At 37.8% G+C, this 84865-nt stretch carries 97 protein-coding genes and 1 pseudogene; 19 read left to right on the top strand and 79 right to left on the bottom strand.

The annotated features are described in order from the left end of the window. On the top strand, window positions 1-129 hold a 129-nt coding region (locus tag H131_RS24765; RefSeq protein ID WP_010861130.1), incomplete at its 5' end, for a transposase. A gap of 453 nt (window positions 130-582) precedes the next feature. Next, window positions 583-1128 carry a hypothetical protein gene (locus H131_RS20920; protein WP_010861129.1) on the top strand — a complete coding sequence of 182 codons (546 nt, stop codon included), beginning with the start codon at window positions 583-585 and terminating at the stop codon, window positions 1126-1128. Between the two features lie 484 nt (window positions 1129-1612). On the opposite strand, the gene H131_RS20915 is transcribed toward H131_RS20920, so the two are convergent. After that, window positions 1613-1855 carry a hypothetical protein gene (locus H131_RS20915; RefSeq protein WP_010861128.1) on the bottom strand — a complete coding sequence of 81 codons (243 nt, stop codon included), beginning with the start codon at window positions 1853-1855 and terminating at the stop codon, window positions 1613-1615. A gap of 507 nt (window positions 1856-2362) precedes the next feature. Here H131_RS20915 and H131_RS20905 point away from each other — a divergent pair. Continuing rightward, a complete protein-coding gene (locus H131_RS20905; protein ID WP_010861126.1) occupies window positions 2363-2551 on the top strand; it encodes a hypothetical protein in 189 nt (62 codons plus the stop codon). Window positions 2552-2760: 209 nt separating this feature from the next. Here H131_RS20905 and H131_RS20900 read toward each other — a convergent pair whose 3' ends face one another. Next, a complete protein-coding gene (locus H131_RS20900; protein ID WP_010861125.1) occupies window positions 2761-3696 on the bottom strand; it encodes a PD-(D/E)XK nuclease family protein in 936 nt (311 codons plus the stop codon). Between the two features lie 11 nt (window positions 3697-3707). Beyond that, window positions 3708-4448: a sulfite exporter TauE/SafE family protein gene (locus H131_RS20895; RefSeq protein ID WP_010861124.1), complete on the bottom strand. Its 741-nt coding sequence runs from the start codon at window positions 4446-4448 to the stop codon at window positions 3708-3710. A 93-nt stretch (window positions 4449-4541) separates the two neighbouring features. Here H131_RS20895 and H131_RS20890 point away from each other — a divergent pair, with 93 nt between their 5' ends. Then, window positions 4542-5045: a hypothetical protein gene (locus tag H131_RS20890; RefSeq protein ID WP_010861123.1), complete on the top strand. Its 504-nt coding sequence runs from the start codon at window positions 4542-4544 to the stop codon at window positions 5043-5045. A 20-nt stretch (window positions 5046-5065) separates the two neighbouring features. On the opposite strand, the gene H131_RS20885 is transcribed toward H131_RS20890, so the two are convergent. The 13 genes from H131_RS20885 to H131_RS20835 form a co-directional block, all read right to left on the bottom strand. Continuing rightward, complete coding sequence (locus tag H131_RS20885) at window positions 5066-5698, bottom strand: hypothetical protein (RefSeq protein ID WP_010861122.1); 633 nt, start codon at window positions 5696-5698, stop codon at window positions 5066-5068. A 9-nt stretch (window positions 5699-5707) separates the two neighbouring features. Continuing rightward, entirely contained in the window at window positions 5708-5875 is a 168-nt protein-coding gene (locus H131_RS25085; protein WP_010861121.1) for a hypothetical protein, read from the bottom strand. Then, window positions 5868-6053 carry a helix-hairpin-helix domain-containing protein gene (locus H131_RS20880; RefSeq protein WP_010861120.1) on the bottom strand — a complete coding sequence of 62 codons (186 nt, stop codon included), beginning with the start codon at window positions 6051-6053 and terminating at the stop codon, window positions 5868-5870. Before H131_RS20880 ends, H131_RS25085 begins: the two co-directional genes overlap by 8 nt. Continuing rightward, window positions 6054-6263 (bottom strand): hypothetical protein, encoded by a 210-nt coding sequence (locus H131_RS20875; RefSeq protein WP_010861119.1) that lies wholly within the window; start codon window positions 6261-6263, stop codon window positions 6054-6056. It abuts the gene before it with no gap. A gap of 146 nt (window positions 6264-6409) precedes the next feature. After that, a complete protein-coding gene (locus H131_RS25905; RefSeq protein ID WP_268891053.1) occupies window positions 6410-6532 on the bottom strand; it encodes a hypothetical protein in 123 nt (40 codons plus the stop codon). A 62-nt stretch (window positions 6533-6594) separates the two neighbouring features. After that, window positions 6595-6819 (bottom strand): hypothetical protein, encoded by a 225-nt coding sequence (locus H131_RS23255; RefSeq protein ID WP_010861118.1) that lies wholly within the window; start codon window positions 6817-6819, stop codon window positions 6595-6597. A gap of 11 nt (window positions 6820-6830) precedes the next feature. Next, window positions 6831-7061, bottom strand: a complete 231-nt coding sequence (locus tag H131_RS23250; RefSeq protein ID WP_010861117.1) for a hypothetical protein — start codon at window positions 7059-7061, stop codon at window positions 6831-6833. A gap of 448 nt (window positions 7062-7509) precedes the next feature. Next, entirely contained in the window at window positions 7510-7824 is a 315-nt protein-coding gene (locus H131_RS20865; RefSeq protein ID WP_010861116.1) for a TIGR04104 family putative zinc finger protein, read from the bottom strand. A gap of 128 nt (window positions 7825-7952) precedes the next feature. Further along, complete coding sequence (locus H131_RS20860) at window positions 7953-9176, bottom strand: GNAT family N-acetyltransferase (RefSeq protein WP_010861115.1); 1224 nt, start codon at window positions 9174-9176, stop codon at window positions 7953-7955. Next, complete coding sequence (locus H131_RS20855; RefSeq protein WP_010861114.1) at window positions 9173-9901, bottom strand: AAA family ATPase; 729 nt, start codon at window positions 9899-9901, stop codon at window positions 9173-9175. Before H131_RS20855 ends, H131_RS20860 begins: the two co-directional genes overlap by 4 nt. 1292 nt (window positions 9902-11193) lie before the next feature. Beyond that, window positions 11194-12087, bottom strand: a complete 894-nt coding sequence (locus H131_RS20845; RefSeq protein WP_010861112.1) for a M23 family metallopeptidase — start codon at window positions 12085-12087, stop codon at window positions 11194-11196. Window positions 12088-12643: 556 nt separating this feature from the next. Next, window positions 12644-13081 (bottom strand): hypothetical protein, encoded by a 438-nt coding sequence (locus H131_RS20840; protein WP_010861111.1) that lies wholly within the window; start codon window positions 13079-13081, stop codon window positions 12644-12646. Between the two features lie 174 nt (window positions 13082-13255). After that, the gene (locus tag H131_RS20835; protein ID WP_010861110.1) at window positions 13256-14674 is read right to left on the bottom strand and encodes a serine hydrolase domain-containing protein; all 1419 of its coding nucleotides are present in this window, start codon (window positions 14672-14674) and stop codon (window positions 13256-13258) included. 863 nt (window positions 14675-15537) lie between these two features. On the opposite strand from H131_RS20835, the gene H131_RS24760 reads away from it, so the two are divergent. After that, a complete protein-coding gene (locus tag H131_RS24760; protein ID WP_155242518.1) occupies window positions 15538-15702 on the top strand; it encodes a hypothetical protein in 165 nt (54 codons plus the stop codon). A 59-nt stretch (window positions 15703-15761) separates the two neighbouring features. Here H131_RS24760 and H131_RS24755 read toward each other — a convergent pair whose 3' ends face one another. Further along, window positions 15762-15899, bottom strand: coding sequence for a hypothetical protein (locus H131_RS24755; RefSeq protein ID WP_155242517.1), 138 nt, complete (start codon window positions 15897-15899; stop codon window positions 15762-15764). 538 nt (window positions 15900-16437) lie between these two features. Here H131_RS24755 and H131_RS20830 point away from each other — a divergent pair. Both H131_RS20830 and fumC read left to right on the top strand, forming a co-directional pair. Further along, on the top strand, window positions 16438-16656 hold the full coding sequence (locus H131_RS20830; protein WP_010861109.1) for a hypothetical protein: 219 nt from the start codon (window positions 16438-16440) through the stop codon (window positions 16654-16656). A gap of 577 nt (window positions 16657-17233) precedes the next feature. Continuing rightward, window positions 17234-18625, top strand: coding sequence for a class II fumarate hydratase (fumC, locus tag H131_RS20825; protein WP_010861108.1), 1392 nt, complete (start codon window positions 17234-17236; stop codon window positions 18623-18625). A gap of 272 nt (window positions 18626-18897) precedes the next feature. On the opposite strand, the gene H131_RS24020 is transcribed toward fumC, so the two are convergent. From H131_RS24020 to H131_RS25630, 4 genes are all read right to left on the bottom strand, one after another. After that, window positions 18898-19023 (bottom strand): excalibur calcium-binding domain-containing protein, encoded by a 126-nt coding sequence (locus H131_RS24020; RefSeq protein ID WP_080647761.1) that lies wholly within the window; start codon window positions 19021-19023, stop codon window positions 18898-18900. Window positions 19024-19076: 53 nt separating this feature from the next. Beyond that, on the bottom strand, window positions 19077-19805 hold the full coding sequence (locus tag H131_RS20820; protein ID WP_010861107.1) for an SH3 domain-containing protein: 729 nt from the start codon (window positions 19803-19805) through the stop codon (window positions 19077-19079). A 195-nt stretch (window positions 19806-20000) separates the two neighbouring features. Beyond that, entirely contained in the window at window positions 20001-20249 is a 249-nt protein-coding gene (locus H131_RS20815) for a DUF3953 domain-containing protein (RefSeq protein ID WP_010861106.1), read from the bottom strand. A 408-nt stretch (window positions 20250-20657) separates the two neighbouring features. Then, window positions 20658-21872 (bottom strand): hypothetical protein, encoded by a 1215-nt coding sequence (locus tag H131_RS25630; RefSeq protein ID WP_010861105.1) that lies wholly within the window; start codon window positions 21870-21872, stop codon window positions 20658-20660. Window positions 21873-22116: 244 nt separating this feature from the next. On the opposite strand from H131_RS25630, the gene H131_RS23245 reads away from it, so the two are divergent. Next, on the top strand, window positions 22117-23004 hold the full coding sequence (locus H131_RS23245; protein ID WP_010861104.1) for a 3'-5' exonuclease: 888 nt from the start codon (window positions 22117-22119) through the stop codon (window positions 23002-23004). 523 nt (window positions 23005-23527) lie between these two features. Continuing rightward, complete coding sequence (locus H131_RS20790; RefSeq protein ID WP_010861102.1) at window positions 23528-24079, top strand: hypothetical protein; 552 nt, start codon at window positions 23528-23530, stop codon at window positions 24077-24079. A gap of 418 nt (window positions 24080-24497) precedes the next feature. Here the strand turns inward: H131_RS20790 and H131_RS20780 are convergent, their stop codons facing one another. From H131_RS20780 to H131_RS20755, 6 genes are all read right to left on the bottom strand, one after another. Further along, on the bottom strand, window positions 24498-24869 hold the full coding sequence (locus H131_RS20780) for an HNH endonuclease (protein ID WP_010861100.1): 372 nt from the start codon (window positions 24867-24869) through the stop codon (window positions 24498-24500). Next, on the bottom strand, window positions 24859-25176 hold the full coding sequence (locus H131_RS20775; protein ID WP_010861099.1) for a hypothetical protein: 318 nt from the start codon (window positions 25174-25176) through the stop codon (window positions 24859-24861). Before H131_RS20775 ends, H131_RS20780 begins: the two co-directional genes overlap by 11 nt. Window positions 25177-25433: 257 nt before the next feature. Beyond that, complete coding sequence (locus tag H131_RS20770; protein ID WP_010861098.1) at window positions 25434-25646, bottom strand: hypothetical protein; 213 nt, start codon at window positions 25644-25646, stop codon at window positions 25434-25436. Between the two features lie 113 nt (window positions 25647-25759). Continuing rightward, a complete protein-coding gene (locus H131_RS20765) occupies window positions 25760-26026 on the bottom strand; it encodes a hypothetical protein (protein WP_010861097.1) in 267 nt (88 codons plus the stop codon). Window positions 26027-26266: 240 nt separating this feature from the next. Then, the gene (locus H131_RS20760) at window positions 26267-26902 is read right to left on the bottom strand and encodes a hypothetical protein (protein ID WP_010861096.1); all 636 of its coding nucleotides are present in this window, start codon (window positions 26900-26902) and stop codon (window positions 26267-26269) included. 448 nt (window positions 26903-27350) lie between these two features. Further along, window positions 27351-27845 (bottom strand): hypothetical protein, encoded by a 495-nt coding sequence (locus H131_RS20755; protein ID WP_010861095.1) that lies wholly within the window; start codon window positions 27843-27845, stop codon window positions 27351-27353. A gap of 256 nt (window positions 27846-28101) precedes the next feature. Between H131_RS20755 and H131_RS20750 the strand changes: the two genes are divergently transcribed. The 3 genes from H131_RS20750 to H131_RS25615 are packed head-to-tail and all read left to right on the top strand — an operon-like array spanning window position 28102 to window position 29762. Next, window positions 28102-28506, top strand: coding sequence for a hypothetical protein (locus tag H131_RS20750; RefSeq protein WP_010861094.1), 405 nt, complete (start codon window positions 28102-28104; stop codon window positions 28504-28506). A 59-nt stretch (window positions 28507-28565) separates the two neighbouring features. Next, on the top strand, window positions 28566-28964 hold the full coding sequence (locus tag H131_RS25620; protein WP_230491919.1) for a tyrosine-type recombinase/integrase: 399 nt from the start codon (window positions 28566-28568) through the stop codon (window positions 28962-28964). 33 nt (window positions 28965-28997) lie between these two features. Then, entirely contained in the window at window positions 28998-29762 is a 765-nt protein-coding gene (locus tag H131_RS25615; RefSeq protein ID WP_230491918.1) for a site-specific integrase, read from the top strand. Window positions 29763-29892: 130 nt separating this feature from the next. Here the strand turns inward: H131_RS25615 and H131_RS20740 are convergent, their stop codons facing one another. The 9 genes from H131_RS20740 to H131_RS20695 all read right to left on the bottom strand — a co-directional run bounded on the left by H131_RS20740 (window position 29893) and on the right by H131_RS20695 (window position 38652). Beyond that, the gene (locus H131_RS20740) at window positions 29893-30447 is read right to left on the bottom strand and encodes a GNAT family N-acetyltransferase (protein WP_010861093.1); all 555 of its coding nucleotides are present in this window, start codon (window positions 30445-30447) and stop codon (window positions 29893-29895) included. Between the two features lie 17 nt (window positions 30448-30464). Beyond that, window positions 30465-31004, bottom strand: a complete 540-nt coding sequence (locus tag H131_RS20735) for a cysteine hydrolase family protein (RefSeq protein WP_010861092.1) — start codon at window positions 31002-31004, stop codon at window positions 30465-30467. 30 nt (window positions 31005-31034) lie between these two features. Further along, window positions 31035-31412 carry a hypothetical protein gene (locus H131_RS20730; protein ID WP_010861091.1) on the bottom strand — a complete coding sequence of 126 codons (378 nt, stop codon included), beginning with the start codon at window positions 31410-31412 and terminating at the stop codon, window positions 31035-31037. 235 nt (window positions 31413-31647) lie between these two features. Continuing rightward, complete coding sequence (locus H131_RS20725) at window positions 31648-32595, bottom strand: stalk domain-containing protein (RefSeq protein ID WP_010861090.1); 948 nt, start codon at window positions 32593-32595, stop codon at window positions 31648-31650. 237 nt (window positions 32596-32832) lie between these two features. Continuing rightward, window positions 32833-34608: a glycerophosphodiester phosphodiesterase gene (locus H131_RS20720; protein ID WP_010861089.1), complete on the bottom strand. Its 1776-nt coding sequence runs from the start codon at window positions 34606-34608 to the stop codon at window positions 32833-32835. Between the two features lie 564 nt (window positions 34609-35172). Further along, window positions 35173-36756, bottom strand: a complete 1584-nt coding sequence (locus H131_RS20710) for an amidohydrolase (protein ID WP_010861087.1) — start codon at window positions 36754-36756, stop codon at window positions 35173-35175. 13 nt (window positions 36757-36769) lie between these two features. Next, window positions 36770-37321, bottom strand: a complete 552-nt coding sequence (locus H131_RS20705) for a biotin transporter BioY (protein WP_010861086.1) — start codon at window positions 37319-37321, stop codon at window positions 36770-36772. 157 nt (window positions 37322-37478) lie between these two features. Continuing rightward, window positions 37479-38150 carry a TIGR04104 family putative zinc finger protein gene (locus H131_RS20700; protein ID WP_010861085.1) on the bottom strand — a complete coding sequence of 224 codons (672 nt, stop codon included), beginning with the start codon at window positions 38148-38150 and terminating at the stop codon, window positions 37479-37481. Then, window positions 38137-38652 (bottom strand): sigma-70 family RNA polymerase sigma factor, encoded by a 516-nt coding sequence (locus H131_RS20695; protein ID WP_010861084.1) that lies wholly within the window; start codon window positions 38650-38652, stop codon window positions 38137-38139. The genes H131_RS20700 and H131_RS20695 overlap by 14 nt, the downstream gene beginning before the upstream one ends. A gap of 155 nt (window positions 38653-38807) precedes the next feature. Between H131_RS20695 and purU the strand changes: the two genes are divergently transcribed. Then, window positions 38808-39716 carry a formyltetrahydrofolate deformylase gene (purU, locus tag H131_RS20690; RefSeq protein ID WP_010861083.1) on the top strand — a complete coding sequence of 303 codons (909 nt, stop codon included), beginning with the start codon at window positions 38808-38810 and terminating at the stop codon, window positions 39714-39716. A gap of 56 nt (window positions 39717-39772) precedes the next feature. On the opposite strand, the gene H131_RS20685 is transcribed toward purU, so the two are convergent. From H131_RS20685 to H131_RS20640, 10 genes are all read right to left on the bottom strand, one after another. Continuing rightward, on the bottom strand, window positions 39773-41221 hold the full coding sequence (locus H131_RS20685) for a tetratricopeptide repeat-containing diguanylate cyclase (RefSeq protein WP_010861082.1): 1449 nt from the start codon (window positions 41219-41221) through the stop codon (window positions 39773-39775). Window positions 41222-41515: 294 nt separating this feature from the next. Next, window positions 41516-42109 (bottom strand): MBL fold metallo-hydrolase, encoded by a 594-nt coding sequence (locus H131_RS20680; RefSeq protein ID WP_010861081.1) that lies wholly within the window; start codon window positions 42107-42109, stop codon window positions 41516-41518. A gap of 17 nt (window positions 42110-42126) precedes the next feature. Next, window positions 42127-42405, bottom strand: coding sequence for an MBL fold metallo-hydrolase (locus tag H131_RS20675; protein WP_196228949.1), 279 nt, complete (start codon window positions 42403-42405; stop codon window positions 42127-42129). Between the two features lie 386 nt (window positions 42406-42791). Continuing rightward, window positions 42792-43868 carry a LolA family protein gene (locus H131_RS20665; RefSeq protein ID WP_230491917.1) on the bottom strand — a complete coding sequence of 359 codons (1077 nt, stop codon included), beginning with the start codon at window positions 43866-43868 and terminating at the stop codon, window positions 42792-42794. Beyond that, the gene (locus tag H131_RS20660) at window positions 43865-45313 is read right to left on the bottom strand and encodes a HAMP domain-containing sensor histidine kinase (protein WP_010861077.1); all 1449 of its coding nucleotides are present in this window, start codon (window positions 45311-45313) and stop codon (window positions 43865-43867) included. Before H131_RS20660 ends, H131_RS20665 begins: the two co-directional genes overlap by 4 nt. After that, window positions 45310-46008, bottom strand: coding sequence for a response regulator transcription factor (locus tag H131_RS20655; RefSeq protein WP_010861076.1), 699 nt, complete (start codon window positions 46006-46008; stop codon window positions 45310-45312). The genes H131_RS20660 and H131_RS20655 overlap by 4 nt, the downstream gene beginning before the upstream one ends. A 70-nt stretch (window positions 46009-46078) precedes the next feature. After that, on the bottom strand, window positions 46079-46501 hold the full coding sequence (locus H131_RS25610) for a hypothetical protein (RefSeq protein ID WP_036132256.1): 423 nt from the start codon (window positions 46499-46501) through the stop codon (window positions 46079-46081). A 93-nt stretch (window positions 46502-46594) separates the two neighbouring features. Next, window positions 46595-46774 carry a hypothetical protein gene (locus H131_RS24010; RefSeq protein ID WP_080647758.1) on the bottom strand — a complete coding sequence of 60 codons (180 nt, stop codon included), beginning with the start codon at window positions 46772-46774 and terminating at the stop codon, window positions 46595-46597. Between the two features lie 62 nt (window positions 46775-46836). Further along, window positions 46837-47853: an inorganic phosphate transporter gene (locus H131_RS20645; protein WP_010861074.1), complete on the bottom strand. Its 1017-nt coding sequence runs from the start codon at window positions 47851-47853 to the stop codon at window positions 46837-46839. Window positions 47854-47868: 15 nt separating this feature from the next. Continuing rightward, on the bottom strand, window positions 47869-48489 hold the full coding sequence (locus H131_RS20640) for a DUF47 domain-containing protein (RefSeq protein WP_010861073.1): 621 nt from the start codon (window positions 48487-48489) through the stop codon (window positions 47869-47871). A 421-nt stretch (window positions 48490-48910) separates the two neighbouring features. On the opposite strand from H131_RS20640, the gene H131_RS20635 reads away from it, so the two are divergent. Together H131_RS20635 and nhaC are read left to right on the top strand one after the other, a co-directional pair. After that, window positions 48911-49678 carry a sulfite exporter TauE/SafE family protein gene (locus tag H131_RS20635; RefSeq protein WP_010861072.1) on the top strand — a complete coding sequence of 256 codons (768 nt, stop codon included), beginning with the start codon at window positions 48911-48913 and terminating at the stop codon, window positions 49676-49678. A gap of 151 nt (window positions 49679-49829) precedes the next feature. After that, window positions 49830-51212, top strand: a complete 1383-nt coding sequence (gene nhaC / locus H131_RS20630) for a Na+/H+ antiporter NhaC (RefSeq protein ID WP_010861071.1) — start codon at window positions 49830-49832, stop codon at window positions 51210-51212. 177 nt (window positions 51213-51389) lie between these two features. On the opposite strand, the gene H131_RS20625 is transcribed toward nhaC, so the two are convergent. The 5 genes from H131_RS20625 to H131_RS24740 form a co-directional block, all read right to left on the bottom strand. Further along, window positions 51390-51713, bottom strand: coding sequence for a YnfA family protein (locus H131_RS20625; protein ID WP_010861070.1), 324 nt, complete (start codon window positions 51711-51713; stop codon window positions 51390-51392). A gap of 277 nt (window positions 51714-51990) precedes the next feature. Continuing rightward, complete coding sequence (locus tag H131_RS20620; protein ID WP_010861069.1) at window positions 51991-52701, bottom strand: cytochrome c biogenesis CcdA family protein; 711 nt, start codon at window positions 52699-52701, stop codon at window positions 51991-51993. Window positions 52702-52728: 27 nt separating this feature from the next. Beyond that, the gene (locus H131_RS20615; RefSeq protein ID WP_010861068.1) at window positions 52729-53466 is read right to left on the bottom strand and encodes an urease accessory protein UreH domain-containing protein; all 738 of its coding nucleotides are present in this window, start codon (window positions 53464-53466) and stop codon (window positions 52729-52731) included. A 15-nt stretch (window positions 53467-53481) separates the two neighbouring features. Then, window positions 53482-54408: a F510_1955 family glycosylhydrolase gene (locus H131_RS20610; protein WP_010861067.1), complete on the bottom strand. Its 927-nt coding sequence runs from the start codon at window positions 54406-54408 to the stop codon at window positions 53482-53484. A 173-nt stretch (window positions 54409-54581) separates the two neighbouring features. Further along, the gene (locus H131_RS24740) at window positions 54582-54752 is read right to left on the bottom strand and encodes a hypothetical protein (RefSeq protein WP_155242515.1); all 171 of its coding nucleotides are present in this window, start codon (window positions 54750-54752) and stop codon (window positions 54582-54584) included. 111 nt (window positions 54753-54863) lie between these two features. On the opposite strand from H131_RS24740, the gene H131_RS20605 reads away from it, so the two are divergent. Then, the gene (locus H131_RS20605; RefSeq protein ID WP_010861066.1) at window positions 54864-55631 is read left to right on the top strand and encodes a sporulation protein; all 768 of its coding nucleotides are present in this window, start codon (window positions 54864-54866) and stop codon (window positions 55629-55631) included. 140 nt (window positions 55632-55771) lie between these two features. On the opposite strand, the gene H131_RS20600 is transcribed toward H131_RS20605, so the two are convergent. The 8 genes from H131_RS20600 to H131_RS20565 form a co-directional block, all read right to left on the bottom strand. Beyond that, the gene (locus H131_RS20600; RefSeq protein WP_230491916.1) at window positions 55772-56719 is read right to left on the bottom strand and encodes an ABC transporter permease; all 948 of its coding nucleotides are present in this window, start codon (window positions 56717-56719) and stop codon (window positions 55772-55774) included. Continuing rightward, window positions 56688-57608, bottom strand: coding sequence for an ABC transporter ATP-binding protein (locus H131_RS20595; protein WP_010861064.1), 921 nt, complete (start codon window positions 57606-57608; stop codon window positions 56688-56690). The genes H131_RS20600 and H131_RS20595 overlap by 32 nt, the downstream gene beginning before the upstream one ends. Window positions 57609-57613: 5 nt before the next feature. After that, on the bottom strand, window positions 57614-58309 hold the full coding sequence (locus tag H131_RS20590) for an ATP-binding cassette domain-containing protein (protein WP_010861063.1): 696 nt from the start codon (window positions 58307-58309) through the stop codon (window positions 57614-57616). Window positions 58310-58319: 10 nt separating this feature from the next. After that, on the bottom strand, window positions 58320-58676 hold the full coding sequence (locus tag H131_RS20585) for a GntR family transcriptional regulator (RefSeq protein ID WP_010861062.1): 357 nt from the start codon (window positions 58674-58676) through the stop codon (window positions 58320-58322). Then, window positions 58673-59461: a hypothetical protein gene (locus H131_RS20580; protein ID WP_230491915.1), complete on the bottom strand. Its 789-nt coding sequence runs from the start codon at window positions 59459-59461 to the stop codon at window positions 58673-58675. Before H131_RS20580 ends, H131_RS20585 begins: the two co-directional genes overlap by 4 nt. 169 nt (window positions 59462-59630) lie before the next feature. Next, a complete protein-coding gene (locus H131_RS20575) occupies window positions 59631-60488 on the bottom strand; it encodes a patatin-like phospholipase family protein (RefSeq protein WP_010861060.1) in 858 nt (285 codons plus the stop codon). Window positions 60489-60517: 29 nt separating this feature from the next. Beyond that, the gene (locus tag H131_RS20570) at window positions 60518-61615 is read right to left on the bottom strand and encodes a DUF2812 domain-containing protein (RefSeq protein WP_010861059.1); all 1098 of its coding nucleotides are present in this window, start codon (window positions 61613-61615) and stop codon (window positions 60518-60520) included. A 5-nt stretch (window positions 61616-61620) separates the two neighbouring features. Next, window positions 61621-61959, bottom strand: coding sequence for a PadR family transcriptional regulator (locus H131_RS20565; protein WP_036132249.1), 339 nt, complete (start codon window positions 61957-61959; stop codon window positions 61621-61623). A 487-nt stretch (window positions 61960-62446) separates the two neighbouring features. Here H131_RS20565 and H131_RS20555 point away from each other — a divergent pair, with 487 nt between their 5' ends. After that, the gene (locus H131_RS20555; RefSeq protein WP_010861056.1) at window positions 62447-63313 is read left to right on the top strand and encodes a pentapeptide repeat-containing protein; all 867 of its coding nucleotides are present in this window, start codon (window positions 62447-62449) and stop codon (window positions 63311-63313) included. 251 nt (window positions 63314-63564) lie between these two features. On the opposite strand, the gene H131_RS20550 is transcribed toward H131_RS20555, so the two are convergent. From H131_RS20550 to H131_RS20485, 13 genes are all read right to left on the bottom strand, one after another. After that, a complete protein-coding gene (locus H131_RS20550; RefSeq protein WP_155242514.1) occupies window positions 63565-63783 on the bottom strand; it encodes a hypothetical protein in 219 nt (72 codons plus the stop codon). A 362-nt stretch (window positions 63784-64145) separates the two neighbouring features. After that, window positions 64146-65864 carry an FTR1 family iron permease gene (locus H131_RS20540; RefSeq protein WP_010861053.1) on the bottom strand — a complete coding sequence of 573 codons (1719 nt, stop codon included), beginning with the start codon at window positions 65862-65864 and terminating at the stop codon, window positions 64146-64148. Next, entirely contained in the window at window positions 65839-67098 is a 1260-nt protein-coding gene (efeB, locus tag H131_RS20535; RefSeq protein WP_010861052.1) for an iron uptake transporter deferrochelatase/peroxidase subunit, read from the bottom strand. Before efeB ends, H131_RS20540 begins: the two co-directional genes overlap by 26 nt. Before the next feature lie 6 nt (window positions 67099-67104). Further along, window positions 67105-67974: an iron uptake system protein EfeO gene (efeO, locus tag H131_RS20530; protein WP_010861051.1), complete on the bottom strand. Its 870-nt coding sequence runs from the start codon at window positions 67972-67974 to the stop codon at window positions 67105-67107. 277 nt (window positions 67975-68251) lie between these two features. After that, window positions 68252-69451 carry an MFS transporter gene (locus H131_RS20525; RefSeq protein WP_010861050.1) on the bottom strand — a complete coding sequence of 400 codons (1200 nt, stop codon included), beginning with the start codon at window positions 69449-69451 and terminating at the stop codon, window positions 68252-68254. A 12-nt stretch (window positions 69452-69463) separates the two neighbouring features. Continuing rightward, the gene (locus H131_RS20520) at window positions 69464-69883 is read right to left on the bottom strand and encodes a MarR family winged helix-turn-helix transcriptional regulator (RefSeq protein ID WP_010861049.1); all 420 of its coding nucleotides are present in this window, start codon (window positions 69881-69883) and stop codon (window positions 69464-69466) included. Window positions 69884-69941: 58 nt separating this feature from the next. Continuing rightward, the gene (locus H131_RS25080; protein WP_010861048.1) at window positions 69942-70268 is read right to left on the bottom strand and encodes a hypothetical protein; all 327 of its coding nucleotides are present in this window, start codon (window positions 70266-70268) and stop codon (window positions 69942-69944) included. Between the two features lie 42 nt (window positions 70269-70310). After that, the gene (locus H131_RS20510; RefSeq protein WP_010861047.1) at window positions 70311-71258 is read right to left on the bottom strand and encodes a nuclease-related domain-containing protein; all 948 of its coding nucleotides are present in this window, start codon (window positions 71256-71258) and stop codon (window positions 70311-70313) included. Continuing rightward, on the bottom strand, window positions 71255-71782 hold the full coding sequence (locus tag H131_RS20505; RefSeq protein WP_010861046.1) for a methyl-accepting chemotaxis domain-containing protein: 528 nt from the start codon (window positions 71780-71782) through the stop codon (window positions 71255-71257). The genes H131_RS20510 and H131_RS20505 overlap by 4 nt, the downstream gene beginning before the upstream one ends. After that, window positions 71742-72710 (bottom strand): FecCD family ABC transporter permease, encoded by a 969-nt coding sequence (locus tag H131_RS20500; RefSeq protein ID WP_051112226.1) that lies wholly within the window; start codon window positions 72708-72710, stop codon window positions 71742-71744. The genes H131_RS20505 and H131_RS20500 overlap by 41 nt, the downstream gene beginning before the upstream one ends. A 31-nt stretch (window positions 72711-72741) precedes the next feature. Next, a complete protein-coding gene (locus tag H131_RS20495) occupies window positions 72742-73743 on the bottom strand; it encodes a FecCD family ABC transporter permease (protein WP_010861044.1) in 1002 nt (333 codons plus the stop codon). A gap of 25 nt (window positions 73744-73768) precedes the next feature. Next, window positions 73769-74695, bottom strand: a complete 927-nt coding sequence (locus tag H131_RS20490) for an iron-hydroxamate ABC transporter substrate-binding protein (RefSeq protein WP_010861043.1) — start codon at window positions 74693-74695, stop codon at window positions 73769-73771. Between the two features lie 13 nt (window positions 74696-74708). Then, window positions 74709-75497 (bottom strand): ABC transporter ATP-binding protein, encoded by a 789-nt coding sequence (locus H131_RS20485; RefSeq protein WP_010861042.1) that lies wholly within the window; start codon window positions 75495-75497, stop codon window positions 74709-74711. A gap of 148 nt (window positions 75498-75645) precedes the next feature. Here H131_RS20485 and H131_RS20480 point away from each other — a divergent pair, with 148 nt between their 5' ends. Continuing rightward, a complete protein-coding gene (locus tag H131_RS20480) occupies window positions 75646-76695 on the top strand; it encodes an NAD(P)/FAD-dependent oxidoreductase (RefSeq protein WP_010861041.1) in 1050 nt (349 codons plus the stop codon). Window positions 76696-76842: 147 nt separating this feature from the next. Here the strand turns inward: H131_RS20480 and H131_RS20475 are convergent. After that, a pseudogene (locus H131_RS20475) lies at window positions 76843-78276 on the bottom strand (DHA2 family efflux MFS transporter permease subunit). Window positions 78277-79246: 970 nt separating this feature from the next. Continuing rightward, window positions 79247-79480 carry a hypothetical protein gene (locus H131_RS20470; protein WP_010861039.1) on the bottom strand — a complete coding sequence of 78 codons (234 nt, stop codon included), beginning with the start codon at window positions 79478-79480 and terminating at the stop codon, window positions 79247-79249. 323 nt (window positions 79481-79803) lie between these two features. On the opposite strand from H131_RS20470, the gene H131_RS20465 reads away from it, so the two are divergent. Further along, complete coding sequence (locus tag H131_RS20465) at window positions 79804-80475, top strand: class I SAM-dependent methyltransferase (RefSeq protein WP_230491914.1); 672 nt, start codon at window positions 79804-79806, stop codon at window positions 80473-80475. A gap of 227 nt (window positions 80476-80702) precedes the next feature. On the opposite strand, the gene H131_RS20460 is transcribed toward H131_RS20465, so the two are convergent. From H131_RS20460 to H131_RS20440, 5 genes are all read right to left on the bottom strand, one after another. After that, window positions 80703-82037 carry a DUF6138 family protein gene (locus tag H131_RS20460; RefSeq protein WP_010861037.1) on the bottom strand — a complete coding sequence of 445 codons (1335 nt, stop codon included), beginning with the start codon at window positions 82035-82037 and terminating at the stop codon, window positions 80703-80705. Window positions 82038-82073: 36 nt separating this feature from the next. After that, window positions 82074-82619, bottom strand: coding sequence for a CbrC family protein (locus tag H131_RS20455; RefSeq protein ID WP_010861036.1), 546 nt, complete (start codon window positions 82617-82619; stop codon window positions 82074-82076). A gap of 18 nt (window positions 82620-82637) precedes the next feature. Beyond that, window positions 82638-83261 carry a hypothetical protein gene (locus tag H131_RS20450; protein WP_010861035.1) on the bottom strand — a complete coding sequence of 208 codons (624 nt, stop codon included), beginning with the start codon at window positions 83259-83261 and terminating at the stop codon, window positions 82638-82640. Window positions 83262-83347: 86 nt separating this feature from the next. After that, complete coding sequence (locus tag H131_RS20445) at window positions 83348-83665, bottom strand: DUF5713 family protein (protein ID WP_010861034.1); 318 nt, start codon at window positions 83663-83665, stop codon at window positions 83348-83350. 98 nt (window positions 83666-83763) lie between these two features. After that, window positions 83764-84381: an NUDIX hydrolase gene (locus H131_RS20440; RefSeq protein WP_010861033.1), complete on the bottom strand. Its 618-nt coding sequence runs from the start codon at window positions 84379-84381 to the stop codon at window positions 83764-83766. Window positions 84382-84865 lie beyond the last annotated feature (484 nt).

The following is an 84865-nucleotide window of genomic DNA, read 5'->3' as shown; positions in this document are numbered from 1 at the left end:
GTTTTCGGATTCTTGAAAGCTAATTTAGGTTTCACACGATTTTCTGTCCGTGGAAAATCGAAAGCTGAGAACGAAATCGGCCTTGCATTAATGGCCGTAAATTTAAGAAAATATGCGGTGCGAGGATAATCCTCCACTACATATTGTCAAAATCAAACGCAAAAATCGAGATTGCTTGATGCAATCTCGATTTTTTACGTGAACTGAAACTATTTATGTCCCAGCATCTTTTCTTCGGACCTTTTTCATCTTCAAAATTGCTTTTCACACATATGTATAGTTGTAATGTTTTAAAATCGCATTACATATATTAGTTTCGGGATAGTTGCTTTTGCATCGCCCCAAACTGTAATTGCTTTTTGCTATCCCACCATTCCAAAGCCAATCATCTTCCTCTCCAGCACATTTTCTTTCGATTAATCCTATGCAGTCACTTCACATTTATATAAATTAATTTTAATCATGCAACTCAACTTCCTTTAAAATAAAAAATCAATAATGAACGATTTTAGTTGATTGTTAGCCTATTGCCCTTTACTCCATTTTTCACACGAATATAATACTACAAATGGAGGTGGAAAAATGGATAACTGTAGTAACTGTAATAAACAATCCTGTTTATGTGGAAGACAAATAGGACCATTCAGAGCTGTCGATCTCTGTGGAATTACTGGCGGCGTTCCAGTAACACCACCAACAACATGTAGCGGTTTATGCGAATATGGACATATATATAATCTTAGTGCAGAAACTGTAGCTGTAGAGGCAGATATTATTTTTGATACAACAGGCATAGTTACAACTGGAATTACCCACGTTCCAGGAACCTCTCAAATTTTTGTTACCACACCAGGAATCTACGAGGTTATTTTCAATGTATCAGGTGTTGAACCTAACCAATTCACACTATTTTTAGATGGTGCACCGGTTCCGGGAACAGTCCATGGTTCAGGGGCAGGCACTCAACAAAACACTGGTCATGCAATAATTTCTATACCATCCGGCGGGTTTCTTACACTAAGGAATCATTCTTCTGCCGCAGCAGTAATCCTGCAAACTTTAGCAGGAGGCACACAAATAAACGTAAATGCTTCTATTATCCTTAAAATGTTAAGTCCTATTGTCTAGAGATAAAAATACCCTGTAAAGCTTCTCTTCGTTTCAGAACTTCTAAAGAATAGATTTTCATAGTTAGGAGTGATTAACCTTTAGTGCAGGAATTACTCCTCTTTTCTTTACTGTTTTATGCACCCTTTTCTTGCACCATTTCTTTCTACTAAGCAACTCCAACTCATTTTTTACATCAATTCGTCTCCGAGGTTTTGTGTATTTAAGTAATTGAACACCTAGCTTTTTAAGCTCCAATACAATTCTTACAATCTACCGATGTGGAAATGCTTGTACATTCACATTTCGATTGCAAAGCATCGATTTTCTGTAATATGTCAATTCGCTTTTCAAGCTTTTCTGCTTTCATGATAAAGCCCACACTTTCTTGGTGTGCCAGCCTTCTTCAATGTATTCCTGCACCCATTCGTTTTTGTATGGCATAATGACGCTTGCTTCACATTTACCACCTCATTATTCTGCTTTAACCTTCTCATTTCTTACTTTAAGGCATACACGAGGTAGGCTTTTGTTGTCTTTCATGTTCCAAAGACTCCCTTAGTACCTTTTGAAATTCCCTCATGTCCTCGATACTTAGTACTAACCCGGACTTTTCTTCATCTTCGATACCACCGTTAACCTCTTGTTTAAATTCGCTGACCACGAAGTGAAAAATCTCTTCATCCGAATTATTTTTCACCCATAACGAACAGCCTTCACCTGTGTATTCAATTCTTTTTTCTCCCATATTAACCACTCCCCTTATTTAATTGCTTTCAAATGAAGTTACACAGTCTTACCTCCAACTAAAATAGGAGTACCACGAATAAAAGTCACTGTTGAACATGGCTATGATGAAGATACTGGAGAACGACTTAGATATACTAAAACCGTTCGTATGAAATCAATGTCAGATCGTGCTATAAATAAGACTATGACCGATTTCGAAATCGAAGTAGCAAATATAGAAAATGAAAAGCTACAAAAAGTTGAGAATATTAAATTTAGAGATTTTATTGACCGATGGATGGATTTGTATGTCAAAGCTGAATTATCTATCAATACAATAGATACTTACAAAGTAAGCTTAAACATGGAATTCTAGAGGATTTAGGGGATTGTAAACTTTCTAACATCAAAACACTACATCTGATGGAATGTCGAGAGATGTCCTAGTGTAGCAAAAGGGCAATATACAGCTTTAAAAAGCGTCTTCTCTAAAGCGATTGAATGGAAGTTAATTAAGGAGAATCCTATGGATGGCATTAAATCTCCCCGATTGGACCCTAAAAAGAAGGACTTAGAATTTTACAGTGAAGAACAGTTAAAACATCTTTTCAAAGTATTAGAAGGTGTATACCCTAAACACAAGGTCCAGATTAATTTGGCTGCCATAGTTGGACTTCGATTAGCAGAAGTAGCAGGATTGCTTGGAGTCTTTTGATTTTGAAAATCATACTATCTATGTAGACAAAACGCTTCAATTTGATATTGAAATTAGAAAACTAAAAATTTTGCAATTAGGTCACGCCTATATACATGACAATCAACACCTATAGCCATTTAACAAGCAAGGATAAAAATGATGCAAGCGACCATTTTGATGATTTAAATTAATTAGTCACTTTTTGGTCACTTGCTCATTTATTCAACTTAAAACTGAGTGCATAATTCTTTATAATTACAGCCCTTACACCGCCAGTCATCAAGGGTTTTTTCAAAGTCCTCAAAATCCACTGGCTCGTTGATGAAAATATCAGCTTGGTACTTTTTCATTTCCAACACACTGCGTTGAAAAGTGTGCAAAATATTATCCATATCAAACGTTGTAAAGGTGTATTTTTTTCGTTGTCCCGTCAATAAGTATTCATTGTAAACATCAATTTGTTCGAGCGCTACACCATATTTTTGTTGAATATAGTAGGCATAGAGCGCTAATTGTTGACGATCGTCCTCGGATTCCCCGCCCGTTTTCCAGTCAATAATGACCCACTTATCCTCCAGATCGTCATAATAGTGAAAGTCCATTACGACAAAAACTTGTATATCCTCGATCTTCATGGAACGAAATTGTTCGGGTTCACCAATGCGTAAAGAGCCCGTTCGTGCGGTGATTCGCTGCAACGTCTCACTTTGTAGAAAGTTTTCCAACACCGCTTCCAATCGTTTCTTATAGTCATGGACTAGCTCAGGACTAAGTCGCCCAGCATAATAGATTTCCTGCATCATATAAAATTTATTGGGCTTTTGTCTCCATAAATCCACATGCCTTGTAGAATCGATAAATGCTGCATTTAGCTGACCACGTGCACGATTGACAAGTTCAGCAAGTGACGTGACTTCACCAGTTTGAATATAATGAGTGATCGTCTGTTCAATCAAATGATGGACAATCTGCCCAAATAAAATCGGCATCGACTGCAGTTTTTTTAGGCGGTAGACATGCTGATGGAATGGCTCCACATTATAGCTTAGCCAGCCATTATGTGCAAAATAGTATTCATAGCCATATTTTCTGGAACAGCTCGTTAACGTTTTATGTCGTGAAAATGACCACGAAAAAGCTGGATATGATGTAATTTCAAACATATTACCCCTCCCTATAACTGTGTGAAGAAATCATAGACAAGCTGTAGAATAAGCACAATTGTTACAACGCGCAGCAAGATTTTTACGTGGTTTGCCTTTACCTTCCTTGCAAGGACAATGCCAATTTGCGCGCCAATAATCGACCCGACCATTAACACTAGTGTCAGTGACCATTCAATTTTACCCGTTGCAATATAGGTAACCGCTGCTCCTGAACACATAGCAAAAACACCAACACGAGATAAAACCACCGCTTTCATGTACGTTATTTTTTGATGTGCATATGTATACAGCGCCAATGTACTACTACCAGGGCCAAATAATCCATCATAGAAGCCAACAGCGAGCAGAATTGGTCCATTTATGCGATTCATCGTAAAACTTTCCTTATTACCAAAGTCTGACCCACCAATAAAGGACGTGACAAGTGCAAAGCCAAGTAGAATAATCGCAATTAGAGTCAATGTTTGACTACTCATATATGAGGCGAATAGCCCGCCAAGTGTGCCACCAACTAAGGACACTAATAACACGGAACGCATTTCTGCCCAAGATAATTCCTTTCTTCTATAAATCGTATAAAAGCTTGAAAAAGCACTGACCATATTGGACACCTTATTCGCCCCAATCGCTGAGTGAACCGGTACCCCCATCAACATCATTGTAGGTAATGTAATTAATCCACCCCCTCCGACTAACGTGCCAATCACGTTACCCGCAACTCCAATCAATAAAAATAACAAGTATTCCATGTAATCCTTCTTCCTGCTACGCACAATATGTAAATCTTATGTTACAGTATAACAGAATGCTATTTTAAAAGATGAGATTTCCGAGGTGACCTAATGCACGAACATCAAAAAACACCTACACCACGTTTCTGTAACCAGCTGACCTTCATTGTCACCACCATTTTTATCGCCGGCCTTACAGCAACGCTTATTCAATATCGTCAGCTGCCTACATCCATTCCCATTTTACACAGCTTTACGAGTGACCATGCACAATTCGGGCCGAAAATTGCTATCTTTTACTTACCATTTGTGGCTTTGATGCTGTTTTTACTATTGCACTATTTAGAAGTAAAAGCTGCTTATCCTGTGAAACGGAAAAATAAGCCCGTCCTTTCACATGCCCAGAGACAAAATGGTATCCTCACTTTCTGCCTGATTAAAAATAGTATTCTGCTATATTTTACGTATTCACTCTTGAATGACTTAATGGTCGCTTTTGGGCGAAGTCGTCTGTTGCACCAATGGCAAGCCTATGTTTTCCTTGCCCTGTTATTTATTATTTTTATTTCTGGCATTATTCGTGGACTTTTACTCGATAAAAAAGCAAAAAGCTAGTGGCACTGTCATTATGTGCACTAGCTTTTTACTATGGCCGTTTTCATTTGCTCAAAGGTATGTATTAAGGCATATTTTTGTACACCACGTGCGGCGTCTGTACAGTATCCTGCAAATCGTTCAAATTCTTGTTTATCCTTTAGCTTATGTGCATAGGCTGCTTCAATCGCTGGCTGCATCCACGGCTGTGTTAACTTATCACTATGCATATCTGAAGTCCGCCCCTCAAGTGCAGCAATATAACAGGCCGCATAACTTTTAATCGGGTCCTTATCAATATGCTTAGCCGCTTCCTTAGCTGCTTCCAAATTTTCCTCTAGCAGTGCTTTATTAAATAAATAATTATATTTAATCGTTGGTTGTTTATATTTACCCGCTACATCTGCCAGTACCCTAATTTGATCTGCTCTCGTCCCATAAGCTAATGCATAAATATGAGCAAAAAATGGCTGCTTTTGACGGTCTCTCACAAATTTATCTACCTGTTGCATATTATTCGTTCGATATAAAATATGTATATGTCTGTATATCATTGCGGTTACAATTACTGCAAAAAAACCGAGTGCCACTGACATGCGCACACCTGCCAGGGATAACGCCATCGCCAGAGCAATAATGCCGATATAAAATAAAGTTAGTTTAACGATTCTCATAAAAACCTCCTACTGTAGTTTCTTCCGCATTTTCCGTGTGAAAATAAAGCCTGCCCCAAGAAAAAAAATGAGTGCCATAAATTTCATAAGAGGAATGACAAATAACTTACTAATCACAAAAACAACAATGATATAATAGACCACCATTGCGAGTAAAAACAATGTCAGCTTATTCACTAGACTTCCTACTTTCTTTCAGTGACGTTGCAATGGCAGCTAATGCTTTTGGTCCCATGCCATGTAAATCCTTTAATGTAGTTAAATCTACCTGTTTAAGTTGCTTCAATTCTGTATAACCCGCCGCATTTAAGGCCCGTATTGCTGGCTTTGCTACACCCTTTGGCCATTGCGTCATTTACGTTCGTCCTTTCCTTTTTCGAACATTTATTATCTCACTACCGATAATCCCTATTGCTAGTATGACGAGGGATACGACATGATAGTCTGTAAAAAATGTCGGAAAATCAAGTCCATAGTACGTGCAGATTGCTGTTACTAGACGTCCGGCTAGCATGACAAAACCAACAATCAAGCATCCTTTTATCGTTTTCTCTATGACATTCACCAGTAAACACCTCTCACATTATTATGCAAGGGAACACACTGAAAAGCAAATCGTGCTATTGCTATTACAACCCAGTGAAGATTTATACGATTAAAAGACAGGAAACATGGCCACGAAAGAAGCCATAATATTCGCGATGCTATGTATCATCCAACTTGAAATAATGGACCCATTTGATTTTTTTCATTGATCCAGCCCATTAAATAACCTGCAAGTGCCGTTGCAATGAAGATTAATAGAACAGCTACTATATGATTCGAAGAAAACAATAGCCATCCATGAACGCTAAGCTTTGCAAGACATTTCCTTTATAAAAACCAAATTTACTGATTTATCTTTTCGTTAAAAAGCCTCTAAAAAATAGCTCCTCAGATAAACCTGTTTGAAAAATGGCATAAATAAGCGCCGGCATCATCACAGAAAAACCAAGATTCGTAAAACGATGTGAAGCTAATAGTGAGCTATCCACAAAATAGGAGATGATGCTATTAATCGGTACAACTAATAAGACAATGATAAGTAATAATAGCCCAATATAATTCCGCTTTTTTTTCAATAGTGGGTTTTTTAAAGCCTATCCACGTTAAAAACGTACATTCCTTCCTTGCTGAGAAAATACCAGACAAATGGTATGGCTGCAAATATTACCACTATTTCCGCGATTCTATCCGCCACTTCCCCGAGTTTATCCGTCATTCCCGCTATTCTATCCGTCACTACGCCAGTTCTATCAGCCTCTCCCGCGAGTCTATCCGTCACTCCCGCGATTCTATCCGCCTCTCCCGCTATTCTATCCATCACTTCCTGAATGACTTTATTTTCCCTTTTACAGATGAAGAAGCAAAATATAAACAAATTTATCAGCAAATCAAGACGTTAATTGAGCACGGTAACTTGAAAACCAATGATTCTCTTCCCTCTATCCGAAGACAGCTGATACTCTGCATGTCAGTCGAAATACAACTTTGACTGCTTATGAGCAGCTAGTTGCGGAGGGCTATATTCGCGGAGAAGGACGGAAGGGCTATTTTGTCAATACAATTGAGCAAATCTTTATAGAGGAAGAGACCATTCCTTATCAAAAAAGAAAAAATGAGCGCACCGATAGGAAAGTTGACTTTCGAGCTGGCTCTGTCGATCAACACTATTTTCCCCTGAAAGCTTGGCGGCAGATTGCCAACCAAATACTACAGCTGAAAGAAAGTTATGTATATGGGGAGCCTTTTAGTGAAAGCATTTATATGTATCATTTTTGTGCGTATTTTTGCAAATGCTTTGGTACTTCTCGTAAATCCATTAAAAGCGGCATCATCATGAGTAAAGTAAATAAGTAAATAGCTACCCCTATTGCTACTGCAGAACCTTTCACTTTATCATCAATCACATATGGCATTGTGATATACGGCACAAACACCAACAGTAAAATGGAAATACCCGTCATGGATGTTAGCATTTGCTTTTTCCCACAGTGTGGGCATCCGATAAAGCGCGAAAATGTCACAATCGACCGCATCGACTGCTTCCATGTCCATTTTTTCTTACATTCAATACATTTTGGCATACAATCAATCCCCCCATTCACTAATTATGCCATAATGAAGGGCAAGTGACGCACCTATTTTGTGGCAACTAAAAAGGAATCTACACAGGAGCTTTCTTGTGCAAATTCCTTCTTTCATGTGAAACGCATTAAAAATAATCGATAAACGTTGGAATCCCTACAGGTAGCACCGCCTCGAGTAAGGCAATGTCGACCGCATTGCCGTGTAAACGTTCGATTTTCTCCAAATAATATGGTCGCTTATAACCTAATAGCATCGTCGCTAGCGTTTGCACCGTGAGTTGAATCGCGTTTTCGGACAATAGCTCACTCAACTTTTCGACCGATACTTCACCATCCTGTACCGTTACAATAAACGTGCCATTGTTCCAAGCTACAATACGATCACTAACTGCTAAGCGAAGCTGAAAGTTGTTACCTATAAATGGGTAACGCAGTAAAAATTCCTTCACATCTACAATACGCGCCATAAAATACGGCGATACTTTTTGAATAATTTCGCTATCCTCTAGTAAAAATGCGACTGCTTCGTTCCCCGTCGTTTTGCCGTAAACATTGTAAACCATGGAGCTGTGGGCAGACACAAAATTCCATAACCCTTTTCGTGCCTCTTCCTGTAAATAAACAATTTCATCTATATAATAATTTTCTTCCATGATGCGGTAAAACAGATACCCTTGTGGATCATCTTCTTCATCGTAATAGACAGCAGCCTGCAGTTTCACATCACTATCAATGAACTTTTCCTCCCAAAAATCCTCTTGGAATTTTTCATTCCATGCAATACTATTACGTACCATCACACCATGTGTTTTTTTCGCATAGCGGGCATAAATCGTTACGACATCCTCATGTTTTGGATCGACACGACGGATTTTACCGTTTAACCCTGGATAATGTGGAAGCTGTGTATCCTTGACTTGAAATTCCACGATATCACTCATAATTTCCCAACCCTTTTTCCGATAATACGGAATAGAATATGGAAATAAATAGGATATATATCGTTCTTCATCACGCATTCGCTGTAGGCATTCCATAATGAGACTTTCCATTAAGCCATGCCCCGAATACTCTGGATACGTCCCAACTGCTGTAATGCCGCCCATTTCATATAGCTTGCCATGAACATTAACTTGAAATGGTAGATTTAATATTTGGGACACTAGCTGTGTGCCATCAAACCAACCAATTGCATGCCCTACGTCAAACTGCTTGCTTTTCGCATTCACAAACCGACGATCCTTATTGATAGACATTGACATTTGAAACACATAATTTAGCAAATCAATCGACTGTGCCATTTCATCTAGACGAATTTCTCTCATGACTAAGCCTTTACGTTGATTCATGATTCCCTCTCCTCATCAAATAACTCAGCAAAAATAGTTTCTGGTGCATTTAAAAATCGTTTCGTGACAACATAGTGTATGGTGTCTTCGTAGCGAATCGATTCAATTTCTCCTTCATCAAAACTATAAATTGTCGCATTCGGATAGCCTAATAAGATCGGTGAATGTGTGGCGATAATAAACTGTGCCTCATGTTCTAGATCCTTCATAATTTTAAGTAGGCTCAGCTGCCGTGTCGGTGACAATGCCGCTTCCGGCTCATCCAGTAAATAAATCGACTTATCTCTGAAACGGTTCATAAACAACGATAAAAACGACTCACCATGTGACTGATGGTGTAAAGACTTGCCGCCGTAAGCAGCATACTTATTTGGGTGTTCTAACAAGTCAATATGGCTAGCAAATTGATAAAACGTCTCCGCTCTTAGAAAAAAGCCGTTTGAAACTTTTGGCCACCAAGATAAACGAATGTGTTCCCCAAGGGCCGATTCTGCCTTATGTACATCATACATATTCTGTCGTCCACCACCTGCTGTATTAAAATCGCAGCGATCTGCAATGGCCTCCAATAAGGTGGATTTACCAGAGCCATTTTCCCCAACAAAGAACGTCACATTTGTTGGAAACTCTAGCTCTTTTAGTTCCTGCAAACTCGGTATATTAAACGGATAAACGTGTTTATCATCAATGTCGTCCTGCAACACCTTACATGATTTTAAATACATTCAGTTTTCCCTCCCTGTGCTTCTATTATAACGCTCACACGTTCTCTGATACCGCCTTTTTTCCAAAATGAAACGAATGACACTGAAAGTAAAGTGAAACTTCAATCAGTGGGGATTGTTTTCCCCATCCTCACTGATTCTTAAAGGGTTATGCCAACAAGCGAAATAGGCAACCAAGTAAGCATTTATGTCAATCACTCCAAGAAGTTAGAATATTAGGATATTGCATAAATTCATCATTACTATAACTATTGAGACGTACTGAATGCCTAATCGTCATAACGCCAATTAAAGCGCGAGAACCACCGTCATTACAGCCATTATCCAGCTGATATTTCCCGAGAAATAATCAAACAATAACATGTGTATTTCTAAAAACAAATAATAAAATTATGCTATAATAACGATGCATTAAAATTATAGGTGACGTCTGTAGTCTTCACTTTTTTTCCTTGAACACTCATGTAAAGTACTGTACCCATTCCGCATGACCACTCACAACTACCACGAGTTTAATGGTAAATATCACAGTCATTTGTACTGTAAAGTTCTCGCTAAAAATACCCTAATTAAAATTATTCATGCAAATAATGCACCAATTGCCATATAATTCGCTGTGCCCCTACAATCGATTTCTCGGCAATAACTACGAGCATTCACAAAAAAAACGGGCCAATTCCAGCTCATGCGAACTTGCAATCGTTGACTCTGCGTATTTTACTCGAAATAAAAGCCCATAAACGTTAGAACAGATACAACATGTCAATTGACGACAAGCACAAAGTTCCTCGCCACTGATTGTGCTGTTTAACTTTACGTGCAAAACAAGAAAAATAGACAGCCTATAAAAACTAATAGCCACAAATGATCCTTCACCTAAAATACTTTGTTCTTCTCAGTTAGTAGTGTCCCTTAATTTAATTTTGGACATAATTATAGTCTTCGGTAAAAACAGAGCTGACTCTACAGAGGCGTAGAATAAGCGCTATTTCACTTTGACTATTCCAGGCCCAATCAATTAATAGGATATACTCCATATCCAAGTCAGAATTGTTACAATATAAGTGAATGAGATAGTTAACCACACTGCATTTCTATTCATTTTTGCACCACTATCTTTAGATAATTTCCGAATGATACTAACTAAATTAACGCAAAAAACAATTGCAAATATAGGATTTAGAAAAAAGCCTAGTGCGATAAACGTTTCCAAATCGATTACCCTCTTCACTCCATTTTAATTGCCTGTAGCTGGTTGTTCTGTAGCAGCAACAACTTATAGTAACTTCTACTTACCAAATCAAGCTGTTTCTTACGAGAAATCTTCCATTGAAGCGCATTGGCACACCTACTCCGTCTTTTTCCGCATGAATGTGCAAGTGCGGTTCTGAGGTATTACCTGAATTCCCGACTAATCCAATTTGTTGTCCTTTTTGTAAAACATCTCCTTCTTCAACAACAACACTGTCTTTTTGCAAATGTGCAATATAGACATTTACATCCTCACAGTTAAGTTTGACATAATTTCCTTCTGCATTTTCAGAATCTGCGTTGGGCGGTGTTAAATCAGGCAGATGATTACGAACTTCTAGCACCTCACCGGTACAAGGACTCGTCAATTCATCTCCGTATATGACGTATTTATCAAGTTCTTTCGGGTAAATACCAGCTGCCCGCACTCCTACTTTATTTAGTTTAGTAATATCCAGCGCGTACTGTTGTGCAGGATAAGCATTATGATAATTAATTTGCACATGATTCCCACCCTGACCAACGTAATATGTCCCGTTTTTCAACGGAAAGTCGAGTTCTATCGCCTGATGTTGAGTTGTATATCCGCTGAATAATAAAACATTATAAAATCCAAAAATAAGTAATAGCCCCCCATTGATAGCAAGCGACCATTTCTGACTACGGTTGAATTTAGTATGCATCGGAAAGGATTTTACTTTTTTCCAAGATTTATAGACCGCTAGTAACAATAACATCAGCCATATGAATCGCCAGTAATAACTAAACCAATTCCATGGCCCTGAAAAAAATATCCAGGATGTATAGAAGACAGTAAACATCGCCTGTACTATCCATTGAATCTTACTATGGAAAGACCCTTTCCATAAAGAAATAATGAATGCGGCAGGTAAAACTACTTGGATAACAACTAATTGGATAATCACAAGTGTCATATTCTTCCCCCCTTGATATGTTTTACTCTAAAACTATTTTGATCGTGTCGTGAAGCATCGTTCTTGTTAGAAGCTTAAAATATCGTTTACTACATAAATACTACTTTTCTCCTCTGCGTTTTACTGTAATACGAATGAAATGGAGTAAAGTTCCATAAAATTAAAAATGCTTATCGCATGAAAAAAACCGTTTGATGATAATGAGACACTATAATTTATCTACTGTGCTTCCTAGTACTAGAAGTTCAATAAAAAAGCGCTAATCCTTTTAGATCAACGCACCCTGTTATTAAGTATATATTTGAATCAATTTCATCATTCACTTTCATATCAATCAAGGCGAATATTAATTAAGAAAAATAAAGGAATTGTTCCTATCATATAGGTATATTCCGCTACAGGCGGACGCTTTCCGCAGGCAAGCACCGATCCGCTTCCTTCGTTACGCTCAGTCCAGGGTCACGGTTCGCTTACTTTTCCCGCTGGAGTAGCCGCCTTACGCCTCCTACCAAAAATGTTCGTGTTTCTTTATAGAAAAACTATTTATGAAATGAATTCATGTAGTTTTTTTTCTTTTTTTAAAGCGTAATACCATGATAAGGACAATTGATATTAGAATAGCAATAGGTAGAATTTTTGTGAATATATCCATCCAATGAAAAGGTGCCTCGTGAACGTATACAGCTTTTTGCCACTGCTTGTCTCCCACTTCGACCGCAATTGCAGTATCAGTAGATATATCATTTATTGCAAAATACTTCGTTCCTTTAGAATACGCATTTGAAGCATCTCCGTAGTAATCTCCAGTCATATCATTGGGTCTTGTTTTTACTGCGCCAATATTCTTGCCAATTTGACTCTCTACTACCTTTTCTTCTTTCACTTCATAAACATTGCCATTCCAAACCACAAAAGGATAAGCCCAATCTACCGCTTGAACAGATAATGTGTACGCAGATAAAAATAATAGAATAAACGAGACGATTCTAGTCATCAGTATCTCCCCCTAACATTTATATTACCATCAAAACCCATTATTCTATCACCTAACCTCCCCCTTTTGCTACATAAAAAAAGACTGCCCATGACAGTCTTTTCGTTACGCTATTGCACCCCGTTCGATAAATGAAGAAAGGTTTTTTAAATGTTTAAAACCAAACTACGCCCCTTACTTGACCTTTGGGATTTGTCTATATCCGAATTTAATCCTTACGATTGTGCCATCCTCATCTCTTTTAAAACGCAGCATCAAATTCGAGTCCATAACTTGTACTAAAAATGTGTCTTCCGCAATTGCTTTAATTATTGTCTGAATTCCGTCAAAATTCATATGCAGTTTCCCCGCTTCAACATGAAGTTTCACTTGCGAACCTTCACCAGAAACAAATTCACCTTCATATTCCTTTAATTTAACAAGTGATATATCCATTTCTTTTAAACTAAAATGAGTATCGTGCACAGATTTACCCAGTTGTTGTGCAAATGCACTATATAATAGTTGAGTAGATGGTACTCCTGCTAAGTTAGCTAGTGATATACCTGTTAAACCCAATTCTGGAATCATGTTCAATTGGGCTGCCACACCTTTAATGGATCCTCCATGTTCTATCAGTTGATAGCCAAAAAAGTCTGGTATGATGATTAAGCCGTATCCGTAATATTTCTCAGGGTCACATTGTATATAAGGAGTTGTCATTAATTCAACGCTCTTTGGTGTCAAGATTTGTGCTGAGCCTACTTTGCCATTATTTCTGAAGATTTCTGCGTATTTAAGCATATCGTTTATAGTAGATTTCAAGAATCCAGCTGCACGCATAGCGGGCGCGTCCCAAGGATTATTCGATTCAAACACGATTGTTTTTTCCGCTTTTCCCCGTGAATCATAAAGGGTTGCAATATCCTCGTGTCCATTTAATTCTTCTAAATGAAATACACTTTGATACATGCCTGCCGGATCTAAAATATAGTCTTTCATATATTGTTCGTATTTGATTCCACTTACTCTTTCAATAATAGTACCTAAAAGGGCGTAACAGTCATTTGAATAGCTAAACTCTGTACCTGGTGCACCAAGTAGCTGAAACTCCGCGTTCGCAATGTCTTCCATCAGTTCCTCATAGGTATCAATAGATGGGCGCTTAGAAGGTTCATTTTCTTTCTTTTTATCTTCTTCAAATTTCGGATCCAACTCTATACTGTTACGTAATGCCCCCATTAATGTTTGTAAAGGAGGTAATCCTGCAGTATGCGTCATAAAGTGATGAATGGTCATTTGTTTCGTATAATCTTCATTATTCGTTTTAAATTCTGGTAAATAATTTATAACAGCATCGTGAACAGACAATTTCCCAGCCTCTTGTAGCTGTAAAATGGCCACACATGTAAATGACTTCGTTATTGAACCGATTCCAAATACCGTATCAGAGGATAATGGTAGCTCCTTCTCTACATTGCGATAGCCCAAGCCCTTTTCATAAAATAATTGACCGTCTTTTGCTAAGCCCATTGCAAAGCCTGGAATTTGATATTTCTTCGTAATTTCACCAGCATATTGTTTAAATTCTTCCATCATTGTTGCTTGTTTCATATTGTCCATCTCTCCATTTCTGATTTTTCTTTTTTAATGTTTAACCATTCATTGTTTTAGATGCCTGAATTGCTATGAGCATCAGCGCTATTACGAGTAATCCTTGAAGTAAATTATTTGCCTTAACACTAAAAGATTCGAAGGAAGTCCTCTCACATTTTCCTGTATAGCGATTTCAACAATCTATCTTGCACCTTTTTCATGTTGATTCTGTACACTGATAAAATATCAGCATATCTACCCACTATTAATGAACTATTCCGATTTTTAAGATTAAATAATTACTTTTCCTCTCCTTTTCTTATTTAAAACAATCGTTTTACCCGCTCATTGGGACCAAAAAAAACATATATCTTCCCTTGTTAACATACATACGGAAGGCAGAAATAACCTCTTATCTTTCATACCTTTATATTAAGTTATTTTTAATAGATATCATTTATAACCTCCCCTTACGATGTATCTAATTTTATTATAAAAAGGAAAACTCTCTAATTTATTACTTGATTCTTACTTATTTCTTAAATGTATAAGAAAAACCTGTAAAGCGTTACCAACTCGACAAGCGGAGTTGTTTAATACGTACTCCTAAAAAAACAGTAAAAAGCATTTCTTATATGAGGGGTCCATGTAGCCATTTAATAATGCCTTAGCATGAACATCTAAAACAAATCCAAACCTAAAATTTGTGTCAACAGTCCATTGCTTGTGGAATGTACGCAAACAATCAGTAACTGCTCATGTTATGTTCATCAGTTAAAACAACTTCTTTTTTTGGCTATGAACTAAAACATACAACATTTCATAATATAGATATGAAATATTTTAAAAAGGATGATGCTTAAAATGTCAATGATGATATTATGAGAATCTCAGTAGCAAGAACGGGTAGCCTTCCTAGTGAAGGAGAACTACCTGACGGCTGGAACGATGAAGGATGGGATATTGATCGTTGGGAGAATGACGGTGGTAGAAGTATTGGTACAAGACTTGGCGGCGGTCGTGACTCTTGGAAGAACTACTTTTAAATGTTTGAATTGAGGGGGAGACGACTGGTCTCCCTTTCATACATTGTAAGGACAAGTTTTTATAACAGCGAACCTTGTGGCTGCAACCCAAGGGCATACTGTTCAAGCTCCATCTTCTGTAAACGCTCTAGCGGAAATTTAAGCAAAAATTCTTGATGTAGTGCTTGTGTTTTTCGTGCATATTTCTTTCCTTTCATCAGTCGCAAACGCATGAATTTGTGAAATCAGATGTTCCATCTATGTATCTCCCTCCAAATAATGGATGTAGTGCCGTTTCAATTTTAAGACAGTTACTGCGTATAGGTATATAGTACTTAGCATATTTTTACAATTAATTTAACTAGACTTTTAATCATGGGTCAGAAAAACGATGTACTGACGGCTATGGATGTGTAGCAATGTTAAAGCAAGACTAACAGAACACTTTACAGGGCTGTCAAAAAAGTAAAAACAACATGCTTTGAGGCATCCAATTCTGCTATTTTTTTGATGCAAAGGTAAAAATCCACGTAGACTCCAGCGAGCGATGCGGCTTATGCCTTGCCAGCGGAAAGCGAAGCGGATTTTTATCATAAAGGAGGGCGGACGTTTTTGTTTGAATGACTTTTTAGATAGCCTCTTACTCCTGAAATTATACGGACGCACATTGTTTTTAAAAGAATTTATTTAAGCTGTTCTATATCCAGGGCACTCCTCATAAATTGACTAAAATACGCAATAAGGAGACCGTAGAACATGAATGTTGTACATTTTTATGAAAATAAGACCTCCCTTCTAAATCAGTTATTAGTGCGCATTCCGGCTATTGACGACAATATCCACATTAAAGGCCGCAAAGCGAAAGTGGTCGAGATTATTCAAGTGGATGACCACAAATATCATGTAAACGTAATTTTTGAAAAAATAACGAAAAAGCAACCTTTAACAAAAGATCTTGGCAAGAAAAAGAGATAGCACCTTCCCCATTTCCTGTTAAACGCTATCTGCCTGCCTATAAATATGACATTGCTATCATTTCCTCATTAGATGAAATGGTAGCGTTTTTCATGCATTTCAATGCCTCTACCCTTCTTGGTTCGCCCTCATCAGGCATTGCTTGTTGTAGGCTATGGCGAACTAGTTTACAGAAATTCAATATGGGGTACTACATGAACGAATAATCGATTTTATTAAAAGTTGAAGACTTCCAGCTTTGAAATCTATGTTTCAAAAAATCTTGGGCAGTCATCGAACCATTGGCATTTAGCAACGAGTTGCAAACTATTCTCAGTTAATGATAATTTCTTCATGTAAAGGTGTTGACTTTTTAATTGATAACAATTATCATTATCAATAGATTATTTCTTTTCTCCAAATGCTTAATTCAGAATCCCCCTCTTTTTTGAATAAGCATGTATCAAACGGATATTCTTACATCAGACTAAGAATATCCGTTTTTTTAATTATATTTTGCTTGCTGATGTTCTAGTTTTCTTCGCAAAACGAAACATATGCGCTATAGAATTTACATAAACAAAGGAGCTGTTTTTACATGGATTATCGAATCGAAAAAGACACTATGGGTGAAATTAAAGTACCTGCAGACAAAATTTGGGGTGCCCAAACACAACGTAGTAAAGAGAACTTCCAAATCGGCACTGAACAAATGCCGCTTGAACTCGTTCAAGCTATGGCTATTTTAAAGAAAAGTGCAGCTATTGCCAATAACAAGCTAGGCAAGCTTTCAGATATTAAGGCTAACGCGATTGTACAAGCGGCTGACGAAGTTTTAAACGGCCAATGGGACGACCAATTCCCACTTGTTGTATGGCAAACAGGTAGTGGTACACAAACGAATATGAACGTCAACGAAGTCATTGCGCATCGTGCCAACCAAATTTTACAAGATGCTGGTCAGGATGATCGCATTCATCCAAACGATGATGTCAACAAGTCACAAAGTTCAAACGATACTTTCCCAACGGCTTTGCATATTGCCGCTGTGTTAAAAGTAGAAGATTATTTACTGCCCCGCCTTCGTTTACTGAAAGCGACATTTGACGACAAGGTGACAAATTTTAAAGATATCATTAAAATTGGCCGTACACATTTACAAGATGCGACGCCATTGACATTAGGTCAAGAAATTAGCGGATGGTCTGCTATGCTTGAAAAATCTGAGCGCATGATTAAACACAATGTTGAATACATGAAAGAATTAGCTATCGGCGGAACAGCAGTCGGTACGGGCATTAATGCACATCCTGAATTCGGTGACCGTGTAGCTGCTGAGATTAGTGCGTTAACTGGTAAAAGCTTCACATCAGCAGCCAACAAATTCCATGCACTTACAAGTCATGATGAAGCTGTAGTGGCACATGGCGCATTAAAAGCACTTGCTGCAGACTTAATGAAAATTGCCAATGACGTGCGCTGGTTAGCAAGTGGCCCTCGCTCTGGTATCGGTGAAATCACAATTCCAGAAAATGAACCCGGCTCATCCATCATGCCAGGTAAAGTGAATCCAACACAAAGTGAAGCCATGACAATGGTCGTAACACAAGTTGTTGGAAATGATGCAACAATTGCCTTTGCCGCTTCACAAGGTAACTTCGAGCTGAATGTCTTTAAACCAGTCATTATTTATAACTTCTTACAATCCACTCGCCTACTCGCTGATACAATGAAATCATTCAATGATAATTGTGCAGTTGGCATTGAGCCAAATAAAGAGGTTCTTGACTATAACCTGCAAAACTCATTAATGCTGGTTACCGCATTAAATCCATATATCGGTTATGAAAATGCCGCTAAAATTGCGAAGAAAGCCCATAACGAAGGCACAACATTAAAAGAAGCTGCCATTGCAACAGGATTACTTACAGAACAACAATTCGATGAGTATGTTGACCCAGCTACGATGATTTATCCAAACGCAAAATGATTTAAGTGCAAATTAAACAAACGAAGCTGCCCTAACATAGGTATATCAACGTTTTAGATAATGGCCTCTCTTTTGAACCGAGCATGTTAATGTATTTTACGGCATGTTTTTGGGGCTAAGTGGGGCTAGATTGGGGCAAATAAAATACGGCGAGCGTGTGTACAGGAATGTGTGAGTAAGGAAGATTGGGGCTAATATGCTTCAATCTTTTTTATTTGGATTTAAGCATGCAAAAAGAAGACTACCTCAAAAGAGATAGCCTTCCGCTCTACTTATTTCCAAGATGGCTCACAAGCCCAACCATCACTATCACGATCATGTTTGCTCTCATATGCCCAATGACCTTTATTCACACCGTTAGGAAAGTCTTTCTTTAATTCTGTACAATTTTTATACAAACTATTTTTAGAATTATTAGTTGTTGTTTTGGTTGTATTCTGTGTATTGGTATTTAATGCTTAATTTTATCTACTAAATACTTTGATTCAACATATGTTCCCCTAGTTATTTCATTTTTAGGGTATTCTTCAATATAAGACCAGCCTGCAATCGATCCATATACATGAACCTTCGTTCCACTTTGAATTAATCCTGCGCTTCCAAACACTTTACTTGCTATTAGGTATTTGTCTATATATTCTGTTGAACTGCTAATATATTTCACTACAGGCTTAGAATTAGTAATAAAATCTGTTTTAACATATCCAATGATATTTCCATATTGGATATACGAATAGCCGTTCTCAATTACCCCGTAATTCTCCATTATTATTCCATAACTAAGCGTTCCTATTGTATTACTATCTTCTGTTGGTTTTTCTTTAACTATTACACCGCTTTTAGAATTTGATTTACTAATTGTGGAAGGCGGGTCAAATTCAATCTGAATTATTTCAATAAAGCCATATTGACCATTGAATAAAATAGGTATCCAACCATCTTCTGCCATATGTTCAGAAATAACAAATTCCCCTCCTTTCACATTCCCAATAGTTTTTGATGTTGTGGAGGGCAATTCCTTAACAATTGCTCCATTTTTTGAAATCTTCACGGTATATTTTATTCCACCATCATCAAAATCTTCTAAAGTTTGATTTAAAGCATATACCTTCTCCTCATTCAAAAAAAAGGAACTTAAAAGCACACATATAATTGCCGATATTACACTAACTTTTTTCATAGTTAACCTCTCCTTTCTGAATAAATATTACTATAATGAACCATTTTTCTCCATATCAATTTTAATTCAGATTATAAAAATGCAATATTTCATTGTTCACCACTCTAAATTAATTATTCTTAAAAGGTGATTGATTCTCCTTTTTACAATAAAAATAAGGCACCTTTTGCCACATCTTGCAAATCTCCTGGAAATTTAAATTTCAAACACATATCTATAAAAGAAATCCTGAATTGAAACAAACAATGATAATAAGAAGGCTACTATAAACATGCAACCTGAAACTTTTTTCCCCTGTTTAAATTCATGTAATCCCCATGTTAGCATTGCTAAACCCATAAAGAATACCATTAAAAAATTAAAATCATAATTCCTTGTTATAATTCCATAAATAGCTACCGTAAAAAATAATGCTGAAAAAACAAAATATAACTTTTTTAACAAAATTCACACCCCTTTGTTTTATTATACTAAACTGTTCTATTAGTCGAATAGCTTTCATCTACAAGAAATCAATCCACAATAAAAAACACCTGCCGGAGCAAGTGCTTTATAAAACATCGATCGAAAATTGGGCACATCTTTTCACTGTCGAAAATCCGACCATGAAATCTCGTGGCTCAAAGTTCAACCACCAAAAACATTTCCCCAAATTTGTGGAATCCTCATTTTAGCAAAAGGACAAATTGACGTTTTGCGCGACTTCGAAAATTTAGGGTTAGTGAGTAATACTGATGTATTTTTTCTAACCACCCCTGAATTTCGTGGTCCGTTAATCGGAGCTACTTGCAAAGTCCAATCCACTGTGTCAAATTTGACACACCCACAATATATAACTGTGGATGCCCTTTTTCACAAACCCCATTCTTCCTTTAACTTAGTCAAAATTTTCATCCTGCTACCATCATCACCTGACACATCAGGATGAAACTTCTTGGATGCCATTCTATAGATTTCATGTAGCAACTTCTTTTCTTCCTCGCTGTAGTTACTAGTTGAAACAGTTGAGTAACTATGCCCACTGTTATTATTAAACTGTTCTTCAAATCGTTTATAACTTTCTTCTTTACTCTGATTTATATATTCATCTCGCGCTTTTTTATCCACTTTTAGTTTCTCTAAGTATTTTGGATTGAGCAACTCACCAAAAACATCATAGCAGTAGTTATATGTATCGGCTCCGTACTCTGATTCAAGTTGCTCTTTATGCGTAGCATATAAAGTCGTGATTTCATCATATTTTAATTTAGCCTTGTATTCTTCCGACTGCTGGAACTCTGCTTCTATTTGTTCTACTAATGAATCTATTTTGATACTAATGATTTCATGAAGGGTATTTTCTTCAATCCCCATTTCAACAAGCTTTTTTTGTAAATTTTTAGTCACGATAAAATCGCCATACCAGGACTCGGCCAAATCATAATAATCCATTGTACATATGGACCATTGCTTTTTTTTAACCTTACCTTCTTCTCTATAGCTATGATGAATACTAATTTTATAAGCATCCATAATCGGTCTTTCAAAACGTTCATCACTATAGGTATATGAGTAGTGAGTGTTCGGCTTATCAGAAACATCTTGATCAATACTAAACACATACTGCCAATTATCTCTTTCAAAGACTAACATATCAAAACCAAATTTCGGATTTTTTATATATGCTGCATTACTTCCATTTTTTAATTTAAATACATTTGATATATACTTTTCAAATGGAATTTTATGCTGAATTGGTCGAACATTAATTTTAAAATGATTTTGAGGGAATTGATCACTTATCATCGTCACTTCAAATTCATCATTGATATCGCCATCTATATTACTAAATCTTCCGAAACGATGGGTAAAACTTATTGGTGGTACTCTAAGTGGTAGCTTAAGTTCTTTATTAAAATGTTGTTCAAAATCTTTTAATGCAGATTCTACAGTTTTATATCCTATTTCAGGGAGAAATTCTTCAAGTGGTTGTGGGGAATCACTTGACTTTGCATCTACTGTTTCGGAAATGGATATATTAATTAGTACGTATCCTAATAACAATAATATAAGAAAATATTTATTCATTTCATCCTCCTAAAATTTTATTTAGGAATATTTTCTCCAATTAAATAGTTAATATGCTTTTATCTCCGCACAATATATCCTCTTAGGCAGTTCATATTCGGTTGTTCCAACCAATTGTAAAAAGGCACACTGGACACTCTATATGCGATTTGTCCTTCAAATATTTATAAATAGAGTTGATTTTTTGTATGTACTTCCAACTCCTGTTTCCCTAAAATGGAAATATAAAGGGAGGTTGCAAACAATGAATTGGTTTAAAAAATTATTCTCTAAGAAGAAGAAAATTGATATTCCTATCGAAAAACAAGAGCTGGAAAGAAAAGATTATACAGTTAAGTTAAGAATGAACAATCCTTCTACATTGACACCAATAGAAAAACGTATTATTGAATTACAAAATGAAAATCCTAATATGTTAGAGGAAGAAATAAAAACAAAAATTATCGAGGAAGAAAAGCGAAAAATAGCTGATAATATAATTAACAATACTAAAATTGAAATTGTTAGAGGAAAGCCGAATTCAACTAATACTATACAACAACAGAAAGTTACCAGTTTTAGAGATTTAAACATCGTTCCTGATAGCAAACTTGTCTATTCTAGAATAAGAAAACTTGTGCCAAATTTTATAGTTTTAGATTTTGAAACAACAGGTCTATCTAATAATACGGACGAAATTATTCAAGTTGCTGCCGTGCGATATGAGAACTTTGAGGAAAAAGAAAAATTTGTTACCTTTGTGAAGCCTTCTAAACGAATTCCTTATGACGCAACAGAAATAAATGGTATAAGTAACGATGATGTTAAAGATGCCCCTTCAATTAAAGAAATACTACCAAAATTACTTGAGTTTTTAAAAGATGATGTCATCGTTGCACATAATGCCTCATTCGACATGAAATTTTTACTAAGTGCAATGTACAAAGAGGAAATCGAATACCGTAAATTTAAAGCTATAGATACTTTAGCTTTATCTCGTAAACATATTGACTTTACAAAAAATCATAAATTATCTACATTAAAAAGCTTCTTAAAATTGAATCATTTAAAATCACACGATGCACTACACGATTGCTTTGTAACTGCTGAATTGTATAAATATTGTTATGAAGAAAACTTAGTTAAAAATTAAGTCACTCAAATAAGTGGCTTTTTAATTAGGAGGTTTTATATGAGGCTTGTAAAAGGGTTAATAGGTTTAATATTAATTATGGTTGGGCCTATGTTGATAGTCATAACAATTGACGATTCTTTATTAATCAAAAATATACTTTTAAAAGTTTTAGGGACGTTTTGTATTTTTATTGGCGCAAAAATGTTACATAGGCAATTCCATCCTAACAAATACAAAAGAATATAGAACAAAACCAGGCACTCATTTTGAAGTGAGTCCTGGTCATTTGTTTATATGGCTTAATAGTAATTCTTCAGAATAGAAGAAAAACGAAAGTAGTTTAGACTATTTATGTTCGAGAAAGTTCAATGAAATATACGGAGATATTGTAGAATATTAGTAGATATAAATCGTTTTTTTCTGGAGGATATAAAATAAATAGTATGGAAACCTGAGGTCTCTGGAATATCTCAGTGTACGATGAAAATAGTTTAGCAGGTTTTTTATGCTTAAAGTATATCAAAAAAGGGAGGGACTTTTTATGAAAAAAGTACTCGAGATTTTTTTCGATGAACAGTTTATATTTCCATACATGCATTTGGAAGATGTTCGTGAACAGCATTCACAATATGGAAATTCAAATATTTATATGGTTATGTTAGCAAAAAAATATCAAATATTAGATGCGCAGTGTATCAATCAACAATTAATTGTCAACTATAAGTGCTTAGAGTTAAACCAAAGTTTTAGAATATCGAATATTATACTACTGCCTTTCAATATCCCGGAAGATTCCATTGATATTAATATCAGCGATTACGGGACTACAATTGAAATAGGGATTACTAATTATGGGATCGAATTCATTAAGAAAAATCATGTTGATTTCTTCAATAGTTCGAACTTAAGTCAAAAAAAGAAGATCTCTATTTATGATCTAATAAATATATCGAATCAAAATGAGGAAACAAGTGAGGAGTACGAAATTTTGTATATTGGGCAATCTCTTGAAACTGGTGGGGGTAGAAATATCTTTGATAGATTAAACAGTCACGAGAAGATCTTAAAAATATATATAGAGATTATAATATGAAGTACAGAGATAAAGAGTTGGTAATATTTTTGCTTCATACAAAATCTAAGTTGCATACAGTTATGACCCCAGATTCAATGACTTCCATTTTATTAGGGAACTCTTACTGGCAAACTACTGATAAATTGGGAGAAAAAATAACTGATGCTACAGTAGTTAATGTAGTTGAAGCCATGTTAATTTATCATTTTAGACCTCAATATAATATTAAGGCGTTTTCCTGCTTTTGACGCTCTTTTATTTCAGTTTTAGTTAAGTTCTTTTTACCTTTTAGAACCAACAATTCAATTGGTTGTCGCGGTCTAGCCATTTCCATCACCTCACTTTCGGAAAAATATTTTATTTAGGGATTTTTGTGTACAGAAAACGGGCATCCGGTGTAGGGCTAATTGTCTTTTCAGAAAAATATAGAGGGGGGCTACCCATCTTTCCTCTCTGTACCTGTCTTTTTGTTGTGGCACGACTGGCAAAGTAGCTGTAGGTTGTCTTCATCTAACCTTTTATTCCAGTTTTGTTTAATCGGTATGATGTGGTCCACAATTGTTCCAACTGTAATTCGTTTTTCATTTAGACATTCAACACATAATCCGTTATCCCGAATGCGAATCAAATCCCGTGCTCGTTTCCATGCTGCTGAATGGTAAAATTGTTTGCTTCGATCACTACGATGATACTTATCGTAATAGCGATTGTTTTCAACTTTGGCTGTTTTATGTTGGTCACAATACCCCTCACGAGTTAGCTGTCCGCATCCAGGCTTATTACATGGACGTAAAGGTTTACTGTTCATGTGTTATTATCTCTTCCTTGATGGTATCCATACGTCTCTTGATGTCTGCCTTTAACGTGGACTCATCTTGCTTTAATTGCACTAGCTTATCACCATCAACCCACTTCATCTTGCGGTGTAACTCTCGCATCTTTGCTTGAAGTTTACGTATTGATCCGTCTGTATAAAAACAGACATACTCACGTCCACAGTTAGGACAGTTGAAGTATGTCTTCTCGATAGCGTTATGAAGTTTGTCTTTCTTAAAGTGTTGGACATAAAACTTGTGACCACATGACTTGTTACACTTCGCATAGACTGGTTCCATCCTTATCCCTCCACAATTCATAGTGATTGCTCATTAGCTTTTATAGTCTGTTTAGCTTTCGACTTTATATCTTCAAGACTGCATCAAACTCCGCCCTACTAATAACTAATCCCTGTAAGCTTCACGCAGTATCATAATCTATCTAACGATACTTAGAACCCATTGAACTAGCCTCCGATTGTTTTATGGCTGTTTGATACAGTCCTCAAGGCATAATAAAAAGCCGCAACTCGTAGTGACCGCGACTTTGAAAATAATTATAATTCTTCTAAATAAATCGTAACTATAATGCTTTTTGAACTGTAAGTAAAAGCCTTTTCGCTCACAGCCCTATAGTTACCATCAATATTAACTACATCACTAACGTTTGGAATCAAAGCTGATAGAGAACCATTGATATCGTACGTCATAATTACATCTCCGTTTTGTTCACAAAAACTGATAGTAATATGTTCTAAATTGCCACTCATCTTTAGCACCACCTTCTACACTAATCATAGACTGGAAAGGATTTACTGTGTAATAGGATTTTGATGCATAATTAAAAGCCACACCCGCTTGGATGTGACTAGATTTCTATATTTTATTCAGGCGTTGATGTCTCGATGGTTTCACCGTTATTACAAATAAAAAGCTTAGCTTTAAACTCTATACTTGTTGAGAGTTTCTGCAACATACTTAATTCATTAGCCAACTTTTCTATTTCTACCAATCCTTCACTTTGCAATTTAGTAGTGACCAGCTCAAGTTGTTTTAATGACTGTTGAATTAATTCTATATTCTCCTTATATTTTCCTAAAACATTTTCGGTATCCAATATCTCACTCTGATTGTTTGTGTTTTTAATCATTTGATTGACTCTCCCTTTCTCTCTATAAAGTCATCATTACGGTGTGGTCTTTGACACACGAGATATTAATAAACATCTTAGGATATGGCATGAAACCATCTCATAAATCGTATTTAATTAGCACTATTATAAAGTGGTTTAACCTATTTAACAATTTAATTTTTATTCATAGTTAAATGCATAACAAAAAGCCTACACTCAAATGAGTGCAGACTCTTTAGTCTAATTCCTTACATCCAATTACTCACAATTACTCTTTCCGGGGAATTTTTTATCCATTTCTTCTGCACATTGAGCTTGAACTACTGTTAGCGTTGTTATAACTCCCCATATATTAGAATTAAAACCTAGTTTAAGTATGTGTCCTGCAGCTAATTTAAAATCTTTGTCCGCGATTAAATTTGCTATAGTACTACCTATAGCAATAGGACCGTAATTAGATTTTATACCTTTTAAAATACAATCATTTTGTGCAGCTGTAAATTCGTATGTTGGTCTCATTAAATGCCATCCACAAGCAACAGCTCTAGTTCCAATTTTCGGATTTTCAGAAATATCTACTTGATTTGTATTAACAAATAAATCCGCATCCTCAATTTGTTGAATATACTCTTCATAATTATCATATTCTTTTAATCCGTTTTCAAAAACTTCTCTGTCATATCCTAAGAAATAGCCTCTTTCATTGGTAACCACACCTTTTTCAAAAATCAATTCTAAAGATTTTTCAACTAAAGCAAGCTCTTCAGGATTTTCAGGATTTTCACCATATTCCTTTGCATTAGTGTTTTCAGTGAGTACACCAAGGATAGAAAACATTGCAATAGCTACTACCATACTTACTTTGAATAAACTACCAGTGATTTTATTTAACATATTATCCCTCCTATTACATATGATACCATAACCTATTTATTTTTCAATGAATAGTTAATTAGGAAGAAAAATCCAGATATAAACAATGCGACAATAATTTTCATAAAAAAACTAAAATCAGTTTGCACACTCATAATAAGGAACAATGCTATAAAGAAAAAAACAGATGCCAAAAACACCCTATTTTTTATTATCTTTAATATATTATTCAACTAAAATCACCTCAATATTAAAATAATTTAATAGTAGTTCACCATAAAGTTCATTATAACCTAATATGTGGTATAAATGTAATCCTTATTATAATTGATGCGAAAGTCTTCCACTTTAGTTGAAAGAAATTTTCACATTCTTGTAGACAAATAGTTTCTCAAATATTTCCGTTCATTTTTGCATACAAATTTAAAATAAAAAGCCACACCTTGTTAGATGTGACTTCTTAGATTTATTAATTGTCATATTCAATCCTAAAAGCTTCTTTTAAACTAGTTAGCATATTTTTTACATCTCCTTTTGGTTCTTCTAAGATTATCTTAATTTCATTAAACACTTTCTGATTAATGTATGTAAATTTAGATCCATTATTTCCTTCATTGTTTTCAAATGTTAAAACATTTAACGATGCAAACAGCCTTATTTGAGCGTGAATAACATTCATAAATATTTCAACATCGGTATCCTCTTTAACGACAGTTTTGAACCAATTTTTAGTTTTGTTTGGCGAAAACTCCAAGTCGTTTTTATATAAGAAGCATGCGTATACTAATGTTATACCTTCGGTTATTAGTTCTTTAACAATAACATTATGTAAGTATCTCTGCCATTCTTCATCTGTTAAAATCTGTAATGTTTTATCCTGATTAGTACTTTCCTTTTGTAGATTCATAAAGCTTTTTAGTGGCTCAAAATTAGTAGTAATATTTTCATGAAGACCTTTTTGCATATCTTGAAGAATTGAATAAAGCCATTCTTCTAATTCTGTTATAACAGTACTAATTTCATTATTTTCTAATTCTTTTGTAGCTTCTTCAACCCTATTCGCAGACTCTTCAAGCTTCTTAGTTGAAGCTACTGTAGTAGAACTTTGGTCAAATGTATATAAGATAGCAATAACAGCTAAAAACTTAGTTCACATTTCGGGCGTTGATATTGGAATAAAAAAAGATATTCCAGATAATGTCCTAAAAGTTTTAAAAGTAATGAAGCCTGGTGATTTCATTGGCTGGAATAATTTAGATGAATTTAAAAAAGTGTTCGTTGAAAAAGAATATTTAAAATTAAGGGAAACTGATAATGAGGAAGATAGCAAGAAAAACGAAGAAGAGTTAAAAGCTTTTTATGATCTATTTTCAAAATTAAAAGCAATTGAATCAGGTGCAATAGCGAACGCTATTTTACATGATGGATTAATAAACATTGAAAAAGATACAAAAACACAGTTTAACGAACAGGATAGTATTGATAAATATAATTTCGACGTACCAACACCGATTTTTCTAAACGAAAATAATGAAGGAAACTTTTATTTTTTTAAAGAAGGTGTTGAAATTTCAAAAGAAATACAAGAAAAACTACGTTTAATGATCAAAACAATTTTAGATTAATTTTCACATCATACATTCCTGTACACACGCTCGCCAAAGCTTAGAAAGGGATGGTAAAGGTGAAGTTATATAAATCAACAAAAGAACCTGAAATATATCACTATTTCAATATGAATAAAGAAAAATTGTGGATGTATCGACATAAGTATTATGATGCTGCTAATAAACGGAGAGAAAAGAAGAAAAGTGGCTTTACAACAGAAAAAGCAGCATTGAAGGCCCTCCTGGAAGTGAAGGTTGCAACGCTGCGTGGTGAAACAAAACATATAGAAAATGATAACCTAACTGTTGCTCAATGGCTAGACATGTGGTTTGAGTTGAATAAAGGCAAATGGAAACCTGCCACAATTATTCAACGAGAAGGTTTTATAAAACTATATTTAAAGCCCTATCTCGGTTCCTATAAACTACAAAAATTAGATAAGACTATTTATCAAAAGGCTTTTATAAATGCTTAAGAAAATAAATTAAAACCTTATTCAATTCGATCCTTGCATAAAACATTTAGAACAGCAATTAATGCAGCTGTAGCAGAAGACATTATAATTCGTAATAAATTACATGGTGTTGCCCTGCCCTCTATGAGAAATGAGGAGTCAGATAAAAATTACCTAACACCAATGCAACTAAATTTATTGCTTGACTATATTAATCGTAACGAAAATATAGCGTACTATTCTTTATTTTTAACGATTGCCTATACTGGTATGCGTAAAGGAGAAGCTTTGGGGCTTCAATGGCGTAACATTGACTTTGACAATAATACAATTACTATTGAACGTCATAGAGGAAATAACGGAGTTGGAACAACAAAGACACGAAATAGTGAGCGCACCATAAAAGTGGATTACATTGTGATTCAGCAGTTAAAGATTTATCGAACTGCTGTCAAAGCCTTATTGCTGACTTATGGTCGTAAGTTGAACGAAGAGCTTTCAAAAGATGACTCGTTTATTTTTCTATCCCCTTATACTGGGGGACCTTTCATTTCTACAGGTTTAAACGCAACATTTAATCGTGCTGTAAGAGCAGCTGGTCTTCCCCCCACTACAATACACGGATTGCGGCACACACATGCTACAATTTTAATGAATAACGGTATCCCTGTTAAAGCAATTGCTGAACGATTAGGAAACACTCCTGAAATGATTCATACAGTGTATGGTCATGTTCTTAAGGAAATGGAGGAACATGCTATCTCTGTATTTAGCCAAAGTTTAAAAGAAAATGGGGCTAAAAGTGGGGCTAGTTTATAACAAAAACCCATCAAACGCTATATATATCAACGTTTTTAGGAATTAAAATATTTATCCAAACGCAAAATAAATTCGCAACAAACCCAGCTAAGCATCTTCGCATAGCTGGGTTTAATTTGACTTTGTGGTGCTACAAAGATGAGTCATGACATCTGCCCATCACAACCGTATTATAGTATTTACCGTCAGATAGTATTTTATCATTTTTCAATAGGCCTTCTACTTCAAAGCCTAGCTTTTCATAGAGCCTAATCGCTTTGTCATTCGTTTCTAAAACATGCAATGCCATTTTTTTAATATCATTGGCATCTGCCCAGGCAATGGATTGTTGTAAGAAGTTCTTTCCTATGCCATAGCCCCAAAATTCCTTTAAAACTCCTACACCAAATTCAACTTTATGAGAAAATCGTTTTAACGCAAATCCTTCACATCTTGAAAAGCCAACAATTTGATGATGAGCGACTGCCACTAAAAATAAGTTTCGAGGATTGTCAGTATCCGCTTTTATTAACTGTTGAAATCCTTGTGGATCGATAAAGGCCTCCCCTTTTTCTCGGTCAAGGTTTTCTGTCTCCCCATCAATTTGTAACCTTAATGCAGATAACTCACGCGTATCTGTTTCAATGGCAGACCTGATTGTATAATGCAGTCCGTTTTGATAAAATTCTTGCTTGTTTATGCGCATGACGGCTCCTTTCGTTGCTATGCCTCTTCTAGTTGATAATTTGTACTTGGCTGAATGGTAACAAAGCGATTATTCCATATTAACTCATGATGCTCCACAATTTGTTCAGCATCCAACAAGTGACTATTGATCGTGCTATGTGCACCTTCTATTAAAATATTATGGTGGTATCCATGGCTATACGCACTTCGAATCGTAGTATCTAAACAAAATTCCGTTTGCGCACCGACAAAAATAAGCTGATCAACCTTAGAATCCTGTAAATATTGTGCTAATTCCGTTCCATAAAATGCATCCCAAGTAGTTTTTTCAATAACTTTGTCTTCCTGCTGTTTATGTAGGCCATGATGTAGTTCCCATCCAGGTTTTCCACATGCCATTTCATCATCCTGTTCTAAATCTGTATGCTGTATAAAAATTACCTGAATCTCTTTAGCTCTAGCCCATTTAATTAAGTGATTAATATTTACTACAACTTTGTCACCTTCAAATAATTGATACTTCTTATTTATAAAGAACACTTCTTGCATATCTACAATGACTAATGCTTGTTTCATAAATTCCTCCTTCAATATTTTGGCTTTGTGTCATTTTATTGTATATGAAATCAATCTTCCTGAAAAGTAAATGACAGGCCTCATAAAAAACACCGCTACCTTTAGATTCGTCACTTGGGTTGTTCTATCCGTCAGTTCGGGGGTTCTATCCGTCAGTTCGGGGGTTCTATCCGTCAGTTCGGAGGTTCTTTCCGTCACTTTGGTTGTTCTATCCGTCAGTCCGAACGTTCTATCCGTCAGTTCGGAGGGGCTTTCCGTCAGTTCAAGCGTTCTTTCCGTCAGTTCGGAGGTTCTTTCCGTCAGTTCGGAGGTTCTTTCCGTCAGTTCAAGCGTTCTATCCGTCAGTTCGGTGGGTCTTTCCGTCAGTTCGAACGTTCTATCCGTCACTTTGGTTGTTCTATCCGTCATTTTGGTTGTTCTATCCGTCAGTTCGGGAATCCCATGTACATAACCATCTAAAATCGTAGAAAGCCCGATAGTAGATGGCAATAGTTGCTGTTCGGTTGAGTGGATAGATGCCAGTGTTTGATAAACCGCTTCTCTGATAAAAATGTCAAAAGGTATTCGGAATGTGATTATACCGAATACCTTTTGTCGTCAATATAACCCGCCGTTGCACAATGCATGGCGGGTATTTGGGTATTTATTTCATTAATTCTTCAACAAATTCTACAGGTACATATGTTTTTGTTGGTTCAAGTAAAGCTGGTGCCACTTCGAAGTGACGAAGTGCTTTATTGTAGCCATATTCTTTTTGACCGCGTGTTATCGTATAAGATAATGCACCTTTTGATACGATTGCACCTTTTCCTGTTGATTCTACTGTAAAGCCAAGTTCTTCAGCAATTAATCGTAAAGGAACCATTGTCGTACCATCTACTTCATAGAAATCCGTTTTAATAATTTCATCTACAGCCGTTTCTGATGGATCTACTTCTCCTGGGTCCACTTCTCCCGGTTCTTCAACGATAGTGTCTAATACTATTACTTTTGATGGTGGCGTTTGTGCCGGAATACTCATTGTTGTAATTGTATAGAACACAAGTAAATGTTGTTCTGCTAAATCTTCAACTGTCACATCTTTGCCAGATAAACTTTGTACGGCCGTTTCTTTGCCGACATTTAATTTTAGCGTGTTATCTGCGTTCACTAAATCTTTGTTGAAAAAGTCAACTGTTACACTGCCCATTTCCTCTGTTTCCACAATAAGTACTTCTGGATTATATTGTGGCGGGTAAATCATCAGCATCGGTTTGTTTGCATACGTGTAAGCCGTTACTTTGTCACCCTTTTGAAGCTTCACTTCTTTGCCTGTATTATCGAAAACAAGTGTGTCCTCATTCATTACAAAGACATTAATGTTTTCGCCTTCTTTAACCGTATAATATGTAGCATTGTCACGTACTTCGACATTCTCAACTGTGCCTGCTACTTTAATAAAGATTGGCTGCACTTGAGGATTTTGTGCTTCGTCATTTTGTGCGTTGGTCACAACTGCCTCTCCTCCGTTTGCTGATGCAGTTGGTGCTATTACAGCTCCACCGATTAATAATGCCGACATTGCGAATGGTACGACTTTTGTCATTTTCATAAAAAACATCTCCTTTATTTCACGAATTCATAGGAGTAGTCGTAGTAAAGAGGAAAAGGTTACAACATATTGGTAATATTATGACCGTTTTCAGGAATTATTATTTTTTCCTAAAAATAATAAGAAGGCATTTTAGATAGCTGGTATACTTTGATTTCTATTCCACTCAAGAAGGGGAATCCGTATAAGCCCCCTTCACTGGTTCTCTTAGTGCCTGTCTCCCTCTCTAAAATGACGCTAAAAAATAAATTGAAGTCGATGTAATACGCGTTGTAAAAAGTACTGATGTTCACTTTGCTTCGTCCTTATATCCAAAGCTATATCAGGATGATCCGTAATAACGCCCGCAACATTTTTTCCAATAAACTCTTGTAGAGAGCGATCTTTGTTTAAAGTCCAAACAAATAAATCCATATCCGCTTGCTGTAATTCTGCAATTAAGTTATCTGAAACCCAAGATGCTTCTAATGCTATAAAATCTACTGTCGTATCACTCATGGACCCAACAGTGAGCGCATAGACAATACCAACACGTAAGTTAGGCGCTAATTTCTTTAGCTGTGTCATCAATTGGGAATTCGCTGATTGGACATAATACGTATCCAATACCTGATGTGTTGTTAATTTTTCTAGTAAGCGTGGCAATAAATCTTCTCTTTCGTTCCCCTGCACTTTTAACTCAATGAGTAATGCGACATCAAGCGCTTTCGCCATCTCAATAAAATCATCTAGTGATGATATTTTATCGCTATAACCATTCGAGTGGACTGTAATGGTCTTTAATTCACTTAGGGTCATGTTCGTTACTACCCCATTTTTCCCAGCTAGTCTCCTTAATGTCCGGTCATGATACACAACAAAATCTCCGTCTACGGTTTGCTGAATATCTATTTCTACCAAGTCAGCACCTGCAGCGGCGGCACTAACAAGCCCACCAATCGTATTTTCCACAGCCTCTGCCGTGTATCCTCGGTGTGCGATGATTTTCGTATCAGGCGCATAAACACTTTTCTCCAACGAATTTACATTGATTACGCTCAATACGATAAATACGGTGCAAGCGAGTATCGATAATCGTTTGTAACGCTTTTTTAAAAACTTCGGTGAAATTTTTGATTTCGTTAAGAGAAGCGTATTGTAGGTAATTGCCACCATTACCTGTGAAAACATTGCCTGTAACAAACTAAACAACACCACAAAGGCAATTTCCAAAAATGCAAGGGTCATACCAGCAGTTAAAAGAGCTGCACTCGGCATCACACGTTCTAAGATAAATAATGGTATTGTGCTCACCACGGTAATACCTAATAACATCAGCAAGTGACCTGTTAAAATCATGGCCAATAATACGAGTAATTCAAACAAACCTCTTCTTGAAAAGCGCCAACTTTGTACAAGCGATTGGCGAATTGAAATCCTTGGTTGAATCGTAAAAATCGGCAATGTCAGGATGCTACGTACGCCAACAATGACTAATACACTTGCTACAGCAGCATAAAGTAACTTTCCTGACCGACTAAGCATTAATTCATCTGTAATAAAATGCGGAATGGAAATGGCTTGGGTTAACGTCAGAGGTAGCATAAATGAAGCTAGAGGTAATAACAAGGCAATATAGACAACCAAATATATTACCTGAATACTATAAAAATAGACGACTTTACGATTTAACTGCTGCCAAATTGCTAGAAATCGATAACGAATACCACGCTGTTGATAAAAAGCCATTAAAAATAAAAAACCCATCTCATAATAAATAAATAGTAATACAATCATTACCCAAATAAGGAGCATACCAATGACGAAGGGATGCGCTAGAAAGCTGTGGATATTTTCCTCGGTAATATGGGTGTAGCCAGTTACGCGCAACATCAGCTTAAAACCAACCGTTGTGATGGGTACAACCATTAAAAACTGAAATAACCGAATCAGTGCAAAAACCTGTATATAATGAACGCGGTACGTATAAATATTGTACATGGCTAGTCGCATAATTTGACCTGCTTTGTGCATTCACTCACCCCCAGTGGCATACGAACTTATTTCCCCAATAAATCATTTACTACACTTTTTTATTACTTTTCTATAAGGTATGAATTGAAATATACGTTCAATTACTTCCAAGGTAAAAATCCATATCCGAAAAAGATTTTGTCCATTATAGTATGTCCTTATACATCTTTAGATTTATGTATTTAACACTGCCAGCTAAATTTTTTGAAACTTTTTACCAACTGATTCGGTAAATAGTTATGGAAACTTATAAATGGAGGTATACATATGAAAAACTTTTACATTGGCGACATTATAAGTACAATCATGATACTACTTGTTTTCGTAGTCATTTTTTACGTTATGATCAAAATGATAAAAAAATTAAAGCCTTTGTCTTCAGTGGCTTCCTCGCCACCTGAAGACACACTTCTCCGACAAGTTGATGCTCTCACTTCGCGTGTTAATAGCTTGGAACTACAAGTAAAAGAGTTGTCCGAAAATCATCATGCAAATCAAAATAGCTAGCCAGCTGACTATTGTTATAGTACTGGTCTCGTTAAGACAAAAAAATCGCCGTGAAGATTACTCTTCACAGCGTTTTTTTGTTTTTGCATAAACTATTTGTCCATTAATAACCGTATAAGCGACGTCTATATGTGGCATGTTTTCGATGTCTACCGTAAAAATATCTTGTTCAAATACAGTGAAATCCGCAGCATAGCCCGCTTCTATCTTCCCTCGAACATGGTGCTGTCCGATAATTTCTGCGGCCCCTACTGTATACAAACGTACAGCTTCAAAGCGTGAAATTTTTTCCTTCGAACCATAACCATCATGCAATTCGCCAAAATTCCGTCTTGTCACAGCTGCGTAAATTCCGTGTAATGGGTTGGGCTCTTCAATCGGTGCATCACTACCTCCTGCTACAATAAGCCCTTGATCCAGGAGCGATTTCAATGGATGTAAGCCTTCTGTCCGCTGCTTCCCTAACCTTACGAGCTCCGCTTCATATTCACCTTGAACAAATTGTGGTTGCATATCGACTGCTACAGGTAACGCCGCAAGCTTTTCCAAGATGTCCTTATCAACCAAGCTACAATGAATGACGCGGTCTAATTGTCCTTCTCGAGGTGGATATTTCGCAAACACCTCTAAAATTGTTATAATCGCTAAATCACCAATCGCGTGCACAGCGACCGTTTGCCCATATCTTCTAGCGAGTTGCACATACGCCTCTAACTGCTCTGTTGTATGCACCAGCATCCCTCTATTGTTAGGCTCATCACTATATGGTTTACGCAGAGCCGCCGTTCGTCCACCAAATGCGCCATCGATGAAGATTTTCATGGCACCAAACTCGACAAATACTGTTGATGCTTCATGCAGTTGAACAACTTCCTCAAAAACAGTGTGGTGTTGCAGTAAGTGCACTTTAAATGATTGTCGCGCCTCCACGATTTTTCGAAAAGCAGCTATTGGCTGACTTGGGGAACCGTAGTAACTTAAATCTTCGGAATGCCCCCCAACAAGACCATATGATTGTAGGGAGTTCACGGCTTTTTCAAGCGCATCCTCAATATATGCAGGCGTAATATGTGGCATATGATTGACAATCATATATAGTGCAGCATCCTTTAAGACACCTGTCACTTGTCCATTCTCTTTGTCAATAATGCCGCCCTCAGGTGATGGTGTATCGTTGGTAATCCCGGCAAAAGCAAGTGCCTTGGAATTAACTACTATCAAATGATGACAGCTACGTTTTATAATCAAATGGGCCTCACCCAGTGCATCAAGTTCCGCTAATGTTGGAAAAACTGGTACGATAAATTGTGTTTCATTGAGCCCAATAGCAATAACCCATTGTTCTGGCGTCGCCTTCTCCATCTGTTCACGAAGTATGGCAAGTAGCTCGTCCTTACTTTTCACCTTGGATACATCAATATGCTTCAATTTTTCACCATAGCCAATGATATGTAAATGACTATCGACAAATCCTGGGTACATCACGCAGCCATGTAATTGTTGGATAGAAGCAGCTTGTGGCAACAAGCTGTCTACTGAGCCTGTTGCCACTATTTTTCCATCTTGTTCAAGCACAGCTTCAACCGTTTCGCCAACCTTTGCCATCGTGTAAATCGCGCCACCTGTCCATAACGTTGCCAAAACCATTCTCCTCCTATGCTATTGCTTCGATTAAATGCGCTCTTTCTAAGCGTTTACGTACAACGACACCAAGCCATGCAGCTATTACCGCTTTCAAAACACCTACAACGATAAACGGTGCGACACCGCCCATAAATGCTGCTGTCCATGATAAATCCGCTAAAATTTTTAACCAAACTGTACCGAATGTTAATGTCACAGCCATCCCAATAATATTAGCAATGATGGCATGTACCATCGTAATGCCGAATTTATCTAAGTATAACCCCATGATAATTGCTGTTACGAGGAAGCCTACTATATATCCACCTGTTGGTCCTACTAAAATAGCAAAACCTCCTGACATGCCACTAAAGACTGGCATACCGGCAGCTCCTAGTAAGATATATAACAATACCGATATTGTACCAAGCTTCGTGCCCAAAATTGTGACGATTAAACCGACTGCTAATGTTTGCCCTGTAATTGGAATAAGTGGTAGCGGAATCGTAACTTGCGCCAGTACTGCTATAATCGCTGCACCAAATGCCGCTAACACATAATTATATGTATGACTCTTCTTCAAACTAAATTGCCTCCCTTTGTGCGTTAACTAAATAACAAAATAAGTTAACACAAAGATATAGCAAATGAAAACTGATGTCAATCAATTTTGAAAAATTGCCATAAAAAAAGAAATTGCTATAGTGAACTAGCAATTTCATTCCCTTCATCAAACTTTCTTACCAAAGAGGCTCATTCATAGGATCATCTTCTTGTAGATCAAAGATATAAGGTGCTAATTGATAATAATAAATAAAGACACCTGCGAAAAAAAAGCCAATTCCAAGAAAAAAGTTATCAAAAAAATGATTCATGAACACCATCATAGGAATCGGAATATTGAGTATTCCGGCTAATTGGACAGATTTTTTCGTCCGATATTGCTTTTTCCCGCAGTACGGACACTCTATTTGCCCATTTTTACGATAAAATTTTCGCGCTTGTTTGTGTGTCCACGTTTCTGCACACTCGATACACACCGGTAAACCATAGCCCTTTTTTAGCAACAAGCGTTTTACCAGAAATGTGACACCTATGAACAGAATAAAGAGTAGTATTCCTCGCACTACATCATAGTCAAAAAATGTCCAAAAACTCCACGTATCCGATTCTTGCTGTAAAGTTGCCGCCTGTTGACTACCAGCCGTACGATCATCTTTACTCAGTGATAAGATGTATGTAAAAGTAAGGACAAACACAGTGAAAGTTGCAAGTACGATTCGATACTGCCACTGACTACTACTTCTCGGCTTGCTTTTCCCACGCATTTTTTGAACGATTGCTTGCTTTTTTTCAGCTGAAAGCTTAATTTCCTGTAGCTCCGTTAATACTTCTTCTTTAAATTGATTCATGGCGTAACACCTCCCAGTCATAGTCACCGATTGCTGTTGCTAACTGTTTTCTAGCACGCTGTAATCTCGTTCTTACCGTTGCTTCTGGACAACGAACAAGCTGTGCAATTTCTACTGTGTTCATATCCTCGAAATAATATAGAATGAGTACTTCTCTATATTGCACAGATAATGTAAACAACGCATCCACTAACTCTCGCTTTGTCGACTTTGCAAGTAACTCTTTTTCTGGTGTGACAGTTGTAGTGCGCCCCGTTATTTTTTCGAATAGTGACAGCCGTTTACTTTTCCAGCTGCGCAAATAATCATGGCTTCTGTTAACTGTCATTTTCACCAAATATGTACGGTATGATGATTCTTGCCTAAACTGCTGTTGTTTTTGATAAAAGGCGATAAACACATCCTGCACAATGTCCTCAGCGGTCGCTTCATTTTTCACATATAAATAAGCAACCTTTAGTAAATAATCACCGTGCTCTGCCATAATTTGTTCTATTTCCATCGCTGTCCTCACCTTCTTTCTATACTACTGACGGATGCCAATCCATTTCCGATTCATTTTGCAGGAAATTATTTTTTCTCTGAATGTTTTTGAAAATAACGATTCATTCTGATAAAGTAATAAAGTGACGAATTTTGTACAAGGAGTTGTAGTAAATGACCGTGAAACACCAAGTAAAGGCTATAGAAAAGGAGCAGGACATTCAATTTGAAAATCGTGCACGTTTATTAGTCAAGTGCCCAGACCAACCAGGAATTGTAGCTGTGTTATCTTCATTTTTATTTAATTTTAATGCAAATATTATCGAGTCGAGCCAATATTCAAGTGATCCTGAGAATGGTACTTTCTTTATACGGATTGAATTCCATTGCGACAATCTGCCAGAAAAATCACAGAACATGGAAGAGGCATTTACATATATTGCGAATGACTATGGCATGGAGGCTAAATTTTGTTATTTAAATAAACGGGAACGAACAGCCATCTTTGTTTCAAAAGAGCTACACTGTTTACAAGAGTTATTATGGGAATGGCAAAATGGTGATGTAGAGACGGATATTGCAGTGGTCATTAGCAATCATGAGGATGCACGTGCGCTTGTCGAATCATTTCATATCCCGTTCCATTATATCCCTGCGCATAAAGAGATTCGCCAACAGGTGGAGCAAGAACAAATCCGATTAATAGAAGCATATGAAGTTGACCTGCTGATCCTTGCCCGTTATATGCAAATATTAACGCCTGATTTTGTGGATCATTTCAAAAATCGCATTATCAATATACATCATTCCTTCTTACCCGCGTTCATCGGCGCAAATCCATACGAGCGTGCACATACAAGAGGGGTCAAACTGATTGGTGCGACTTCGCATTACGTTACGAACGATTTAGATGAAGGACCGATTATTGAGCAAGATGTAGAACGAGTGGATCACCGTGATACGGTAGCACATTTGAAAAAAATTGGCCGCCAAATAGAACGGCGTGTACTGACGAAAGCTGTAAAATGGCACCTAGAAAATCGAATTATCGTGGAGGGCAACAAGACAATCGTTTTCCATTAATCATTTCATGGAAATTTCTTCATGTAAAAGAGGGGCTCCATATGCCCCTTTTTCTATTATTTACTATTTCCCACATCGCTATATTGGTTATAGAGTGTAATTTGGTTACGTCCATTGCGTTTTGATGTGTAGAGCGCACTGTCCGCATGATGTATTAAAGGTTCAACTTGCTTGATGTGTCCACAGTCATTCGTGCTTACCCCTATACTAAATTCTAATTGTACAATTTCCTCATTAATCGTCAATGATAGTGAATTTAATGTATGGTATAGGTTTTGTGCAATGGCTTGAACGGACTCTCCTTCTTTTAAATGCGTGAGAATAATAAACTCATCCCCTCCAAAGCGAGCTACAATCGATTCATAAGGTTGAAAATAATTTTGCAATGTAGTTGCCGTTATGGTTAGTGCATCATCCCCAAATAGATGACCATTCGAATCATTTATGGATTTAAAATGGTCCAAATCAACCATCATTAAAGCCAGTTCTTGACTTTCCTTTGCAGCATTTTTCACCATTGTCTCCGCATGTTCATCAAAATAACGACGATTATAAATATTGGTTAGTGGATCAATATACGAATTTCTTTCAAACTGTTTTTTCTGCGCATTATACTCCATTTCAAATAACACTTGTGTATAATTTTCCCTTTGTATTTCTAATAAAATGTTTATATATTCCTTTTGGATAGCACATAAAACAATTTTATTGCCTTGGTCTTCAATGAGCCTAACTAAGGAATTATAAATGTCTTGAAGCAAGGATAAGTCATTATTTTGCAATGCAAAATGCTTTGATTTTTGATACATATCAATCGCCTCGCCAATACGGCCCTGTTTTTCACAGAGTAGGGCATAGGCATTAAATACTTCTAATTGTGCCTTACTATAAGGCGGTACATGAATTTGCTCAAGTAAATTTTGCAATATCTCCTGCGCTTCATTAAATTCCGCTAACCCAATATGTGCTATCGCTAAATTTGTCTTCGAATGTATAATCCCTTTATAAGGTTGCACATGTTGTGTGTCAAATTCATTGGCATAGTATAGACTTTTTAAGGCAAGTTCCTTGGCCTTATCATATTTTTCTAGCTCAATCTCCATGCCACTCAAATTATTGTAAATTTTGCCCATGCTCTCCACATGCTGAATTCGCTCCGCTATTTCAAGCCCCTTCATCAAAAACTCTTCTGATTTTTTTAGATGACCAAATGTAAACCAATAGACGGAGGCAAGGGAATAATATTGAATGACGTCGATATCATTGCCATACAAAAAGGTAAGTTCACGGTATTGCTCAAGTAAATTGATGGATATTTGTAAATCTCCTACTTGAAAATAGCTCATACAACGGTATCGTAACAGATGCATTGCTTTATCGTACAACGCCAGCGCATAGGCCCTATCTATTGCAGCACCACTTAATTCTATATATTCTAAATAGCGATTGGCACTATATAATTCATCTAGTGTAATCAATAATTCTTCAAATTCTTGTGTGTCCATACCGTACCCCCCTTTAATATCTCTTATTCCTTTAATACTACCTTCACACTCAAAATATTACAATTCTTTGTACTCATTTATTTGGCAACAATTGAGTAATTTAACCTAAAATGCCATTTTAAAATGAAAAAAGCCTCTTTAACAGAGGCTTTTCATCATTCTTCAATGCCTACAAATGCTTTTCAAGCTTTCGATTTTTTCTGGTTACAACGGCTATCAGGCGTAGTTGTGGTTTTATCAGCGATTTTGTTGGTTCTATCAGCGATAATTCTATTCTATCAGCAATCTCGTCTTTTATGATGGTTTTTGTTGTAGATCAGTGTATACCTTTGAAAGATTGGCTTTTATGCCATTTACGCCTTTCCATGCTCGATACTTACTAGGTGTTTCAAAGTCAGAGATAAAGTCTTCACGCGTTATGTTTCTACGATGCGCTTCTGTTGCTCTTAAAATCAAGCATGATAAATAATCTGTAAGCGTATCACAAATAGCCATGCCCTCTACGCTCCCGTGTCCTGGCACAATGGTTTCAATTTCCATTTGTTTGACTGCCTGCAAAATTGACAAAAATTCTGTAGCGTCATATATCGGGACATGTAAATCCTTAGTTATTAAATCTCCCATAAATGCTATCTTTTCATTGGGTAAATACATAAATGTATCACTTGGCGAATGTCCTCCACCTAAACAGTACAGTTCTACACTTCGTCTTGAACCTTTAATAATCAGTTTTTCCTCAAACAGCACTGATGGTAGGATCATTTTCATATTAGGTAAGTCCTTTAATACTTTGGACATTTCATTATACTGGTTTAATAAGCTCTCTTTTAAAATGGCGTCATCTGTTGCATCAATTTGATTTCTCACATTTACAAGGTAATGTTTCATGTCCCTTTCTTCCTTTGCTACATCTTCCAATTTATTTTTTCTGCACACCATCGATGTGTTAATGAGGTAGCAATGATCGTTGTATCCATAAACATTTGATTACCAAAAACATGATCTCCATGGTAATGACTGTTGATGAGGTACTTTACTGTCTTGCCAGTAATGTTTTCAGCTTGACTCCGTAACTCCTTCCCAGCAGACGGTGTGCCAAGCGCGTCAAAAACAAGTAATTCATCACCTAAATCCAATACCCGCATTGCTCCATGCACCTTGGCCGGGTTTTGCGATAGCTGCATACACGCCGTCATCTAAGGCATGCAACGTAAAATAAGCTGTGTCTACAATATTCATCTTCCCCTACTCTACCAAATATATTTTTACATATTATAGCATTTGTTGATTTGTGGTGAAGCAAAAAAACCCACCCTTGTTGAGTGGATTTTCGCTTGGTTATATAAATCGTTTAAACATCTTCTCGTATAATGCCACAATGAGCAATCCGCCTAGTAGCGGAATCAGCGAGCTGAAGCTGAAATAAAAGCCTTCCTCATTGAATTCTCCTAAAAATTGAAATTGTAGCCATGTCACGTTGTATGTTTCGCCTACTCCATATAAAAAAACTGTGCTAAATAAAAACAAAGCCAGACATTTTATACATTCACCTTTCCGCATATGATACACCTCACTGAACAATAGTCATTTGTTGTGCAGCTGATAAAACATCTTCGATTGTCATTTCAGGGTTTTCAATGATTATGCCATATTGATAGCCATGTTCCTGCCAGCCAATATAACGGAATTCCCCTTGCTCCATTACTGTTCCTTTTTGCCCGCGCACCTCAATTTCTTTCTCACCTGGAATAGCTTCAAGCTCCGCAACACTATTATCGGCTTTAAATACAGTTAGTGAAATTTCTTGCTGTTCATTCTTTACGTATTCAAATGTATATTCAGGGCGATCTTCAAATCCTTTATCAAATGAAATATTTTGCAAAGTAAGTCCATTTTCATCTGGCACCATTAAAAATTCCCCAAGTTGCGCTTTCACAACATCCAGCGTTACTGTCTGTAAAGCAGAGTCTTCCGTGCTGATTTCCTCCACTTTTGCATCCTCTGGAATATCGATTGTAAATTGAGCATCTTCAATCTTTGCATTATCATCCATTTTCGTATAGGCAGTCGTCATTTCATTTCCTGCATTGTTCGTCGTTATTTTTAATGTTAGCCATGTTTTTTTGTCAATCCATACTTCCATATCTCCGAGTAATGTATCATCTTTTTTCGCTTTCGCTACTATTTTATACGTATCTCTGCCGGCAAGTTTCTCTTCGCCAGCGATGTTCACTTCATGCGTATCCTTCACCATATTAAATATTAATTGTGCCTGATCTCTTGGTGATTGAAGCCCATCGAGTGCACCCTCAGCATAATTCATTTTATGCACAGTATTTCCTACTACATCATACATAATGATCTGTGTGCCATTATTGACTGAAATAAAGTGTTCACCATTTTCACTGGTCATGTCAATACGTCGTTTACCTTCCTTGGCCCATTCTTTGACCTGTGCTTTTCCACCCATCTCGCCCATATCGATTGTATATTCACCGTAATACGTAGTCGTCTCAGCTGTTTCCTGTAATGCTTGGTCAATAATCTCCTGGGGTGAATAGGACCCTTGCGTATTACATCCAACCAAGCTAAATGTCAGTGCAGTAACTAATCCCGCTGCACGTAATGATTTTTTCCAATTCATCATTCATTTTCTCCTTTATATCGTGGTAACCAGCACAATACCGCTGTTCCAAAACCTTCTTGGGATACCAGCTCTACAGTCCCACCGTGTTTTTCTATTATTTGTTTTGCAATATTTAAACCAAGTCCTGTACCACGCTGACCAGCCTTTGTACGGGCGTTATCTGCTTGGTACATGGGCTCAAATAGTCTTTTGATGTCTTCTTCCTTTACACCATATCCGCTATTTTGTACCATTACATACATGCCCTCTTGCTTAGTAAGAGCAGGTTTTACAAAATCAAAGCACCATGCAGGATACGTTCCAGCATTTACGGCAGCCAAACCAATAGTGCTATTTATTTCTCCGTAGCGCCAAGCATTGCTCATTAAATTGTCTAGCACACGCTGTAATTGCTTCGGATGCACAGCAAATATGCCATCTACCTCACATATAACCGCAAGCATAAAGCCTTTATCCTCACAAAGTGGTTCATAATCTGACAGCGCCATGTCAAAAAACTCTGCTCCATCGACTTCAACAAGTTCTAAATCATAGCTTGTCGATTGCAGTAATGTATACATAAGTAAATCTTCTAGCATATGCTTCATCGTTTCAGCCTTAGATAAAATGACTTCTCTATATTCGCCTTGCTGTTGTTCTGTCAATGCCTTGTTTTGCAAAGACTCAGCGTAAGCCTGTATAGAGGTAAGCGGTGTTTTCAAATCATGTGATATACTCGCAATCATTAATTCCTTTTGCTGTTGTTCATCTTTTAAATGAGCACGTGCTAGCTCGATTTCATTGTGCATGGCAAGAAATGTTTGGGTCAGTTCACCAATTTCATCTTTTCTTAAGCTTAATGTAGATTCCACATGTTCTCCCTTTGCAAAGGCACGCATTTGCTGCATAAGTTCTTGCAAAGGTCGGTTTAATTTTCGGTTAAGCAGCACAATAACGGCTGTATAGATTGCAAGAAAAAGTGTAATAATGCTAGCGATTACAAGCCATGAGCGTCTTTCTACGCCTTGTACCCAATCGGCTCTTACTAATTGAATTTCATAAATGCCAACCAACTCATTCTTATAATAAACAGGTTCTTTATACGTAAAGGCGTTGTATTTTTGCTGCAATTCGAATAAATCCTTCAAAATGGTATCTTTTGATTTAAATCCAGAAGTCAATGGATTAGAGGAATAATTAACAAAACCAGATTTTGAGTACAGCGTAATGGCAAGTTGGTCATTAACAAGCGCTTCAACTTCCTGCAAATCTGCTTTTTTTTCGTACAGTGTTGGATCCTCTAGTACTGACTTTACTTGATTGAGTTCAGTCCACTTTTCGATGTATTCACCGACATTTTTATCGTGATAATAAGCATTGATCCACACGTATAAGCCGTATGCCCCGCCAATTGGCACAATCATGACGATGAAAAACATGATGAACAGCCATGTTTTAATTTTCATAACGGTTCACCAACGAAGCGGTAGCCCTTGCCCCATACCGTTTGAACAAAATGTGGCGTTTTGACTGGGTCTTTTAGCTTTTCGCGTAACGCCTTAATATGTACCGTTACTGTGTGTGTTTCATCGACACTTACCTGCTGCCAAACATGCTGGTACAGCGCTTCTTTTGAAAAGGTTTGACTGGGATTTTTCGCCAGAAGCTTTAACAGGGCAAATTCCTTTTGTGTTAAAGCCAGCTCAGCATCATCAAGGCTCGCGGTTTCCCTTTGCCAGTCAATGATCAAGCCATATGCAAAGGAGGTGATGTCTTCGCTATCCTGTTTTTTGTTAAAACGTTGCCATCGACGTAAATGGGAGGCCACACGCGCCTTTAACTCCTCTAAGCTAAACGGTTTCGCAATATAATCATCAGCGCCTTGCAAACCCTCCACTTTATCGGCCTCTTCCTTACGGGCGCTCATCATTATAATGGGCACATCACTATCCCAACGAATATTTTGGCAAACGGTCAGCCCATCCATCTCAGGCAGCATCCAATCGACTAACACTAAATCAAACGTATCCGCTTGAAAATCTGCCAGTCCTTCAAGTCCAGTTGTCGCCCAAGTAACTTGGTAGCCCTGTTGTACAAGCGTATCTCTCACAATACGGCCAATCGCTGTGTCATCTTCAATTAGTAATAGCTTTTCTGTCATCTGTTTTCCTCCTGTACTAACCTTACTATGTAACAATACATTTTTTTCGAACTTTACACTTTCTTTATAATTACCCTAGCTGGATTTTTCGGTATGAGGTGGTGCTATCCGTCACTTCGTCGGTTTTATCCGCCACTCTGCCTGCTCTATCCGTCACTTGAGCCGTTTTATCCGTCACTCTGCCTGCTTTATCTGTCACTCTGCCTGCTTTATCCGTCACTCTACCTGTTCTATCCGTCACTCTACCTGCTCTTTCCGTCACTCTGCCTGCTTTTTCCGTCACTCTGCCTGCTTTATCTGCCACTCTGCCTGCTTTTTCCGTCACTCTGCCTGCTCTATCCGCCACTCTGTCTGCTTTATCCGTCACTTGAGCCGTTCTATCCGTCACTCTACCTGCTTTATCCGCCACTATGCCTGTTCTGCCCGTCACTCTGCCTGCTCTTTCCGTCACTCTGCCTGCTTTTTCCGTCACTCTGCCTGCTTTTTCCGTCACTCCCCTGCTCTATCTGTCACTCTACCTGCTTTATCCGTCACTTTACCCGTTTTATCCGTCACTTTGCCCGTTCTATCCGTCACTCAGCCTGCTTTATCCGTCACTCTGCCTGCTCTTATCCGTCACTCTACCTGTTTTATCCGCCACTCTGCCTGTTCTATCCGTCACTCTACCAACTTTATCCGTCACTCTACCAACTTTATCCGTCACTCTACCTGCTCTATCCGTCACTCTGCCTGCTCTATCCGTCACTCTACCACCTTTATCCGTCAAACTGCCATTTTCTCAAATAAAAAAAAGGAATGCACGCAAGTTGTGCATTCCTTCATTATATATTAGAAAAATAAGCTAAGTATAAAGTAAATTGAGCCAGCCATTACTGCTGAGATTGGCATTGTGATGACCCAAGTCGTTATAATTTTACGTGCCATGCCCCATTTAACGCCCTTTACACGATGTGCAGTACCAACACCCATAATAGAAGAAGAAATTACATGGGTTGTGGATACAGGTAAATGGATTAATGTTGCTCCAAAGATAATGGAAGCAGATGCTAGGTCCGCCGCTACACCATTCACTGGACGGATTTTCATAATCTTGCCACCCACTGTTTTGATGATTTTATAACCACCTACAGATGTTCCAAGACCCATCGCAGTAGCCGCTGCAAAACGTACCCAGAATGGAATGTCATCCCCTTGGTGCAAGCCACCTGCGATTAATGCAAGTGTAATAATCCCCATTGCTTTTTGCGCATCATTTGTACCGTGTGTAAATGATTGCAAAGCCGCTGTCCCAATTTGCATTGTGCGGAAGCCCTTATTGGTACGATATAAATTCATATCTTTGAAAAACACTTTAAAGAGAGACATCATTAAGAAACCGGCAGCAAACGCAAGTAATGGCGAGAAAATAAGCGCTTGAAGAATTTTGATAAAACCTGTGTAATTTAATGCACTAAAGCCAGCTGCCGCAATCGCCGCACCTGCCACTGAACCGATTAATGTATGGGAAGAACTTGAAGGGATCCCAAAGAACCACGTTAACAAGTTCCATGTGATGGCTGAAAGTAAAGCCGCTAAAATAACGACAGAACCGGTAATATCGCCGTCATAGGCATTTAAGGTAAATGGGTCAACAATATCCTTCGTCAAAGCTTTTGCCACACCAACAAACGTAATTGCACCCACGAAGTTCATAACGGCAGCCATGTAAACAGCCGTACGTGGCTTTAGCGCACGTGTTGATACAGAGGTTGCAATTGCATTGGCTGTATCGTGGAAGCCGTTAATAAAGTCAAAAATAAGCGCAAAAATAACGACTAATATTGTTATTAGTAATATCGTATCCATTCAGTACACTCCATCTTATGCATTACGCATAATTATTGTTTCAATTGTATTCGCTACGGTTTGGCAGCTGTCTGCAATATCTTCAAATTGCTCGTAAATATCTTTGAACACGATGATGCGCAGTGGATCTTTTTCTTGAATAAATAATTGTTTCATAGAAGAACGGAAAATTTCATCACATTCACGTTCATAATCTTTAATTTGAATGGAGTGCTTACGCATTTCCACAAGTTTTTTGCTGTTTAATAATTCCATTGCTTGTACCATTTCATCAGTACTTTTCGCAATATATGTTAAGAACTGGCGCATTGGCTCCGTTACTTCTGTTAAGTTATACATATTAAAGTGAGCAATGCAGCCTTCCATGCCGTCGATTACGTCATCTAATTTATTGGCTAAAGCTAAAATATCCTCACGTTCAATCGGCGTCATAAATGATTTATTTAGCATAACGATGAGCTCATGGATTAGTTTGTCTCCACTTGTTTCATATTGCTTCATCGTAACTGCAATTTCTTTTAAGGCATCTATATCTTGAATGCGTGCATTATGTGCATAGTAGATTCCTTCTTTTACATTTTTAGAGATTTTTAATAACGCTTGAAAAAATGGATCTTGCTTATTTGAGTTGAACATGAAGTTCCTCCTGTTGAAAATAGATTGTCGATTTCTGCATCATCATAACAAAGCCTTTACACAATTCTACAGAACTTTAAACATAAATGAATTGAATTTACAAAATTGTAATATAAAAATTGTCACATTTACATTCGAAGTTCTTCGAGCGTTTTAAAAAACATTAAATATTCTCACCAAAACACCGTTTTTACTTTAAATATGACCGTTTTTTCTTTTATTTTTCTAAAAATACTTGAAAAAAATTTTTTCTTATTATTTTGGTATTGTAAGAAATGTTAAGGAATTGTAAACGTCTAATTTTGACGAAATAGGTCGAAACAGCATTGTTATTTTTTGTAAATCGGAGTACACTTAGTACAAAGATGGTATTTTTCTATCAAATAACTCTTTAGAAACGGATGTGAGCCAATACATACATATGGACATCAATTTATTGTCTCTGGCTATACTATTATTCTTTGGATTTATCGCATCCTTTTTGAATGCAATCGTCGGTGGTGGTGGTCTTATTTCATTACCAGCATTAATGGCCGTTGGTTTACCACCAAGCACAGCGATTGCCACAAACAAACTGGCCAATACCATCAGCAATGGTACAAGCATGCTTACCTTTCTACGCGCAGGCAAAGTTGATTTTAAAAAAATCGGTAAAGTTCTTCCGTTTATTTTTATCGGCTCTTTGTTCGGTGCGTATACGGTGCATCTCGTCTCACCTGCAATCTTAAAGCCACTTATGCTTGTTATGCTCGTCCTCGTCGCTACTTATACCGTTTTAAAAAAAGATTGGGGACATCATGCTGAGCACAAGCTTTTGACTACTTCGAAAAAAATCGCCTTTATTGTCGCCTTTGCTGCGATTGGCTTTTATGATGGCTTTTTTGGCCCAGGCACAGGCTCATTTTACATCTTCTTACTATTAATGATGGGTAATGATTTCTTGCAGGCTGCAGGCAATGCAAAAGCTTTTAATTTCACATCTAATTTAGCAGCACTTGCCATGTTTTTAGCATTAGGTGAGGTTAATTTCCTATACGGCTTGCCAATGGGCTTTGTAATGGTTTTTGGTGCAATCTTAGGCTCTAAATTTGCGTTAAAACGCGATACTAAAATCATGCGCATTATTTTCATCATTATGACATGTATATTAATCGTAAAAAATGCTTGGGATTATTTTGGTCCAAATTAATGATTTAGTATTATTGAACGGTAGCGAGAAGACAATTCGCTACCGTTTTCATGACGGAATTTTCAATCAATTGACAATATTTATTAGCGTGCTATAATACTTTTGGGCTTCACCGCATTGAAGCGCAAAAGTAATCGTTAGGAGGATTAACATGTTTCGAATCGAAGCAAAAAGTAACCCTCGATTTTTGGAGGCAGGCTTCATTATACTATTAATTATTGCCACGATGGCTGTTAGCATTGGGATTTTCCAAGCAACACCACATATTCCCATTGTACTTGTCATTTCAATATTAATCGCGTATGGACTTATAAAAAAAGTGCCATTTCGTGAGTTGGAAGCTGGGATGATAGCTGGTGCAAGTGCCGGATTAGGCGCCGTTTTTATTTTCTTCTTTATTGGCATATTAATTTCGAGTTGGATTATGGGTGGCACAATTCCAACGCTCATATACTATGGATTTCTCACTGTTTCACCAAGTTTTTTCTTTGCCATCGTTTTTCTTATTTGTAGCATCGTCGGCATCTCCGTTGGTAGCTCGTTAACAACAGTCGCAACAGTTGGGGTTGCCTTTATGGGCATTGCAGGCGCAATGGATATTTCACTTGCGATAACGGCTGGAGCCATTGTTTCAGGTGCATTTTTCGGAGATAAGATGTCTCCGCTTTCTGATACAACAAATCTGGCATCAGGTACAGTTGGTGTCGATCTTTTTGAGCATATTAAGAATATGGGCTGGACGACGATTCCTGCCTTCATCATTTCATTCATACTGTACGCTATTTTATCACCAACTGGAGCAGATACTTCCTTTGAAACGGTAGAGCATTTTAAAGAAGGTTTGCTGTCAACTGGCCTTATTCATTGGTATACTTTATTGCCAATCGTCGTTCTTGTAGTAATGACGTTTTATAAGGCGCCTGCGCTCATTACACTTGCAATCGTGTCAATTGTTGGTGTGGGTCTTGCGTACATCCAAGAACCACTTGCCATTTCAAATGTCTTTAAAATACTTTTTGAAGGCTATGTATCTGAAACTGGTAATAAGGAAGTAGATGCACTGCTTACTCGTGGTGGTATGAATAGCATGCTATTTACGATTGCCCTCGTATTACTCGCATTAACAATGGGTGGGCTATTATTTACGCTAGGTATTATTCAAAGTATTTTAGGAAAAGTTGAAAGCTTATTTAACAGTGCGGGCTCAGTCATCACCGGTGCTGCCCTTACAGGAATAGGTATTAATACGTTAATTGGTGAGCAATATCTATCCATTTTACTTACAGGTGAGGCATTTAAAGCACAGTTTGCAAAGGTCGGACTGGCTCCAAAAAACCTTTCACGTGTGATGGAGGATGCTGGTACAGTTGTCAATCCGCTCGTACCTTGGAGTGTCTGTGGGATATTTATTGCTAGTGTCCTGGATATACCAACGACAACCTACCTACCTTTCGCCTTCTTCTGTTTGCTTGGCCCAATCTTAACAGTGGCATTCGGCTGGAGCGGCAAAACATTAACAAAATTAGAAAAATAACAGGGGTAGCTGATGACAACGTCAGCTACCTATTTTTTGTCTAGCTCAAACAATTCTTTTTCGCAAACATTACTTCACATTTTATTCTCAATATCCTGTCACTATACTGCGCTAACCATACATTTAACGAGGTGACAATGCTGATTTTATACAGTGTCAGACAGTACCTCTTTTCAGTTATGAACGCGGTAATAATATAACCAGCACACCTACTAAGCAAATCCCCGCTCCAACCCAATCCAATATATCCGGCTTTTTCCCATCAATGCCCCAGCCCCATAAAATAGACAGCACGATAAACACACCACCATAAGCCGCATAAACTCGCCCAAAAGTTGGGAAGGACTGAAATGTAGCCACAACGCCATATAATGCTAAAGCAACACCGCCTAAAACTCCCCAGTAAAAGGGTTTACCTTCTCTTAACCACAGCCAAATTAAATAGCCCCCTCCAATTTCTCCAATGCCAGCTACTATAAATAAGACGATTGCATAAATCATTTCTTTCACTCTTTCTAGTTAAATTTTGTCTAGTACATGGTGACTAAATTGTAGCACTTTTAATAACAGTTGTAGCTGGGACATAATAAAAAAATAGGAGGCATGCTAAAAAGCGTGTGGGGTCATAAGTGCACAAAAAAATTCCGCTCCATTTCCACGGATGATCCGCAGGAATATCGCGAAATTTTTAAAGTGATAGTTGGCGTTCTTACACCCTATCCTTACATTACTGGACGACTCACCTTCAATTGAAACTAACTATACTGAAACACTAGTTTTAAAAACCTGAAAATCCATTAAAGAAAGGGCTTAACCACATAATAATATAGGTCAAACCATCGAAAAAGAGCAGTAAGCCAAGCGCAATCATTATATAGCCGCCGATTTTTGTTATCTTACGACTGTATTTTCGAATCCAAGTAACTTTCGTCACAAATTGTGTTAGTAGGAAAAACGGGATTGCAAATCCTAAAACGTACGCAAGCATATAGAGCATTCCTACATTTGGATTTTGTGATGCCATCATAAACACTGCACCTGTGATGGGGCCAGTACACGGCGTCCACCCCGCAGCAAATGCAAGTCCAATTAAGAAAGAACCAAAGTAGCCTGTTGGTCGATTCTTAAACTGTATTCTTTTGTCATTCATCAAGAATTTAGGTGAGAATACACCAATAATCATCAAACCGAAAATGATAATTAATATAGCCCCTACTTGACGCAGCAAATCTTGATATTGAAAGAACAACCATCCGACAACTGACGAACTATAGCCTAAAAAAATAAATATAATAGAAAATCCTAAAAGGAAAAATATTGTATGTAGCATCCCTATTCGTTTTGACTTTTTATTTTCACCTTGTAACTCATCCAAAGACATTCCTGTTATATAGGAAATAAACGCTGGATATAAAGGCAATGTACATGGTGATAAAAAATTTAACAAACCTGCTCCAAAGGCTAGCAGTATATTCAAGTCTGAAAACATCTATTTTAGCTCCTCACTATATGGTTGTTAATACAAACCCCAATAAGTAATTGTATCTGTAACCCCTATAAAGACTAGCAATATCCCTGCAGCTGTTTGTATTATCTTGCCCATTTTCATGCTAGATTTCATAATGATACGTTTTGTATCGAACATGTACATGAGCGCAAGCATTAGTATTAGTGGGACCGACGTTGCAATGCCGAAAATCCCTGGCAATATCAGTCCATAAGATGTGGTCACCACGGTTGGCATCAGCCATACGAAAAACAGCACAAACATCGTTGGGCAAAAGGCCATTGAAAAACTAGCGCCCATTAAAAACGAACCAAATTTCCCCTCTTTTAGCATTTGAGGAATGAGTGAAGGGAGACGATTTAGAAATTTCAATTTTAGAATGCCAAGGAGAACAAGACCAGTCAGCAACATGATAGGTCCAATAGCTTGGCGAAGAAGAGGGAAATAGACTGTCATTTCCGTTTCGAAGGATTGTCCAAACAACCAAGCAAATAAGCCTATTATGCTAAAGACTACGACTTTTCCAATGATAAAAAATACGATATCCCCGCCATTACTTTTCATTTGTATCGTTCGATTGCCATAGAAGGTGATGGCACTCATATTACCTGTTAACTGACAAGGTGCTAACGCGCCAATTAGTCCAAGAAGGATGGCAATGATGAATGGCGAATGTTTATACGACGTTAAAAACAACGTAATCGGCCCACTTACTAATTGACTAATTTCTGACATGAAACTATACATTGTGTATCACCCTTTTTAATCTAGTAACTCGCCATCTGATGCAAGCTTATCCCATGATAGTCCTTCATCCCTCGTTACATAGATATCTATATTATTTGTCATGATGACTAGTTCTTTGTCTTGTTGTGGATTAACCGCTAGATAGATAATTGGCTGTAACTTTTGACCTGTTGGCAGTGGAATCTGACGCTCGCTTTTATTTCCAAATAAAAATGAAGTCAAATACACATGATTATTCTCGATATTTGAATAGTAGCCTCCGATGTCATTCAATGTGACAGACGTCACCATTTTTGCGTCATTCATTAATGTAAAGTTTTCACCATAATTATCTGAAATGAATAGCCCATCCTGACTACCAATACCTAATACTTGCTTTTTTAATGGATGTGCGGCGAGATTGGCTATTGTATTCGAATGATAGCCCGTCATCGCAACTTTTTCCCATGTTTTCCCTTCGTCAGCCGAATAGTGTAATCCTATTTCCATATTATCAGTAGCAGTTTCATTGTAGACATAAATCATATTCGAATCATAACCAGCTGCAAGGTAATGAAAATCGATTTCCCCATAAAAAGCCAATTGTTCAAAGCTGGCACCCTGATTCGTACTTTTAATTAAGCCAAACGGATTTTTCAAATGTGCCCCTTCTTCTGGGTGACCACTAGCAAAGAAGCCCTCTCGCGTAGCTTGAAAACCCATATAATCATGTTTCTGTCCATTCGCTTCCTGCCATCCATCCTTACCGTATTTATATAATCCGTCATGCGTGGCAATGGCAATGTCATGTCCTCCATTTATATAACCTAATCCATGAATATGTGCAACTTTGCTATTTTTCACTTCTCCATACGTAAATACATCCTCTTGTTGTTTTGCATTACAGGCGGACATTACTAAACTCGCTATAAATAAGCTCAACATGATTTTTCCTTTTTTCATCAACAAAATCCCCTTTTCAAGATCTGACATTGACCTAGTATAAGAGGTATATATGAAGGAATTATGCAGAAACTAATTATCTGGCATTTTTAATTGATGAGATAGCAGTATTTTTGACCGAATGATGTCTGAATCTAATAAGCACCCATAAAGAATCGGGTGTCTCTAAAAGTTTATAGGCATGTCTTTTCACGTTCATCCTTAAATACGAAATGGCACACAGCTTGAAATGCTTCAATATCTGCTGTCAAATATTGTGCTAAAAAATAAGTATTGGAAACAATGTGTGAAAACCCTTCTGCCAAGAAGTTTTGAAGTAACTGCTGCTGGTATTCCACTTCCATATGTACGCCTCTTCTGTTTTTCTTCCATAGTAATGAAATTTACGAGGGCCTTGAAACCTTTTGTGAATTCTTGCGTATAAGTAGCTATCTAACACTTTAGGAGGAATTCAAATGTCATTATTCAACAAAGCACTTGCAAGTATTGGTATTGGGGCAGCAACGGTTGATACGAAATTAGAAAAGGCTACATACAGAGCGGGCGAAGTCATGCACGGAGAGATACTTGTACGGGGCGGGAATGTGGAACAGCAAATCGACGCTATCTATATCTCGGTTCATACTACTTATATACGAGAATCCAATGATAGGAAGTATACAGACGTAGCCGCTATTCACAAGGTAAAGGTAACAGAACCATTCTCAATAGCAGCGGGCGAACATAAAGTGTTTCCTATTTCATTGACACTACCGATTGATACGCCGATTACGGCTGGTAAAACACAAGTATGGGTTCAAACAGGACTTGATATTAAAAATGCTGTAGACCCGAACGACAAAGACTATATTCGTGTTCAACCGACAAAACTCGCTGAAAGTGTACTCGAAGCTGTAAGCGGTCTTGGTTTCCGTTTACGTGAAGCTGAATGTGAACAGGCTTCAGCTCGCTTCCGTGGAAACTATCCATTCGCACAGGAATTTGAATTTGTGCCGACTGGTAGCTATCGAAGCCATCTTGATGAGCTGGAGCTTGTCTTTTTGTCACAATCTGATTATTCACTTGAGGTGTTATTGCAAATTGACCGAAAAGCTAAGGGACTAGGCAGTTTGTTTGCTGAAGCATTAGATATGGATGAAAGCTTTGTAAGAACAACGATTACAACACAGGATTTACCGAATTTACAAGCAAAACTACAGCAAATCATTGCTAAACATTCATAGTATACTGTCGCGTAACTCAAGGTCTGCGGATTAATCTGAATTACCCGCGGCAAGCACTGTAATACCCGCATTTATCTCCTCTCCGTCTTCATTACAAAAAAACGCGGTATGAAAATCACCATTTTCATACCGCGTCTTTTTTATGCTGTTACATCACGTTTCATAAATGACAAGTAGCTAATCACAAGGAAAATCACTGCGTAGATAGCGAGTATAGTAAGAGAGAATGGCATTGTGATACCCTCTATCATTAAACCACCTGTTTCATACTGCGTTAAATTCGAATGTGTTAACCACACGTATTTCACAATTTCATATTTACTTAAGAACATGACAATCATTGTACCCGTAAATGATAAAAACATTGTTAGGCCGATTGCTAATGAGCTTGAACGGAAGACAGAGCCAATTAAGAAGGCAAACAAGGTAGACATGACAAAGTCACCAGCAGACAGTAAATAATGATAAGCTAGATCGCCCCATACTGCTTTTTCAACAATTTGACCATCCACCATTTCTAACTCCGTGCCCGTTGCTACACCAAATAGCACAAAGCCTACAATTGCACTGACAATGACATTCACTAAGAATAAAAATAGTCCAAATAGGAAAGTAGTAACTAATTTAGAGGTTAATATTTTTGCGCGAGTCATCGGACGTGTTAACAGCATTTTAATCGTACCTGTTGAGAACTCACTCGATACGATACTCGCTGCCGTAATCACTGTAAATAATGTCACTAAAGTCAGCATACTGCTAGTAAAGGACATAAAACTTTCGAGGCTTCCTTCCGTTTGATTTGGTACATCATTTGCTAAACGGTATTCAGAAAGGGCAATTTGCTCTTCGAAATATTTTTTATCTTCTACAGTAAGTTCTTCATTTGTTAGGGATTCTTTATAATTTGAAATCGTTTGTTGTTCATTTTCTTGCCATGACAAGTCTTCTGCAGTCTTTGATTCATAATACTTCATCATGATACCTGGTCCAATAATCACAACGATTAACAGCGCGACCATCGCCCAAGTTCCTTTTTTATGCCATAATTTCATCCATTCATTTTGAATTAGCTTCAACAATTTGCCCACCTCCTGTCATTTCCAAGAATTGATCTTCTAATGTTTTTTGATGTGGTTGTACAGCAAATAGCTGAATACCTTCATTTACGAACTGTGTCATAAGGTTAGGAATGTCTTCTTTCTTTATTTCCACTACGACACCATTATTGTCAACCGTAAAGCTGTAATCCAGTTTTTGTAACTGTGCTGTAACCTGTTCACTTGGTGTTGCCTCAATATAATAAAATGAAGCTGTTTCATTATTTATTTCACGTATGTCAATTAATTGTCCATTTTGAATAACGGCTACGCGATCACACATAAGCTCAATTTCTGACAGTAAATGGCTCGATACAAAAACAGACACGCCATCTTCCGTTGCAATTTTACGTAAATACATACGAAACTCTCGAATCCCTGCAGGATCAAGGCCATTTGTTGGCTCATCTAATATTAAAAATTTTGGTCGGTGTAAAAGTGCCTGTGCTAAGCCCAGGCGTTGACGCATCCCAAGTGAATACGTCGATACTTTTTCATGAATGCGGTTTTCTAATCCGACTTGAGTTATGACTTCATCAATACGCGCTTTTGACACGTTTTTATGCATTCGTGCAAAATGCAGTAAGTTTTTATAACCCGTCATATATTTATACATTTCGGGATTTTCTACAATGACGCCAACCTTACTAATAGCTTCCTCATAATGCTCTTGTAAAGATTGGCCATCGATAATGACTTTTCCTTCTGATGGATGCATGAGTCCGGTCATCATCCGAATCGTTGTCGTCTTCCCTGCTCCATTTGGTCCTAAAAATCCAGTAATCTGCCCTGGATATAAATCGATATTTAAATTGTGAATCAATTGCTTACCTTTTATGGTTTTTGATAAGTTTTGTAGTTGGACAATTGGTTGTTGCATGGATTTCACCCTTTCCTATAGTACGTTTTCATCCATTGAAGTGCATCCTTATTCGTGACATCTCGAATAGTCTCCACTTCATCATGCGCAAGTATAGCGCCATTTTGCAAAAGGATGATTTGATCTAAAATTGGTTCAACTTCGTATACTTCATGTGTCGATAAAATAATGGTTTGGTGTTCAATATCTGTAAATTGGATCAGCCCTTTGATCAGCTCTTCACGAACAATTGGGTCAAGACCAGCGAATGGTTCATCCATCACATAATACGGCACCTCTCGGCCAAGCGTTGCCGCCATTTTCATTCGTCCTCGGTTGCCTTTGGATAAATTCCTTAACTTGGTATCCATATCAACATGCAAAAATTGTGCAACGATACAGGCCTTATCGTAGGAAAAATCTTCAAACTGCGAGGCGTAGTGCTGCAATAGCTGCTCGCCCGTATAAAAATCAAAAAACAAATCGGTGTCTGGCAAATACGCAATCTGATCAGCACTTCTGCGCGTAACAGATTGCCCATTCAACAGTACTTCCCCACTCGATGGCAGCAACAAACCTGTCAAAACTTTCAATAACGTCGATTTTCCACTGCCATTTTCACCAACAAGCCCGATGATTTGCCCAGTAGGAAAAGAAAAAGTCACGTCTTGAATAATAGGCTTTTTTAAATAACGGAAAGAAACATTGGATAACTGTAACATTTATTTCACCTCACGATTTCTTTTGTAAAACAACGAGCATTTCTTCCCTTGAAAACCCAAGTGCTTCAATGGAAATCAAAAAATTTTGTGCTAATAAATTTTTCATATCTTCTCGTAGTTCTACTATTCGCTCTTCATTGGTTGTAATAAATGTCCCCTGACCGCGTTTAGTTTCCGTTAAATCCATCGCTTCCAACTCCTTATACACACGTTGTACGGTATTAACATTCACGCCCGTTTCCACAGCATATTCTCGAACAGAAGGCAGTCGGTCCCCAAGTAATAACTTCCCTTTCAGAATATCACCACATATACGATCTACGAGCTGGCTATAAATTGGTTTGTCACGCGAAAAATCCAATGTCATCGCAATACCACCTTCTCAAGCCACTTTGTCGCTACGATAAAAAGGAGTGCAAGTACGATGATAAAAAAGAATTCTTCCACAAAGTACAACGAGCCCAGTTCAATTTGCATGGTTGGCACTTCAGCTTTTGGTAAATATTGTTCCAATCGACTAATTCGAATTTCACCGAACTGGAAGATTTTATCATAAAATTCACTCTCTGTAAATCGGAACCATACATCCATACTCAAGAAAAACGCAGGAATGGCAATAACGATGGCAAAACGGCCTATAAAATGCTTCATTTGTAGATAAAATGCTAAGAAGAGTAGGAGTATCACAAACAAAACAAATTGGAACATCACAATCATTCCTACAATGAGGAACAGTAACAATAGGACTTCCCCAAAAGTTGCCACATAATTTTCTCTTACAAAATAAAGCGCGAGCGACGTAAAGAGTAGATTGAATATTGCATACCCGGTTAATGTGAAAATAATTTTTACACCAACCAGTTGCGCTATGGAACTCGTTGAATGGAGCCACATTTCTTTCGCCTTTAAATCAAAAAGCATACTCGTGAAAAACTGTAATACGGCATAAAAGTTACCCAGCATTAATACAAGTATCGTGAAGAGAAAGAATAATTGTTGATGCGCCGTTGTAAAACCGTCTCCAAGACGTAGCAATAAATAGGGAACTACGAGCGAAAGCGCAAGGCCTCCAATGATTGTGAAAAAAAGCCTCCCTCTATAAAGTACCCATTCCTTCTTCATCAGACCTGAAAATTTTTTCAATGAAAACACCTCGTGTCATAGTGTACTAGAAACATATTACACTATGACGAAATAATTTGCAATAGCCAAAGAAAGGAAAAAGGAAGAGCCTAAAAAACAGTGCTCTTCCTTCGACCCTTTACTATGGCATTTGAAATAGGCAAGTTGACATTTACTTGCTGTTAGTACATGGCAACCGTTATTTTAAAAATTGCTTCAGTGCTGCCATTTGCTGCAAAGCTTGTTCATAACCCATTTCATAATTGGAACGCATTTGTGTAGTATCTTTCTCAAAGCTATTTAATGCTTCAGTAGGTCGAAATATAAATGCCCGACCTTCCTCCTCTAGCTGCTCACAGCGCGCCAATGAGGCATTATAATGATCAGCCCGCTTCTCCATACTTTTCACTAAATTAGGATAACGTTTCGCAAGCAATCGCATTGCCCACTTGCTTTGCCTATCTAGCTTTTTTCGATAACCCTTTGGTCGCGTTAACACAAGCACATGTTTATCAAAGCCTCTCTCAATACCATGCTGAATCGGTATAGGCTCTGCTAATCCACCATCATAATAGGCAGTATCATTTAATTTTATTTCCGGAAATAGGATGGGAATGGCACAAGTAGCACGCAACATCGTACATTGTCGATCCATTTCACGAGCATCCATATACTCCACTTGCCCCGTCGTTGCATTCGTTACACCAAAAAGTAATTTCCCTTGATATTGCTGGTACGTCGCCCAATCAAAAATATCTAACTGATTAGGAATCACATTATAAGCAAAATCTAAGCCAAATAGACTCTTCTCTTTGAGAAAATTTTTCAAGCCCATATAACGCTTATCATGACGATAATCCATCAATACACGTAAGGAACGTTCCTTTTGCTGTGATACATAAGAGCATGCATTGATGGCGCCTGCCGAAATTGCTACGACATAAGGCATCATAATGTCATGCTCTAAAAAGGCATCTAGAACGCCCGATGTAAACAACGTGCGAAACGTACCTCCCTCTAATATTAAACTCGCATTCTCCACATTGACCTGTAGCATCCCATCACTCTTTCCTCTATATTCCCTATTTACAGTCCTGCTTTGATCATTTTCAATTCTTTAAAATAGCCAATTATTGTTCTAGAAAGTATTGTTGCCCATAATGCCACACATAAAATTAACAGCACACGTAATACACCGTCAATCGACCATTCAAAAAAGGAGTCTGCCATTCTATAAAAATTCGTATATAAAGAAAAACCAAGAAATAGTAGCAAATAACCCCCGATGCCTGCGCTCATATATAATGCTTTTTTCATACCACGAATCTTCTCTTTAGGATCATAGGTCAATGCCGGTGTATTCTCTCCTTTTTCATATGGCATTGCCCAAATCGAATAATGGAGCCATGTGATGTTGGATGCAAACTTTAACTGCCAGCCCATTTCCTTATGAATGGTAAAGAAGCTACTATCAACCTTTGGCTCAAAGCTAACTTCATAAGCAATGCATTTGCTTCCCGTTTCACGAAATGTAAAAATAGCTGTAGTCACACGTTCTAACTCTAATCCAAGTCGTGCTTGTTCCTCGAGCCATTCCTTCGTTTGCAGCGGCAAATACATCCAGCCAAGTTTCATTTTCCGCACCTTTCGCCCGCTGCCTATGTCAGGAACAGTCATATCCATTTCTTGCTTTTCAAACTTTCGGTATGCCCTATACACATAAATTGATAAGCAAATAAAAAGTGTAATAATAGCAAGAGGTATAGCAATCGACCACCAGTTTATACCGCCAATCACATTTGACATGATTGCAGTTATTAAAATTATATTCAACTGTGCTGTAACAAAAAATATGCCTAATAGGATAAATAAATACGTATGCATTCTAGCTCGTTTTACAATGGTTTCCCGAGATGGATAGACAGGAGCCTCGGTCGTTTGCTCATTTTTTACAAATTGCCATCGACTCGAAGACGCTACTATCTGCCATCCCGCCTGTTCCAAAGCATTGGGTAACATATTTTTATCCAAACGAATCGCATATGCTACTGCTCTTGGTTCCCCCTCTTCAAAGGTAAACATACGTGTCACCGCATTAAAATCACGCAAATGATAGCCCCGGCTCGCCATATCCGTTAGCCATTTTTCAGTTTTATCAATCTCATAGCTCCACAGCCATTTCATCCTCTTCACCTAAAATCCCCCTCAAAGCGTAATACATGCGCATGTACTTCCTTTAAACGCATCATTTCAGCCTGCATCACTTGCTTGCCAATTGCCGTTACTTCATAGATGGTTTTTCTACGTTCATCCGCAAAGACTGAAATCATTCCATCCTGTTGCATTTTAGTTAGCGTACCGTATATGGTGCCTGAGCCAAGCTTTATACGACCGTTCGTTAATTCTTCTACGCGTTTGATAATGCCATACCCATGACGTGGCTCTGTAAGAGATAATAATATATAAAATGCGGTTTCAGTCATCGGTACATATTTTTTTAATAACTTTTCCAATTTGTTTACCTCCATATGTCGCACTGTGACTATATCGTATCTCGACTATATCACAGCGCGACATATTATTTCAAATTAAACATTGGCATAAAGTGAAACTTCAATCAGTGGGGGTTTTCTTCATCCCCACTGATTGTTAGTTGAACCAATCGGGCTTTTACGGTCAGTTGATCGACCACCTAGTTGATTCGTTCTCATCTTTCCACTTGAGGTGGACGTCTTACTGACCGTTATTGCGGGATAAAGTGAAACTTCAATCAGTGGGGTTTTTCTTCATCCCACTGATTGTTAGTTGAACCAATCGGGCTTTTACGGTCAGTTGATAGACCACCTAGTTGATTCGTTCTCATCTTTCCACTTGAGGTGGGCGTCTTACTGACCGTTATTGCGGGATAAATTTCATTTTTGACAGCATAAATTTTAGTTATTTTAATAAAAGTCATGTAAAATTAAATAAAAATAGCATCCTATTTTCAGTTATTCGTTAAGAGGGGAAACAATTATGTTTGGCGAAAAAATTAAAGGTAACACAGCGAAAAAGATGAGAGAGAGCTTACAAGCAGATTGTCAGAACTGCTTTGGCCTTTGTTGCACGGCGCTCAATATTGTGGCATCTAGTGATTTTGCCATGAATAAGGCAGCGGGCACACCTTGCCAAAATTTGCAGGCAGATTATAGCTGTCACATTCACAGTAGTCTAAGAGAAAAAGGCTTTAAGGGTTGTACCGTATTTGATTGTTTAGGCGCTGGACAAATGGTTTCTCAAACTACATTTGGTGGACAAGACTGGCGAAAAAACCCGCAAGTTGCCGCAAAAATGTTTCGTGTATTTCCAATTATGGAACAGTTATATGAAATGATTGCGTATTTGGCAGAGGCATTGTCTTATGAGGTATCAAGTTCCTTATCTGAAAAACTAAACAGCCAATTAGCGCAACTACAGCAACTAACAAGGCAAGATGCTGATACACTGTTAGTCATTGATATTATGAAATACCGAATGCCCGTCAATGCATTGCTTTTAGCAACAAGTGAACAAATACGGCTTGGCGTAATGGCTAAGGCTTGTGAAGATAAAAATAAGCGAAAATACAATTTTAGAGGGGTCGATTGGGTTGGGAAAAACCTCAAGGGCAAAAATTTGACAGCGACTGACCTTCGAGGAGCCTATCTAATTGCCGCGAATTTGCAAAATACGGATTTACGAGGCGTCGATTTTATTGGTGCAGATTTACGAGATGCCGAGTTAAGCGGTGCAAATCTATCTACAAGTATGTTTCTTACGCAAATGCAAATTAACTCTGCTAAAGGCAATAGCAAAACAATATTGCCCGGTCATTTGAAGCGACCCTCTCATTGGAACGATTAGTGAAGTGAAACTTCAATCAGTAGGGATTTTCTTTGGCCCCACTGATTGGTAGTTGGAGCAATTGGGCTTTTACGGTCAGTACATCGACCACCTACTTAATGTTCACCTTCCCACTTGAGGTGAGCGTCTTACTAACTGTTCGTGCGGGGTAAACATCGCTTCAACCTACAATGCATTTTTCACAGCTATTAATTAATAAGCGTATTCAAGCTTTCATGCTCACATACGCTTTCATTTCTAATAACCCAAATTTATTCGTAAGGCTTAAAGTGTTTTAATTGTTCTGTCGTAAGAGTTGTGCCATCAATTGTGTAATGCTCAAATTGCCCTACATGGTCTTTATCATGAACAAAATAAACATAGACGACATATGGTTCATCCGAAAAAATAACGTTTATCCAATAACTTGGAAGCCCTGCAAGGTACCATTTGCATTCAATAGACTGTCTAGCTTTCTTCTGATAAGACATGTCTTCTATCAAATAGTTTTCGATTCTTTTTTCATATTTGTTTTTTGATATAGACTGTACAAAATGGCGCAAGTAACGCAACGACTACGTAACAATCAAAAAATTTTTCATTTGACACTTCCCTCAACAAGCTCAGCCCTATTATTCAAAAAGTAAGAGCAACTTTCCGTTTGCTCAGTTTCAATATTATTTCGATAATTATCCCCTAAAATCCTTGTTATGCTAGCATTTGACTTACTTGAATCGTAGAGAGTTCTTTTTATACATTGCTTGTTTTCACTCACTTCTTGAAAACCCGAGCGAACATCGTGAAGAGCCTTTCCATAAAAAAAAAGCTGTGGTTTTGAGGCCACAGCTTTTCGTTATTTCCTTGGTTTCTTCTTATATATGATCGTCACAATAACTAAAACAAGTAAAATCGCTTGTCCAATCATTGTTTCCACCGTTGGATAGAAGCCTATGAAGCTAACAACTGGTAGACCATCCACAATTGTTGTAGAAATTTTATTCGTCAATTGTAAGGTATGCAGACTAACACCAATAATTTTAAATGCCAAGACATAAATTAACACCGTTGCCACGGCAAAGAACTTATGGATGGCAATTTTGCCACTCGCCTTAAATAACACAACGGCTATAATCGCTAAGATAACAATTGCCACCACAATACCTAGCACAAACTGAGATGTTTCCATTTTAGGTGCAATTCCTGCATAGAATACCAATGTTTCTGCTCCTTCACGGAACACCGATAAGAAGCTGACAGAAGCCATAGCAAAGACCGAACCACTAGAAATGGCATTGCCCATTTGTTTCGAAATATAACGATTCCAGCTTGTTACGCTTGCTTTACTATGAAGCCAAATACCAACACCGATCATCATTGCAGCAGCAAGTAGACCGACATAGCCTTCCATCATTTCACGATTCGCATCAACCGTTGCAGAGTTAAAGATCGTTGACATTAAAATAGCTGCTACTGCCGAAAGTAATACCCCAACAAACGCCCCGACATAAATCCATTTACGCATGGCTGATTGACCGGATTTATTTAAAAATGACACTAATGCTAAAATGATGAGCAGTGCCTCTAAGCCCTCACGTAGCAAAATTAACGCTGAATCCCACAACGTATAGTCTGTATCACCTTGTATCAGCTCTATTTCAGTACGGAATTTATTCAGCTTACTTTTAACACTTTCTTCATCGACTTGACTTTTCAATAAGTCACTAACAAGTATTGGCATATCACTTTCGATTTTCGTATAGAGACTACTATTTCGAGTTGAAATTTCAATTTCCACGCTTGGCCAAATTGTAATGAATTCACGAATTTTATCGGATGCGGCCTTATAGTCACCTGCATCAATGAAATCATTTGCCTCATCAATATAGGCAATTAATGTTGCGAGCGAATACTCACCCTCTACAACTTGTGCAGTTTCCTCACCCGCAACAAAATCCTCAATCGTTTGCTTTAGATCGGCATATTGTGATTGCATTTCTGCGATATCCGGCTCCTCTGAGGAAATCGTAATACGTAAGAAAGCCATCTGCGTTTCGATTTGTCCATACATAGCAATACTTTGCTCACGAACAGGTCGTTCATGTTTATTCCATTTAATATTGAATTCCTTGTAAGCCGCGTCGATTGCCGTGATGTCACCACTAGCTAAGGCTTTCTCAAACTCTATCATAATAGGTTTGAATTTTGTACCGAATTCCGCTCGCTGTGCCGCTTCATCCACTGGGTTTTCTAACTTTTCTAATGAACGTAAGGCATTCGATAAGGCAGATAACGCCGCTAAACGCTTTTCTTTGGATGTCGATTCCACTGCTTGTGCTAGAATGGTATCAACCTTTTCTTTCGCTTCGGTTTGTTCAGATGTTACGGAAGCCCAGTCAGTTGTAAATTGTTCCAGTGCACGCTTTGCTTCTGCTTCCTTGTCCTGCTTAGTATTCATTAGGGCGTCACTAATAGAAATGTATAAGTGACTATAAGACTGCGCCGCTTGCACTGGCACTGCAAGTACAACTAGCAAACAAAGGATGATGCTACAGCGCGTTAAAAAGTGCTTCACCTAAATAACTCCCCTTTTGTACACCAGGGAAGCAAGCAAATACTGCACTGCCTCGATGGGTAATATATTCATTCATTTTATCCATGCGGCCTAAACTATTTTGCACTGTTGTAAACTGAGCAGGGTCTTTCTGGAAAGATACAAATAATAGTCCTGCATCATGGGCACCTGTATTGGACATAACACCTGAAGCATAAGAATACGACCGACGTAGTATCCGAGCACCTGATTTCCTTGCTAAATGGACATGGGATGTATCGGGCATAACGTACTCGCCCTTGTCGTCCTTCGCCTCTACATCGAAATCTTCAAATTCCTTTGTTTTCCCGAATGCAGCACCGCTGTCACGATAACGACCAAACGTTGCTTCCTGGTCTTTCAATGAAGTACGATCCCACGTTTCAAGATGCATTTGAATTTTACGTGCTACTAAATACGAGCCTCCCTTCAACCAGCCTTTTTCCACCCACACAACTTTCTTTACATCTTTGTCATCTGTAATAGCAGGATTTACTGTGCCATCCTTAAAGGCAAATAAATTACGAGGTGTTCCTCCTCCTGCTGGAAATGAATTAAAGCCAGCCTGAGACCATTTAATCTCCACTTTGCCCGAAGCTGCACGCACTAAATTTCGTACAGCATGGAACGCAACTTGCGGATCATCTGCACACGCTTGAATACACAGATCACCACCAGTAAATTCTTTTTGTAGCTGGTCCTTTGGGAAGTGCGGTAAATCTACTAATTCGGCCGGTTTCAAATGTGCCATGCCAAGCTTCTCGAAAAGAGAGGGGCCAACGCCAAATGTGATAGATAAATTGGCAGCATCTAAACCTTCTGCCTCTCCTGTATCCCCTGTTGGCACTCTGATATTCGTTGTTAAATCTACCATTAATTCACCATTCATCAAACGAACAACAAGAGGTGTCCATTTTTTGAACAACTCTTGTAGCTCTTTCTTCGACGTTACTAAAACATCTAGCGAAGCAAAATAAATATGCGTTTGAACAGGCGTAATAATGCCGGCTTGATGCTCGCCATAAAAATCCACTTTGTTTTGAGCAGTTGTACTATCCGCTACAGGTTCAAACACATCATAACCCATTGCTTTCATAACACCGCCTAAGCCGGAAGCACCGATAGCAACTCCTGCTACGCCGATGCCAGATAACTTTAACATGTCACGACGAGATATTTTTTTATCGATCCATTTATTATCATTTGACGCTGTCATTATTTATCACTCCAAAATAATTCCCATTTGACTTAATGGCTCACCAAGTTGGTTGACTGATGCTGCAAGAGCTTTTGTATGTTCTTCAGTTAATTCTTCATAAGAAATATAGCCACCATCAGCTGTTGCATGCTGTGCTAATAAATCATCGACTGCTTTGAACTTTTCATCTAATGTTGCTACTAAATCTTTATCTTTTGCTTCTAACTTAGGACGAAGAATGTCAAAGATTTTTTCTGCACCTTCAATATTTGCTTTAAAGTCATAAAGGTCCGTGTGTGAGTAAATTTCTTCTTCACCTGTGATTTTTGAAGTCGATACTTCATTCAATAAGTCAACTGCACCTGTCATCATTAAATCTGGCGTTACTTCAACCGTTTGTACAAGTGCGTGTAATTCTTTCGCATCCGCAAGTAATTGGTCTGCCACTGCTTCGTAACCCGCTGTCGTATTTTTTTCCCAAAGCGCATATTCAAGCTTGTGGTAGCCAGTCCATTCTTCCTCACCTTTGCCTTCTTCTTGAATATCGGCTAAACGACCGTCGATGCGTGGGTCAAGGTCACCAAAGCTTTCGGCGATTGGCTCAGAACGCTCGAAATACATACGCGCAGGAGCATAGGCTGCTTTTGCCCCTTCCATATCACCAGCTTTGAACAATTTCACAAAGTTCTCTGTTTCTATGAGGAATTGGTCCATCTGCTCTAATGCAAACTGTTGATAAGCTGTTAGTTCAGCACTTAAATCAACCTCAGCTGCTGGTTGTGCCTGCTCCGTTGCTGGTTTTTCTTCTTCTTTTTTAGCTTCATCTGTATTGCCACAGCCAGCCATCATAATACCGCCCGCCACTAATACTGACAGGAATGATTTGTTTTTCATGTTAAGTACCTACTTCCGAATTTGTTTATCCTGTACGAACGAACACTAAAATTTAAGTGGTGCATTAAGCCTCGTAAGTACTTGATATATTCAACTACGAATCGATAGGGTATTAAGTCCCCCTTCAATTTCAGTTTTCCTTTATATGTGAATGATAATGATTATCATAATTGATTGCAAGAAGTATTTTTATTTAAAGAAAAAAACGTCATTTCGCAGTTGAATTTTATAACCAACTAGCAAAAAGACGTTTTTTCCACAATATAACGATTCTAATCTATGAAATTTTTGCTTGTTTTAAATTCTCATGTTTTCCATATAAGAAATAATAGAGCACAATTGACAGTAAAATAACAAATACCATGGCCAAGAAAATGGTGCTGTAACCCATCGTCGGTGCAAAAAAACCTAAGAAATAAGGCCCTACTCCTAATCCTAAATCATATAAAATAAAATAGGTCGATGTCGCAAGTCCTAGTCGTTCATTTGGTGTAACTTTAATAGCGATTGCTTGGGCTACGGAGTTGAAGTTACCATAACCAATCCCAATACAAGCAGCAGCTATTAAAAATACAACAGTACTCGTTGCAGCACTAAAGGCGTACATACCAATGGCAAATAGCACAAGACATGGGTAAATCACAATATTAGCGCCCCTTGAATCGAGTAGTTTTCCTGTAAATGGACGAGTCGCTAAAATGACCAGTGCATACACGATAAAGAAATAACTACCTGCCGTTACTAAATCCAATTCTTTGGCATAAAACGTCATAAACGACATAACGCCTGAATAAGCAAAACCAATCACGAGTGCTACAAATGCAATTGGCACTGCCCGCATTTCAATAAAGTTGGACAGTTTGAAGCCTGTCTTCGCCGCTAGTTCTTTCGCCTTATTCTGTGCATCTGGCACTGTCACAATAAAATACATCATAAAGCAAATAACGGCTAAAACCGAATCGACCGCAAAAATCATGCGATAATCAGTAAATAACTGTGTTAAAAGTATCCCTACAAAAGGTCCGATAGCCGTCGCTAAAATGGCACTTAAGCTATAGTAACCTATCCCTTCACCACGTCGATCTGCTGGTAAGATTTGAGCAATAATTGTACCCGTTGCCGTACTTGCTACCCCGAGCGCTATCCCTTGTACTAAACGATTTAGCATCAATAATGGTAAGTTTCCTGCAAGAAAATACGACATTGTAGATAACATAAATAACAACAGTCCACAAAATAATGTCTTTTTACTACCCCAATCCCCAATAATTCGTCCAGTACCAAGGCGCCCAAATAACGTCCCTATTATAAAGATACTAGACACAAGCCCTGCCGTACTCGTGGAAGCACCAAATTGCTCCACTGCGTAGCCCGCAATCGTCACCATTAATAAATAAAAAATTAACGTAATTGTAAAATTGATTAGGGATACGATTAAAAAGTCTTTTGTCCAAAGTTTATGTCTAGTTGCTTCCACTTGCTTCCTCTCCTACTGATGAATGTTTGCACAAATTTTTGCTAAAACTTGTGTAGCAATTTCAATATCCTGCGTTGGCACACCTGCCAATGCCTTTTCTAAAAATGGTTTTAAATGTTCCTGAATTTCCTGCACGATATTTTCACCATAAGCGGTTAATTGTACAAGCTTTTCTCGCTTATCCTTGCCTGCCACTGTTTCGACATAACCAAGTTCCACAAGCTTTTGTACAAGCCTCGTCACACTCGGCTTCTCAATAAACATAAAGTTGGCAATTTCAACAAGCGAATGCGGTCCCTTATCGATTAAAAATCGCAAGACAGCCCACTGTGAACTAAATAACTGATAGTGCTCTAACTGCACATTGAGCTGATTTGTAAACGGTCGGTACATCAATCGGTACTCATTAAAAAAATTCTGTTCAATCGTCAAAGTATCACTCCCTCACTTTTTCACTACTACTGTAAATTAAATTAGTTAGCCTAGGTAACTATATACCCAACATCTCTATTTGTCTAGGGTTTTGTCTGTTAGTTAGGCGGTTTTTGTTCGTCAGTTTGCTGCGTTTATCCATCACTTCCACGATTCTATCCGTCAGTTTGCTGCGTTTATCCGTCACTTCCGCGATTCTATCCGCCAGTTTGCTGCGTTTATCCATCACTTCCGCGATTCTATCCGTCAGTTTGCTGCGTTTATCCGTCACTTCGGCGGTTCTATCCGTCAGTTCGACGGTTCTATCCGCCAGTTCGACGATTCTATCCGTCAGTTCGAGCATTCTATCCGTCAGTTCGGCGGTTCTATCCGCCTCATATCCCAAACAGCCAAAATTCAGACCGCTTGAATTTTGGCAAACCCATATTTACTCTGCAATCCAATATCTCCTATGTCGTTTTGTTCCCAGCGCTTTCAACGGAAGCTGCTGCAATATTCTATACGCCACATTCGGAGAGCTAATTGCAAAAAATTCACAAAAGCTTTTGTTCGTTAACCATCCGTTTATCAGTAAATGATAGTCATCAAGTGTAGTAAAAATTTCCTGATTATCCACTAAGCCGCATCGCTCGCAGAACCACTTTTTATAGCGATAGCTCATTTTTTGTCCATCCGAGCAACGTGGGCATAACACGCCTTTCACTATATCCTGTATAGGTAGCGTTAATTGTCTTTTCATAGGTGTATGCATGGTAAACAAAAGATTCGCAAAGCGTTGGAGTGCTGCTTCATCCATGAATACCTCATTATGTTGTTGAAGCCACGCTTTTACTTGATTACGCAACCCCGATACATGAAACACAGGCTGCCCCCTTAAACTTTGTGATAAAATTGCATTTTTCGTCGCAAAAATGACAGCGTACTTTACAGGTATATCGAGTCGCTCCTGCTGAATCATTCCTTTCATCCACTCCACATGCCGCTTTACCTGATGTAGGGGGTCAAGCATTCCTTCAACAATGCCCTCTGCGTTGGTTCTAGTAAATTGAGCAAAGGCTTCATCAAATTCCAGATAGCCTGTTATATTTTTAATTTCTAAAATCAGTATAAAGTGGGGGCATAAAAAAATTGTGTCCATTTGATGCGAGGTGCCGAAGCGATTGATGACTTGCAAATCATGAAGAAAATAATGGGGATGAGGTAAATTCATTTCAAGCCATTCTGCATCTACTCGCTGTTCCCCCGCATAGCCTGCTTGTATGCGACGTAAACGCTCAGAATAGTAGGTGAACTCTGCATGGGTACTAGGGAGTCTTCGTATCAGTGCCTCATAAATTTTTTGTGTCTCTGATTGCTGTCGTGCTAATATTATCATTTTTTTCCACCTCCTTTTTCCCCATTATAAAGAAAAAAAAGCTCGCGAAAAGGCTTTCCAAAAAACTTTAAACTGGGATTTGGCAAATTAAATCTTTCGTTCATATTTTTAGATAAAAAGTAAGACAAAAACGGCCGTGGCCAGCTCTCGCTACTACTTTTCCGCTCGCTATCCGTCAGTTCGGCGGGTTTATCCGCCACTTCCGCGATTCTATCCGTCAGTTCGACGGTTCTATCCGCCTCTCCCGCGATTCTACCTGCCACTTCCGCGGTTCTATCCGTCTCTCCCGCGATTCTACCTGCCACTCCCGCGGGTTTATCCGCCACTTCCGCGATTCTATCCGTCAGTTCCGCGGGTTTATCCGCCACTTCCGCGATTCTATCCGTCAGTTCGACGGTTCTATCCGTAAGTTCGGCGGTTCTATCCGCCTCCCCTAACTCGAACACTAGCTCAAACAGAAAAAAACTGAACAGCCTAAGCCATTCAGTCGTTTTTGCGTAATAAATATAAAAAATAAGGTGCACCGATACATGCTACTACAATTCCTGCTGGTACTGTTGCTGTTGAAATGGCCACGCGTCCAATGGTATCGGCAAGCATTAATAAGCTAGCCCCGATACATAGTGTTAACGGTAAAAAGAATTGATAGCGTGGTCCGACAAGCTGTTTCGCGATGTGCGGTGCCATTAAACCGATAAAGGCAATTCCACCAGTTACTGATACAGCAGCCGCAGCAAGTGCGACAGACACGATCAATAATTGTAGTCGCTCGCGCCCAATATTCATGCCAAGACCAGTGGCTGTTTGCTCTGTCATAGCTAGGACATTTAACACATTCGCCTTATAGAAAATAAATGGAATGCACAGCACAAGCCACGGCACTAAAGCCCAGAAAAATGGCCAATCTGTTCCCCATACGCTGCCCGCTAGCCATTGTGCGATAAATTGCACATCACTTCGCTCAGCAGAGGAGATTAAAATCATCATGAATCCTGATAAAGCAGAAGCCACCCCTACCCCGACTAAAATGAGCTGTACCGGTTGAACACCTGTGTTCCGCTTGTACGAGAAAAAGTAAATACATAATGCAGTGATTAGAGCGCTCATAAATCCTACCACTGGGAGCACATACGCAAAGTTTGGTAAGTCTCCCTTCGCGAATAGGTAAAAGAGTGTAATCCCAACACCTGCACCTGCATTGATACCAATAATCCCGGGATCTGCTAAATCATTGCGGGTTACACCCTGTAACACTGCTCCTGCTAACGCTAACGCCATCCCTGCCGCTGCCAAAACAAACATTCTTGGCAATCGAACAGAAAACAACACGAATGATTCTTTAAAACTACCATCTCCCAATAGAATCGGGATAATGCGGTCAATCGACACGGAAGCTGCACCTAGCGAAATACCCATTACAAAAATTACGAGTGTCAACAATATCCACGCCATTAACCAGCGACGCCGTTTTTTACGCCCGACATTAAACAAGCTGACGACCTCCCTTCCGTACGAGAAGTAGGAAGAATGGAAGGCCGATAATCGAAATAATGGCCACTACCGGTGTTTCATATGGCGCATTAATCATCCGACCTGCAAAATCAGCAATCACCATAAACCAACCACCAATAAGGGCACTCATCGGTAGGACGAATCGATAGTCTGTACCAACGAAGGCACGTACGATATGTGGCACCATTAAACCAACAAATGCTAAATTACCTACAAGCGCCACCGCAGAGCCTGCTAAGACAACAACGACAATCATCATCACGCCTTTAATCACGGACGTATTTTGTCCTAAACCTACTGCGACTTCTTCATTTAAGCTCAAAATGGTTAGTTGACGACTGAATGCAAAGGCAATCACTAAACCAATGATTATAAACGGCACGATAATTAACGCTTTCCATGTTGTGCCAATTAAGCCACCACTTGTCCACATGGATACATCTTTTGAAATCTGAAATAATATACCCGTACCATCTGCAACGGCTTGTAATAGTGCGGATACGGCAGCACCAGCTAAAACAAGCTTTAATGGAGAAAACCCCTTCTTAGTTGAAGTTCCGATGCCATATACAATGATCATGCCAATTCCTGCACCGACGAAGCATGCAAAAATCAACATATAATACGAGGTACTTGGGATGAACGCCAGCGTTAAAGCGAGGGCCGCATTGGCACCTGCCGTTAGTCCAAGAAGCCCCGGATCTGCTAATGGGTTTCTTGTAACCCCCTGCATTATAGCTCCAGCGACTGCAAGTGCACTGCCTACAAAAATAGCTGCCAGGATACGAGGAAATCGGATTTCTCGTAATATAGCATAATGCTTGCCACCGCTTTGTCCTACGATGGCTTGATAGACATCTTGAATGCTAGTATTTGCTGCACCTACGCACAGCGAAATACTAGCAGTTCCTACTAATAAAACCAGTGCAAGCATCGCCTGAAGCCAAAATGGGAACTGTCGAAACTTTGTCATTTGCCTTCGCTACTCTCTACTGAAATTATTGTAAAAACTTCTCTTCAAAGAAATCTAGTTGATAATCTAATGTTATTGGATCATTAAAGTAAAATGCATTGGCATTCACTTCAAATAAACGACCATTTTTCACAGCTTCTAAATCTTTAAACCATGCCGCTTCTGTAAATGATGTATCTTGGTCCATAAACATACTAAAAATGACATAATCACCAGCGTAATCGCCTAATACCTCTTGAGAAATCGCGAAATAACCTGGCTCTAACGCCACTTCCTTCACTTTTTCAGGCATTTTTAAGCCCATTGCTTGATATAAAATTTCTGTTCCACGACCCCAGTTGTCCCCATATAGATACAATTGCTTATTGAAGTTTTCTGCAACCGTAACCGTTGCATCTTCACCAATTTTTTCTTTAATTTTAGTACCTACTTCTGTAGCACGCACTTTAAAGTCTTCTACCCATGCTGTTGCTTCTTTTTCTTTGTTGACCACTTTACCGATTTCAATAAACTGTTGTAAATAATCAACTTTACCGTACGTAAATAATACGGTCGGAGCGATTTCTGCTAATTTACCGGCATTTTCAATACCACTTAAACCAATAATTAAATCGGGTTCTAGTTCAAGAATTTTTTCAATATCTGTATTTTCTACAACAACTGCATCTTTAATGTCATCTTGGAAGTTTGGATTCTTTGTCGCCCATGAATCAACACCAACTACGTTGACATCAAGTTTTAATAAATCTCCAACAAATGAAGATAACACGACTACACGTTTTGGATTAGCTGGCACTTCAATTGGACCTGTTTCAGATTCATAGGTAATTGTTTCTGCTGACGAAGCTTCTTTAGAACCTTCGTCTGATTTCTTAGCACTATCTTCTTTATTGCCGCATGCTGCTAGCACTAGTACAAGCATCATAAACATTGGTAAAAGCCACTTTTTCATTCGTAAATCCCCTTTAAATTGTTTGTAATAGGTTATATGTAATGCACATTGGTTTGTTTGTTCTTGGATCCTTGCCAATGACTGCATCAATATTAAATACTTTCTGTAAAACTTCTGGCACAACCACTTCCTCTGCTGTACCAAACTTCACAAGCTCTCCGTTTGAAAGTGCCACAATATAATCTGAAAAACGTGCTGCTTGGTTTAAATCATGCAACACCATAACAATTGTGCGACCTTCATCTTCATTTAACTTGCTTAGTAATTCTAAAACTTCCAGTTGATGCGCCATATCCAAATAAGTAGTCGGTTCATCTAAAAAGATAATATCCGTGTCTTGTGCTAATGCCATCGCGATCCACACGCGCTGACGTTGCCCACCAGATAATGCATCAACTGTTTGCTGACGAAATGCACCCGTTTTTGTTACCCGTAAGGCCCAGTCAATCACATCTTTGTCCTTTTGCGATAAATTGCCAAAGCCTTTTTGATATGGAAATCGACCGTAGGATACAAGCTCTTCAACAGTTAACCCATGTGCACTTTCAGGACTTTGTGGTAATATGGCCAACTCTTTCGCTAATTCTTTGGTTTTCATCTTTGAAATATTTTGGCCATCCAAAACTACTTGTCCCTGATCATGCTTTAATATTCTCGTAATGGCTTTTAATAGCGTGGATTTGCCACAGCCATTTGAGCCAATAATTGTCGTTATTTTTCCATCTGGAATTTGCAATGATAAATCGTGCACAATCGTTTTGTTGTCATAACCAACACGTATTGATTCAACTTGTAAACGCAAATCGTAACCTCTCTTTCTTTTTACTTCTTTACATGCTATGATATTCAAAGTTCTTTAATGATAATCATTATCACTAGAACTAGTCTAGTTATCTGATAAGGATTTGTCAAATACTTTTTTATTATTTATTAAGGATGTGGCGAACTAAATGCAAGATATATATGATTTAACAATTATTGGTGGTGGGCCTGCTGGTCTATATAGTGCCTTTTATAGTGGTTTAAGAGGATTAAAAACGAAGTTAATGGAAAGTCAGGAGCAGCTTGGTGGCAAAGTTTTACTGTACCCAGAAAAGCTTATTTGGGATATTGGTGGTCATCCCCCCGTTTTAGGCGAGCAATTTGTCAAACAATTAATTGCCCAAGCAAAAACATTCGACCCAACCATCCTAACTGGAACAAAGGTTGACTACATTGAGCGACAACAAGATATTTTTGTAATACATACAGCTCAAGGAGACAAGCATTACTCAAAAGCTATCCTCTTAGCAGTTGGTGGTGGTATTATTAACCCTCAAAAGCTTACGCTTGAAGGTGCTGAAAAATATGAGATGACCAACTTGCACTACACAGTACAATCCTATCAGCGCTTTGTAAACAAGGAAATTATTATTTCAGGTGGTGGTAATGCAGCACTTGACTGGGCTGTTGAGCTGAGCCCTATTGCCAAAAACGTAACCGTTGTTTACCGTAAAGAAACTTTATCTGCCCATGAAGCAACAGTACAAGAGGCACTCGCTGCTGGTGTACAAATCGAATGCAATACGACGATTACCAAACTGTCCGCCAATGCAGACAAAACAGCCATTCAATTAGTCACATGTGAAAATTCACAAACAAAGCAAAGTTACACGCGTCAAATTGATGAAGTTATTGTTAGTCATGGCTATAACCGTGAAGCATCGTTAGCATTTGAAGAATCTATTACCATACCAAAGAAAGATGATTATTATTTCAAAGGAAAAGCAACTGGTGAAACTGCGCAACCTGGTATTTTTGCAGCTGGCGATATTTTAGCTTTCGAAGGTAAAATCCATCTGCTTTTAGGAACTTTCCAAGATGCCGCAAATGCTGTCAACTCGGTGAAAACGTATTTAGAACCAACAGCCTATCGGAATGCGGTTGTATCTTCGCATAACGAAATGTTTAAAGAAAAAAATCGCTCTATTATTGAAAAACAACTTGTACAAGTAAACTAACGACAAATTTTCATCCCTAGATATTAAATTGTTGTTGATATATTTCAAGCGAAGAACCCTCCTAAGAACTTTTTCTTAAGAGGGTTTTTATAGTTTCGTGCTTTTTACACTACCATTTTCTTACATGCTATGAACCACTACTCGTGTTTAAGATTTTAATTGAAGAGTGCTTGGCTTTTTCATGAATAAGGATAACACAAAATTAATGACAGCAAAGACGAATCCTACTGTAAAGACGAAGGATGATCCTGATGCTGCAGCCTCTGTCATATTGTCACCTGCTGTTGTTAACGCACTGCTTTGTTTTGACGTGAACAACGCCACCATAATTGCGATACCAACCGCACCTGCTACTTGTTGAATGGTTTGGGTAATCGCAATACCATCTGGATAGTACTCTTTTGGTAAAGCGTTTAAGGTGTTTGTTTATGTAGAGGCAAGCACCGCACCGATACCTAGCATCATGACAACATGCGTGAAGATAATCATCCATACAGCCGTTTCTGTACCAAATGTTGCATACAGTAGATAACCAATAACGACTAAAAGTGTACCTGGTGTAATAACTGCTTTGGGACCGTATTTATCGAATAAGCGACCAATTGTTGGCGCTAAAATACAGTTTAATAAACTACCTGGTAAAAGAATCAGACCTGTTGTAAATGCTGCCATGACTAATGCCATTTGCATATACATTGGTAAAATAACTAACATCGATAACATGTTAAAGAATGTTATAAAGCTCATAAATACACCCAAAACGAAAAGTGGGTATTTAAATGCACGTAAATTTAACATTGGCGTGGTCATGCTCATTTGACGAATCGAGAATAGGATGATGGCTAAAACACCAACAATGATTGTGCCAAGAACCGTTGCACTTGTCCATCCTGCTTCACCTGATACACTGAATCCGTAAACAATACCGCCGAAACCAATCGTTGACAGGATAATAGATAGTGTATCAATCGATACTTTGCGTACTGCATTGACATTCGGTAAATATTTCTGTCCGAAAATTAAAGAGAACAATAAGAACGGTATAGTGACGCCGAAAATCCAGTGCCAAGATAATGTATCTAAAATAAGACCTGCGATTGTTGGACCTAATGCTGGACCGGCTAACATCACTAGACCCATGATTCCCATAGCACCACCACGTTTATTTGGTGGGAAAATCGTAAAGATAACGTTTTGAGTTAAGGGTAAATTGATGGCTAAACCTGCCGCTTGAATGACACGAGCAAGTAATAACACACTAAATACTGGTGCGACCGCGGCTAAAATTGTTCCTATTAACGATAATAAAATGGAGCTCATAAACATTTGACGCGTTGTAAATTTTTGCATCAAAATGCCTGTTACTGGCACTAAAATACCTAAAGTTAAAAAATAACCTGTTGCTAACCATTGAATAGTTGTAGCATTTACACTAAAAATTTGACTTAAGTCACCTAAAGCAATATTTAATGCCGTTTCACTAAAAAGTCCAACAAAGCCAGCCACTAAAAGAGCAGCTAAGATAGGGCCTGTTTTGTGTTGTTTGTTTGCCGAAGCATCGACTTTCGGACTTGTATTCACTTTTTTACTCACGAGTTCAAACTCCCTTAAAAATATTTGGTGATCCGGTAGAAGCGACTTTCTGGTTACAGATGAGTCTGTGTTAAATAGCGCAACATCGATTCCTCCATTAAGGCTGTCATCTGAATTGCAATCGAATAGGCTGTATCTTTTGAATATCCTTATTCATGAATAAATATCATTTGGATTTTTCCATACACATTTCAGTAAAGCTCTCTTACTGGAACACTTAATGCAGCCAATTCACTCACACCCCTGCTAAATGACTAGCCTTTAAGTGCCCCCCTCCTCTTCTCTGCTGGCCTCTGGTGTAATAGAATACTGGTCGAATATAGCTACCATCCGTTGTAATGACTTCCTTCAAAAAGTGAGAACTTTGAGATATTCTGACTTTTAACATTTCACTTCTTTCCACTCGGATATATCCTGTTTGATTGAAAAAGTTTTGGTGCGATGTTGATAATCAACGATTTAGTCGCCATTTTGTCTAACTCACCCCAACATACCAACCGGTCTGTTTGTAACTATAACAAAAATAAATTCTTTTATGTAAGCATTTTTTTCAAGTAAAACACTACAGGTGTTCACACTTCAGACATAAACAAGGCTGAAATGGCCGCTAGTAGAGAGGCTAATAGCTGCCATGAAACTTGACAAATGCACAACAATAGAAACTTCTATACTTTATTTAAATTACTTTCATCAATCGTTTTTCTATAACGAAACACGGACATTTTTGCTAGGAGCGTATGGCGGCGACTCAGCGGGAAAAGGAAGCAGCTCGATGCTTGACCGAAGAAAGCGTCCGCCTGTAGTTGGAATATAACCGAAAGTGAAGTATGAAATGGATTTTTGTATATAACTTTTCCACTTCTTCAGCTGGCTGGGCTCTTTATAAGAGCTAATACACAAAAAAGCACATCAACTTATTGCCATTGATGTGCTTGATATAGCCTATTGCATCTTGAAACTATTTAAATAAACTTAACAATGATCCCATTTGCCTTAACATATTAACCCCATTCGTGATTGTTCCAGCATGACCCATAATGGCATTTATACTATCTGGTAATCTTCCAAATCTAGAAGCCTGGGGTAGTTGGTTCGGGTAAAAGAAAGGTTGCTCCTGTCTACCTCGATTAGATCCTTGTCTATATCTTGGTGGAAGTGGTCTCCTTCCAGGATTCGGCGGATAAAATGGCATCGATTCACCCCCTATCAGAAAGCTTTTTAATAATATATGTCTGAAATTTTTTATTGATTAGTCTTTCGTAGACGTGGCTGACACATAATATAACGTATGTAGTGCGTAAAACATATAGAAATCTAGTGATTTATTCCACTTTTTATGGTGCCGTCCAGATCCTATACCAGCACTTTTAAAATCAATCACTCCTTACTTCTGTAAGGTTTCATTTTTGGTCAGCTTATCTCTTGCAGGAACCATACTATTTTTTATTTCATACTATACAATTATGACGAATAAAGTAGGTGGTTGTCTTTCAGAATTCCAAATATCTAGATTTTTTGTCCAAATTTGGTGTTGGGGGTGCTCATCCTGGCGGTATTAACCTAACAAAGGCAATATTCAAAACGGAGCAAGTCAGCAAAGCTTCTCATATTTTAGATGTAGGGTGTGGTACAGGCCAAACTGCTGCCTTTTTAGCTAGCAACTACGGTGCAAAAGTAATGGGCATAGATATCAATTCAATTATGGTAGCGAAAGCCAAAAAGAGGATGAAAAAAACACATCTACCAGTAACAATCATGCAAGGTTCAATCGAAAAAATGCCGTTACCCGATCGTAAATTTGATTTTATCATTGCTGAATCTGTTCTTTCTTTTGTCAATAAGCCTAGCGCCCTAAAAGAAATTTTTCGTTTATTAAAGGATGGTGGTCGGTTCATTGCAATCGAATTTACCATTAACCGACAGCTTGAAGCGAAAACCGAACAGGAAATCAAACAATTTTATGGCTTTGATTCCTTCTTTATGAAAAAGGATTGGGTTGCTTTATTTAAACAGGTCGGTTTTAAAAATATCCGTATACAAAAAAACAAGTTCATTTCTTCAGTGCCTGAATATCAGTACTCCAAGGATATTGAACCTGAACATTACGAACTCATGGAAAAGCATTACGATCTGAACTTAAAGTATGAAGGAATTTTAGATTATAGAGTGTATTCTTGTACAAAATAGTTTCTTGAACCTCATGCGATTGTTACTTCACAGCCCTAATGTATTCATTATTTTGCTCAACTTTAACCCTATGCTTATGAAGTAGTTCCGCTATTAAATTGGCAGCTGCTCAATCTAAAATAAAAAAGAGTAGGAGATGCGTTAATCACAAATCTCCTGCTCCTGTACCTTTTTGCCATGCTCTATTCATTTTAACAGCGTTCAAATTAACTTTTTCATGTACTGTTTTATAACAAAATCTCTTGATAAAGGTGTCTTAATTCATCTGAAGCATTTTCTATCACTACAGCAGGCGGTTTATTAAAGCACACACCCCAAATAGCATAACAGACATTTTCCCAGACAAATGCAATCATTTCATCAAGTTCTTCTTTCCAATCCTCTTTTTGGCTTTCACTGAGATACGCCACAAAGTTTCTTTTACATGTTAATAGTAGTTCTAAACTTGCTTTATCATTCATGTTCTCAGAAAAAATTTCATTATGTTCATGTTCTTGAACCGCAAGTACACAACTAATGAAAACAGGAAGCGTTTCAGATGTAAAACCGAATTTGTTGATAAACACGGGTGTGAAAGCGGTTTGGATAGAAGAGTGGTCCCCATCACAGGTTTCCATGTATTTTTTTACTAAGGGCCAATATTCTGAGGAAACTAACCCTAAGCCTAAAACGGCAAATGTGGATGGCATAGCACAATCCTCATCCTCTAAATCTGTATACCACGCATATGTTCTCATGGCCTTTTCTGCGTATAATTTTATTTTCGAATGTAGTTCCGGATATTTTAGCGCATTGGCAAAAAAATTATGAACAGGTACTTGAGGTAAATTTTCAATTGGCAAGTACTCATTTTTCGCACAAGAAAATTTAATTTGATAACTTTTAGGGAAATTCAAATCTAGTAATCGAATAATAAAGTCCAATGATTTCTCATAGGCAACCTGTTTCTCGTTTTTAATATGGACATCAATCATGGCAAAAACATCATTCGCTTTACAGACAACATCGTTATCACGATAAGAACTTTCACTTATTGTCAGTTCACCGGATCCATTTTCTCGCAGTTTAGCTACTTCATTTGATCCTGTTGCCTCTACCAAGTTAAAGAGTCGTTGTGCTGAAAGAGATTCATAACTTGCACCATATTTCATAAAACATATCGCGACATAGCACACAAAATTCAGCAATTCTAAATCTACTAACTCCATTCCTTCTTTTAATGTATATGTAGATGGCCAGTTTTTTGTTCCTGTAGCGAAATAGCGTTCTTGAATATTGTTTTCAATCCAAACGCGCAATGTATAACTAATATTATTGAACCCTGCCATGTGTCGCAGTTGTTCGCAAAAAGCCTTCACTTCAGCATGTTTAAATGTTGTAGTTAGTTGTTGATTTAAATAGAACTCTAAAATACTCGTTAGCAATAGACTCTCTCCCGTTGATAACTCAATCGTGAGAGGATAGTCTTCAATCACTTTACAACTCCTCGTTCGAATTTCAGTTGTCGCCTGTTGAAAGATTTCTTGATGCGTTACAAAATTGGCAGATGTTAAATAGTGCAATTTCTCATTCCTCCTTATGACGCCTCTATAGATAACTCATGCACAATCTGCATATAAGCAATATTTCCCGCATTCTATACATTGAAATAGATAGCCTTGTAATTCACCATCATTCGTTAAGTATTGCTTTAAATCTGCTAGAGCCATCTCTGTAAAATTTTCTATTTCATCTTCAATGCCTTTTTCTACTAATTCCAACCACCCTACATAGCCAATAAAAGCACAGTAATCCGTACAATGAGCAAGCCAGTTATTCCCTTGCCAACTCACATAACCCGGTGTTCGATGTAAGATTTCATCTACAAACGACTTGTTTACTACTCGTTCATCATTATATAAATCTGATTGAAATGTTCCATTATACTTTGCAGCCGCTTTTCCACTAGAAATACAATTTGGACAAAGATACTCGACTGATTCTATTGCATATAGGCCACTTTCAACATATATTTCTACCTCTTCTTCACAACAATCACATAGCACTTTTTTGTCTATTTTGAAAATCTCTGATTTGATGGGATGCGCTATATACTTAAATTTAGGTAATGTTCCTTCCAATTCTTCTGCTGTTTTTTTACACATGTTGTCATCTCCTTGGCGCTATTTTTCCATTCCCAATAATTTCCTTTCTAATTGTTTTAACTTACGCAATACATCCTCTCGATTTTTTGCACATTTAATATAGGCAGGTAGCGAATGCGATGCTGTTTTACCTGTAAAATTCTTTGTTCTTAATTTATCCGACACATAGTCAACTAAATACTTCAAATGGCTTGCGCTTAACGCCCAGATAGGTTGGTTGGGCCCTACATTTGTTAAGAGATAGTAATCTAGTAGGAATATAGGATCTGTCCCTTTTGCATTTGACACCACAATAAAATAGACTTTTGTCGGATTAATTTTGATATGACATTGTACAAGCGTATGACAAAAAGGGCATGCCTTGTTCAGCTTACTATAATGACGTTCTCTATCTTCCAGTTCAATATTGACATGTCGTTTACAGGATTTACATTCTCCCTGTGCAAAAGCTTTTACTAAACATTGCTGCTCCTTTGTTTTACGGAAAGTACAACTGTCACATTGGACAATATAGGTGGTAGCGATTCTTTTAATCTGGGCGCATTTTGTACAATTTGGACATTGTACCAATACGGCATTTCCTCTTGACGTAAAGCTATAAAAATCATAAGTGAAAAATGGTGAATCTACAAAATTCTCCATGAAAGAAACCTTCCCTTTTAATGCATATAAAATAATCGCTAAAGTTTAAACTTTCTACCTTAGCGATTTTCTTACTAACATGATTTTTACCAATCTCTATTTCTAATAGCTTCTTCTATATCGATATCTATATGATAAGCTTTTAAAACTAAGAATACCGTATCTGCAATGGATTCTCTCGCAACGGTTTCAATTTGACTATCATTTTCTTCAAATTCTTCTGCAAGCTCGTTAAGTTGATCGGTCATCTCGTCTAATTTTTGTTGTACTGTGTCCTTCGTATATGCCTCATTTTCAAGATAATTAGCAACTCCTTCAATTGTTGCTTTCACCTTATCTACTAAAAAATCAGGGAAGTAGGAATCTCTATACATATCTACTAAATAGTTAATTTCTATTTTCAAGGAAAACCCTCCAAATTATGTTTTTCATTTATTTATTGATAATAACATATTCCATTCTGAGGTATCAAAACTTAGAAAGATCTCGTCTCTTCATGTACTTATTTAATAATTTCTATAAAATGTTTTAAAATCCTAGCTGTTAAACCCCAAATGGTATACTTCTCATACTCAAAAAACCATTCTTCCATTGAACGTGTTCGCCATTGATACTGCGCACCATTGACAATTTTATCAAATGGAAAGTCTGGTGAAGGTATGGGTTCAACAGCTACTAAATGCATATAAGGCTCATAATGCAATAGCCATTTGATTGGTACCGTAAATACTTCCTCAACTTCTTCTTTGTTGTAGGAATGAATCATTTGATTGTAGTCAATCGTTGCTACAAATGGGTAGATGACAAATGAAGACGAAGCAATATAAGGACTTAATTGCCCTACAATATGAATCGTTGCTGGATCCACGCCTAATTCTTCAGATGTTTCACGTATTGCTGCTGCCAATGGAGATTGATCTGATGCATCGATTCGACCGCCTGGAAAACTAATATCCCCCGGCTGTTTTCTCATAGTGAATGAACGTACTTCAAAAAGTATATGCCATTCTTCATCCACCAGAACTAATGGAATTAAAATCGCTGATCGATAGGCTGTTTCCTCTCCTATAAACAGGGATTGTTTTTGGTTTAAGTCATTCTTCAGTTTATCTAGGAACATGATATTCCCCTCACCTCTATATTTTATGTACTTTTTTATCGTATCATTAATAGTTTGTTGGTTAAAGAATTTCAGGATGCTGTCATAATTTTTTCTTCTTGAGTACAATAGAAGGAATACGTGATGAGTAATGAAAGTAAATTGCACAGATTTACCGCTACTTTGCGGGTATTCCCCCACCTTCCACGGGTATTCAGTAGATTTCCTGGAAACTCTTCAAGCGCGCACCATAAACATCATTTGCTTTAATAACCAAAGCTTCTTTTACTCATTTAGATGTGCAATATTTCCACCGCTAAAAATCTTAATCATACTTACTTTGAAAACTCGGGTTATTCAACCATTCCTATTCAGAAGTGTTATCATAACCTAGTTTATATCTCAAAAGAAGGAGCGATAAAATGGTTAATTTCCCAGGAGGATTTCCTGGTGGCATGCCAGGTGGAATGCCAGGAGGGATGCCGGGCGGAATGCCAGGCGGAAT

Source organism: Lysinibacillus sphaericus OT4b.31, assembly GCF_000392615.1.
Classification (GTDB): domain Bacteria; phylum Bacillota; class Bacilli; order Bacillales_A; family Planococcaceae; genus Lysinibacillus; species Lysinibacillus sphaericus_B.
The sequence above is the reverse complement of the archived record's forward strand: the minus strand, read 5'-3'. Positions and strand labels throughout refer to the sequence as shown.

What these genes read in the sequence shown, in the direction of transcription:
- H131_RS20645 (WP_010861074.1), bottom strand. Translation starts at nt 47,853, where the DNA reads ATGGATACGATATTACTAATAACAATATTAGTCGTTATTTTTGCGCTT.
- H131_RS20685 (WP_010861082.1), bottom strand. Translation starts at nt 41,221, where the DNA reads ATGGACACACAAGAATTTGAAGAATTATTGATTACACTAGATGAATTA.
- H131_RS20640 (WP_010861073.1), bottom strand. Translation starts at nt 48,489, where the DNA reads ATGTTCAACTCAAATAAGCAAGATCCATTTTTTCAAGCGTTATTAAAA.
- H131_RS24740 (WP_155242515.1), bottom strand. Translation starts at nt 54,752, where the DNA reads ATGGAAGTGGAATACCAGCAGCAGTTACTTCAAAACTTCTTGGCAGAA.
- H131_RS20660 (WP_010861077.1), bottom strand. Translation starts at nt 45,313, where the DNA reads ATGAAAATTAAAACATGGCTGTTCATCATGTTTTTCATCGTCATGATT.
- H131_RS20840 (WP_010861111.1), bottom strand. Translation starts at nt 13,081, where the DNA reads ATGACTAGAATCGTCTCGTTTATTCTATTATTTTTATCTGCGTACACA.
- nhaC (WP_010861071.1), top strand. Translation starts at nt 49,830, where the DNA reads ATGTTTCGAATCGAAGCAAAAAGTAACCCTCGATTTTTGGAGGCAGGC.
- H131_RS20760 (WP_010861096.1), bottom strand. Translation starts at nt 26,902, where the DNA reads ATGTTAAATAAAATCACTGGTAGTTTATTCAAAGTAAGTATGGTAGTA.
- H131_RS20665 (WP_230491917.1), bottom strand. Translation starts at nt 43,868, where the DNA reads ATGATGAATTGGAAAAAATCATTACGTGCAGCGGGATTAGTTACTGCA.
- H131_RS20680 (WP_010861081.1), bottom strand. Translation starts at nt 42,109, where the DNA reads ATGAAACATTACCTTGTAAATGTGAGAAATCAAATTGATGCAACAGAT.
- H131_RS20675 (WP_196228949.1), bottom strand. Translation starts at nt 42,405, where the DNA reads ATGCAGCTATCGCAAAACCCGGCCAAGGTGCATGGAGCAATGCGGGTA.
- H131_RS20885 (WP_010861122.1), bottom strand. Translation starts at nt 5,698, where the DNA reads ATGAGAATCGTTAAACTAACTTTATTTTATATCGGCATTATTGCTCTG.
- H131_RS20780 (WP_010861100.1), bottom strand. Translation starts at nt 24,869, where the DNA reads ATGAACAGTAAACCTTTACGTCCATGTAATAAGCCTGGATGCGGACAG.
- H131_RS20765 (WP_010861097.1), bottom strand. Translation starts at nt 26,026, where the DNA reads ATGATTAAAAACACAAACAATCAGAGTGAGATATTGGATACCGAAAAT.
- purU (WP_010861083.1), top strand. Translation starts at nt 38,808, where the DNA reads ATGACCGTGAAACACCAAGTAAAGGCTATAGAAAAGGAGCAGGACATT.
- H131_RS20775 (WP_010861099.1), bottom strand. Translation starts at nt 25,176, where the DNA reads ATGGAACCAGTCTATGCGAAGTGTAACAAGTCATGTGGTCACAAGTTT.
- H131_RS20615 (WP_010861068.1), bottom strand. Translation starts at nt 53,466, where the DNA reads ATGTATAGTTTCATGTCAGAAATTAGTCAATTAGTAAGTGGGCCGATT.
- H131_RS20490 (WP_010861043.1), bottom strand. Translation starts at nt 74,695, where the DNA reads ATGAAAAAGTGGCTTTTACCAATGTTTATGATGCTTGTACTAGTGCTA.
- H131_RS20740 (WP_010861093.1), bottom strand. Translation starts at nt 30,447, where the DNA reads ATGCGCATAAACAAGCAAGAATTTTATCAAAACGGACTGCATTATACA.
- H131_RS20555 (WP_010861056.1), top strand. Translation starts at nt 62,447, where the DNA reads ATGTTTGGCGAAAAAATTAAAGGTAACACAGCGAAAAAGATGAGAGAG.
- H131_RS20450 (WP_010861035.1), bottom strand. Translation starts at nt 83,261, where the DNA reads ATGGAGAATTTTGTAGATTCACCATTTTTCACTTATGATTTTTATAGC.
- H131_RS20905 (WP_010861126.1), top strand. Translation starts at nt 2,363, where the DNA reads ATGGATGGCATTAAATCTCCCCGATTGGACCCTAAAAAGAAGGACTTA.
- H131_RS20895 (WP_010861124.1), bottom strand. Translation starts at nt 4,448, where the DNA reads ATGGAATACTTGTTATTTTTATTGATTGGAGTTGCGGGTAACGTGATT.
- H131_RS20865 (WP_010861116.1), bottom strand. Translation starts at nt 7,824, where the DNA reads ATGCCAAAATGTATTGAATGTAAGAAAAAATGGACATGGAAGCAGTCG.
- H131_RS20605 (WP_010861066.1), top strand. Translation starts at nt 54,864, where the DNA reads ATGTCATTATTCAACAAAGCACTTGCAAGTATTGGTATTGGGGCAGCA.
- H131_RS23250 (WP_010861117.1), bottom strand. Translation starts at nt 7,061, where the DNA reads ATGGATAGAATAGCGGGAGAGGCGGATAGAATCGCGGGAGTGACGGAT.
- H131_RS20590 (WP_010861063.1), bottom strand. Translation starts at nt 58,309, where the DNA reads ATGTTACAGTTATCCAATGTTTCTTTCCGTTATTTAAAAAAGCCTATT.
- H131_RS25630 (WP_010861105.1), bottom strand. Translation starts at nt 21,872, where the DNA reads ATGAATAAATATTTTCTTATATTATTGTTATTAGGATACGTACTAATT.
- H131_RS24760 (WP_155242518.1), top strand. Translation starts at nt 15,538, where the DNA reads ATGAGAATCTCAGTAGCAAGAACGGGTAGCCTTCCTAGTGAAGGAGAA.
- H131_RS20845 (WP_010861112.1), bottom strand. Translation starts at nt 12,087, where the DNA reads ATGACACTTGTGATTATCCAATTAGTTGTTATCCAAGTAGTTTTACCT.
- H131_RS20855 (WP_010861114.1), bottom strand. Translation starts at nt 9,901, where the DNA reads ATGTATTTAAAATCATGTAAGGTGTTGCAGGACGACATTGATGATAAA.
- fumC (WP_010861108.1), top strand. Translation starts at nt 17,234, where the DNA reads ATGGATTATCGAATCGAAAAAGACACTATGGGTGAAATTAAAGTACCT.
- H131_RS20750 (WP_010861094.1), top strand. Translation starts at nt 28,102, where the DNA reads ATGAAGCCTGGTGATTTCATTGGCTGGAATAATTTAGATGAATTTAAA.
- H131_RS20510 (WP_010861047.1), bottom strand. Translation starts at nt 71,258, where the DNA reads ATGATAATATTAGCACGACAGCAATCAGAGACACAAAAAATTTATGAG.
- efeO (WP_010861051.1), bottom strand. Translation starts at nt 67,974, where the DNA reads ATGAAAAACAAATCATTCCTGTCAGTATTAGTGGCGGGCGGTATTATG.
- H131_RS20920 (WP_010861129.1), top strand. Translation starts at nt 583, where the DNA reads ATGGATAACTGTAGTAACTGTAATAAACAATCCTGTTTATGTGGAAGA.
- H131_RS20570 (WP_010861059.1), bottom strand. Translation starts at nt 61,615, where the DNA reads ATGAAATGGCTGTGGAGCTATGAGATTGATAAAACTGAAAAATGGCTA.
- H131_RS20480 (WP_010861041.1), top strand. Translation starts at nt 75,646, where the DNA reads ATGCAAGATATATATGATTTAACAATTATTGGTGGTGGGCCTGCTGGT.
- H131_RS20440 (WP_010861033.1), bottom strand. Translation starts at nt 84,381, where the DNA reads ATGTTCCTAGATAAACTGAAGAATGACTTAAACCAAAAACAATCCCTG.
- H131_RS20495 (WP_010861044.1), bottom strand. Translation starts at nt 73,743, where the DNA reads ATGACAAAGTTTCGACAGTTCCCATTTTGGCTTCAGGCGATGCTTGCA.
- H131_RS20880 (WP_010861120.1), bottom strand. Translation starts at nt 6,053, where the DNA reads ATGACGCAATGGCCAAAGGGTGTAGCAAAGCCAGCAATACGGGCCTTA.
- H131_RS20455 (WP_010861036.1), bottom strand. Translation starts at nt 82,619, where the DNA reads ATGTGTAAAAAAACAGCAGAAGAATTGGAAGGAACATTACCTAAATTT.
- H131_RS20770 (WP_010861098.1), bottom strand. Translation starts at nt 25,646, where the DNA reads ATGAGTGGCAATTTAGAACATATTACTATCAGTTTTTGTGAACAAAAC.
- H131_RS20790 (WP_010861102.1), top strand. Translation starts at nt 23,528, where the DNA reads ATGAAAAAAGTACTCGAGATTTTTTTCGATGAACAGTTTATATTTCCA.
- H131_RS20730 (WP_010861091.1), bottom strand. Translation starts at nt 31,412, where the DNA reads ATGACGGATAGAACAACCAAAGTGACGGATAGAACGTTCGAACTGACG.
- H131_RS20835 (WP_010861110.1), bottom strand. Translation starts at nt 14,674, where the DNA reads ATGAAACAAGCAACAATGATGGAAGAATTTAAACAATATGCTGGTGAA.
- H131_RS20595 (WP_010861064.1), bottom strand. Translation starts at nt 57,608, where the DNA reads ATGCAACAACCAATTGTCCAACTACAAAACTTATCAAAAACCATAAAA.
- H131_RS20565 (WP_036132249.1), bottom strand. Translation starts at nt 61,959, where the DNA reads ATGGAGGTAAACAAATTGGAAAAGTTATTAAAAAAATATGTACCGATG.
- H131_RS20890 (WP_010861123.1), top strand. Translation starts at nt 4,542, where the DNA reads ATGCACGAACATCAAAAAACACCTACACCACGTTTCTGTAACCAGCTG.
- H131_RS24755 (WP_155242517.1), bottom strand. Translation starts at nt 15,899, where the DNA reads ATGAAAGGAAAGAAATATGCACGAAAAACACAAGCACTACATCAAGAA.
- H131_RS20695 (WP_010861084.1), bottom strand. Translation starts at nt 38,652, where the DNA reads ATGGAAATAGAACAAATTATGGCAGAGCACGGTGATTATTTACTAAAG.
- H131_RS20635 (WP_010861072.1), top strand. Translation starts at nt 48,911, where the DNA reads ATGGACATCAATTTATTGTCTCTGGCTATACTATTATTCTTTGGATTT.
- H131_RS20860 (WP_010861115.1), bottom strand. Translation starts at nt 9,176, where the DNA reads ATGAATCAACGTAAAGGCTTAGTCATGAGAGAAATTCGTCTAGATGAA.
- H131_RS20900 (WP_010861125.1), bottom strand. Translation starts at nt 3,696, where the DNA reads ATGTTTGAAATTACATCATATCCAGCTTTTTCGTGGTCATTTTCACGA.
- H131_RS20500 (WP_051112226.1), bottom strand. Translation starts at nt 72,710, where the DNA reads ATGGCGTGGATATTGTTGACACTCGTAATTTTTGTAATGGGTATTTCG.
- H131_RS20575 (WP_010861060.1), bottom strand. Translation starts at nt 60,488, where the DNA reads ATGCTACAGGTCAATGTGGAGAATGCGAGTTTAATATTAGAGGGAGGT.
- H131_RS20735 (WP_010861092.1), bottom strand. Translation starts at nt 31,004, where the DNA reads ATGAAACAAGCATTAGTCATTGTAGATATGCAAGAAGTGTTCTTTATA.
- H131_RS20830 (WP_010861109.1), top strand. Translation starts at nt 16,438, where the DNA reads ATGAATGTTGTACATTTTTATGAAAATAAGACCTCCCTTCTAAATCAG.
- H131_RS20820 (WP_010861107.1), bottom strand. Translation starts at nt 19,805, where the DNA reads ATGAAAAAAGTTAGTGTAATATCGGCAATTATATGTGTGCTTTTAAGT.
- H131_RS20915 (WP_010861128.1), bottom strand. Translation starts at nt 1,855, where the DNA reads ATGGGAGAAAAAAGAATTGAATACACAGGTGAAGGCTGTTCGTTATGG.
- H131_RS20620 (WP_010861069.1), bottom strand. Translation starts at nt 52,701, where the DNA reads ATGTTTTCAGACTTGAATATACTGCTAGCCTTTGGAGCAGGTTTGTTA.
- H131_RS20625 (WP_010861070.1), bottom strand. Translation starts at nt 51,713, where the DNA reads ATGATTTATGCAATCGTCTTATTTATAGTAGCTGGCATTGGAGAAATT.
- H131_RS20725 (WP_010861090.1), bottom strand. Translation starts at nt 32,595, where the DNA reads ATGAAAATGACAAAAGTCGTACCATTCGCAATGTCGGCATTATTAATC.
- H131_RS20550 (WP_155242514.1), bottom strand. Translation starts at nt 63,783, where the DNA reads ATGTCTTATCAGAAGAAAGCTAGACAGTCTATTGAATGCAAATGGTAC.
- H131_RS20755 (WP_010861095.1), bottom strand. Translation starts at nt 27,845, where the DNA reads ATGCAAAAAGGTCTTCATGAAAATATTACTACTAATTTTGAGCCACTA.
- H131_RS20610 (WP_010861067.1), bottom strand. Translation starts at nt 54,408, where the DNA reads ATGAAAAAAGGAAAAATCATGTTGAGCTTATTTATAGCGAGTTTAGTA.
- H131_RS20585 (WP_010861062.1), bottom strand. Translation starts at nt 58,676, where the DNA reads ATGACATTGGATTTTTCGCGTGACAAACCAATTTATAGCCAGCTCGTA.
- H131_RS20470 (WP_010861039.1), bottom strand. Translation starts at nt 79,480, where the DNA reads ATGCCATTTTATCCGCCGAATCCTGGAAGGAGACCACTTCCACCAAGA.
- H131_RS20720 (WP_010861089.1), bottom strand. Translation starts at nt 34,608, where the DNA reads ATGCACAAAGCAGGTCAAATTATGCGACTAGCCATGTACAATATTTAT.
- H131_RS20700 (WP_010861085.1), bottom strand. Translation starts at nt 38,150, where the DNA reads ATGAATCAATTTAAAGAAGAAGTATTAACGGAGCTACAGGAAATTAAG.
- H131_RS20655 (WP_010861076.1), bottom strand. Translation starts at nt 46,008, where the DNA reads ATGACAGAAAAGCTATTACTAATTGAAGATGACACAGCGATTGGCCGT.
- H131_RS23245 (WP_010861104.1), top strand. Translation starts at nt 22,117, where the DNA reads ATGAATTGGTTTAAAAAATTATTCTCTAAGAAGAAGAAAATTGATATT.
- efeB (WP_010861052.1), bottom strand. Translation starts at nt 67,098, where the DNA reads ATGACAGCGTCAAATGATAATAAATGGATCGATAAAAAAATATCTCGT.